Raw genomic sequence first — 113,745 nt, 5'->3', positions numbered from 1 at the left:
GCTCGCCGCGCCGGTCACCAGCGCCACCCGATCGCTCATGTGGGCGAGCGTGCGGCACGGCCATCACCCCGACAAGGAGCGCGTTCCATTCATCGAAATCCGCGGCGGCGATCCGTACCGGCGCGCGCCGTGTACCTCGCCGTTTCCATTCGGTGAAACACCCTGCTTGTCGGAGCCGGTCGGTACGTCCATGCTCACGGCACCCCGCATCCGACACCGTCGGGCGAGTCGTGAGGAGCGATGACCGCGATGTCAGCAGCAGCGACCGGAGCCTCCCTCGGCCGGGTCCCCCGCAGGCTCATCCGGGACGAGTTCGGCGTGATCGCCGTCCTGATCGTCATCGTTGTCGGAGTCGGGCTCTTCCACCCCGACTTCCTGCGCACCGGCAACCTGCTGTCCATCACGCACAACACGGTCTACGCCGGGCTGATGGCGTGCGGCATCGTCTTCCCGCTGGCGATGCGCGAGGTGGACCTGTCCGTCGGCGGCATGTACGCGATGTGCATGGTGCTCGGCGCGGTCCTCATCCGCGACGGGCTGAGCACCTGGCTCGCGCTGCTCGTGATCCTGGCGGTGTCGGCCGCCCTCGGCGCGCTGAACGGCGTGATCACCACCTACATGCGCCTGCCGTCCTTCATCGTGACGCTGGCCACGGCGATGCTCCTCCGCGGCGCCGGCCTCGCGCTCGCGGACGGCAAGCAGATCACCGACCTGCCGCAGAACGACTCCTTCTTCACCTTCCTCGGCGGGAACACGGCCGGGGTCCCCAACGCCGTGTGGATCTCCGTCGTCCTGGTCGCCGCGCTGGCCGTACTGTTCACCCGCACGCGGTTCGGCGCCCGCGTACGGGCCATCGGCTCCAACCCGGAGGCGGCCGAGTTCGGCGGCCTGCCGGTGAACCGCACCCGCATCGCCGCGCTCGGCCTCAGCGGGCTGATGGCCGGCGTCGCGGCGGTGTTCTCCCTGGCCTTCTTCATGGCCGGCGACCCGACGGTCGGCCAGGGGTACGAGCTGACCGCCATCGCGTCGGCGATCATCGGCGGCACACCGCTCGCCGGCGGCCGCGGCTCGGTCGTCGGCGCGGCGGCCGGCTGCCTCATCCTCAGCGTCGTCGCCTCGGCACTGGCCTTCTTCCAGGTACCGATCAACTGGACCACCTTCGCGACCGGCGGCGTCATCCTCATCGCCGTCGGCGCCGACACCCTGTTGCGGCGGATCCAGGGCTCCCGCTCCGCCGACACCTGACCGCCCCCGCCCGTACGCCAGGAGACGAGCCATGAAGCAGCGCACACGCCGGCGGGCCGGACTCGCCGCGATCCTCGTCCTCGTCCTCGGAGCCACCGCCGCCTGCGGCGACAGCGGATCCGGCTCCGGGTCGAAACGGCTGAAGATGGGCATCGCCGTGCCGAACAACAGCCTGAACTTCGCCCGGGAGATGTACCAGGGGGCGACCTCGGCGGCGCAGCACGCGGGCAACGTCGACTTCAAGGTCGTCGGCCCGCCCAACACCGACGGACCGGCCGAGGTCCAGCTCTTCCAGAACCTCGTCGTCACCCACCGCGACGGGGTGATCCTGTTCAACCTCGACCCGCCGATCTTCACCCGGCCCGCGGCGCAGGCCGTCGACCAGGGCGTCCCGGTCGTCGCGCTGGACACCGCGCCGACGAACGGCAGCAAAGTCGGCTTCTTCGTCGGCACCGACAACTACGAGCTCGGCGGGCGGCTCGCCCAGGCGGCGGTCAAGAAGCTCGGCGCCACCGCGAAGGGGACCGTCGTGATCGGGCAGACCGACCCGGGCGTGCCGGTGCTCGACAACCGGGTGAAGGGCATCAAGGACACGTTCGCCAGGCTGGCGCCCGGCATCAGGACGCTCGGCCCGTACCACACCTACAGCGACCCGGCGCAGAACTACAACGCCTGGCTCGCCCAGGTGCACGCGCACCCGGACGCGCTGGCCTTCCTCGGCGTGGGCGACGCGGACAGCTACGACCTCGCCAAGATCAAGCAGCAGGAGAAGGGCAGGTACCTCACCGCCGGCTTCGACGTCGACCCGAAGACGCTGCAGGCGATCAAGGACGGCACGAACTTCGCCGGCGTCGACCCCGAGCACTTCCTCAAGGGCTACCTGTCGAGCGCGATCCTGATCAAGTACGTCCGCGACGGCAGGAAGTTGCCGAACGGCTGGTTCAAGACGCCCGGCATGGTGCTCGACAGCGGCAACATCGACGAGGTCATCGCCCGCGAGAAGTCGCCCCAGGCCGCCTACGCCTGGTACAAGCCGCAGATCGACGAACTCCTGGCGAACATCACCGGCGGCATCCGGCCGCTCTCGGAGGCGCGCTGACATGCTCAAGGCCTCCGGCCTGGTCAAGCACTACGGCGGCGTCGCCGCGCTCGACGCCGCCGGCATCACCGTCGAACGCGGCGAGGTGCACGCTCTGGTCGGCGAGAACGGAGCCGGCAAGTCCACCCTGGTCAAGATCATCTCCGGGGTCGTACGGCCCGACGGCGGCACCGTCGAGCTCGACGACGCCCCCGTCGCCTTCGCCAACACGCGTCAGGCCGCCGAGCAGGGCATCGCGATCGTGTCGCAGGAGCTGATGACCTATCCCGACCTGACCGTCCTGGAGAACCTGTTCCCGCTCGGCGGCCCCGGCCGGTTCGGGCTGGTCAGCACCCGGGCGATGGAGCGCCGCGCCGCGCCCGTGCTGGCCGGGCTCGGCCTGGAAGTCGACCCGCACGCCCGCGTGGCGGCCCTGCCGCTGGCCGACCGGCAGCTCCTGGAGATCTGCCGGGCGCTGCTCCAGGACCCGCGGGTGCTGATCCTGGACGAGCCGACGTCGGCGCTCCCGCGCGCGGCCTCCGACCGGCTCGCGGAGACGACGAAACGGCTGGCCGGGCGCGGCCTGGCCGTGCTCTACATCTCCCACTTCCTCGGCGAGGTCATGCGGATCGCGCAGCGGGTCACCGTGCTGCGCGACGGCCGTACCGTGCTGGCCGGCGAGGAGATCGGGAAGGTGAGCGTCGACTCGCTGGTGACGGCGATGCTGGGCGGCAGCGCACCGCCGGCCGCCGCGCGCCGCGAGCGCGCCCTGCACGGAGCCGCCTCGGTCACCCTGACCGGCGTCAGCGTGCCCGGTCGCCTTCGCGACGTGTCGCTGACCGCCTCCGGAGGCGAGATCGTCGGACTCGCGGGGCTCCAGGGGGCAGGCCACCTCGCCGTGCTCGACGCCGTCTGCGGACGGGCGCGGCAGACCGCCGGGACCGTACGGCTGCCGGGCGGCGTGGTGCCGCGCTCACCGCGCCAGGCCGTCGCCGCCGGCGTCGCGTACGTCTCCGGCGACCGCAAGGGCCGCGGCCTCATGCTGGACCAGCCGCTGTGGGAGAACGCCACCGCCGTACGCCGGCTCGGACTCGGCCGCGACGGCCCGCTGCCCTCGCGCCGTCGCATGGTCGCGCGCGCCGCGGACCTGATCGAGCGGCTGCGGATCCGCGGCGGCCCGCACACCACGGTGGCGCGGCTGTCCGGCGGCAACCAGCAGAAGGTCGTGCTGGCCAAGTGGCTGGACGCCGACCCGGCGGTGTTCGTGCTCGACGACCCGACCCGCGGCGTGGACGTCGGCGCCCGCGCCGAGATGCACGAGATCGTCCGCGGCCTCGCCGGCGAGGGCAAGGTCGTCCTGCTCGCCTCCACCGACCTGACCGAGCTGGTCGACCTCTGCGACCGCGTCCTGGTCTTCCGGCGAGGGCGCGTCACCGAGGAGATCGCCGCCGAACTGACCGAACAGAACCTGAGCCTGGCGATGAACGCGTCACCGGGGGAGGAGCCCGGTACCGCTCAGGAGCCCAGGTAGCGGAGGACGGCGAGCACGCGGCGGCTGTAGCCGCCGTCGCGGGGCAGGTCCAGTTTGTCGAAGATGGCGTTGACGTGCTTCTCCACCGCGCTGAGCGAGACGTGCAGGCGCGTGGCGATCGAGGCGTTCGTGTGGCCCTCGGCCATGTGGGACAGCACGTCGCGTTCGCGGGCGGTGAGGGTCGCCAGCGGATGGGTCGTGCGGGCGAGCAGCTGGCGGACCACCTCCGGGTCGAAGGCCGCGCCGCCCGCGCCCACCCGGTCCAGCGCGTCCAGGAACTCCTCGACGTGGGCGACCCGGTCCTTGAGCAGGTACCCGACCCTCTGGGTGTCGGAGGTCAGCAGCTCGGTGGCGTACCGCTTCTCCACGTACTGCGACAACATCAGCACGCCGACGCCCGGGTGGCGGCGCCGGATCTCCAGCGCCGCGCGCAGGCCCTCGTCGGTGTGGGTGGGCGGCATGCGCACGTCGGCCACCACCACGTCCGGCGGGTCGGCGGCCACCGCGGCGAGCAGTGCCTCCGCGTCGCCGACCCCGGCCACGACCTCGTGGCCCTCCTCGGCGAGCAGCCGCGTCAGCCCCTCGCGCAGCAGTGTGGAGTCTTCGGCCAGGATCAGCCGCACGGCAGCTCCGCCTCGATCACGGTCGGCCCGCCGGCCGGGCTGGACACGGTGAAACGCCCGTCGAGCGCCGCGACGCGCCGGGCGAGCCCGGCCAGCCCGCCGCCTCCCGGGTCGGCGCCGCCCGTACCGTCGTCGGTGATCCGCACGACCACCATCGTGCCGTGTCCGGCGATCGAGACGTCGATGCGGGCCGCCCCCGCGTGCTTGGCGGCGTTGGTGACCGCCTCCCGCACGGTGAAGTAGGCCGCGGTCTCGACCGCGTGGACCGGCCGTTCGGGCAGGTCGTAGTGGATCCGCACCGGTACGGGGCTGCGCTCGGCCACCGTGGCGAGCGCGTCGTGCAGGCCCAGTTCGTCCAGCGCGGCCGGGTAGACGCGCCAGGCGATGTCGCGCAGTTCCTCCAGCGCCCGCCGCGACTCGTCGTGCGCCTGTCCGAGCAGGTCCTGCGACCCGTTGCGCCGCGCCCGGCCGATCAGCATGCCCAGGGCGACGAGGCGCTGCTGGAGGCCGTCGTGCAGGTCGCGCTCGATCCGCCGGCGTTCGGCGTCGACGGCCGCGACGATGCCGGCCCGGCTGGCCGACAGCTCGGCGATCCGGCGCCGCATCAGCTGCCGCTCGTCCGGGCCGAGGAACCGGCGGGCGGCCCCGCGTTCGAGCGCGCCCACCGCCACCAGGCCGGCCAGGTCGAGGAAGAGCAGCACGGCGGCCGCGACGGTGAGGTAGAGCACGATCGGCCAGGTCGGCGCCATGCCGTCGGGCCGCCCACCCGAGATCCACGCGACGAGCACCCCGATCGCGCTCACCGCGCCGTACCCGCCGAGGAAGATCACGACGCCGCCGAGCAGTCCCACCGGGCAGCGGGCCGCGAGGTACGCCACGCCCCGCCGGAGGTCGTACTCGCCGAGGTCGCCGACGCCGAGGAGCGCGGCGAGCCGCCACCGCTCGGCCCGTACGAGGACGCCGAGCGGCGGCGTACGGCCCAGCACGATCACCGGGACCGTCGCGACCAGAGCCACCAGGGCGGTCACGGCGGTCACCGCGCCCAGCGCCGCCCCGAGCACGAGCCGGAGCCCCGGCAGGACGAGACGCGTCACGACCGGGCGTGGGAACGCGTCAGCCGGGTCACCACGAACCAGCCGACGGCCAGCACGGCGACGATCACCACTGCCTTGGACACCAACCCGCCGTACTCCTCCACCAGCCGCCAGTTGTCACCCAGCCAGTATCCGGCCAGCACGAACACGGAGTTCCAGATGAGGCTCCCCAGCGCGGTCAGGGCCGTGAACGTCGCCACCGGCATCCGTTCGATCCCGGCCGGGATCGAGATGAGGCTGCGCAGGACGGGAACCATCCGGGCCAGGAACACCGTACGCGCCCCGTACCGGGCGAACCACGCCTCCGCCCGGTCGATCTCGTGCGCCCGCACCAGCGGGATCCGCTCGGCGATCGCGCGGGTGCGCTCCCGCCCGAGCAGCGCGCCCGCCGCGTACACGACGAGAGAGCCGAGCACCGAGCCCGCCGTGGCCCACACGATCGCCGCGGCCAGGCTCATCCCGCCCTGCCCGGCGGTGAAGCCCGCGAGCGGCAGGATCACCTCGCTCGGTACGAAGGGCAGCACCGTGTCCACCGCGTTCGCCAGACCCGCCCCGGGCGCGCCGAGGGACTCCATGAGATGGGCGGCCCAGCCGGCGATCCCGCCGGCCGGCGCCCCACCATTCGCTTCGATCATGCGGTCAACGCTAGAAATCGGCAGGTCAGCGCACCATGAGGCCGACCGTCGACCTGGGGTGCGGAAAACCGCAGTACGCCCGTGTCCCGCCTTACCGCGAGGGCGGGCGAAGGCCGTCCATGAGGACGGTGATGTAGGCGCCGGTGAGTTGTTCCGTGGGCCGCGAGCGCGCGATCGCGCAGGCGGTCTCGCCGATCAGGGTGGTGGCGACGCCGGGGTCGAGGTCGGTGCGGATCGCGCCATCCCGTCGCGCTCCGGCGAGCATCTCCTCCACGGTGCGGACGAGGTCGCCCGGCCCGTTAGGGCGCCGGCGGGACGGTTTCGCGGAGAACGGCGTGGACGGCTCGGACGGCCGGGGATCTCCAGCGGGACGACGGCGCCGCCAGCCACAGGTGCTGCCGGGCCAGGTCGGTGGGCGGGCGCAGCTCGACGAGCCGGCCGTCGGCGAGTTCGTCGGCGACCGTGACCGTCGGCAGCAGGGTCACCCCGAGGCCGGCCGCGACGCACCGTTTCAGCGTCTCGATGCCACCGAAGCGGGGCGGGGCCTCGGAGGGATCGGTGGCGGCGAGCAGCGCGGCGAGTTCGTCACTGTAGGAACAGCCCTGCTCCAGCAGGAGGACGTCGGCCGCGGACAGCTCCGCCGGCGTGATGGGACGATGCCGGGGAAGGCCGGTGGTGGCCGCCGCGACCAGGGACAGCCGTTGGACTCCCAGATCCACCAGGTCGATGCCGGGCGGGTTCACGGAGGGTTCGAGCACCAGGGCCAGGTCGGCGCGGCGGTCGGCGAGCGCGGTCAGCGCCGTCCGCGTGCCGGCGGGGAACAGCGACAGGCTCACGTCCGGGAACCGCGTCCTCACCTCGGGCAGGAGGGGAGCCAGGCGGTAGGCGCACACGGACTCCGGTGCACAGACCCGTACCGGGCCGGTCGGTTCGGCGGCGGCGGTCGTGAGCTCGGTGAGCATCCGTTCCTCGAGGTCGAGGATCCGCTGGGCGTGCTCGGCCAGCAGCGAACCGGCGCGCGTGGGCGAGACACCGCCCGGGTGCCGGTCGAGCAGCGGCGTTCCCGCCAGCCGCTCCAACGCCTGGACGTGCGTCGTGACGGTGGACTGGACGAATCCGAGCTCCGCCGCGGCGGCGGTGATCCCGCCCGCGCGCAGGACGGTGAGAAAGCTGTTCAGCAGGCGGGTGTCCATCGGCTATCCAAATGCCCTTCATTGGTAACCATCGTTAGACGCGATGCCATCGTACGGAGCAGACTGCCGGGCATGAACAACACGCGAGTTATGCGGTACACCGCCTTCGACGTGGACGGCCAGGGCGGTAACCCGGCCGGCGTCGTCCTCGACTCGCGGGGGATGGACGCCGCGCGGATGCAGGAGATCGCCGCCGAGGTCGGATTCTCCGAGACCGCCTTCCTGCTGGACGACGGGGACGCCGGCGGCCTTCGGATCCGGTACTTCAGCCCCCTGGCCGAGGTGGCCTTCTGCGGGCACGCGACGATCGCCACCGCCGTCGCCCTGGCCGAGCGGGAGGGGACCGGAGATCTCCGGCTCGTCACCTCCGCCGGGGAGGTCGGGGTGGAGACGCGGCCGGTGAACGGCCGGATCCTCGCCACGCTGACGAGCGTCGCCCCGGCCGTCGGTGAGGTCGCCGAGGCCGACCTCACCGACGCGCTGACGGCCCTGCGCTGGAGCGCCGCGGACCTCGATCCCGCGCTGCCGCCGCGCATCGCGAACGCGGGCAACGATCACCTGGTGCTCGCCGCGTCATCCCGGGCGCGGCTGGCCGACCTCGACTACGACCAGGAGTCGCTCGGCGCGCTCATGGCGCGCCGGGGCTGGACGACCGTTCACCTCGTGTGGCGGGAGACCGAGACCGTCTTCCACGCACGCGACCCGTTCCCGCCGGGCGGGGTCGTCGAGGACCCCGCCACCGGCGCCGCCGCCGCGGCCTTCGGCGGCTACCTGCGGGCCCTCGGACTCATCACACCTCCCGCCGAGATCACCATCCACCAGGGACAGGACATGGGCCGGCCCAGCCGCCTGCTCGTCGAGGTGCCGTCCGGGACCACCGGTGGCATCAGGGTGAGCGGCACGGCGGCCCCCATCCCCGGCTGAGCGTCACACGGCTCTGGGCCTGCGGTCCGTGCCGCCGCAGTCGATCTCGCCGGCGATGGCGGCACCGCCGCCGACGGTGGACAGCGCCTCCAGCCGTACGTAGCGGGCGGTCGCGGGGCCGAAGCGGGCCCGTTTCAGCGTGTGGTCCGCGGCCCAGGATCCCCGGGCCACCCGCCTGAAGGCCGTCCCGTCCACGCTGACCGAGACCCGGTAGGCCGTGATGTTCCCCGTGGTGACGAACGCGTCGAAGGAGTAGGCGGTCTCGGTGTCCTGCCGGGGCAGGTAGGTGAGCGTGTCGAGGCCGGAGAAGGTACGGCCCAGGTCGATGGTGATCGCCGCGGGGAGGGCGGCGTCCGACGTCCAGAGCGTCTGGTCCGCCTGGCCGTCCCAGCCGTAGTCGCTGTGCCCGTCCACCGCCTTGGCGGCGTCACCGCTGGTCGCGGTGGCGGAGGCGGCGGTGACCAGGTGGCGTGGCACGTCCGGCTGGGCGGGCAGCGGCGGGCGCGTGCGGTCCGGCCGCCAGCGGCGGCCGACCTCCCGCAGCGTCGTGACGACGCCGTCGTCGAGCAGGCCGTCGGTGTTCGGCGGGCAGTTGAGGATGAGGGTCGCGTACCGGGGTTCGAGCACCTTCAGGTGCCCGTCGACGATCTGCTCCGGCGTGAGCAGGTTCGACGGCGTCGAGGGGTGCCAGAACCAGCCGGACGGGGAGATGGTCTGCCCCTGGGAGGCGGCGTAGGTGTTGCCGGGCGGGCAGAAGACGCCGCCCTTGGGCTCCTCGAAGAAGAGCAGCTCCGAGTGCCACGGCACGGTCAGGCCGCCCAGGTCCAGGACGAGGCAGTCGGGCTGGAGGGCGGCGACGTGCTCGCGGATCTCGGCGAACGGCATCGACTGCTGGCCGAAGGCCCAGTGCCAGGCCCAGCCGTCGAAGATCAGCAACGGGATCGGGCCGTAGCCGGTGAGCAGCTCGGTGAGCTGGTTCTTGACGAACTCGATGTTCGCCCGGGTGATCGGGGGCCGGTCGTCGAACCCCTTCGGGCCGACGCCGTTGGTCCGGTCCCAGATCGAGAAGTACAGGCACGGCGTCACGCCCCGGGACCGGAAGGCGTGCACGTACTCACCGACGATGTCCCGCCGGACCGGGCTGCTCGCGACCGAGTACGTCGTGTACTTCGACGGCCACAGGCAGAAGCCGTCGTGGTGCTTGGCGGTGAGCACCGCGAACCGCATCCCGGCGGCCCGCGCGGCGTCGGCCCACTGGCCGCAGTCCAGCTTCGCCGGGTCGAACGAGCGCGGGTCCTGGTCCGGGTCCACCCACTCGGCGTCGTGGAAGGTCCCCATGTTGAAGTGCAGGAACATGCCGAACCGCCAGTCCACGAAGCGCCGTTGCAGCGCGTAGCGGTTCCCGTGGTGTGCGGCCGCGACGGCCTTCGTCGCGGACAGGGGGAGCGTGGCCGCTCCGGCCGCCGTCGCGGCGGCGGCCAGGAAGGTGCGGCGGCTCGATGCGTGCGATTCCACCGGGCGGATCTCCTTCGGGCGCATGAGAGTCAGCGGTAGGAGGGAGAGGGGACGTCGGACACGGGCACGCCGCCACGCTCGTCGTCCAGGGTGACGAGGCTCACCGGCGCGGTCGTGGCGGCGGTGCGGGCGACGGTCGCGAGGGCGAGAGTGTTGGTGCCGTGCTGTTTCAGCAGGCCGGCGGGCAGGGTGAAGTCGGTCTGCGGGCCGATGTCGCCGCCGTACTGCCCGAGGTTCCAGCCGTTGAGGAAGATCTGCACGCGGTAGCCGGTGCCGACCGGCCCGCCGAACCGCAGCGCGATCGGCAAGTCCTGGCCCTTCGGCAGGTCGAGCCGGAACGTCGTGCGCCGCCAGGTCACGCCGGGCGACACGTGGGCCGGGGCGCCCGCCGTCCAGGACCCGTCGGGGTACCCGGGCAGCGACCAGCCGTTCCGCTCGCCGTACAGGCCGCCGTTGTTCAGCGGACCGCGGGTCCGGTCGGCGAGGTTCTCCCCGCCCTTCGCACCCTGGATCCGCCACGAGATCGGGGCGGTGGACCCCGCGATCGAGACGGCGTACAGGCCGCGCGGCTGCTTGAACCGGTTGTCGTCGGCGATCCAGTCGTCGTTGTGGCCCTGGTTCTCCACCAGGACGGACAGTTCGGCGGGCTGACCGGCCTTGACCAGCCCGGCGGGGACGGTGAGGTCACCGCGCCCGGGGTCGGGGTTGACCGGCGCGTCCGCGTCGGCCTCGACGCCGCCCGCGGCCGAGCCGAGGTACCGGCCGTTCAGCCAGACCAGGTACGACCCGCGCTTGCCGGTGAACGCGTTGAGCGACACCTTCGTCTCCGCGCCGGTGCCGGTGAACCGGCCCCGGTACCAGACGTCGCCGTAGTGGTAGCCGTAGTGGTCGTAGGTGACCTGGTGCCGGGCCGTGGCGCCCGGCGACACGGCGGCGCGTGTCGCCGAGGCGGGCTGGGCCACGACCGCCAGTGCGGCGGCGACGGCCGCGACGAGGGCGAGGAGTCTGGTTCTCACGGCGTGCCTACCTCAGGGAGAAGGTGCTGAGTCGCAGGTCGCCGCGGAACACCAGATAGACGTCGTGGCGGCCCTTCGCGCCGTGGAGCGCGGCGGTCGTGGTCGCGTACCTGTAGACGTCCCCGGTGGCCGCCACCGTGGCGGTGCCCGCGAGCGGACCGGTCGGCGAGTCGAGGTGGACCTCGATGGAACCGCCGCCGGCACTCGCCGTCGATCCGGTGAAGGTCGCCGCGCCGGCGCCGAGCGACACGTCGGCGAACCTCAGCCAGTCGCCGCCGGTCGCGCCGACCGCGTCACCGCGCTCCTTCGTCTCGTCGACGAGCCGGACGCCCTGGTAGTCGTCGAAGTCGACCGCGCGGGTCGGCTTCGCCAGGTCGCGGGCCGGGATGGTCTCGCCGTTCACGCGCAGCGCGGCCCGCTGCCGGATGTCGGCCGACGACGCGCCCACGAGCACGTCGTACGTCGAGGTCTCGACGACGTTCCTGTCCCGCGTGACGTCCCAGTGCGCCAGGTCGGCGGTCTTGAACGTCAGCCGTACCGTCGCGCTCCGGCCCGCGGCCAGGTGCACCCGCTGGAAGGCGCGCAGCTGTCGGACCGGCTCCTTGTCGCGCGAGGTCCGCTGGTGGGTGTAGAGCTGGACCACCTCGTCACCGGCCCGTTTCCCGGTGTTGGTGACCTTGACGGTGGCGGTCACCCGCCCACCGGCCGAGCTCACCCGCAGGTCGCCGTAGCGGAACGACGTGTACGACAGGCCGTGGCCGAACGGGTAGAGCGGCGTGCCCTTGTAGTACTGGTACGTGCGGTCGGACTTGATGATGTCGTAGTCGAGCAGGTCCGGCAGGTCGCCGTCGGAGCGGTACCAGGTCTGGGTGAGCCGCCCCGCCGGGTCGCTGTCGCCGAAGAGGGTGTCGGCGACGGCGTGCCCGGTCTCCGCGCCGGCGTGCGTGGTCCACAGGATCCCCGGGACGTTGGCCTGCTCCCAGTTCAGCGTGGTCGGGTAGCTGTTCTCCACCACGACGACCGTGCGGGGGTTGGCGGCGCGCACCGCCTTGATCAGGTTCTCCTGGCTCTCGGCGAGGGCCATCGTGGTGCGGTCGTGGGCCTCCCGGCCGTTGATGAACGGCATGCTGCCCACCACGACGACCGCGGCGTCCGCGCCCTTGGCCGCCTTGACGGCCTGGTCGGTGCCGCTACGGACGACGTCCCTGCCGAAGTGCGACGCCTCGTCCTTGGTGGCCAGGATGAGCGTGCCGTCGTCCCCGGCCTTGAGGTACTTCTTGTCGCCGTACCAGGACTCGTCCGTCTCGTAGCCGGCGTACCGCAGCAGGTAGCTCCCGTCGTCCTGCTTCTCCAGGGTGAACATCTGCTGGACGTACCAGCCGTTCGGCTGCGCCTGGTCGTTGACGATCGTGTCGCCCCCGTTGTAGCGGCCGGCGTACTTGCCGTTCGCGACGCTGCGCAGGGTCAGCTTCCCCTGGCCCCAGTCGAAGACGTCGAACTGGGTGGTGGTGTCGGGGCTGGTGGCGCTCTCCTTCAGCGCGGCCCCGGACGGGCCGGTCCCGGCGGTGACGTACTTGCCGGTGGCGACGTCCTTGAGCGCGATCCGGTCGGTGCCCTCGCTGTCGGTGACGGTGCCGGCGGAACCGAGCCGCTCCCTGATGCCGTCGAGCGGGGTGACCTCGTACGGCAGTGCGGCGGAGTACCAGTCGGTGTAGAGGGTGTTCTCCAGCGGGCCGACCACCGCGACCTTCGTGCCGGTCCGGGCGCTCAGCGGCAGGGCGTGGCCGGAGTTCTTCAGCAGCACCGTGGCCTGGTCGGCGGTCTGGCGGGCCAGTTTCCGGTGGGCCGGGCTGTCGATCACATCGGGGCCGATCCGGGCGTACGGGCCGCCGTCCGGGTCGAAGTCGCCCAGCCGCACCCGGATGCTCAGGATGTGCCGCACCGCGGTGTCCACGTCGGACTCCTTCAGCAGTCCGGTGGACAGCGCCTCCTTGACGGCCGTGGTCGTCGGGCCCGCGTTGGTGTCGTCCGTGGTGAAGCTGTCCAGGCCCGCCTTGAGCGCCGCGGCGTCACCCTCGGCCAGGGTGGGGTAGTACTTCTCGCTCCCGACGAGGTTGTTCGGGGCCCCGGCGTCGCTGACGTTGAGCAGGTCCCGCCGGGTCCACGTCCGTACGACGTCGTTCAGGTCGGGGTTGACCGTGTTGGGCCGCCCGTTGACCAGGTTGTAGGAGGCCATGACGCCGGTGGCCGCGTCGGCGGAGATCGCGGCGGAGAACGCCTTCCGGTCGTACTCGTTCTCCACCCGCGGCCGCAGGTCCGAGGAGGTGGTGTCCCGGTTCGCCTCGTTGTTGTTGGCCAGGTAGTGCTTGAGCACCGGCGCGGCCCTGAGGTGGTCCGGGTCGGGGCCCTCGATGCCGGAGCCGTACGCCGTGGAGATCGCGCCGGTCAGGTACGGGTCCTCGGAGTACCCCTCCTCGTTCCGGCCCCAGCGGGGGTCGCGGAGCAGGTTGACCACGGGCGCCCACAGTTGCAGGCCCCACACGTCCGGGTTGAGCGTGTTGTATCCGCGGGCCTCGTCGCCGACCGCCGAGCCGACCTGCTTGATCAGTGCCGGGTTCCACGTCGAGGCCAGGCCGACGGCCTGCGGAAAGACCGTGCCCCGCGCGGTGACGACGGCGCCGTTGTTGTGGATGTCGGTGGACCAGGCGACCCCGTGCAGCGCCTCGGTGCCCGTCTTGAACGCCTTGACCCCCAGGCGGGGAATGGCCGGTTCGTACTGGTGGAGCAGCGACACCTTCTCGTCGAGGGTGAGCCGCCCCAGCAGATCGTCGACACGGGTGCTGAGCGACAGCTTGGGATTCTGGAAGGGATACGTGGTCTTGGCGTGAGCCGGACTGCTCACCCCGACGACGGCCAGCAGGGCCGCCGCCAGGGCGCGTCCATAATTGAGGGACACGGTGACGACCTCCTAGTCGAAAGGCTTCGACGACGGCCCCCGAGAGAATGTGGCGATGTGGTCGCGGTACCAGTGCGCGCTGTCCTTCCAGGTGCGCTCCTGGGTGGCGTAGTCGACGTGGACGATGCCGAAGCGCTTGGAGTAGCCGTGGGCCCACTCGAAGTTGTCCAGCAGCGACCAGACGAAGTAGCCGCGCACGTCGGCGCCGGCCTCCATGGCCCGGCCGACCGCCGCGAGGTGGTCCCGCAGGTAGTCGATCCGCCGCTGGTCGTGCACCCGGCCGTCGGCGTCGACGCGGTCGTCGAACGCCGCGACGTTCTCGGTGATCATCACCGGCATCGATGGGTGGTCCCGGTGCAGGCGCAGCAGCAGCTCGGTCAGGCCGGTCGGGTCGATGCTCCAGCCCATCTCCGTGTACGGTCCGGGCTGCCGGACGAACTCCACGTCCTCGCAGCCCACCCACGGCGACGCGGTGCCGTCGCCGTGCCCGTCGGCGGTCGCGCGCGGCGCGCCGCCCTCCCACGGCCGTACGAGCGTCGGCGTGTAGTAGTTCACGCCCAGCACGTCCAGCGGCGCCGCGATCGTCGCCTCGTCACCGTCGCGTACGAAGGACCAGTCGGTGATGTGAGCGGTGTTCTCCAGCAGGTCGGCGGGGTAGGCGCCGTCGAGCATCGGCCCGAGGAAGACTCGGTTGGCCACCGCGTCCACCTTGCGGGCGGCCTCGGCGTCGCCGCGCACGTGGTGCAGGTTCAGGGTGACCGACACCCGGCCCGGCAGCACCCGCGCGGCCAGGCCGTGGGCGAGGTTGAGGTGGTGAGCCGCGGCGAGCGCCGCCGCCGGCTCGGTACGGCCCGGGGCGTGCACGCCCGAGGCGTAGCCGAGGAAGGCCGAGCACCACGGTTCGTTCAGCGTCGTCCAGGTGTGCACCCGGTCGCCGAGCGCGGCCCCGATCCGCTCGGCGTACTCGGCGAACCGGTACGCCGTGTCACGCTCCGGCCAGCCGCCGGCGTCCTCCAGCGACTGCGGCAGGTCCCAGTGGTACAGCGTGGCGACCGGCGCGATGCCGCGCTCCAGCAGCGCGTCGACGAGCCGGGAGTAGAAGTCGATCCCGCGCCGGTCGTGGATCCGCGGCCACGCGACGGAGAACCGGTACGCGCCCAGGCCGAGCGCGCTCATCGTCTCCACGTCCTCGGCCCAGCGGTGGTAGTGGTCGGTGGCCACGTCGCCGGTGTCACCGTCGCGCACCCGGCCCGGCGTACGGCTGTAGGTGTCCCAGATCGAGGGCACCCGGCCGTCCTCGTCGGCGGCCCCCTCGATCTGGTACGCGGCGGTGGCCGCACCCCACACGAAGCTCATCCAGCGACTCCCCTCACAGTGATGGCGTCTCCACGGGCTTCGACCAGCAGGCCCTGATCGTGCTCGGCGGTCGTGCCGCCCTCCACCGAGACCGCGGCGGGCCGGACGCCCGGCAGCAGCAGCCGCCACCGGTCCGCACCCTCGGCGGTGACCCGGACGACGTCGCCGTCGCGGGTGGTCGTGAACGTGGCCGCGGTGTCCCCGCCCGGGCCCGGGATCTCGGTCGTCACCCGCGCGCCGTCGGGCAGCGCGTACGCGTGCAGGGTGACGCCGTCGGCGTGGTCGTAGTCCGGCCGGTCGTCCACCGAGCCGAACGGGATCACCGAGCCCGGCCGGGCCAGCAGCGGCACGGAGGAGAACCCGTGCCGCTCGCGGACCCAGCGCCCGCCCGCGACCGGCTCGCCGGTCAGCACGTGCGTCCAGGTGCCCTCGGGCACGTAGTAGTCGACCTCGCCGTCCGCGGAGAAGACCGGCGCGACGAGCAGGTCGCCGCCGAGCATGTACTGGCGTTCGAGGTGGGTCACGGCCGGGTCCCCGGGGAACTCCAGCACCATCGCCCGCATCATCGGCAGCCCCTGCCCGTACGCCTCGCGGGCGACCCCCTGCAGGTACGGCATGAGCCGCGCCTTCAGCCGGGTGAACGCCCGCAGCACGTCGACCGCCTCCTCGTCGAACAGCCACGGCACCCGGTACGACGAGCTCCCGTGCAGGCGGCTGTGCGAGGACAGCAGGCCGAAGGCGATCCACCGCTTGAACAGCGCCGGGTCCGGCGTCCCCTCGAACCCGCCGATGTCGTGGCTCCAGTAGCCGAAGCCGGACAGGCCCAGCGACAGGCCGCCGCGCAGGTTCTCGGCCATCGCCTCGAAGGTGGACTCGCAGTCGCCGCCCCAGTGCACCGGGAACGCCTGCGAGCCGGCCGTCGCCGAGCGGGCGAACAGCACGGCCTCACCCTCGCCGCGGCGCTTGCGCAGCAGCTCGAACACCGTCTCGTTGTAGAGATAGGTGTAGTAGTTGTGCATCCGCTCCGGATCGGAGCCGTCGTGGTAGACGACGTCGGTCGGGATGCGCTCGCCGAAGTCGCTCTTGAAGCAGTCGACGCCCATGTCGAGCAGCGCCTCCAGCTTCGCGGCGTACCACTCGCGCGCCGCCGGGTCGGTGAAGTCGACCACGGCCAGGCCGGGCTGCCACTTGTCCCACTGCCAGACGTCGCCGTTCGGCCGCTTCAGCAGGAAGCCGCGCGCCTTCCCCTCGGCGAACAGCTTCGAGCGCTGCGCGATGTAGGGGTTGATCCAGACGCAGATCCGCAGCCCCCGCGCCCGTAGGCGCTCCAGCATGCCGCGCGGGTCGGGGAAGGTCCGCGGGTCCCACTCGAAGTCGCACCAGTGGAACTCGCGCATCCAGAACGTGTCGAAGTGGAAGACCGAGAGCGGCAGGTCCCGCTCGGCCATCCCGTCGATGAAGCCCGTCACCGTCTCCTCGTCGTAGGAGGTGGTGAACGACGTGGACAGCCACAGCCCGAACGACCAGTCCGGCAGCCGCGCGGGCCGCCCGGTCAGCGCGGTGTACCGGCGCAGGATGTCCTTGGGCGCGGGGCCGTGGACGATCAGGTAGCGCATCGTCTGGCCCGCGACGCTGAACTGCGTACGTGCGACGTTCTCGGAGGCCACCTCGAAGGACACGTGGCCCGGGTGGTCGACGAAGACGCCGTAGCCGGCGTCGGTGAGGAGGAACGGCACGTTCTTGTACGCCTGCTCGCTGGCCGTGCCGCCGTCGGCGTTCCAGATGTCGACGCTCTGGCCGTTCTTGACGAGAGGGCCGAACCGCTCGCCGAGCCCGTACACGTGGTGGCCGACACCGAGGTCGAGCTGCTCGCGGATGTGGTCCCCGTCCGGCGTCTCCATGAGCGCGGTGCTCTTGGCGCCGTTCCCGGTGAGGACGCGGCCACCGGCGGAGAACTCCACGCGCCACGGCCCGGTGCGGGCGACCCGTACGGACAGCGCGCCGGAGGTGAGCACCGCGGCGTCATCGTCGACCGACACCACCGCCCCGGCGTCCTCCTCGCGCAGTGTGAACCGGGGTCCGCGCGGCTCCTCACCGGCGAAGTGCGTGATCGTCACGGAGATGACGTCCGGCATGGGGGAGGAGTAGGTCAACGTGAGTGCCGGGCCCCTGAGCAGGTCGCCCCGGTGCCGGATCGGCTGCGCCGGCGCGTGCACGGTGAACGAGCCGGGCGCGGTCTCGACGTCGAGGACCCCGTTCGGATAGGAGGCCTGAACGCCGTCGCGCAGCATCCAGTAGCCGTCGGTGAACTTCAACCGGGCCCCTTACTTCGCCGAGCCCACGGTGATGCCGCGGGTGAGAGTGCGCTGGAAGATCAGGAAGAACACGATCGCGGGGAGGATGCCGAGCAGCGCGGAAGCGCTGGTCGTCGTGGCGTCCATCATCTTCTGGCCCTGCAGGACGCCGAGTGCCACCGGCACGGTCTGGTTCTCGTTGGAGATGAGGAAGACCAGGGGGAGGAAGAACTCGTTCCAGGTCCAGATGAAGAAGAAGACGAAGAGCACGCCGAGCGTCGGCCGGCTGATCGGCACGACGACCCGCCACAGGATCCGCAGCCGGCCGGCGCCGTCCATCCGGGCCGCCTCGAGGATCTCGCGCGGGAAAGCCGACAGCACCGAGGACAGCAGGTACGTCCCGAACGCGGTCTGGATCGCGGTGAAGATGATGATCACGCTGAGCCGGGTGTCGTACAGGCCGGCCTTCTTGGAGATGAAGTACAGCGGGTAGACGAGGACCTCCTGCGGCATGGTGTTGGCCAGCAGGAAGATCACCATGATGGAGACCCGCCCCCGCACCCGCCCGATGCCGAGCGCGTAGGCGTTCAGCACCGACAGGATCACCGCGAGCACGGCCACCGAGCCGCTGATCAGCACGCTGTTGGCCAGCTTGTGGCTGAAGTCGACGCGTTCCCAGAAATCCTTCAGGCCCTGGAGGTACAGGCCCTTCGGCAGGCTGAGCGGCCCGTGCGAGGAGTACTCCGCCGGCGACTTGACCGCGTTGAGGGCGATGATGGCGAACGGCAGGAGCATCACCACCGCGAGCACGATGAGCGAGACGAGCACCGCGTACGACCCCGGCGTCCTTCTGCGTACCGTGACGGAGTTCAAGAGCCCTCCTTCGTCGGAGGAGAGACCACGAGCGCTGTGTTGTCGGTTCGCTCGCTCCGCTCGTTCACGCGTTCGCCTCCTCCGCGCGGGCCTGCCGCCGCAGGAACACCACGGTCAGCACGACGGTGATCAGCGTCAGCACGGTCGCGATCGCCGCGCCGTACCCGACCTGCGTCTTCTCGAAGAAGTTCTGCCAGGAGTAGAAGGCGGGCACCCGTGTCGCGTTGCCCGGACCGCCGCCCGTGAGGATGTAGACCTTGTCGAAGCTCTTGATCGCGGCGACCGTGCAGATCAGCAGCACGACGTACAGCTCGGGCCGGATCTGCGGGATCGTGATGTACCAGAACCGCCGCCACCACGACGCCCCGTCGATCTCGGCGGCCTCGTACAGCGAGGGGTCGACGCGCTGGAGGCCGGCCATGAAGACGATCAACGGGAAGCCGATCTGCACCCACACCATGACGCCCATGACGGTGTAGAGCGCGAGCTTCGGGTTCCCGAGCCAGTCCTCGCGGAGCGAGCCGAGACCGATCGCGCGCAGGGTCTCGTTGAGCGCGCCGTCCTCCGGCGCCAGGATCCAGGCCCACACGATGCCGGCGACCGCGAACGGCAGCACCTGCGGCACGTAGATGCAGGCCCGCAGCACCGAGGCCGTCCGCGGGCCGAACCTGCGGCCGATCACGTCGAACAGCGCGGCGGCCAGGACGAGCCCGATCGCGGCCGGGATGATCGCCATGGCGATCACCAGGGCGACGTTGTGCCCGAACGAGGCCCAGAAGTCGCCGTCGGACAGCAGCTTCGTGTAGTTGGCCACACCGGTCCAGCGGGGGCTGCCGATGCCGTCCCACGTGGTCAGGCTGATGCCGATGTTCATCACCAGCGGCACCAGGATGACCGCGACGAACAGCGCTCCGCTGGGGATCAGGTAGACCGCGTAGGTGAGCTCGCGCCGTCGCCGGGGGCCGGGCCTTCGCGTCGCCTCGGCGGGCGGCGCGCTCAGCGTCTGTGTCATCGGTGACTCGGCGGCTCAGTGGCCGACGTTCGACAGGTTCTCGTCGTACGGCTTGGCGAACGAGTCGAGTACCTGGGCGGGCGAGGACGTGCCGTTCATGAGCTTCTGCGTGCCGGCCACGAGCACGTCGTAGTAGCCGGGCGCCGGCCAGTCGGGGTAGAAGCCGAGCCCGTCGTTGTTCACGAGCGTGCGGTAGTTCTCGATCAGCTTCTTGTTCTTCGGGTCCGTGACACCGGCCGGGTCGGCGTCGACCGGGACGCCGCCGTTGTTCGCCAGCAGGTTCTGGATGTCCTTCTTCATCGTGATGGCGATGAAGTCATAGGCCAGCTTCTTGTTGGACGAGCCCTTCGGCACCACCCACAGGTTGCCGCTCGACCCGAGCGTCATCCTGGTGCCGGGCCACAGGAACGTGTCCCAGTCGAAGTTCTTGATCTCCTTCTCGAAGCGGCCGTACCACCAGCTTCCGGAGAAGAACATCGGGTTCTTGCCGGACATGAACGCCGTGCCGGCCGCCTCGGCCTTGGTGCTCACGGTGTTCTTGGCGATGTAGCCCTTCCGCACCCAGTCGGCGAAGGTCGTCGCGGCGTACGTCCACGCCGGGTCGTGGAAGTCGACCTTGCCGGTGTAGCGCTCGAAGCGGTCCACCCACGGGCGGTCGGCCTTGCTCAGGGCGAGCTGGTACAGGTATTGCTGCGCCGGGTACTCCGCGCCGCCGTTGGCCAGGGGAGTGACACCGTTCTTGACGAAGGTGTCCATCGCCGCGGTGAGCTCCTCGAACGTGGTCGGCACCTTCACGTGGTACTTGTCGAAGAGCTTCTTGTTGTAGAAGACCTGCAGGTACTCGGCGTAGTTGGGCACGCCGTACCACTTGTCGCCGCCCATGACGCCCTTCGCGTCGTACTTGGCGGTCTCGGCGACGTTGGGGCTGAGCTGCTTGTCCCAGCCGCGCTTGACGACCTCGGCGGACATGTCGGTCAGCAGGCCCTGCTTGGCGAGCAGGCCGGTGGTCGCGTTGCCCTTGTTGTACTCCAGGATGTCCGGCGCGTCCTTGGAGTTGAGCACCATCGGCGCGGTCTTCTGGATCTGCTCGAAGTCCTTCTCCTCGAACTTGACCTTCACGCCGGGATGGGTCTGCTCGAACTCCTTGATCGCCTGGCTCCACGCCACCCCCATGGCGCTGTCCGGGGCCTCGTAGTGCCAGAGCCGGAGCTCCTTGGCCGAGGAGCTCGATCCGTTGCCGCCGCACGCCGACAGTGCCAGCAGGCCTGCGGCGAGCGCCGCGAGCGTCTTTTCGGTCTTCAACATCGGGGGTTCTCCTCAGGGGAGGGGCGGAGTGCTCGACCGGACGACGAGGCGCGGCGGGAGCAGCGTCGACGCCGGCACCTCCTGCCCGTCGAGCTTGGCCATGAGCAGGGTGACCGCCTGCGCGCCCACCTCGTCGGCGGGAATGGCGATCGAGGTGAGGCCGAGACGCTCGGCGAGGTCGTCGGGCGCGATGGCGATGACGGACAGGTCGTCGGGGATGCGGCGGCCGGCCGCGCGGAACGCCGTCAGCAGCGGTTCCGTGGCCGGCTCGTTGTGGACGACCACCCCGGTCAGGTCCGGGTGGTCGCGGAGGAGCCCGGTCGCCGTCGACCGGGCGTCCTGAGGGTCGCAGGGCCGGACGACCGCGCGGACGCCGCGCTCGGCGGCGGCGCGCTGGAAGCCCGTCTTGGTGCGCTCGGCGAAGCCGGTGCCGCGCTCGTACACGGCGGGCGGCGCGCCGACCAGCGCGATCTCCCGGTGGCCGAGGTCGGCCAGGTGCTCCGCGCACGCCGCGCCGGCCGCCTCGAAGTCCAGGTCGATGCAGGTCAGCCCGGTCGCGTCGGCCGGGAACCCGATGAGCACCGACGGCCGGCCGAGTGAGCGCAGGACCGGCAGCCGTACGTCGTGCAGCTCGACGTCCATCACGATGATCGCGTCGACCAGGGCCGTGCCCGCGACGCGTTCCAGCCCGTCCACGCCCTCGTCCTGGGTCAGCAGCAACACGTCGTGGTCGTGGGTGCGGGCGGTGGTGACGGCGGCGATCGCCATCTGCATCACCACGGGCACGTGGATCCCCGAGCGCAGGGGGACGACCAGGGCGATGACGTTGGAACGGCTGCTCGCCAGGGCGCGCGCCCCGGCGTGCGGGCGGTAACCGAGCGTTCGCACGCTGTCGAGGACCCGGCGGCGCGTCTGCTCGGAGATGGAGCGCTTGCCGCTGAGAACGTACGACACCGTGCTCGGCGAGACACCGGCGTGCCGGGCCACGTCAGAGATCTTCACCATGTCTCGCTCCCGCCGTCGAAGCGCTTCGACTGCCGAATGTTAAAACCGTCACATCCCGGACGCAATAGTCTCGGCCGGATTTGTGGGAGCGTTCCCACCGCAGGTCGGAGGCGTTACCTTGGTGATCTTGAGAAAGACGGCCCGCGTCGGCGGGCCGGCGGGCCCCTGGTTTCCGCCGAGCGACATGCGGTCATGCGGTTTTATTGGGAGGATTGTCGGCTGAGGTGGTGCATGGGGCGTGTGAGGCGATAATCGCCTCCACTTCATGGGGGAGGACACGTGGCCGGCTGGCCGAATATCGAACGGGCCGAGGACCGGTGGCTCGCGGAGTCGCTCGGCTCCGACCGGGCCGCGCCGGCTCGTCTGTACGACCTGTACGCCGCGCGGCTGTTCGACTACTGCCACGTCCTGCTGCGGGACGAGCGGGCCGCCGCGCAGGCCCTGCTCGACGCGCTGCTGATCGTGCGCGAGGGCGGTGGCGACCCGGCGTCGTTCCGCGGCCGGCTCTATGCCGTGACGCGTGAGGTGTGCCTGCGCCGCCGGCCCGAGGCGCCGGCCGAGCGCCGGCGCGCCACCGAGGCGGCGGGCGGCACGACGGACGAGGCGACCCGGCGGCTCGTGCACGCCGCGCTGCTGGTGCTGAGCGGCCGGCAGCGCGAGGTGCTCGACCTGGCCCTGCGGCACGGCCTGCGCGCGGACGACCTGGCCCCCGTCCTGGGCATGTCGCCGGACGACGCCGCGTCGACCGTCGTCCGGGCCCGGCGGGAGCTGGACGACGCGTTCGCCGCGGTCCTCATCGTGACGACCGGCCGCGCCGACTGCCCGAGCGTCTCGGCTCTCGCCGGCCCGGCGGACCGGCCGCTCGACGCGCGCACCTGCGGCATCCTCTCCCGCCACATCGACGGCTGCCCGATCTGCGGCTCGCGCGACGACCTGGCGGTCTCCTCCGCGCGGCTGCTGGACGCCATGCCGGTCGCGGCGGTCCCCGACGACCTGCGTGAGCAGTTCCTCGCCGCCACGGCCGACGACCCCTGGTTCGCGGACGCGCGTTCCCCGCTCACGGCGGCCGCCGAGGCGGCCGCGGCGACGACCGCCATGCCGGCCGCCGGGCGCACCGGGCGCAGGGCCGCGCGCGAGCGGCCGCGGACCGGTTCGCGCCTGTGGCCCGTCGCGGCCGGAGTCGCGTTCGCCACCGCGATGGCGGGCGGCACCTTCTACGCGCTGTCCGGTTCGGGCAGCCAGAACGCCGGCAACGACCAGGCCATGCCGTCGCGCTCCGGCGACCTGCTGTCCGGCGCCCCGTCCCCCTCCGACTCCAGTGTTCCGCTGTCCGGCCGGGGCAGCACCTCACCCAGCCCGACGCCGTCCGACTCCAGCGGCACGCCCACCCCCACGCCGACACCCAAGCACAGCTCGCCGGGGGACACCCCGGACCCGACCTCGTCCTCGCCGCACCCGCCGGCCCAGCCCCCGCCGCCCGCGGCGGGCACCCTGTTGGTCTCCGGATGCTCCATGCGCAGCCACCACAGCTGCACGGTCAGGGTCACCGCGTCGGGCGGCCCGGTGAGCTGGAGCGTCACCGGCACGAGCGGCGGCGTCAGCGCGAGCGGCAGCGGCTACCTGAACGCCGGAGAGTCCGCCGGCGTCACGGCGTACCGCAGCAACGACTGGTGCTGGGGCCACCACAGCGGCTCGGTCTCCTTCTCCAGCGGCGCGAGCGCCTCGGTCGACTGGAGCTGCTGACCGAGTACTAGCCTCGGACGATGGCGATGATCGCAGTCGTGGGCCCGGGAGCCATCGGCACGACCGTGACGGCGGCACTGCATGAGGCCGGCCGTACCCCGATGATCTGTGGCCGCACCGCGCGGGAACACCTCGAGCTGCATTCGGAAGAAGGTCGCGTCGTCGTGCCGGGGCCGGTGCGGACCGACCCGGCACAGGCTGACGGACCGGTCGACCTCGTCCTCCTCGCCGTCAAGTCGACGCAGGTCGAGGCGGCGGCGCCATGGTTGACGGCACTGTGCGGCGCGGACACCGTTGTCTGTGCTCTGCAGAACGGCGTCGAGCAGGAATCGATCGTCGCGTCTCACCTCTCCGGCGCCCGGGTCATCCCCTCGGTCGTGTGGTTCCCCGCCCAGGCGCAGCCCGACGGTTCGGTGTGGTTGCGCGGCGAAGCGCGCCTCACCCTGCCGGACACGCCGGCGTCTCGTGTGGTGGTCGACGCTCTGCGCGGCACTCGGTGCTCGGTCGACCTGGCCACGGACTTCACGTCTGTGGCGTGGCGCAAGCTGCTGCAGAACGCGGTCGCCGGACTGATGGTCCTCACGGGCCGCCGCTCCGGTGTGTTCACCCGGGCCGATATCGCCGAGCTGTCTCTGGCCTACCTTCGGGAGTGCCTGGAGGTCGCCCGGGCCGAGGGCGCGGCACTGGGCGACGAGGTGCCGCAGGAGATCCTGGACGGCCTCCAGGCCTACCCGGCCGATCTGGGCAGCTCCATCCTCGCCGACCGCGAAGCCGGCCGGCCGCTCGAATGGGACACCCGCAACGGTGTCGTGCTGCGCCGCGGACGGGCCCACGGCATCCCGACGCCGATCAGCGATTTGGTGGTCCCACTCCTCGCGGCCGCCAGCGATGGCCCCGGCTGACTCCTGGCGGCACGCGCCGGCTCACTGCCGGTGAGAGTCGCCGGATCCGCGTCTCAGCCTCGCCGCGATGGCGTAGTCGATCCGCACATCGCGGTAGACCACCTTCTCGGCCACCTGGTCCGGGAGGTTCGTACGGACGCTGCCGGACGTCGAGTCGGAGTCGGCGTCCCCGGTGAATTCCACGGAGGTGTCGGGAACCGCGTGGAAGCGGAGCTCATCCGCCCGCACGGTCGCCCTGAACACGATCTCCGCCGACCGCCGCAGGCTCCGCCGGGGGTAGGCGCCGGTCACGGGCGATCCTCCCCTCGGCGCGGGCCACGGGCCGGGGTCCGGGTGCGCTTGGACGCCGCCTGCAGGAGCGCCCGGCCGAGTTCGCGGACCGACTCCTCGGTCTCCCGCAGAGCGCCGTGGAGTGCCGTCGTCTCCGCCCCCTCGTCTGGGCCCACGCGGGGCGCCGGTTCGGTCTCGGCCGGGTGGCCGGCCCTGGGGCGCCGCCGGGCCTCCCGCTCCCGCCGCGGCGTACCGCCCCCCGCGTCGCGCGCCAGGCCCTCGGCCGCCGGAGCGCTCTCGCCCACGGACCGGACGGTCTCGCCGGCGGCTCCGGCCGCGTTCTGGACGGCCCCGCCCGTACCTCGGCCGACCTCGCCGGCGGCTCCGGCCGCGTTCCGGACGGCCCCGCCCGTACCTCGGCCGACCTCGCCGACCGTGCCACCGGCGCCTTCGCCCACGTCCTCCACCGCGCCGCCGACGCCTTTCCCCACGTCTCCCAGCGCGCCGCCGGCGCCCCTGCCCACGTCCTCCACCGTGCCACCGACGCCCTTGCCCACGTCCTCCAGTGCGCCGCCGGCGCCCTTCCCCACGTCCTCCAGTGCGCCGCCGGCGCCTGCGCCCACGTCCTCCACGGCACCGGCCACGCCTGTGCCCAGGTCGCCGACGGCCCGCCCGGCACCGCCGCCGACGTCCCGTACGGCCGACTCCAGGCCACGGCCGATGTTCTGGAGGATCTCGGGATTGCGATCGATCGTGGTGAGGACGCGGTCGACGATGTCGGCCACGTTGTCCAACCGGACCTCGAGGATCGCCTGCGCCTCCACCCCGGTGATCTCCAGGTTGACCTTGCCGAGGGACACGTCCGCGCCGACGTTGAGGCGGAGAAGGTCAAGGACGGCGGCGTCGAGGGACACGTGGGCCTCGAGGTTCTCGACGTCCAGATGGATCTCGTCGACCTTGAGGATCGGGACGTCGAGATAGACGTCCGGTCCCTCGCTCGCTGCCCGCTTCGGCGGCGGCCCGTCGCGGTAGGTCCCCTTCTTCACGCGGCGCTCGCCGGCGAGCTCTCGTCCGAGTTCGGGCTCTCGCCCGCGGTCGGGTTCCCGTCTTTTCGGTGCGCTCTCGACCATGATGGTCCCCCTCGCCCCCGAATACCCCGCTACCCGAGCCTCTGATCGGCGAAACGCTCCCCCCGAAGAGGCCTGGCTCGGCGTCAAGACCCCTCATCAAAGTTTCAGAAAACTTGCGAAAGAAGCCCGGGAGAGTCCGGTGGTCTTACCGCAACGGTCTGCCATCCCGAACCGCCGTTCAGCGGTAGATTCGACGTCGTGAGCACGCGCCTGGCGGACATCGCCGCCCAAGCCGGAGTGAGCGAGGCCACGGTCAGCCGGGTCCTCAACGGCAAGCCGGGAGTCGCGCCCGCGACCCGGCAGGCGGTCGTCGAGGCGCTCGACTCCTTCGGCTACGAGCGCCCGGCCCGCCTGCGGCAGCCGCGCGCCGGCCTGATCGGCCTCATCGTCGCCGACCTGTCCAACCCGATCTTCCCGGCCTTCGCCGAGGTGATCGAGAACACCCTGGCCGTGCACGGCTACACGGCGGTGCTGTGCGCGCTGGCGCCCGGCGGCATCAACGAGGACGACTACACCGACCTGCTGCTGGAGCGCGGGGTCTCGGGCATCATCTTCGTGTCCGGCCTGCACGGCGACTCCCAGGCCGACCACGGCCGCTACAAGCGGCTCACCGACCGGGGCCTGCCGATCGTGCTGATCAACGGCTACACCCCCGAGGTCGACGCGACCTTCGTCTCCAGCGACGAGTCCGGGTCGATGGAGCTCGCCGTCGAGCACCTGGTGCAGCTGGGGCACCGCCGGATCGGCCTCGCGGTCGGGCAGGAGCGGTTCGTGCCGGTGATCCGCAAGACGGAGGGGTACCGCAAGGGGATGGCCGACCGGCTCGGCGTCACCGACGTGGACCGCTGGATCGCCAACACCATCTTCACGATCGAGGGCGGCGAGGCCGCCGCCCGCCAGTTGCTCGACAGCCACTGCACGGCGATCTGCTGCGCCAGCGACATGATGGCGATCGGCGCGATCCGCGCCGTGCGCCAGCAGGGCCTGCGGGTGCCCGAGGACGTCTCCGTCGTCGGCTTCGACGACTCGCCGCTGATGGGCTACATCGACCCGCCGCTGACCACGGTCCGCCAGCCGGTGCGGGAGATGGCGCTCGTGGCCGTCCGCAGCCTCCTCGACGAGATCCAGGGCGTCGGGTCGCCCCACACTGAGCTCGTCTTCCGCCCGGAGCTCGTGGTCCGCCGCTCGACCGGTCCGGTGGCGGCCGACGCGGAGTAGCGCATTTCACAAGTTTTCCGCAAGTATTTCAATCAGGCTTCACCGCTGTTACATTCTGCGCAACCCGAATGATGCTCGGGGGGTGACGCACGCTGTCGTCCTTGCGGAGGAGTTGCGGAATGCGCCGTGAAGGAATGGTCCTGACTCAGCAGTTCGCCGACCCGGCCGGGTCCGCCGATCGCGACGCGCGATGGTGGCGTGATGCGGTCATCTACCAGATCTACCTGCGCAGCTTCGCGGACGGCGACGGGGACGGCGTCGGTGATCTGCTCGGTGCCCGCAGCCGGTTGCGCTACCTGTCCTGGCTCGGCGTGGACGCGCTGTGGCTCACCCCGTTCTATCGGTCGCCGATGGCGGACGGCGGCTACGACGTGGCCGACTACCGCGCGGTCGACCCGGAGTTCGGCACCCTCGGCGACGCCGAGGCCCTGATCCATGAGGCGCACCGGTACGGCCTGAAGGTCATCGTCGACATCGTGCCCAACCACACCTCCGTCGCCCACCCCTGGTTCGAGAAGGCGGTCACCGCCGGACCGGGCTCGCCCGACCGCGACCGGTACATCTTCCGGCCGGGCCGAGGCGACCTCCCGCCCAACGACTGGGAGTCCATCTTCGGCGGTCCCGCCTGGACCCGCCTGCCGGACGGCGAGTGGTACCTCCACCTGTTCGCCCCCGAGCAGCCCGACCTCAACTGGGAGAACCCCGAGGTCCACGCTGAGTTCGAGGACATCATGCGGTTCTGGCTCGACCGGGGCGTGGACGGCTTCCGCGTCGACGTCGCGCACGGCATGGTCAAGGCCGAGGGCCTGCCGGACGCCGGGCACACCGGCCAGATCCAGATGCTCGGCCACGCCGAGCTGCCCTACTTCGACCAGGACGGCGTGCACGAGATCCACCGGTCTTGGCGGCGCCTGCTGGACTCCTACGGAGGCATCGCGGTCGCCGAGGCGTGGGCGCCGAACGCCGAGCGGCTCTCGCACTACGTACGCCCCGACGAGCTGCACCAGGCGTTCAACTTCCACTATCTGCAGGCCGGCTGGTCCGCCGCCGCCCTGCGGCGGGTCATCGACGACTCGCTCGCCGCGACCGGCCTGGTCGGCGCGCCGACGACCTGGGTGCTGTCCAACCACGACGTCCAGCGCCATGTCACGCGGTACGGCGGCGGCGAGCTGGGCCTGCGACGGGCGCGGGCGGCGGCCCTGCTCACGCTCGCGCTGCCCGGCTCCACCTACGTCTACCAGGGTGAGGAGCTCGGCCTGCCCGAGGTCACCGACCTGCCGAAGGAGTACCTCCTCGACCCGCAGTGGGGCAACGGCCTCGGGCGGGAGGGCTGCCGGGTGCCGATTCCGTGGGCCTACGCCGAGCCGCCGTTCGGGTTCGGCCCGCCGACGACGGAGGAGACCTGGCTGCCGGTCCCGCCGGAGTGGCGCGAGCTCACGGTGACGGCCCAGGCCGGCGATCCGCACTCGATGCTGCGGCTGTACCGCGACGCGCTCCGGCTGCGCAGGGAACACCCGGCCCTCGGCGACGGGGGGCTGCGCTGGCTCGACGCGCCGGAGGACGTCCTGCTGTTCGAGCGCGACCCCGGCTTCGTGTGCGCGGTCAACATCGGCGCCGTCCCCGTACGGCTCGATGTCGATGGAACGGTCCTTTTGGCGAGTGGGCAGGTCGGCGACGGTGAGCTGCCCCCCGACACGGCCGTTTGGTGGACCCGCCGGTAACCGTCCGGACCCCGCGGACCGGCCGCCGTTTCTCGGTGGCCGGTCCTTTTCGTTCGGGGTGCAGAACGCGGAGCGGTCGTCACTTCCGAGAGCAGTGCTCTTGACGCGCGATCCTCCGCTCGTGCACACTGCTCTTGAACGAGAGCACCGCTCTCAAAATTGAAGGAGCGAATCATGGCCGCCGAACCCCGGGTCATCAAGGGCAACAACCTCATGGACCGCGTCTCCCGCCGGCTGGTCAGCGGCCTGACCCGCATGGGGATCAGCCTGCTGGGCTCGCGCGTCCTCTACGTCCGCGGGCGCAAGAGCGGCGAGTGGCGCACCACGCCGGTCAACCTCCTCGTCCACGAGGGCGAGCGCTACCTCGTCGCCCCGCGCGGCCACACGCAGTGGGTCCGCAACATGCGCGTGTCGGGCGGCGGCGAGCTCCACCTCGGCCGCCGGGTCGAGGTCTTCACCGCCACGGAGGTGGCCGACGGCGGCAAGCCGGAGATCCTGCGGGCCTACCTGCGGCGCTGGAAGTTCGAGGTGGGCATGTTCTTCGACGGCGTCGGCCCGGACGCCTCCGACGAGAAGCTGCTCGAGATCGCTCCCGGCTACCCCGTCTTCCGCCTGGGCTGAGCGCCTCCATATACCTATCAGTACGCAATGCGTGGTTTTTTAACCACTGTTTAGGACAAGCAAGCATTTGCCAGACGAAGAATAATAAGCTTTGCTTAGTGTGTGGACGAGGATGAGACGCGGTCGATCGCGAGCACGCTGCGCCAGGCGATGGGGCAGCTCGGCCGCCGGCTGCGCGCCGAGCGCGTCAGCTACGGCCTGAGCCGCAGCAGGCTCAGCCTGCTCAACCTGCTGGCGCTGAACGGCCCGATGACCGCCTCCGCGATGGCCGCCGCCGAGCGTCTGCAACCGCAGTCGCTGACGCGGATGCTCTCCCGGCTCGAGGTCGACGGCCTGATCGTCCGGAGCCCGGATGACAAGGACCGCCGCCAGGTGCGGATCGAGATCACCCACAAGGGGGTCGCCGTGCTCGACGAGGACACCGTCAGAAGAGAGGCGTGGCTGACGAAGGCGATGGCCGAGCGGCTCACGCCGACCGAACGCGAGCTGCTCCGGCTGGCCGCGGGCCTGATGGAACGGCTCGCCGATGGCTGAGCGCGGCGGCACGCCGGGCGCACTCGCGGCAGGGGGCAGGGGCGGCTGGATCCGCCGGATGCTGCCGTTCGTGCTCCGGCAGCGCGGAAGCCTGCTCCGTACGTTCGTCGCGGGCCTGATCTGGGCGGGCGTGAGCACTCTGGTCCCGGTGGTCGAGCGCCACGTCGTCGACGACGTGATCCTGGCCTCCCGCGCGCCGCTCACGCCGTGGCTGGTGCTGCTGTTCGCCCTCGGCACCGTCGGCTTCGTGGCCGCGCGCACCCGCCGGTTCCACTCCTCGAAAATCATGCTCGAGGTCTCGTACGGGCTGCGCGGCGCCATCCACCGCGAGCTGCAGCGGCTCGACCTGCAGGCGCACAACGGGATGGCCACCGGCCAGCTCGTCTCCCGCGCCAACTCCGACATCAGCCTCGTGCTCACGGTGCTGCGGGTCCTGCCGACACTGACGAGCAACCTCGTGCTGATGATCGCCTCGCTCGGGGTGATGTTCGCCTTCTCGCCGTTGCTCGCGCTGATCAGCGTGGTCATCCTGCCGATCCTCGTCATCGGCGCCTACCGCATGCGCACGCGGCTCTACCCGGCGACCTGGGACATGCAGCAGCGGACCGGCGACGTCGCGCAGGTCGTCGACCAGGCGGTCACCGGTGTCCGCGTCGTCAAGGGGTTCGGGCAGGAGCGACGGGAGTTCGAGCGCCTCGCCGCCTCGGCCTCGGACCTGTACGGCTCCAGCATGCGGGCCATCCGCCTTCAGGCGCGCTACCAGCCGCTGCTGGAGTCGATCCCGACGTTCGGTCAGGTCGGGGTGCTCGCGCTGGGCGGCTGGCTGGCCCTGCACGACAAGATCACCGTTGGCACGTTTCTGGCGTTCGCCTCGTATTTGGTGCTGCTGATCAACCCCGCGCGGCTGATCGCGCGGATGCTCAGCGCGGCCCCGCAGGCCCGCGCCGGCGCGGAGCGCATCTTCGAACTCCTCGACACGACGCCCGCGGTGATCGACGCGCCCGGAGCGCGTGAACTGCCCCGGCTGCGCGGCGAGATCTCCTTCGAGAACGTGCGGTTCGGCTTCTGGCGGTCCGAGCCGGTCCTGGACGGCTTCGACCTGCGGATCGCCCCCGGCGAGGTCGTCGCGCTGGTCGGCGCGTCCGGGTCGGGCAAGTCCACCGCCGCGCACCTGCTGTCGCGGTTCCACGATCCCCAGGAGGGGGCCGTACGCGTCGACGGCCACGACGTCCGGGAGGTCACGCTCGCCTCGCTGCGCTCGCAGATCGGCATGGTGTTCGAGGAGAGCTTCCTGTTCTCCGAGTCGCTGCGGGACAACATCGCCTACGGGCGGCCCGACGCGACCGACGCGGAGGTCGAGGCGGCGGCGCGCGCCGCCGAGGCGCACGAGTTCATCGCGCGGCTGCCCGAGGGCTACGACACCATCGTCGGCGAGCGCGGCCTGACGCTGTCCGGCGGCCAGCGCCAGCGGGTCGCCCTGGCCCGCGCCCTGCTGTCCGACCCGCGCATCCTCGTGCTCGACGACGCCACCAGCGCGGTCGACGCGAAGGTGGAGGAGAGCATCCACGCGACGCTGCGGCGCGTCATCCACCGGCACACGACCCTGCTCGTCGCGCACCGCCGGTCCACGCTCCGCCTCGCCGACCGGATCGCCGTGCTGGACGGCGGCCGGGTGATCGACGACGGCACGCACGCCGAGCTGATGAGCCGCTGCCCGCTCTACCGGCGCCTGCTGTCGGGCGAGGGCGACGACCTGGAGCCCGCGCCGGGCCCGGCCGCGCGCGCCGAGGCCGGGGACGAGCGCCGGCCGGGCATGGGCGGGGCCTTCGCCCACGACGACATGCTCCGGCGCGTCTCCGCGCTGCCGCCCTCCGACGACGTGCCCAAGGTCGACGTCGCACGCGAGTCGCAACCGGAGCCGCGGTTCACGCTCTGGCGGTTCCTGCGGCCGTACCGCGCCCCGCTCGGGCTGGGCCTGCTGCTCGTGATCCTCGACGCGCTGGCCGGCGTCGCCGGCCCGTACCTGTCCCGCGACGGCATCGACCAGGGCGTCCTCACCGGGTCGCAGCGGGCGCTGTTCCAGGCGGCGGGGATCTTCCTCGGGGTGGCGCTCGTGGACCTGGCGATCTCCCGCGCGGTCACGCTCGTGGCCGGGCGTACGGGGGAGCGGCTCATGTACGCGCTGCGGATCCGGGTCTGGGCCCAGTTGCAGCGGCTGGCCGTCGACTTCTATGACCGCGAGATGGCCGGGCGCATCATGACCCGGATGACCACCGACGTGAGCGCGTTCTCCTCCCTGTTGCAGGACGGCCTGATCAGCGCGGTCGCGTCGCTGTTCACGTTCGTGGGCGTCGCCGTGGCGATGTTCATCATGAGCCCGGTGCTGACGGGCGCCACCGCGCTCGTGCTGATCCCGTTGTTCGTCGCGACCGTGGCGTTCCGCCGGCTGTCGGCCGAGCCGTACCGGGAGGCGCGGGAGCGGATCGCGATCGTCAACGCCAGCCTCCAGGAGAGCATGGCGGGCGTACGGGAGTCGCAGGCGTTCACCCAGGAGAACCGCAGGCAGCGGGAGTTCAAGCGCGTCACCCGCGGGTACACCGACGCCCGCCTCGCCGCGCAGCGCCTCATCTCGCTGTACTTCCCGTTCGTCGACTTCCTGTCCGACGTGGCGGCGGTGGTCGTGCTGGCCCTCGGCTACCACATGGTGCGCGGCCACTCGCTGACGCCCGGCGAACTGATCGCGTTCGTGCTGTACGTCAACCTGTTCTTCTCCCCGATCCAGCAGCTCTCGGAGGTCTTCGACGACTGGCAGCAGGCGCGGGTGTCGATGGCCCGCATCCGGGACCTGATGGCCGAGCCGGTCGCGACGCCGGTCGCCGCCTCGCCCGTCGACCCCGGCCCGCTCCACGGGGAGATCCGGCTGGAGGGCGTGCGGTTCGGCTATCCGGGGGTCGAGGAGGAGGCGCTGCGGGAGGTCGACCTGACGATCGAGCCGGGGGAGACGGTGGCGCTCGTCGGCGCCACCGGCGCGGGCAAGTCGAGCCTGGTCAAGCTGCTGGCACGCTTCTATGACCCGCAGGGCGGCCGGATCGTCATCGACGGCCATGATCTGCGCGACCTCGACCTGGACGCCTACCGGCGCCGGCTCGGGTACGTCCCGCAGGAGACGTTCCTGTTCCGCGGCACCGTCCACGAGAACATCGCGTACGGGCGGCCGGACGCCTCCGCCGACGAGGTCGAGCGGGCGGCCCGCGCCGTCGGCGCGCACGACCTGATCATGCGGCTGCCCGGCGGCTACGACCACGAGATCGCCGAACGCGGCGCCACCCTGTCGGCCGGGCAGCGGCAGCTCATCTGCCTGGCGCGCGCCGAACTGGTCGACCCGGCGATCCTGCTGCTCGACGAGGCCACCGCCAACCTCGACCTGGCCACGGAGGCCCGCGTCACCCGGGCGATGAACAGCGTCGCCGCCGGGCGTACGACCGTGCTGATCGCGCACCGGCTGCAGACGGCCCGGCACGCCGACCGGATCGTCGTGATGGCGCACGGCCGGGTGGTCGAGGACGGCACGCACGACCAGCTGCTGCGCGACCGCGGCCAGTACGCTTCACTGTGGCAGGCGGCCTGACGACCGAGTGACCTGGGGGTAGAGACCGCGCGGATAGGGACTGCGCTACTGCGCGCCCCTATCCGCGCGGTCTCTTATCCTCGGGCCATGAGCCCGGAGCCGGTGGTGGTCGCGTGTTGGTGTTGAGCCTGCTCGGCGCGATCGCCGCAGCCGTGTGCTTCGGGGTCGCGAGCGTGATGCAGGCCGTGGCCGCGCGGACCGCGCCGGTCGGCGCGGGCGTCGATCCCCGGCTGCTGGTCCGCCTCCTCCGGCAGCTTCCGTTCGTGCTCGGCACCGCACTGGACATCCTGGGCTTCTTCGCCGAGCTGGCGGCGTTGCGCTCGCTGCCGCTGTTCGTCGTCCAGGCGGCGGTCGCGGCCAACCTCGCGGTGACCGCGGTGGTCGCGGTCCGCGTGTTGCACGTGCGGCTCAGCGGGCGCGAGTGGGCGGCGGTCGCGGCGGTCTGCGCCGGCCTGGCCATGCTCGGACTCTCCTCGGGCCATGAGAACCCGGCGGCGGTCAGCCTGCGGTTCAAGCTCGTGCTGCTGGGGTGCGTCGCGGTGGTCGGCGTCGGCGGCGCGGTGGCGGGGCGGCTCCGGGGCCGGGCGCGCTCCGCCGCGCTCGGCCTGGCCGCGGGCCTCGGCTTCGGCTTCGTCGCGATCGGCTCGCGCGTGGTCCGCAGCCTGGCGCCGTGGGACCTGATCCGCGATCCGGCCATGTACGTCGTCGCGGCGGGCGGCCTGGTGGCGTTCCTGTTCTTCGCGACGGCGCTGCAACGCGGCTCGGTGACCGTGACGACGGGCACCGTCGTGGTGGCCGAGACGCTGGTGCCCGCCCTCGTCGGCGTGCTCCTGCTGGGCGACCGGACCCGCGACGGGTACGTCGGCCTCGCGGCCGTGGGCTTCGCGCTGGCGGTGGCCGGCGCCCTGACCCTCGCCCGCTTCGGCGAACCGTCCGCGGAGCCGGCCGAAACCCCGCCCACCGGAGAGCCGACGAATCCGGTCAGATGATCACGTGATCACCGGGAAGGCGCCCTCGGAGGAGGCCGGTCGAAACCGCACCCGCCGATCGGCGCGGGCGCCTGCGCTATGCCGGACGGGACGCGTAGACGGCACCGGTGAAGGGCCGGGCGCCTCCGGTGTCGCGTTCGGGCCGGGGTGTCAGGCCCGCCGAGACGGCCCAGGCGTCGACCAGCCCGGCGGGCCAGGGCGCCTGGCCGCCGGTGAGCAGCACGACCGTGCCGCCGGGGCTGATGGCCCGGCCCAGCTCGCGGACCGTGTGCCGGGGGAACGGGAACGTCTGCGGATCGAGCCGGCAGACGAGCACGTGCGCGGCGGAGTCGGCGAACGGCAGGTCGATGCCGATGTCGGCGACGACGGGCGCGACCGCCGAGCGCTGCCCGGCCCGTCGCAGCGCCCGGCGCAGGGCGCGCGCCCCGCGGCGTCCGGGCACGGTCGCCTCGACGGACAGCCCGTCGACGACCAGCCGGGTGGCGAGATCGTGAAGGTGCGCGCCGACCAGACGCACCGGGCCGGTGCCGGTCGCCGCGGCCGTGGCGAGGAGACTGCCGAGAGCGACCTCGTCGAGCCGGTTACGGCCGGCCTCGGCCGCTGCGGGGCTGTTCACCGCGCGTCGGGGGACGAGAGGGCGGTATGGGGGTGGTGGATCACCGGGCCCCTCCTATGTCGCAAGTTTATGTGCAAGGTGCATACGTATCCTAATATGCACTGTTCGGCCAGGCCAGACGAGTCGCGGCCGACTTAGGTCTACTCACAGGATGCATACATGCGGCACGTTGATGTGGCAGTGGCAGGGCTCGGGCTCTCGGGAGCGGCGGTCGCCTGGGCGGCGACGCGGCGCGGGCACACCGTGGCGGCGTTCGAGGCGTACGTCCCGGGGCACCGGCGCGGCAGCTCGCACGGGCACGCGCGGATCTACCGCCGCGCGTACCTCGACCCGTTCTACATCGAGCTCACCGGGCGGGCCGGCCGGCTGTGGGAGCGGCTGGAGACCGAGGCGGGCGAACGGCTGCTCGACCGCGTCGGCGGCGTCGACCACGGGCCGGGCCGGGAGCCGGAGCGCATGGCGGCACTGCTGCGCGAGCACGGGGTCGCGGCCGAGCTGCTCGACCCGGCGGACGCGGCGGCCCGGTGGCCCGGCATCCGGTTCACCGGCCCCGTCGTACGCGACCCGGAGGGCGGGGTCGTCGATCCCGAGGCGGCGATCGCGGCGATGACCCGGCTCGCCGTGGCCGAGGGCGCCGACGCCGCGTACGAGACGCCCGTCCGCGACCTCGAACCGGACGGAGACGGCGTGCGGTTCCGCGCCGGCGGGGACACCTGGCACGCGCGGACCCTCGTCGTGGCGGCGGGCGCCTGGACCGGCCCACTGCTCGACGGGCTCGTCCCGCTGCCGCCGCTGACCGTCACCCAGCAGCAGGTCTTCTTCTTCGAGCCGCGCGAGCCCGGTCCCTGGCCGACGATCGTGCACAGCTCGTCAGGGGAGGGGCTGGACATCTACGCGCTGCCCGAGGGCCCCTGGGTCAAGCTCGGCGAGCACCTGGGCAGCACGGTCACCACCGCCGACGCCCGCGACTTCACGGTGGACCCGGAGGCGCGCGAGCGTGCGCTCGCGTACGTGCGGGAGTGGCTGCCCGGCCTCGACCCGGCGCCGCGCTCGGAGGTGACGTGCCTGTACACCTGGGCGCCGGGGGAGGACTTCGTGCTCGACCGCCACGGCCCGATCGTCGTCTGCTCGCCCTGCTCGGGGCACGGCGCGAAGTTCGCCCCGCTCATCGGCGAGCTCGTCACCGATCTGTTGGAAGGAACGCCGCCGATCGACCGTTTTGCCCTCCGGCCGCCGCAGGCCCAGTAGGTTCTCCCCATGGACAAGGAACGGGTGGCCGCGTGGATCGACGGCTACGAGCGGGCTTGGCGCACCCCGGGCACCGAGTCGCTGGCCGAGCTCTTCACCGCGGACGCCGCCTACCGGCAGGGCCCGTACGACGAACCCCTCGCCGGTCTGCCGGAGATCGTCGACATGTGGGAAGAGGAACGCACCGGCCCCGACGAGGTCTTCGAGATGACCAGCGAGATCGTCGCGGTCGACGGCGACACGGCCGTGGCGCGGGTGGAGGTGACGTACGGCGAGCCGGACCACGAGGAGTTCCGCGACCTGTGGATCCTGCGCTTCGCCGAGGACGGCCGCTGCCGCTCCTTCGAGGAGTGGTGGTCCACGCCCGACTAAGAGCCCGCTCTCAGCCCGCGCGCTCTAAAGAGCCGCGCCTCCGGGAGGGACGACCGGGAGGCCCGACGGGGCGCCCGACTCGATGAGCTTGGTCAGCGCCTCGGTGTCGAGATGGTGTTCGACGAGGTCGCCGAGGGCGTCGAGTTGGGCCTCGCGCAGCGCGGCGAAGTCGGTGTCCGGCGCGGGCGTGAAGTCGCGCCCCGCCGTACGGGCGACGTCGGCGAGGAACGCCCGGCGGAACCCGTTGTTCTCCAGCGCCCCGTGCCAGGTCGTCCCCCACACGGAGCCCTCGCGGCAGCCGTCGAGGAACGCTTCGCCGCCCTCCACGGCGACGATCCCGTGGTGGATCTCGTACGCCTCCACCGGCTCGCCGTACGCCGAGCCGGCCGGGCGGCGCAACGTCTTGTCCGGGGCGAACTCCACGCGCGCCGGCAGCAGGGCGAGCCCCGCGACGGCCCCGGCACAGGACTCGACGTCGTCGAGGATCTCCCGCGCCAGCATCTGGTAGCCGCCGCAGATGCCGAGCACCGGCCGTCCGGCTCGGGCGCGCCGGACGATCTCGGCGGCGAGGCCGCGCTCGTGCAGCCAGCCGAGGTCGGAGACGGTGGCGCGCGAGCCGGGCAGCACGATCAGGTCGGCGTCGGCGAGCTCGCCCGGCGTCGTGGCGTACGAGACGATCACCCCGGGCTCGGCCGCCAGCGCGTCCACGTCGGTGAAGTTGGAGATCCGCGGTAGCCGTACCACCGCGACGCGCAGGGTGCCCTCGCCCGCCCGCGGCGCCGTACGGCGTCCGTCCAGCGCCAGGGAGTCCTCGACGTCGAGGCCGAGACCCTCCAGCCAGGGCAGCACTCCGTAGACGTCCCGGCCGGTCAGCGCGGTGATCTGGGCCAGGCCCGGAGCGAGCAGCTCGGGGGCGCCGCGGAACTTGTTGATGACGAAGCCGGCGACGAGCCGCTGGTCCTCCGGCTCGAGCAGCCCGACCGTCCCGTACAGCGCGGCGAACACCCCGCCGCGGTCGATGTCGCCGACGACGATCACCGGCAGCCCGGCGGCGCGCGCCAGCCCCATGTTGGCCAGGTCGCCGCGCCGCAGGTTGATCTCGGCCGGGCTCCCGGCCCCCTCGCAGATCACCACGTCGTACTCCGCGCGCAGCCGGGCCAGGCTGGCCGTGACCACCTGGCGGAGCCGCGCCCGGTGCTCGCCGTACCCCAGGGCGTCCACCTCGGCGACCGGGCGGCCGAGCACGACGACCTGGCTGCGGCGGTCGGAGCCGGGCTTGAGCAGCACCGGGTTCATGTCGGCGGTCGGCTCGACGCGTGCGGCGGCGGCCTGCATGACCTGCGCCCGCCCGATCTCCGCGCCGTCGGCGGTGACCATCGAGTTGAGCGACATGTTCTGCGCCTTGAACGGTGCGACGCGCACCCCCTGGCGGGCCAGCCAGCGGCACAGTCCGGCCGTCAGCACGCTCTTGCCCGCGTCGGAGGTCGTCCCGGCGACCAGCAGCGCGCCCTTCACCGGCCACGCCCGAACGCGAGACGGGCGCCGGCCGCCAGGCCCGCGGCGGCGAACCCGACCGCACGCGACAGCCGTACGGCACGGCGGATGTCGTCGGGCTCGGGCGGGCGGCCGTCGCCCAGCTCGGGCCGGTGCTCGACGCGGCTGCCGTAGACGTTGACGCCGCCGAGCCGCACGCCGAGCGCGCCGGCGAAGGCCGCCTCGCAGCGACCGGCGTTCGGGCTGGGGTGCGCGGCGCCGTCACGGCGGAGCACGCGGTACGCCTCGCGCGGCGAGCCCCCGGCCAGCGGCGCGCAGACGACCGTGAGCAGCCCGGTGAGCCGCGCCGGGACCCAGTTGGCGACGTCGTCGGCGCGCGCGGCGGCCCAGCCGAAGTTCGCGTAGCGGGGGCTGCGGTGGCCGACCATCGCGTCCAGCGTGTTGACCGCGCGGTAGCCGAGCAGGCCGGGCGTGCCGAGGAGGGCGCCCCAGAACAGCGGTGCGACCGCGGCGTCGGAGGTGTTCTCGGCGACCGACTCGACGGTGGCGCGCGTGATCTCCTTCGCGTCGAGGGCCTCCGGGTCGCGCCCGCACAGGTGCGGCAGCCGGGCGCGTGCGGCCTCGACGTCGCCGGCCTCCAGCGCCGCCCGCATCGCCCGGCCCTCGCACGCCAGGGAGGTGCCGCCGAGGACCGCCCAGGTCGCGGCGGCGACCGGCACCGTACGGCCACGGGCCACCGCTCCGAGCCCGGCCGCGCCGAGGACGCAGACTCCGGCGAACACCGCGCCGCGGACCTTCGAGTCGCCGTACAGGCGGCGTTCGAGCGCCGCCGCCACCCGTCCGAACGCGGCCACCGGATGCCCGCGCCGCGGGTCACCGGTCAGCGCGTCCAGCGTCGCCCCGGCGACCAGACCCCGTGCGATCGTCATGAGACAGACCTTAGAGGGAGCCGTCGCCGATGAGCTCCTGCAGGCGTCCCATCGCGCGGGCACCGGCGATGACGTCCGCGTAGTCGCGGCTGTGCCGGATCAGGCCGTCGCGAATGGTCATGACCATGATGTACCTGCCGGACACCCGCTCGCCCGATTCCCGTAGCCGGCGGTGCAGCGTGTATTCGGCGACGACGACCTCCGGATCGGTGGTCTGGTGGATCGAGATCTGATCGGCGCCCTCGATCCGCCACGTCTTCTCGGCGGACTTGAACCGGGCGCGGAAGACCTCGCGTCCCTGGGACGTCGACGGAACGCCGGGCGGTGCGAACGGAATCTCGATCACCGCGTCTTCCGCGTAGAGATCCGCCAGCTCGTCGTAGGCGCCGCGTGACGAGGCCTCGAGAAAGCGGTGAGTGATGTCCAGCGCGGTGGGCTTCTGGGTGGGCACGACGGTTCTCCTTGTCGCTGCGAACCACTAAGCGGAACGAACGCCCCGCTTTCCCCGCGGACGATACGGAACGCTCGCCCCGGTTGTCAACGCGGCGCGATACGCTGAGCGGATGACGGCCGAGGACGGAGCCACGCGGGCGCAGGGCGGGGGCAGGAGCGGCGTGCCGATGCGCGCGGACGCGCGGCGCAACCGTGAGCGCGTGCTCAGAGCGGCCGAGGACGTCTTCGCCGAGCAGGGGATCGCCGTACCGCTCGATGAGATCGCCCGTCGCGCCGGTGTCGGCGCCGGCACCGTCTACCGGCACTTCCCGACCAAGGAGGCGCTGTTCGAGGCCGTGATCGCCGGCCGGGTCGAAGTCCTGATGGCCGATGCCGACCGGCTGCGCGCCCATGACGATCCAGGTGCGGCGTTCTTCCAGTTCTTCGCGCACAAGGTCAAGCAGGCTTCGCTCAACAAGGCGCTGTCCGACGCGCTGGAGGCGTCACGGGGATTCCGCTACGGCACGCAGGAGACGCACGACTCCTTCTGGCGGCTGGTCGACGAACTGCTGACCGGCGCGCAGCGAGCCGGTGCGGTCCGCCCGGACCTGGACCGCGACGACGTCAGGGCGCTCATCGTCGGCTGCCTCCGGGCCGTCGACCAGGTCACCGACCCCGCGAAGGCCGACCGCCTCATCGAGGTCATGGCCGACGGCATGCGCGCGAAGTAGCCACAGAACCCGTGATTTTGTCACAGTCAAGGCTTTTAGTTAGGAAGTTATCGACTTACCGTCACATCGAATACCCGACCGAAAGGGGTTCGACGTGGCGTGGATCAAGCGAAGCGGCCTGCTGGCCGCGATGAGCGCCGGCGTTGTCATGCTCGGCGCGACGGCCGCGGACGCGGCGACCGGAACGGTCAACACGAGTGGCACGGCTCTTTCCGTCCGTTCCGGCGCGGGCACGAGCTACCCGACCGTCGGCAGCGTGGCGGACGGGAAGTCCGTCACGATCACCTGTCAGACGCGCGGCACGACGATCACCGGCACGTACGGCACCAGCAGCGTCTGGGACAAGATCACGAGTCCGGCGGGCTACGTCACGGACGCCTACGTCTACACCGGTTCCGACGGGACCGTCGCCCCGCCCTGCATCACGACGCTGACCAACGACTACCCCTACAAGTCCGACTCCTCCAGCCAAGCCGACCCCTGGAACTTCTACAAGCGGGAGTGCGTGTCGTTCGCGGCCTGGCGGATCCGCCAGCGGCTCGGCGTCGACTTCACCAACTCCTACCGGGGCGTGCACTGGGGCAACGCGAACAACTGGGACAGCGCCGCGGCCTCCGCCGGGGTCAAGATGGACCACACCGCCAAGGTCGGCGCCATCGCCCAGTGGAACACCGGCAGTTACGGGCACGTCGCCTACGTCGCACGGGTGAACGGCGACGGCACCATCCTGCTGGAGGAGTACAACTACCTGAGCGCGCACAACTACGACACCCGCACGGTCAGCGCGAGCAGCGTGGGCAACTACCTCCATTTCTGACCCGGACCGCCGACCGGGGAGGATCATGGATGCCGGTCGAGGGAAGGATCAGCGTATGGAACTCACGGCGGAGCCCTGTTCGCCGGTGCGGGTCGAGCACGCCGAGGGGCCGTTCTGGCACGGCGACCGGTTCGGCTGGGTGGACATCATGGCCGGGCGGCTGTGGCTGGCCGGCTTCGACGGGACGACCCTGACCGAGCCGCGCTCCCACGACGTGGGGCGGCCACTCGGCGCGGCGGTGCCGGCCGCGATGGGCGGCTGGGTGCTCGCCGCCGGCACGGCGTTCCTCCAGCTCGACGAGGACGGCAGGGTGACGCCGCTCACCGAGGATCTGGCCGACCCGACGCCCGTCCGGATGAACGACGGCAAGTGCGACCCGGCCGGGCGGTTCTGGGCCGGCACGATGGACTACGACGAGGCGAACCCGATCGCCTCGCTGTACGTCTTCGACGGGCGTCCCCGTACGGTGCTGGACGGCGTGACGATCTCCAACGGGCTGGGCTGGAGCCCGGACCACCGCCTCATGTACTACATCGACACCCCGACCGGGCGCGTCGACGTGTTCGACTACGACGAGGACTCCGGCGCGGTCTCCGGACGCCGGCCGCTCGTGGAGGTCGAGGGCGGCCACCCCGACGGCATGACCGTCGACGACGAGGGCTTCCTGTGGGTGGCGCTGTGGGGCGGCGGAGTGGTGCATCGCTACGACCCGTCGGGCCGCCTCGCGGGCGTCGTACGGCTGCCGGTGACGAACGTGTCGAGCTGCTGCTTCGGCGGCGCCGACGGCGCGACGCTGTTCGTGACGACCTCGCGGCAGGGCCTGTCGGCGGAGCGGCGCGAGGCCGAGCCGGACGCGGGCCGGATCTTCCGGGCCACGCCGGGCGTCAGTGGCCCGCCCGCGACCCCCTTCGGCTGACGTTCACCTGTCCGGAACCTGCCGATCGGGGAATTTCCCACCGAGGCGGCGCGGAATGCGTCATGATCTCCGCGTGGACGAATGGTCACTCAACGGATACACCTCCCTTCGCGAGCTGGGACGGGGCGGCTTCGGCCGCGTCGTGCTCGCCCGGCACGACGCCTCGGGTACGCACGTCGCCATCAAGTACCTGCACGTGCCGGATGAGAAGTTCCGCAGTGAGTTCCGCGCCGAGGCGAGGATCCTGCGCGGGCTACAGGACCCGCACGTGGTGCGCCTGTTCGACTACGTCGAGACGCCGCAGGGGGCGGCGATCGTCATGGAGGCGATCGACGGGGTGTCGCTCCGCGCCCTGCTCCACGAGCGGGGCAACCTCGAACCGGAGGCCGCGCTCGCGGTGCTGAAGGGGTCGCTGCTGGGCCTCGACGCCGCGCACCGCGTGGGCGTCGTCCACCGCGACTACAAGCCCGCCAACGTCATGGTCGGCGGCGACGGGCAGAGCAAGCTGATCGACTTCGGCATCGCGCTGCGCTCCGGCGACTCGGGACAGATCGTCGGCACCCCGCCGTACATGGCGCCGGAGCAGTGGACCGGCACGCCGGCCTCGCCCTCCACCGACGTGTACGCCGCGACCTGCGTGTTCTTCGAGTGCGTGACCGGCCGCACCCCGTACCGGGCGGACACCGTGGCCGCGTACCGGGCGCAGCACACGATGAGCCCGATCCCCGCGGACCAGGTGCCGGAGCCGGTACGCGCGCTGGTCGAACGCGGTCTGGCCAAGCATCCGCAGGGCCGTCCGCCCGGTGCGGCGGAGTTCGCCGCCGAGCTGGAGGAGGCGGCCACCGCCGCGTACGGGCCGGAGTGGGAGTCCAACGGCTGGCGGCGTCTGGCCGAGGCGGCGGCCGGCCTGGCCGCGCTGTTCCCGTTCGCCATGCTCGTCGCGAAGGTCGCGCCGGGCGGGGGCGCCCACGCCGGCGCGGTGGCGGGCAAGGCCGGGCACGGCGTGCTGACCAAACTGCTCGGCGGAAACGTCGCGACCAAGGTGGTGGCCGTGGCCACCGGCGCGATCGTCGTGGGCGGTGCCGGTGCCGCCGCGATCGTGCTGACCCACCACAAGCCGAAGAAGGCCGCCGTGGCGCCGCTGCGCGTCGAACTGGCCTCCTACAACCGGTCGGTGACCGGCCTCGACCTGAGCGGCGCCCGCTTGGTCCAGGTGAGCGGCGGGAAGGACGAGGCCCTGCGCCGCCGCGTCAACGACGCCCTGGCCGCCCCGCTCGAATGGGCGGTCGACGAGATGCGGCAGATGACCACCAGGCAGCAGCCGGCCTGTACGAAGCCGACCGTGCTGGGGGCCAAGCCCGAGATCGGGCTGCGCGGCCCGCACCTGGTGACCGTCCGGTACGAGCTGCCGAAGGAGTTCTGCCACCCGCTCGACTTCGAGCTGCCGCACATCACCGTCACCGTCGATCTGCGCACCGGGCAGTCACTGACGGGCGAGCAGGTGTTCGCCCCCGGGACGGTCACCACGAGCGGCATCGCCACGTTGATGCAACGCGTGCAGCCTCACACCACCGACCCCGACCTCGCGCTGGTGTGCACCGGCGGCACGGAGCCCGCCGACTTCCGTCCGGGGCAGCCGTTCAACACGAAACGGCCACAGCCACCGCGCGTCTCGCCGTTCCTCACCCCGAAGGGCCTGGACGTCACGTGGTCGCACGTCGGCAGCGAGTGCCCGTTCTACTCGGTCACCCTGCCGTACTCCGAGGCACGCGACATGCTCGCCCCGAAGATCGTCGCGGAGCTGCCCAAGTAGCGACCACGTCAGGCGCGGTTCGGTTCGAACTCATCCAGCAGGTTCAGCAGCTGGTCCACGCGTTCCACGATGACCGCGCGCAGCCGCTCGGCGAGCCTGTTCCAGTCTTCGTAGGTCGGCGGCCGGCCGGGTGGGAGGGCCGCGAGCGCCACGCGGATCTCTTCCAGGGTGAGCCCGACCCGCTGCGCGGCGCGGATCATCGCGACGCGGCACAGCACGTCGGCGAAGAAGCGGCGCTGGTTGTCACTCGTCCGTTCGCAGGGCAGCAGGCCCTGGTCGGCGTACCAGCGCACCGCCGACCTGGCGATGCCCATGCGCTCGGCGACCTGGCCGACCGTGAGGCCGGAGACGTGCCACTCTGCGGCCCCGCGATCGCGCGGGCTTGCGTTCAAGTTCACTTGACCCCCTAGCGTCTCGGCCATCTCACCACGAGACGTACAGGAGGAACACCATGGCCGAAACGCTGCGGGTCGGCGTCCTCGCCGGCAGCACCCGCCCGGCCCGGCGGGCCCGTGCGGTCGCCGAGTGGATCTGCGCCGGCCCCGAACCCGGCGAGCTCGCCCTCGATCTCACCGTCGTCGACCTGGAAGAGGTCGGCCTGCCGATGCTCGCCGAACCCGAACCGCCCGCGTTCGGCCGGTACGCGCTGGAGCACACGAAGGCCTGGGCGGAGCTGGTCGCCGGCTTCGACGCCTACGTGCTCGTGTCACCGGAGTACAACCACTCCACCACCGCCGTGCTGAAGAACGCGCTGGACCACCTGTACGCCGAGTGGCAGGACAAGGCCGTGGGCTTCGTCGGCTACGGCACCGGCGGCGGGGTCAGGGCGGTCGAACACCTGCGCGGGATCACCGCAGAGCTCGGGATGGCCGGCGTCGGGCCGCAGGTGGCCCTCGACATCTTCGAGGACTTCGACGACCGGGGCCGATGCGAGCCACGGGCACGACAGGCCGAGGCACGCCGCCGGATGCTCACCGGCCTGGCGCGCTGGGGACGGTCGCTGTGGGGACTGCGCCCGCAGGAGACTCTCGACGGCGAACGTCCGCGCCTGCACTCACCCGCGGCGACCGACGAGGCGTCCACCGCGGTGGAGCGGCTCATCGAGACGCTCCAGGGTGGCGGCGACACCACAGACGCCGATGCGTACGACCGCATGTTCGCCGACGACATCCTCTGGGGCAGCCCTTACGGACGCACGCTGGCGGGCTACAAGCAGCTCAACGAGATCCACCACACCCTCATGGCGAAGAGAGTCGCTCCTCCCTCGCGGTTCGAACCGGTCCAAATACTCGCACCGGCTCCGGACGTGGCCATCGCCCACATCCGCAGACGCGCCCTGCAAGACGGCACTGACGGACCCGGCTTCTCCGAGATGGCGATGTATGTCCTGATCAAGCGGAACGGCACATGGTGGCTGGCCGCCGGCCAGAACACCCCGATCGCCGACCCGCCCGCCGCCCCGTGACCGCGGAACTGCTCGGCCGGCTGCGCCGCACGGCCACGCCGTTGTCTCTCGACCCGGCCCGCGAACCTCCGCGCCTGCCCGAAGCGATCTCCGGCGCCGAGGTCGTCGGGCCGGCGGTGGCCAGGCTCCGCCCGCCGGATGTCATCCGGTCCAGGACGCGAGTTGCTCGTGCGACCGCACATTCCACAACATGCCGTGCCCCTCCGCGACGGCCAGCATGCTGCCGTCGTGACTGAGGGCCAGCGTCTTCGGCCTGTCGATGAGCCGAAGCGTCGTTGCCTTGTTGGCGCCGGGAATCTCCCAGATCTCGACGGTGTCGTCGCTGGGGCTCGAGTCATCGCTGGCGCCCGAGTCGAACGAGGCAACGGCGAGGGCCCGGCCATCCGGGCTGAACGCCAGCCCGCTGTCGGGCGCCACCGAAAAGCTGTGCAACTGGATGGTCTTGGTATGAGAGGCGATATCCCACAATTCCAGACCGTTGTCGTGCGCGCCGGGGAACACGATGGTCCTGCCGTCGGGGCTGAACGCCATTCCGTCAGGTTCGGCCCCAGGCCATGAGGTGCGCTGCTTGTTCTCCTTGGCGTTCCAGATGCGGATGCCGTTGTCGCCGTCTTCGCCGTAGTCGTAGCCGCAGGCGACGTCGTACCCGTTCGAACTCAACGCCATGCCGAGACAGGTGGGCGGGATGGTGCTGGAGACGCGCTTTCCCGTGCGGACGGACCAGATGGCGACGTGGCCGGCCGCGCCCACGGCGGTGAGGGTCCGGCCGTCGGAGCTGTATCCCAGCTCGTCGACCACATCATCGAGCCTGGAGAACTCGTGTTTCTTACGAGTGGCGAGGTTCCAGGTGTCGACGGACCCGCTGTCGAGGGCGGCGGCGACGGTCCGGCCGTCCGGGCTGAAGGCCAGCCTTTCGATCTCGCCGTCGATCTTCCAGGAGCGCCGTAGCTTCTGGGTGGCGGTGTCGTACAACCGCAGGACCCCGGAGTCTCCGCCGAACGCCACGACGTCGCCGTCCGGGCTGAACGCCGTCTGGTCGAAACCCTCGGGGTCATCCGGCTGCGCGCCCGGGACGGACGGAGGGGATTCGGATAGCAGGATCGACGGCGTTGCAGAGTGAGCACTCGCGGGCGAGCCGACCGAGGCGGTATGGATTCCGACATACAACACGGTGACGCCCAATATGGCGAGAGTCGTGATGGCCAGGACTCGGACTCGGCCGGCCTTGGTGACCGGCGGCCGTGGGCGGTGAGGTGTGGCGGGTGCGGGAGGGACCCAGCGATCCCGGTCCGGATCCGGGTGGGGGACCCTCCGTACGGGAGAGTCCTCGACCGGGTCGGCCGGGCCGGTGGTCTCCGGCGGCGACGGCGCGGTCGGCTTCTCGGTGACCGCGGGCACGATGGCCGGTCTTTCGGCGGTGGTGGCCTTGGTCGTCGCGCCGCCTGGCTCATCGCGCAGGATCTCGGCGAACTGTTCGGCGACCTGTTCCGCACTCGGGCGTCGTTCCGGATCACGGCGCAGCAGCCCCGTGATCACCGGCGCGAGCGGACCCGCGCGTACCGGCGCCGGCGGGTCCTGGGTGAGCAGGGTCAGCAGGACGGTGGCGTAGTCCGGGCCCTCGTACGGCGGTCTGCCCTCTGTCGCGTTGAAGAGCGTGGCGCCGAGGGCCCACAGGTCGGCGGCGGGACTGGCGGCGGCGTTCTCGGCCTGTTCGGGGGCCATGAACGCCGGGGTGCCGGTGACGTCTCCGGGTTCGTCGGTGCGCTCGCCGACCCGCTGGGCGACGCCGAAGTCGGTGATGACGATCCGCCGGTCGCTGATCAGGATGTTGGCGGGTTTGAGGTCACGGTGGACGACGCCGGCCGCGTGCGCCTCCCGCAGCGCCTCCAGCGCCGCCCTCCCGATCTCGGCGACGCGCCGGTACGGCAGGCGTACCTCTTCTTTGAGGATGTCGGCGAGTGAACGGCCGGGGAGGAGCTCCATGACGATGATCGGGACGCCGTCGTCGTCGATGACGTCGAAAATCGTGATGATCCCGGGATGGCTGAGCCGGGCGGTGGCACGCGCCTCCTGCAGTGCGAGCGTGCTGAGCTCGGCACGTTCGTCATCGTCGAGGCCGGGCGGCAGAGTGACCTCTTTGATGGCGACCTCGCGGTCGAGCATCTCGTCATGACCGCGCCAGACCGTGCCCATGCCGCCCTGCCCGATCACCTCGATCAGGCGGTAGCGCCCGTTGATCAGCTGACGCCCTTCATCCATGACCCCACCCATGATCGGCTTCGACGGGAGAGAGACACCGGGGGTTCCCGGTCACCGCCCTAGCGAGTGCGGCCCAGCGCCGTCTCGATGACCTCCAGGCCGGCGACGGCGTCGTCCAGCGTGACCGGAGGGGGTGCCTCGCCGCGGATCGCGGCGGCGACCGCCGGATAGAAGTCCTGGTAGCGGCCGTGCTCGGTGGGGTGCGGCTGGGTCCGGCCCGGGGTGCCGAGCAGGCCGTACGCCTCCGGCGGTGTCACGCCGAACCCGGGGTCGTCCGGTGTCCGGCCGTCGCGGAGCTGGGCCTCCTGGCCGTCCAGCCCGTACGAGGTGTACGCCGCCTTGTCGCCGAGCACGCGGAAGCGCGGGCCCAGGTCGGCGCAGATGGCGCTCATCCACAGGTGTGACCGGACGCCGTTCGCGTGGGTCAGGGCCACGAACGCGTCGTCGGCGGCCTCCGCGCCCGGGCGGCGGACGTCGATCTCCGCGTGGACCGAAGACGGCGGGCCGAACAGGGTGATCGCCTGGTCGATGAGGTGTGACCCCAGGTCGTACAGGACGCCGCCGGCGGCGGCCGGGTCGGCGGTCTCCTTCCAGCCCGGCTTGATCTGCGGGCGCCAGCGGGTGAACCGCGACTCGAACCGCAGCACCCGGCCCAGCGCGCCCGACGAGCACAGCCGGGCGACCGTGCGGAAGTCGCCGTCCCAGCGCCGGTTGTGGAAGGGGACCACGAGCGGGCCCCCGGCGAGCGACCGCGCCTCGGCCGCGGTCGGGGCGACCGGCTTGTCGACCACGACCGGCAGGCCGGCGTCGAGCGCCGCGCGAGCGAGGGAGACGTGCGAGCGGTTCGGCGTGGTGACCACCACCAGGTCGTATCCGCCCGCCCAGATTGGGTCCGTACGGTCCAGGATCTCCGTGTCCGGGTACCGGCTGCGGACGCTCGCCCGCCGGTCGGGGTCGGCCGTCACGACGGCGGCCAGTTCGAGTTCCGGCGCGGCGGAGATGAGCGGAGCGTGGAAGACGGCACCTCCGGTGCCATAACCGATCAACGCGACCCGAAGGGTGTCCACAGATGGCCTCCTCAGAATCTATTTGATCACGCTCCGGGTCTGTCCCGGCACGGCCGCCCGGCCTAGTGTCGCTGGGGGGCCCACGATGGGGAGGAGCGCGCATGCCCGGACCATCCCCGGATGCGAATCTGGCGGAGGTGCTCAGGCAGTGGACGCACGCGTTCGGCTGGTCTGAACGGGCCGCGTTCCTGTGCGGTGACGACGTCTACACCCACGGCGAGGTGCACCGGGGCGCGGCCCGCGTCGCGTCACTGCTGCGCGCGTACGGTGTCGCGCCGGGCGACCGTGTGGCGATCGCGCTGCCCGGCTCGATGGAGCTCGTCTGGTCCTTCCTCGGCGTCGTACGCATCGGCGCGGTCGCGGTGCTGGCCGATCCGGACGCCTCGGCGCTGCCCCCGGCGGCCTTCGCGGTCTGCATGCCCGGACGCCATCCTCATACGATCACGCCGGTCGAGCTGATCAGCGCGCTGCCCGCCGCGGCCTCCGCCGACCCGCACCCGGTGATCCCCGACGCGCCGGCGTACGGCCAGCACGCCGCGACGTACGCCCACCGCGACCCCGAAGAGTCCTACCTGGCGATGGAGCCGTTCGGGCTGCGCGAGAACGACGTGCTGTTCTCGGTGTCGAAGACCTACGACCCGGTCGGCCTGCGCAACACGATCTTCCTTCCGCTGTTCACCGGCTCGTGCGCGATCCTCGACTCACGGCAGCGCTCGATCCCCCTGGTCGCCGAGGGGGTGCGGCGGCACCGTGCCAGCGTGTTGCTGTCGACGTCGGCGTTCCTGGGCCGCCTCGCGGCGGAGCGGCCGCAGGGCGACTTCGCGCCGCTGCGGCTCGCGGTCTCCCAGGGGACGGCGCCACCACCGAGCCGCGTCGAGCAGTGGCTCGGCTGCCCGGTGGTGACGCCGTAGGGTCAGCTCCCCGACCCCGCGTAGGTGCCGAAGCTCCAGAAGACGCCCTCGGGGTCGCGCACGGTGAAACCGCGCCCGTACGACTCGTCGAGCGGCTCCCGTACGACCGTGGCACCGGCCGCGCACGCCCGCTTGAACAGGCCGTCCACGTCATCGGTCACGACGTAGACCGATCCGGTGCCGGCCGGCAGACCGGCGATGGAGCTGTCCTCGCGGGAGGAGCTGCCGAGCATGACGCCGCCGCCGAGCGGCCAGCGGAGTTCGGCGTGGTCGACGCGGTCGCCGTTCTCATAGACGGCGACGCGTTCGAAGCCGAAGGCGTCGACCAGGAACCGGATGGCGGCGTGGGCGTCGGAGTAGCGGAACGACGGCCAGATCATGGTTTCGCTCATGGCCCTATCGTCCGCCGGGGTCCTCGCCTCCGTCTTGGATGAATGGGAGGTCCTCGCCGGTCAGCCACGCCGAGGGCGGGCAGCCGCAGAGCTCGTTCCACTCGCGCGCCAGGTGCGCCTGGTCATAGAAGCCGCACACGGCCGCGACCTCGGCGAGCGCCGGCCGGTCCGGCCGCGACAGCAGCCGCTTGGACCGCTGGAACCGTACGACGCGTGCCGTCTCCTTCGGCGTCAGGCCGTACTCGGCGGTGAACCGCGCGGCCAGGTGCCGCCGGCTCCAGCCGACCTCGGCGGCGATGTCCGCGACGCGCGCCCGGCCGCCGCTCCGTGTGATCAGCCGCCAGGCGTGGCGCAGCTCGTCCGGAGGCGCGCCCGGCCGGTCGGCGTCGTGGGACAGCACGTCGTCCAGGACGGCGAACCGTGCGGGCCACGACGGCGCCTCGGCCAGGCGTTCGACCAGCGGGCCCGTCCGCGTCCGCAGCAGCCCGTCGAGCGGGACGACCGCCGACGCCAGCTCGCCGGCCGGCATCCCCAGCAGCGCCCTGGCCCCCTGAGGGGTGAGGTCGAGCTGGACGCCGTACTGGTCGCCGTCGTGCTCGATCAGCACCGGGCGCGTGTGCATCCCCCCGGCGAGCGCCGCGAAATCCGCCGCGTCCGAATGACGGCCGGGCTGCGTCGTACGGGTCGGCTTGCCGAGGCTGAGCACCACGGTGACGTACTGCGAGGGCAACCCCCGGTGTGTGCCCGCCGGCAGACCCTCGTAGCGATAGCCGGAGTAGCGGGCGACCAGCGGCGCGACGCGCGCCGGCGGTGTCACGTCGGCACGCTCCGCGGTGAGAGCCGAGCTGCTCATGTCCACCACCGTAACCGCGACGAACGGCACGTAGCGCCCCTGCCGCGGCGAATCTCCCTCTCGTAGACTGGCCGCGCGACGGCGAGGGAGGGAACCCGGTGGGAGTCCGGGACTGTCCCGCAACTGTGATCGGTGAGTGCACCCGCGCGTACGGTAGCCCGGCTTCACGGCGACCTGCTGGAAGGCCGCGGGTGTGCGGTGACCCGAGAGTCAGGAGACTTCCCGCCGTCGGCGATCGGCACCCGAGCCGGGGCGAGGACCCCCGAGGGAAGGACCCACACGTGCGTGTCTTGCTGCTGTCCACCGCCGACACCGAGTTGCTGTCGGCCCGCTCCGCCGGGTACCTCACCGGCAACCCCACCCGGCTCGCCCTCGCCGACCTCGACGCCCTCTGCGCGGACGCCGACGCCGTCGTCGTCCGGCTCCTGGGTGGCCTGAAGACCTGGCGCGAGGGCGTGGAGGACCTGCGGCGGCGCGGCCTGCCGCTGGTCGCGCTGGGCGGCGAGGCCACGCCCGACGCCGAGTTGATGGCGCTGTCCACCGTTCCCGCCGGCGTCGCGGCCGAGGCCCTCGACTACCTGCGTGAGGGCGGCGTCGGCAACCTGCGCGAACTGCGCCGCTTCCTCGCCGGGATGCTGTCGCCGGGCGACGAGGAGCCCTGGGCGCCGCCGCAGCGGATGCCCGAGTACGGCGTGCACGGCGAGCACGAGACGCGGGCGGACCGGCCCACGGTGGGGATCGTCTTCTACCGGGCGCACGAGCTGTCCGGCAACACGGCGTTCGTCGACACGCTCTGCGAGCGGATCGAGGGGGCGGGCGGCAACGCCCTGCCGGTGTTCTGCGGCTCGCTCCGCTCCGCCGACGAGGGCCTGCTCGAGCTGCTCGGCCGTGCCGACGCGATCGTGGTCACCGTGCTCGCGGCCGGGGCCTCCGCCGAAGATGGGTGGGATGCCGGAGCGCTGGCGGGCCTGGACGTCCCGGTCATCCAGGGGATGTGCCTGACGACCTCGCGGGAGGTGTGGGAGGCCTCCGACGCGGCATTGTCGCCGATGGACGCGGCCATGCAGGTGGCCATCCCCGAGTTCGACGGACGGCTGATCTCGGTGCCGTTCTCCTTCAAGGAGGAGGGGCCCGACGGCATCCCGGTGTACGTCGCCGACCCCGAGCGCGCCGGCCGCGTCGCCGGCATCGCCGTGCGCCACGCACGGCTGCGGCACACGCCACCCGCCGAACGGAAACTCGCGATCGTGCTCTCGTCGTACCCGACCAAGCACGCGCGTGTCGGCAACGCGGTCGGCCTGGACACCCCGGTCTCGGCGGTACGCCTGCTGACCGCGCTCAAGGAGGCCGGCTACCAGGTCGGCGACCACCCCGCCGACGGCGACGAGCTGATCCACTCGCTCATCGCGGCGGGCGGCCACGACGTGGAGTGGCTGACCGAGGAACAGCTCCGCGCCGCGTCCGCCCGGGTGCCGCTGGAGGACTACGAACGCTGGTTCGCCTCGCTCCCGGACTCGCTGCGCGAGGCCGTACGGGAGCACTGGGGCGAGCCGCCGGGCGAGCTCTACACCGTGCCGGGAGGTCGGTCGGGGCAGGTTGGTCGGGAAGAAGCAGGTGACGAGATCGTGCTCGCGTCACTGCGGTTCGGGAACGTGCTGCTGATGATCCAGCCGCCGCGCGGCTTCGGGGAGAATCCGGTGGCGATCTATCACGACCCCGACCTGCCGCCGTCGCACCACTACCTGGCCGCCTACCGCTGGCTGGACGCGACCTTCGGCGCCGACGCCGTCGTCCACCTCGGCAAGCACGGCACGCTCGAATGGCTGCCCGGCAAGGGCCTGGGCCTGTCCGCGGAGTGCGCGCCCGACGCCGTACTGGGCGACCTGCCGCTGGTCTACCCGTTCATCGTCAACGACCCGGGCGAGGGGACCCAGGCCAAGCGCCGTGGCCACGCCGTCGTCGTCGACCACATGGTGCCGCCGATGGCCCGCGCGGACACGTACGGCGACCTGGCCAAGCTCGAACAGCTCCTGGACGAGTACGCCACGGTGCAGGCGCTGGACCCGGCCAAGCTGCCCGTCGTGCGCGCGCAGATCTGGACCCTCGTCCAGGCGGCCCAGCTCCACCAGGACCTGCACGTGTCCGACGAGCCGGACGCCGACGCCTTCGACGACTTCGTCCTGCACGTGGACGGGTACCTGTGCGAGGTCAAGGACGTGCAGATCCGCGACGGCCTGCACATCCTGGGCGACGCACCGGACCCGGAGCAGCGGGTCAACCTCGTGCTCGCGGTGCTGCGGGCCGCCCAGGTGTGGACCGGCGGATCCGGCGCGCTGCCGGGACTGCGCGCGGCCGTCGCCGCCCGGTACGGGCTGGAGGAGAAGGCGCTGCTGGCCGAGCCGGGCGCCCCGGCGGACGCGGGCGGCCTCACGGAGATCGCCGACGGCCCGGCCCGTACCGCCTCGGACGTCGTCGACCTGCTCGAGGCGGTCGCGCGGCGGCTCGTGGTCGGCATGGAGACCCTCGGGTGGGACGCGTCCAAGGCGCCGGCGGTCTGCGCCGAGGTGCTCGGGTCGGCGGATCCGGACGTCGTACGGCTGCTGGAGTTCGCGGCGCGCGAGGTCGTCCCGCGGCTGGAGGCCACGTCCGGCGAGATCGACGCCGTCCTGCACGCGCTGGACGGCGGGTACGTCCCGGCCGGACCCTCGGGTTCGCCGACGCGCGGCCTGGTCAACGTGCTGCCGACCGGGCGCAACTTCTACTCCGTCGACCCGAAGGCGATCCCCTCCCGCAACTCCTGGGAGGTCGGCGTCTCCCTGGCCGACTCGCTGATCGCCCGTCACCTCGCCGACACGGGGGAGTACCCGCGCAGCGTCGGCCTGACGGTCTGGGGCACCTCGGCGATGCGCACCCAGGGCGACGACATCGCCGAGGTCCTCGCGCTGATCGGCGTTCGGCCGGTGTGGGACGAGGCCTCCCGGCGGGTCACCGGCGTCGAGGTGGTCCCGCGCGAGGAGCTCGGCCGCCCGCGCATCGACGTGACGCTGCGCATCTCCGGCTTCTTCCGCGACGCGTTCCCGCACGTCATCACCCTCGTCGACGACGCGATCGCGGCCGTGGCCGAGCTGGACGAACCCGACAACCACCTGCGGGCGCACGCGTTGGAGGACGCACGCGAGCACGGCGACTGGCGGCGCGCCACGAGCCGCATCTTCGGCTCCAAACCGGGCGCGTACGGCGCGGGCCTGCTGCCGCTGATCGACGCGCGCAACTGGCGCGACGACGGCGACCTGGCCGAGGTGTACGCCGTGTGGGGCGGCTACGCGTACGGGCGCGGACTCGACGGGCGCGAGGCGCGCGGCGACATGGAGGCGGCGTTCCGGCGCATCACGGTCGCCGCCAAGAACCAGGACACCCGCGAGCACGACATCGTCGACTCCGACGACTACTTCCAGTACCACGGCGGCATGGTGGCCATGGTCCGTACGCTGACGGGCCGCAGCCCGGCCGCGTACGTCGGCGACTCGGCGCTGCCGGAGCAGGTGAAGACCAGGACGCTCGGGGAGGAGACCCACCGGGTGTTCCGTGCCCGGGTGGTCAACCCGCGCTGGATCGCGGCGATGCGCCGGCACGGCTACAAGGGTGCGTTCGAGCTGGCCGCGACGGTGGACTACCTGTTCGGCTACGACGCGACGGCGGGCGTGGTGGACGACTGGATGTACGAGAAGCTGGCCGAGGAGTACGTCTTCGATCCGGAGAACCGGGAGTTCATGGAGCGCTCGAACCCCTGGGCGCTGCGCGGCATCACCGAACGCCTGCTGGAGGCCGCCGACCGCGACCTGTGGGCCGAGCCGGATCCCGAGACCCTCGACCGCCTCCGCGAGACCTACCTGCGCCTCGAAGGCGACCTCGAAGGCGGCGAGTAGCGGGCCCCGCTCGATGGTGATCTTGAAAGGCGAAGGGTAACGGGCGTCGCACGTCACGGTGAAATGTCGTGGCGAAAGGGGCGACCATGGGCCGGTGCGGGTCTAGACTTGCGTCGTTCGTTGTCTTGGACCATTCGCGTTATGAAGGTAGGTCTGGCGCCATGACCGCATCCCAGACTCCCACCCCCGCCGAGGAGTTGCGCGGTGCCGGCCTGCGCGTGACCGCCGCCCGGGTCGCGTTGCTCGAGACCGTCCGGCACGGTGACCACCTCGACGTCGAGGCGATCGCGTCCGGAGTGCGCGATCGCGTGGGCCATGTCTCCCTTCAAGCCGTGTACGAGGCACTCCACGCTCTCACCGCGGCGGGGCTCGTACGCCGCATCGAGCCGGCCGGCAGCCCGGCGCGGTTCGAGGGACGCGTGGGGGACAACCACCACCACGCCGTGTGCCGGTCGTGTGGTGCCGTCGCCGACGTCGACTGCGCGGTCGGCGATGCGCCCTGCCTGACAGCTTCCAACGACCAGGGCTTCACGATCGACGAGGCCGAGGTCATCTATTGGGGCCTGTGCCCCGACTGTTCCACCACAAATCGGAAGGATTCCCGTGGCTGACACTCCTGACGCCGTTGTTGGAGAGACGAACGAGAGCGCGGGCGGGTGCCCGGTCGCGCACGGGCGCGCGCCGCATCCCACCCAGGGCGGCGGCAACCGCGGCTGGTGGCCGGAGCGGCTCAACCTCAAGCTGCTCGTCAAGAACCCGCCCATGGCCAACCCCCTGGGCGAGGACTTCGACTACGCCGAGGCGTTCAACAGCCTTGACCTCGCCGCCGTGAAGCAGGACATCGCCAACGTCCTCACCGACTCGCAGGACTGGTGGCCGGCCGACTTCGGGAACTACGGGCCGCTGATCATCCGCATGGCGTGGCACAGCGCCGGCACCTACCGCGTCAGCGACGGCCGGGGCGGCGCCGGAGCGGGTCAGCAGCGCTTCGCGCCCCTCAACAGCTGGCCGGACAACGCGAGCCTCGACAAGGCCCGCCGCGTGCTGTGGCCGGTCAAGAAGAAGTACGGCCGGAAGATCTCGTGGGCCGACCTGATGATCCTGGCCGGCAACGTCGCCCTGGAGACGATGGGCCTGAAGACCTTCGGCTTCGCCGGCGGACGCGAGGACGCCTGGGAGGCCGACGAGGACGTCTTCTGGGGTCCGGAGACCGGCTGGCTGGACGACGAGCGTTACAGCGGCGACCGCGAGCTGGAAAAGCCCCTGGCCGCGGTGCAGATGGGCCTCATCTACGTCAACCCCGAGGGCCCGAACGGCAACCCGGACCCGCTCGCCGCGGCGCGCGACATCCGCGAGACGTTCGCCCGCATGGCGATGAACGACGAGGAGACCGTCGCCCTGATCGCCGGCGGTCACACGTTCGGCAAGACGCACGGCGCGGCCCCGGCGGACGCCATCGGCCCCGAGCCCGAGGGCGCCCCGCTGGAGGACCAGGGCCTGGGCTGGAAGAACACGCACGGCACCGGCAAGGGCCGCGACTCCCACACCAGCGGTCTCGAGGTCACCTGGACGCCCACCCCGACCAAGTGGGACAACACCTTCTTCGAGCTCCTCTTCGGCTATGAGTGGGAGCTGACCGAGAGCCCGTCCGGGGCGAACCAGTGGCGGCCGAAGGACGGCGCCGGCGCCAACACCGTGCCCGACCCCGAGGACGGCACGCTGAACCGCCAGCCGGGGATGCTGACGACCGACCTCGCGCTGCGCTACGACCCGATCTACGAGCCGATCTCGCGGCGCTTCAAGGACAACCCCGAGGAGTTCGCCGACGCGTTCGCCCGCGCCTGGTTCAAGCTGACCCACCGCGACATGGGCCCGATCCAGCGCTACCTCGGGCCCGAGGTGCCGGCGGAGACGCTGGTCTGGCAGGACCCCGTCCCGGCGGTGGACCACGAGCTCGTCGACGCCGACGACGTCGCCGCGCTCAAGGCCCGGCTCCTCGACTCCGGCCTGTCGATCTCCCAGCTGGTCACCACCGCGTGGGCGTCGGCCGCGTCGTTCCGCGGCACCGACAAGCGCGGCGGCGCCAACGGCGCGCGCATCCGGCTCGAGCCGCAGAAGAGCTGGGAGGTCAACAACCCCAGCGAGCTGGCGACCGTGCTGCGCACCCTGGAGCAGGTCCAGCAGGCGTTCAACGCCGAGCAGACCGGCGGCAAGCGGATCTCCCTGGCCGACCTGATCGTGCTCGGTGGGTGCGCGGCCGTCGAGCGGGCCGCGAAGAACGCCGGTCACGACGTGGTGGTGCCCTTCACCCCGGGACGCACCGACGCGTCGCAGGAGCAGACCGACGTGGAGTCGTTCGAGGTGATGGAGCCGACGCACGACGGGTTCCGCAACTACCTCATGAAGGGGAACCTGCTGCCGGGCGAGTTCCTCCTCATCGACCGGGCGAACCTCCTCACCCTGAGCGCCCCCGAGATGACGGTCCTCGTCGGTGGTCTGCGCGTCCTGGGCGCCAACCACGGGCAGTCGTCCCTGGGCGTCTTCACCGACAACCCCGGGTCGCTGACCAACGACTTCTTCGTGAACCTGCTCGACATGGGCACGGTGTGGAAGCCGACGTCCGAGGAGTCGGAGACCTACGAGGGCCGCGACGCCTCGGGCGAGGTCAAGTGGACCGCCAGCCGCGTCGACCTGGTCTTCGGGGCGAACGCCGAGCTGCGCGCGGTCGCGGAGGTGTACGCGAGCGACGACGCGAAGGAGAAGTTCGTGACGGACTTCGTCGCGGCGTGGGACAAGGTGATGATGCTGGACCGGTACGACCTCGCCTGATCCTCGCGTGATCGATCTCGTCTGACCGACGACGTCCGGGCCGGCCCATCCATGGGCCGGCCCGGACGCTTTTCTGGTGGGCCCGTGGATGGGGCGGCGTGGATGCTGTCAGGCGGCCGGTGCGTTCGGCGCGGGTTCGAGGAGAGCCTGCCGGTGGCCGCGCCGCGCCCGGCGTACGGCGAGTGGCGCGGCCAGGCCGGTCAGGGCGAACAGTGCTCCGACGACGTACCACCCGGGCCGGCCCCAGGCGATGCACAGGGAGATGAGCACGCTAGGCCCGACGGCCTCGGCCAGCCCGGCGCCCAGGCCGAACACGCCCAGGTACTGCCCGGTGGGTGTTGACGACCATCGTTCCCGACACGAGCCAGCGCGGAGCGGTGGTGGCCTCGACCAGCCAGAGCGGGACGGCCACGGTGAGCACCTTGAACTGGACCGCCATGATGCCCTCGAGCGCGGTGAGCAGAAGGTAGGGCCGGTCCCGTAGCGCGATCCAGCGGGGCCCGTGGACGACGGGCCCGGCCGTGACCGGCGGCAGGAAGGCGAGGATCGCCGCGGAGGCCGCGAAGGCGATCGCGTTGCCGACGACCAGCATCTGGTACGCCGTGAGGGTGCCCACCTGAACCGCCCACCCCGCCAGCAGGGCACCGAGCGAGATGCCGACGTTGGTCACCGCGCGGAGATAGGCGCGGAACTCCTGGGGCCGGTCCCCGCCGTAACGCCTGATGAGCGGACTGCGTGCGGCCAGCCCGGCCGCCTTGGCCCCGGTGGCCGCGCCCACCGTGAGGACGAACGGCCAGAAGCCGTCCACCAGCACGAACCCGGGCGTCGCCAGCGTCTGGACGACGAGGGTGGCCGCGTAGACGCCGCGCGCCCCGCGCCGGTCCGCGAGATGGCTGACGGCGATGCCGACGGCCAGCGAGAGAAGCCCGGCGACGATGCCGAGCCCGAGCCCCACCTGGCTCGCCGGCAGGTGCACCGCCTGGGTGAAGAACAGAACCCCGGCGGTCAGGTAGAGGCCACTGCCGACGGTGTAGACGAAGTTCGAGGCCGCGACGACACGCTGTGGTCCGGTGTGCGGTACGAGGTGGGGCATGGCGTGGCTCCCGGCAGGGGGTGAGGGCCGGAGCTCATCTAGTTGCAAGTAGCTTGCAATAGCAAGTGCGATGCGGCTGTGGGCTTACCTGGATGCATTGATCGGTGGAAGACTGGCGCCGGATACATCCGAGGCGGCCGAACCCGGCGCGAGGTTCGACCGGATCGGGGCCGTGGCTGAGCCGATGGAGTCCTCGCGTCGCGCGACCCGGAAGTGATGGAGACCTTCACATGACCCCGAGGCGTTCTGCTGACGGAGTTCGATCCGAGCGGTGACGCTGCGCGCCGACCTGACCGAATTGCTCGCCGATGCCGACGTCGTCGACGTGGACGTCGACAGGGCCATCGAGGACGAGCACGTGCGCTGCTCCGCGTATCTCAGGGTTCTCTCGGTGCTCGCCGCCGCACGGAGCCGTGACCGTGACCGGGAGGTCGTCTCGACGATCCTGCGCGACCCCGAGGGGTCGGTGGCCAAGACGGCGGTTGTCGCACTCGTGGACGGCATCGCGATGAAGACGGATGACCCGGCCGAGTTCCGGCGGTGGGCGGCCGGACTGACGCCGGAGATGGATCGGCTCATGGCGGATGGGCACCGCGGCTTCCTGCACCGTCGAATCCACGACTGGACGGTCTACCTGACCATCCTGGCCGGCCGTACTCCGGCCGCCACCGAGCTGGCCGGGCTCACGGACTGGATGCAGCGCAAGATCGCAACGGAATCGACCTCACCGGCGGTACTCGCCATGCTCACCGAAACGGGCCGCACACGGAAGATACGGAACATCGCCCGAAACCGCGCCGGCAGCCGCGCGGTCGGAAACGAACGCCGACCGGATCGGACGAACTGATGGAGACCTTTACATGACCTCCCCGGTGTGGCGAACCGGTGGCGGGGGGAGCGCGATGGACATTCCACTGACGGAGTTCGATCCGAGCGGTGACGGGCTGGTCCCGCCGACCCCTCCTCCGCTGAGCGAACCACTGCCGGAGCGCGTGGTGATGTGCTTCTTCCCCGAGGTCGTCGAGGGCCTCCCGGAGACGTACGGCGCGCGGCGCATCGGCGCGTACTCCCGCGAACTGGGCGGCCACGCGATCTACCGGATCGTCCACGACGGTGTCCCGGTCGCGGTCTTCCACCCCGGCGTCGGCGCGCCGCTGGCCGTACAGCACTTCGAGAAGGCGATCGCCGCCGGCGGACGGTACTTCGTGGCCTGCGGTGGGGCGGGCGCCGTACGGCCCGGCCTGGCGCTCGGCCACGTCGTCGTGCCGGACGCCGCCGTACGCGACGAGGGCACCTCCTACCACTACGCCGAGCCGTCCCGCCTGGTCCGCGCCGACCCGGCCGCCGTGGAGACCGCCGTGGCCACGCTCGCCGCACACGACGTCCCCCACGTCACGGGAACGACCTGGACGACGGACGCCCCGTTCCGCGAGACCCCGGCCCGCGTACGAGCGCGCCGCGAGGAGGGCTGCGTGACGGTCGAGATGGAGACCGCCGCGTTCCTCGCCGTCGCGACCTTCCGCGGCGTGCGCTTCGTCCAGTACCTCTACGCGGGCGACGACGTGAGCGGCGAGGCCTGGGACCACCGCGCGTGGACGACGGCCGCCGTACGCCCGGAGCTCTTCGCGCTCGCCGCCGAAACGGCCACCCGCCTGTGAACGAGGGAAGCGGCGGGCCGAGCAGTACCCCGGCCGGGGCGGCGGTCGGGAACGCCCCGGCCGCCGCCCGTCTCCAGGCGCTTGTCAGGTCAGCGTGCGGAGAAGGTGATGATCTGAGCGGTGCCCGGCGCCACCGTGACGGTCGACCTGCCATCGGAGACCCGCACCGGGGTGGCCTCCGGCCGGCCGGACGGGACGCCGCGGTCGGAGATCGTACGGCCGCCGAGCCTGATGGCGGAGGCGTCCAGGGAGGCCAGGCCGTCCGAAGCGGAGGTCCGCAGTGTCACCGCCTGGCCGCGGCGGTAGGCGGACGGCAGATTCACCGTCACGTCGTCGTCGCCGGTCGAGGCGGCCGGGTCCTGGATGTTGATCAGGACCATCGTCAGCCCGCCGTTCGGGTTCTCGACCGCGTACGCGCGCAGCTGTGACAGCGCGGTGTCCGGCAGGCCGACGTCGAGGAACCTGCCCTCCGGAACCTGGTGGAACGCCCACAGCCCGTAGTACAGCGGCGTGGCCGACAGCCGGTTCGAGTCCAGCGCGTGCCGGTCCGCGGCGCAGAACGCCCCGTAGTACCGGTAGGAGATCGGGTAGTCCTTCGAGTCGCGCGGTTGGAAGTCGCCGCAGACCGCCGCGGTGTTGGTGTGGAACTGCAGCTGGGAGACGCGGCTCTGGGCGGTCTGCAGGAGGTAGTCCAGCGACCACAGGCTGGTCGCGTAGGCGTCGCTGACCCCGGGCTGGCCGCTGCAGGACGCGCTGTTGGACTCATTGATCACCGCGGGTATCCCGCTGTTCAGGCGGCCGGTGATGTCCATGATGCCGGTCAGCTTGTTCCGGTCGGTGACGTAGGTGCTCGGTGACAGCAACCCCGCGATCGTGGCGTTCGACGAACCGCAGTGGCTCTGCGGGTACAGGTGGTTGGTGAACTCGGCGATCATCTGCCGCGGGTCGCCGCCCGTGTCGGCCTGCACGGCGGACACGAACCCGTCGAGCTGGGTGTTGGTCTTCGCGGTGTTCGCCGACGGCCCGGTGACCTTGATGTTCGCGTGCGGGACCGCCTGCTTGATCGCCGCGTAGTACTTCTTCATCGTCGCGTAGTACTCGGCCGGGGTCAGCGTCGTGACGTTGTCGTACTCGTTGCCGACCTCCACGGCCAGCAGGTCGTCGCCGAGGATCTCGTGCGCCGCCTTCACCTCGGCGACGGCCTGGTCCAGCGTCACCGGCGGGGACGGGTCCTTGGTGGGGTTCTTGATCTTGGAAGGATCGATGATCTTCTTCAGCGGCACGCCGAGGGTGGCCTTCCAGCCGCTGTCGCGCAGCAGGGCCTTCAGCCGGACGAGGTCGGGCCGGTCCACCCGGCCGCCGATCGCCTCCGGAGGCGTGGGGGCGTCACGGTAGTCGCCGAACGCGGGCCAGACCAGATCCATCGAATAGCCGCCCAGCCGCAGCACGCCGTGCCGGCCGAGCGTCTTGAGCCACTGCGACATCCGCGGCTTGGTCAAGAACCCGTGCGCGAGGTCGGCCGACTCGACGGAGAAGCCCAGGTTCTCGCCGGTGACCGCCCCGAGGTCCGGGGCGCCCTTCGGAGTCAGTGTGATCGCGGTGGGGTCGGCCGAAGCGGCCGGCGCCGCCACCGCGCACGCCGTCGCCAGCGCGGTCGCCAGCCCGACCGCCGACAGAGATCGCCGTACGATCCCGCCCGTACCGCGACGACCTACGATTTCTCTCACCATCTGCAGGCTCCCAATGTCCTATCGCCGCCGTCTTGATTCAGGAGGTCAGCCCCGAGAAACCGGTTTCTGGTGGTGCAGTTCAGCACCGTTCGCACCGAACGTCAATAGATGACCGGATCGCGAGGGCGTCCCTCGCCGGTGAGCGCTGGTCCGCGCCGTGCCGTCTGCGGTTACCGTTGGCGTGTGCCCACGAAACGCGATCCGTCCGGTGCCGGCGGGCGCCGGGTGACCATCGCCGACGTCGCCGAGAAGGCCGGCGTCTCGCGTGCCACCGTGTCACGGGTCCTCAACGGCCAGGACACCGTGGATCCGGTCCTGGCCGGACGCGTCCGCCAGGTCAGCCGCCGCCTCGGCTACCACCCGAGCGCCATCGCGCAGGGTCTGGCCCGCGGGGCGAGCCAGACGGTCGGCGTCGTCGTCCCCGACCTCGCCAACCCGTTCTTCCCCGAGGTGGTCAAGGCGCTGACGGTCGCGGCCGGCAACGACGGGTTCAGCGTCGTGGTCGCGGACTCGGACGAGGACCCCGAGGCGGAGCTGCGCCTGATCCAGGACGTCTCCCGCCGGGTGGACGGCCTGGTCCTGTGCTCTCCTCGCGCTCGAATCGCGGACCTGCGCCGCGTCGTCCGCAAGGGGCTGCCGATGGTGTGCACCAACCGGCTGGCCGACCCGCCGCTGACCGCCTCCGTCATGATCGACTCAGGCCGGGGGATGCAGGCGGTCATCGCGCACCTGGGCGAGCTCGGGCACCGCCGGATCGCCTACCTGGCCGGGCCGCCGTCCTCGTCGTCGAACGCCGACCGGCTGCACGCGCTGGAGCGGAGCCTGCCCGACGCGGTGGTGATCCCGACCGGCTCGAAGAGCCAGGAGGGCTACGCCTCGGCCGCCGCGGCGGCCGAGGCCGGTGCCACGGCCATCATCTGCTTCAACGACCTGGTCGCGTTCGGGGCGCTCGCCCGGCTCCGTACGCTCGGCGTCGCGGTTCCGGCGGAGATGTCGGTGGTGGGCTTCGACGACATCCCCGCCGCCGACTTCGTCCATCCGGCGCTGACGACCGTCCGCCTCCCCAAGGCCGAGCTGGGCCGGAGAAGCTGGGAGGTCCTGCGAGACCGGCTCGGCGACCGAGGGACGAGCGCGTCGGTCCGCCTGGAGCCGACCCTCGTCGTACGAGAGTCCACGGGCAAGGCGATCGACACGGCGGAGGACGCCGTCGGGAAGATCGCTTCGGGCGCGACGATCACCGCCGGGGAGCACGCGGGGAGCTGAACCCGGCCGTACGCGTCGCCCGCTCGGTGTGGGCACTCGAATCCCAGGCGGCTATTGACCGCTTCGGTGATCGGTGCTGGACTGCCTCACCAGAAACCGGTTTCTCAGAGCTGACCTCGGGAGGAGTGCCATGACTGTGAGCCCTTGGCGCTGCCTGGCCACACGGATCGCGTTCGGTGCGCCGGTCACCGCCCGCCTCGTCGTCGACGCCGAGAGGGACCGATGAAGGTTCGAACCGCCCGCGTGGCGGCGGCACTGGCCGCCGCCGCGCTCGTCGCCCAGCCCGTCACGAGCGCTGCCGCGGCGTCGTCACCGCCGCAGGCGTCGGTGACCCTCGACCCCGCGCACCAGAACCAGGGCGGCATCCCGCGCCATTTCGTCGGCTTCAGCGTTGAATGGTCGCTGATCGAGCGGTACATGGGGCCGGCCGCCCGACCGGCGTTCGCGAAGCTGCTGGGCAACCTCGGCACGGGCGTGCTGCGCATCGGCGGCTCGTCCCAGGACCTCATGCCGTTCGAACCGGACGCGCCCGACACCAACCAGGTGATCACGCCGACGGATCTGCGCGCCATCCGCTCCACGCTCGACGCGGTGAACGGCCGGAGCCGCACGCCGTCGTGGGGCGTCGTCCTCGGCACGGCGATGGCGCCGCCCAGCGCGTCGCGGCCGTTCGTCGGCCCCGACCACGCCCGCGCGTTCGTCCGGCAGGGCGTCGAACCGGCCTTCGCCGGCGCGGAACGGGACATCGCCGGCATCGAGCTCGGCAACGAGCCGGACCTGTCCTACCACTCCGACGTCGACGCCTACCTGCACGACCTGAGCGAGTACGCCGACCCGGACGTCACGGGTCCCCTCCCGCTGATCGTCCCCAACACCAGCGAGGACATCCTGCCCTGGCAGGACATCGACCAGCGGGCCGTGCCGACGCGCTTCTTCTGGGACTGGCCGCGGATCCTCGACACGGCCGCGCCGCCGATGCGAGCACGGGCGGGAGCGTTCGGCGCGTACGCGAGCGACCACTTCTATCCGCTGGCGCGCACCTGCCCGAACAAGCCGTACCGCTGCCCGAGCATCGGCGCCCTGCTCTCCGACGAGCACCTGGCCAGCCTGGACTACCAGGTCTACACCCACGCGGGCGAGGCGCGCCGCCACGGTCTCGGCTACCGCCTCGAAGAGACGAACACCGCGGCGGGACGCGGCGCGGACGGCGTGAGCAACGTCGCGGCCTCCGCGGCGTACGGGCTCGACCTGATGTTCCACGCCGCCTGCCCGCAGCCCCCGGCCGACCCCGCGGCGAACGCCACGTGCGGTACCGCCGCCGTGGGGGTCAACTTCCACAACGCCGAGGTACGCGCGTTCTTCGCGCCGGAGGAGGGCAACGGCTACTACAACGCGATCGACTACGACGTCACCCCCGCCATGGGCGCGCCGACGGCGGCGCCGCTGTACTACGCCGCCCTGGTGTTCGGCCGGTTCGCGCAGGGCGGCACCGGGCTGCGCCCGGTGCCCGTGACCGCGAACGACCCGGCCGCGGCGCAGGTCAAGGCCTGGCGCGTCGAGGGCGAGTCCGGCGAGAGGCGGCTGTTCCTCATCAACAAGGGCGACCACCCGGTGACGCTCACCGTGTCCGCGCCCGGCTCCACCGCACTGATCGACCGGATGACCCCCTACGATCCGTCCGGCGCCGGCCGGACGCTCGACGCGCCGCAGGTACGGGTCGACGGCCGTCAGGTCGCCGCCGACGGGAGCTGGCCGGGATTCCACCCCACGGCCGAGCGCATCCACGGCCGCAGGATGACCGTGACCGTCGCGGCCGGCGAGGCGTCCGTGATCACCTTGCACGATCACAGCTAGCTGTACTTGGCCGGGAGCGTCAGTGCAGGGCGGCGTCGGCCGACCCAAGGACGAATCCGGTGAACCGGACGGTCAGGCCCTCGCGCTGGGGTGAACAGCAGAACGGCCCGGCCGCCGCCGTCGCGTCCGGGTCGAGCGGCGCGAGCCGTACCATCCGCCAGGGCTCGTCCTCGCAGCGTGCCCGTACCGTGACCGCGTCACCGGCCCGGCTCGCCCGTACGGTGACCCGGCGCCCGGACCACTCGGGTACGGGCGCCACCGACCAGTCCGAGACCCCGCGTGTCACGACGGCCCCGAGCTGCGGCAACCCGTCACTGAGCTCGATCCCGGCCTTGATCCAGTTCTGCGCGTCGACCCGGACCATGAGCCCGGCCTGGTCGTACAGCTCCTCGAACCGCGCCACGAACTCCACCTCGACCGCGGACCCGGGCGGGAAACCGGTGAGCAGAGCGTGCCCGTCGTCCCGTACGAAGCCGTAGCTCGTCGTCCGCCAGAAGTCGCTCTCGCGCCGGGTCGTGACCAGCAGCGCGCCCCCGTCCTCCTCGGCGCGCTGCGGCGGGTTGAGCCACATCGCGTCGGACCACCCGACAGCCTTCCGCCCGTCCATGTTCGCCCTTCCGTGGTTCAGTACCGGACCTCACTCTGCACCAGTGGCGGATACACGGAGGACGGTTCACCGTCGACGGTGGTCCCCGCGAACTGCAGCATCGCCCGCAGCGCGCCGTGCATCGGCGCCGGGTAGTTCAAAGTGGGAGCCGACACCTCGTCGAGCAGGTGGAGGTGTTCGGGGGTGAGGGCGACCTCCAGGCCGGCGAGGTTGTCCTCCAGGTGGTCCACGCGGCGGGCGCCGACGATGGGCACGACCGTGCCTTCACGGGCGCGGAGCCAGGCCAGCGACACCGCCGCCGAGGTATTCCCGAGCTCGTCGGCGACCGCGGCGACGGCGTCGATGACGGTGTACTCGTCCTCACCGGGGCCGCCGACGTAGGCGGTGCGGGCCGAGTCGGTGACCTGGGTGCCGCGCCGGTACTTGCCGGACAGGAAGCCGTTCTTCAGCGGGCTCCAGGCGACCAGCGCCATGCCCTGGTCGCGTGCGAGCGGGGCGAGTTCGCCCTCGACGGTACGGGCCAGCAGCGAGTACTCGACCTGCATCGCGACGAGCGGCGTCCAGCCTCTGAGCAGCGCCGTGGTCTGGGCCTGGGCGGTGACCCAGGCCGGCGTGTTGGAGAAGCCCACGTAGCGGATCTTTCCGGCCCGGACAAGGTCGTCGAGGCAGCGAAGGGTCTCCTCGATCGGAGTGTTCCGGTCCCAATTGTGCAACCAGTACAGGTCGAGGTAGTCGGTCCGCAGCCGGCGCAGGGTCTGGTCGAGCTGGGCGGTGATCGATGAGCGGCCGGCACCGCCGCCGTTGGGGTCGCCGGGGAAGAGGTTGGCGAAGAACTTCGACGCCAGCACGACGTGCTCACGCCGCCCCGGCCGGGCGGCGAAGAAGTCACCCAGGATCTTCTCCGAGTGGCCGTTGGTGTAGAAGTTCGCGGTGTCGATGAAGTTCCCGCCGCGGTCCAGGTAGGTCGCCAGGATCCTCTCGGACTCCTCGACGCTGCATCCGGCGGCTCCGGGATCCTCTCCGAAGGTCATCGCGCCGAGGGCGAACGGGCTGACCCGCAGTCCTGACCGGCCGAGCGTGACGTAGTGATCGAGCGGCATGAGCGTGCTCCTGTGGCGTACGGAATGGTCCCGATCATCGAAACGCGCGCCCGGCGGTCCGCGGTAGGCCGATCCGCGTCGGCTCTTGCCTGATCCTGCCGATCTCGCTTCGATCGGTCTTGCCTCATGGGTTCCTTCGTGGTTCCGTGAGGTGTGCACGCCACCCCCGACGTCCTGGACGAGATCCGCCGTCTCATCGCGACGCACGCTCGGCCGGATCTGCGGACGTCGATCGACGGGTTGCTGCTGTCGAAGGTGGAGGCGGCGCGGCCGGACTATTCACTGACCGAGCCGCTGCTGGTCGTCATGGCCCAGGGCGGCAAGCGTCTCCTGCTCGGCGACCAGGTGTTCGAGTACCGGGCGGGGCAGTTTCTCGTGGTCACCGCCGACCTGCCCGTCACCGGCCACTTCCTCGACACCGGCCCGCACTCCCCGTCGCTGGGCCTGGGGCTGGTCCTGCGGCCCGAAGCCATCGCCCCGCTGCTGCTCGAGACCCCGCCCGGACGGTGGCCCAGGTTCACGACCGGTGCGCCCGCGATCGCGACCGGCGCCGTCCGGCCCGAGCTGCTCGACGCCGTGACACGACTCCTGCGACTGCTCGACCACCCCGCGGACGCATCCGTGCTCGGCCCGCTGATCGAGCGGGAGATCCTCTGGCGGCTGCTCACCGGCCCGCACGGCGGCATGATCCGCCAGATCGGCCTCGCCGACAGCGGTCTGTCCCATGTCAGCCGCGCGATCCGGTGGATACGCGACAACTACGCCGAGCCGATGCGGATCTCCGACCTGGCCCGGCTGGCCGGGATGAGCCCGTCCGCGTTCCACCGGCACTTTCGCGCCGTCACGACCCTGAGCCCCCTGCAGTTCCAGAAACGCATCCGGCTCCAGGAGGCACGGTCCCTGCTGGTCGCCCGCCCCGGTGACGTCGCCGGCGTCGGACATCTCGTCGGCTACGACAGCCCCACGCAGTTCAGCCGCGAGTACCGGCGGCTGTTCGGAGCCCCACCCGGGCAGGACGCCGCGCGCCTGCGCGCCGACCCCGGCGCGCACGACACCCGGCACCTGCCCTGAGGGCACCTGCCCTGACGGCACCTGCCCTGACGGCACCTGTCCTGACGGCACCGGGCCACGCGGAGGAGCCGCCGCCCGTCCACGTCCGGTCTTCTGTGATCCCGGTCGTGTTCTCGGAACGAGTCTGACCGTACGCTCATCCGTCATGGAACCGGATGTTCTGGGCGCGGACTACGAGGCGCTCCGGCTGACCTTCGAGGACGACGCCGAGGGGGAGGTCGTCGCGACGCTGGTCCGGCGCCGTGCGCCCGGGCGTAAGGCCGTGCTGTACGTCCACGGCTTCGTCGACTACTTCTTCCAGGCGCACCTCGCCGACTTCTACGTCGAGCGCGGCTACAGCTTCTACGCGCTGGACCTGCGAAAGTACGGCCGGTCGCTGCTGCCGCACCAGACCCCGTACTTCGCCCGCAGCATGACCGACTACTTCCCCGAACTCGACGAGGCCGTACGTCTCATCCGGGAGGACAACGACGTACTGCTGATCAACGCGCACTCCACCGGCGGGCTCATCACCGCTCTGTGGGCCGATCGCGTCCGCGGCCGGGGACTGGTCGACGGATTGTTCCTCAACAGCCCGTTCCTGGAGCTGAACGTCCCGGCTGCCGTGCGGATGCTCGCCGGGCCGCTCGTGCGCGCGGCGGCCCGGGTGTGGCCCAAGGGTGTGATCCCGCGTGGGCTGTCGGAGTCGTACGTGCGGACCATCCACCGCGACCACGGCGGCGAATGGGACTTCGACCTGGCCTGGAAGCCCGAGAAGGGGGCCGTACGTCTGGGCTGGCTGGCCGCGGTCCTGCGGGCGCACCGGCAGGCGCACGCCGGGCTGGCCGTCGACGTGCCCGTGCTCGTGATGGCCTCCACGCGCAGCGCACGGCGCAAGAAGGACGACATGACCAGCGCGGACGCCGTGCTGAACGCCGATGACATCGCCCGCTGGTCGACACGGCTCGGGCCGCACGTCACCTGTGTGCGGATCGACGGCGGCCTGCACGACCTGTGCCTGTCCGCCGCGCCGGTACGGGAGCGGTTCTTCGCTGAGCTGGACCGCTGGCTGGCGGCCTACCTGGATGTCAGAACTCCTGTTCCCCGCCCTCCTGGCTCACCGTGAAGATGTGCCGGCTCGCGGCGCAGATCGACTCGAGGATGTGCACCGGCGTGTCGTCGGTGGAGTAGGACGCCCGCAGCACCTGGACGGCCCACTCGCCCAGGTCGAGTTGCAGGGCGTCGGCCTCCGGGCGCGTCGCGGGACGGGCCATCAGGGTCTCCTCCGCGTGGCCGAAGCTGTGTCCCAGCTCCTCCAGGCACTCGCGCAGCGAGGGCCGGATGGGGTCCGGCTCGGCCACGGAGGTGCCCGCGAACAGGTCGGCGCGGAAGTAGGAGGTGACCAGGCGCACCGGCACGTCGTCGGCGAGGATCAGCCGCCGACGCGCGATGACCTCGTCGCCCGTCTGCACGCGCAGACACGTCGCGACGTGCTCGCTCGACGGCTCGGCGCCGACGAACAGCATGCGGTGGCCGGGGCGTACGCCCTGCCGCTCGGCGGCGGTGACGAAGGCGGCGCCGTTGCCGAGGGCGCCCGGCGTCGTGGGCAGCGCGCGGTGCACGATGACCTGCGGCCTGGTATCCGGCGGCGGCTGCGGGGCGCGCGACGCCGGGCCCTTGCGCATCTGGGAGATGCGGCCGGGAGAGACGCCGAGGACACTCGCGATCTCTTCGAGCCGATGGCCGCTCTCGCGGGCTTCGGCGATCGCCTGACGGCGCATGCGGGCCGCCTCCTCGACGAGGCTCTGCTGTTCGGTCATGGCGCGGCCGAGCGCGCAGGCACGCTCGATCGGGTCGGAGATCGTGGCGATCTCGTGGAGGGTGTTGAGGTTCACTGCGTCGGCACTCCGGTGTTCGAGACGAACTCGGCCCCCTGTTGCATGGTCACACATTGTGGTCGTATGCTCACAGCATAGTTTCTTTACCCTCCCTAAACCTCGGCTTGAGGGGTGATACCGCCATGCGCGAAACACCGTTCGGTCATCCCGGCGATCGTGATATAGGCGAAACGGGCCTCAGTGGTGAGATCGGTCCCCCCGGTGAGCGGCCCGGCGCCCCGGCCGTAACCCACACGGCGGCGGGCGGTGGTCCGGCGCGAGCCGCCGGGCCGGTGCTCGGCTCGATCACGCTCGCCCGCCGCCCCGAGGAGGTCGCGACGGCCCGCCGGTTCGTCGCCAAGGTCCTCGGCGAGCGGCCCGAGACCGCCACCGCAGTGCTGCTGACCAGCGAGGCGGTCACCAACGCGGTGATCCACGCCACCGGTCCGGCCGTGACCGTCGCGGTCGCCGAGACCGCCGCGGGACTGCGCGTGGAGGTCGGCGACGGCGGGGCCGACACCGTCCCGACGATCCGCGAGCGCGGCGACCTCCGCCCGGACGGCGAGCTCCGCGAGGGCGGCCGCGGCGTGCTACTGATCCGGCGGCTCGCGGCCCGATCCGGCTTCCGCGCCGACGAGAGCGGCCTCACCTACTGGTTCGAGTTATGAGACCGCGGCGGCCGTGAGATCAGTCGATCTTGGACAGGTCGAAGTTGTCGTACAGCACCTGCGTGCCGTTGTCGCTGCCGTTCTCCAGCCGGCTCATCAGGCCGACGCCGCCGCTCGGCAGCGGTGCGTCGCCGTCGGTGGTCTCGGCGGCGAGCTTGCCGTTGACCCACATTCGCAGGTGGACCTTCTTCCCGTCCTGCTCGCACGCCGCCTGGAGGCGGTTCTTCTTGCCCTTCTTGAACCCCGGGGCCTTGTTCTTCTGCACCAGTTCCTTCGACCCGGCCTTCCCGGACTCCTTGCGGATCAGCACGCCCCGCCCGTCGGCCCGTACGAAGAAGTCGTAGGAGGATGAGTCATCGCCGTCGCCGTTGCCGCGGCAGTAGACCCCCATCTGGCCGTACGGCGGGCTCTGCTTGACCGTCGCGTCCGTGCTGACCAGAAGTTTGTCCGGGGCCTTGTCGACCGGAGCCTTCGACCAGCGCTCCGTGTAGGCGCTACCGCCCGCGTCGATGCGGTAACCGCTCTGGAAGTACCCGCTGTCGGAGATCCAGATCGAGCCGGACCAGCCGGAGTCGGTGTTGGAGAAGTCGTCCGAGAAGACCGTGGCGGTGTTGGACGGCGGCCCGCCGTCGTGCGCGTCCAAATACACCCCGCCGCCGAGCAGGATCACCAGCACGACCGCGGCCGCGGCCAGCACGGGCGGCCGTCGCCAGACCGGCCGGCCGCCCGACGCCGGCTGGGACTGGGGCGACCACGCCTGCGTGGGCCCTCCCTGCGGCGGCCACGCCTGCGTGGGGCCGCCGGGTGGCTGCCATGCCTGCGTCGGGCCTCCCTGCGGGGGCACGCCCGGTGGCGCCTGTGGTCCGTCGGGCACTGTGTGGGCCCAGGTGCGGCCGATGGTTTCGGCGGTGGCGGCGGCCTCGGCGTGGGGGCGTCCGGTGAGGACGTCGAGGAGTTCTTGTGCGGTGGGGCGGGCTGCGGGGTCTTTGGACAGGGCGCGGGTGACGAGGTTGCGCAGGCCGTCGTCCAGGCCGTCCAACGAGGGTTCGCCGTGGGTGATCTGGTAGAGGACGGAGGGGACGGTGGGGCCGTCGAAGGGGGCGCGTCCGGTGCCGGCGAAGGCGACGACGCAGGCCCAGGCGAACACATCGGAGGCCGGTGACGCCTTGGCGCCGGAGATGAGTTCGGGTGCCATGTAGGCGGGGGTGCCGATGAACTGGCCGGTGCGTGTGGCGCCGGAGACGGTGTCCAGGGCGCGGGCGATGCCGAAGTCGATGACGCGGGGGCCGACCGAGGACAGTAGGACGTTGGCGGGTTTGAGGTCGCGGTGGACGACTCCGGCGCCGTGGATGGCGGTGAGTGCGGTGGCGACGCCGACGGCGAGGTGTTCGAGGCTGGAGCCGCGCATGGGGCCGCTGGCGGTGACGAACTCCTGAAGGTCGGCGCCGTCGACGAACTCGGTGACGATGAACAGGGTCTCGCCCTCGAGTTGGGCGTCGAGTACCGGGGCGGTGCAAAAGCGTCGGACCTTGCGGGCGGATTCGACCTCTCGCCGGAACCGTTCGCGGAAGGTCTCATCATCGGCCAGTTCGGGACTGATCACCTTGACCGCCGCGCGTTCACCGCCCGCGGACTCGGCGAGGTAGACGATGCCCATCCCGCCACGTCCGAGCCGCCCGACGATCCGGTAGTCCCCAAGCCGCTGCGGATCACTGGGCCGCAAAGGGCTTGTCACGTGGTTTTCGGTCACAGCGGTCCAGATCCTCCCGTGTCAACAGTCGATAAGACTAGTGGGCGGACCGCCTTGGTTCCCCATGATTGCTGGCAAGTGCGAACGAAGGTTGACAATTGGAAACCGCGGCGGCCGTGACGGTCGATGGAGCGACGCCGAGATCAGCCGATCCGGGAGAGGTCGAAGTCGTCGAACAGCACCTGCGTGCCGTCATCGCTGTTGTCCGGCGGAGCGAAGGAACTGGTGCAGAAGAACAAGGCCCCGGGGTTCAAGAAGGGCAACTCCTTGCGGATCAGGGCGCCCCGTCCGTCGGCCCGTACGAAGAAGTCGTAGGAGGACGAGTCATCGCCGTCGCCTTCGCCGCGGCGATACATCCCCATCCGCCCGTACGGCGGGTTCTGAATGATCGTCGCGTCCGTGCTGACCAGAAGTCTGGTCGGCAGTGTGTCGTCGGTCGGTGCGCTTGCCCAGCGCTCGGCGGAGAGGTGGTCCGCGTCGACGCGGTAACCACCCTGGTAGTAGGGCGCGGGTGATGAGGCTGCGCAGGCCGTCGTCGAGGCCGTCGAGGGAGGGTTCGCCGTGGGTGATCTGGTAGAGGACGAGGTGTTCGAGGCTGGAGCCGCGCATGGGGCCGCTGGCGGTGACGAACTCTTGAAGGTCGGCGCCGTCGACGAACTCGGTGACGATGAACAGGGTCTCGCCCTCGAGTTGGGCGTCGAGTAGACGATGCCCATCCCGCCACGTCCGAGCCGCCCGACGATCCGGTAGTCCCCAAGCCGCTGCGGATCACTGGGCCGCAAGGGGCTCATCGTATGGTCTTCGCTCACGGCGGTCGGACCCTCCCCGTGGCCAACGATCGACAAGACTGACGGGCGAACTCCTCAGATGATGGCAATTGCGAATGAACATTGGCAAATGTAAACGGCGGCGGCCCGGTCATGGGCCGCCGCCGCTCGTCACCTCCGTGACAGGTGACCTGGTCGATGGCTATGCGTAGACGGCGTCGTCGGTGATGTCCACGCGCGAACGGTCGGGCAGCAGGGCGGTCGCGATCAGGGTCAGGACGGCCGCCAGCACCATCATCGCCGAGATCGCCCACCAGCCGTAGTCGTGCAGCAGCCAGGTCGCCAGCAGCGGCGCCGGGCCGCCGGCGATCACCGAGGCGAGCTGGTAGCCGATGCCCGCGCCGCCGTACCGCAGGTTGGTCGGGAAGACCTCGGCGATGAGCGAGGCCTGCGGCCCGTACTGCAACGCGTGCGGCACCTCGGACGCCATGACGGTGAGGAAGATGACCACGCCGATCCCCGTATTGATCAGCGCGAAGTACGGAAAGGCGATGATCGCGGTGAGGAGCGCCCCGGCGGCGTAGACCCGTTTGCGGCCGATCGAGTCGCTGAGGTGCCCGGCCAGCGGAATGAGGACCAGCGCCACGATGGCGGCGGCCGCCACCGCGTTCAGCGCGAACGTGTCGGACCGGCCCGCGTGCTTCTCCATGTACGTCAGGGCGAAGGAGGTGAAGATGTAGAACGGCGCCTGCTCCGAGCAGCGCAGCAGCGCGCTCAGCACGATCTCCTTGGGGTGGCGCCGGATGACCTCGGCCACCGGCACCTTGGCGACCTTCCGCTTCTCCACGACCTCGGCGAACAGCGGCGTCTCCATGACGCGGAGCCGCACCCACAGGCCGATCGCGACGAGTACGAGGCTGAACAGGAACGGCAGCCGCCAGCCCCAGTTCTTGAACGCGTCGCCGCTCGCGCTGGCCACCGAGGACATCGCGACCGTGCCGAGGATCAGCCCGATCGGGACGCCCATCTGCGGCCAGCTCGCCATGAGCCCGCGTTTCTTCTTGTCGCCCCACTCCATCGAGAGCAGGACCGAGCCGCTCCACTCGCCGCCGACCGCGACGCCCTGCAGGACGCGCAGCACGACCAGCAGGATCGGCGCGGCCACGCCGATGGAGTGCGTGCCCGGCAGCACGCCGATGAGCGCGCTGGACAGCCCCATGAGGACCAGCGTGACGATCAGCGTCGCCTTGCGGCCGAGGCGGTCGCCCCAGTGCCCGAAGATCGCCGCGCCGACGGGGCGCGCGGCGAACCCGACGGCGTACGTCGCGAACGACGACAGCGTCCCGGCGTAGTCGCTCGACGACGGGAAGAAGACGTCTTTGAAGACGACCGCCGCCGCGGTGTTGTAGAGAAAGAAGTCGTACCACTCGATCGAGGTGCCGACCACGCTCGCGATCGCGGCCATCCGGACCTGCGCCCCGCGTTCGTCGTCGTCGAGGGAGCGTGCTCGCCGTGCCTCGCCCGGCTCCAGGACCATGAATCCTCCTGTCGCCCCCGATGCTCGATGAGAAATCGACAGGACGTTACCCGGGGTTTCGGGCGCCGGAACGCACCTAATGTGACGAAAAGCGCGCCGAATCGTTGGCAATCTCGTGGACAGGGCGAAGCCCGTGACGAGGTCAGATGAGAGCCGCCGCGCCCTCCACCTGGCGGCCGGCCCGTACGAGCAGGCTCAGCAGCGCGGCCGCGAACATGATGCCGACGCTGACGGTGAAGGCCAGATGCATCCCGTCGATGAAGGACAGGTTGCTGGCCCGGACCAGCAGCCGGGTCACCTCCGGCCGGGTGTTCGCGGGCACCGGCGCGACGCCCTGGGAGATCGCCCCCTTCATCAGGTCCACCTGCGCCGGGGTCGGGACCGGCAGCCCGGCGTCCTTCATGTGGCCCGGCAGCACGTTCGCCACCTTGGCGGTCATCACCGCGCCGAGCACGGAGGTGCCGAGCGCGCCGCCGACCTGCATCGCCACCTGCTGGAGACCGCCCGCGACTCCGGCCAGGGCGACCGGAGCGTTGCCGACGATGATGTCGGTGGCGGCCACGAGCACCGGGCTCAGCCCGATGCCGAGCAGTGCGAACCACGGCGTCATGTCCCAGAAGCCCGCCTCGACGCCGATGCGGGTCAGCCCGAGGAAGGCGACGGCGGCGAACACCATCCCGGCGACCAGGGGTAGGCGCGGCCCGACCTTGCTGATCAGCCCGCCGGCCGCGGGCGAGGCCACCATCATCGCGAGCATCATCGGCAGCAGCCGAACGCCGGTCTGCACGGGGGACAGCAGGTGGACGCTCTGCAGGTAGAAGGTCAGGAAGAACATCCCGCCGAACATCCCGAAGGCCATGAGCATCATCAGCACGGCCCCCACCGACAGCGGGACGGACCGGAACAGCCCGAGCGGCAGCAGCGGCTCGCGGGCCATGGACTCGCGCACGACGAAGACGGCGAGCAGCACGACGGCCGCGCCCAGGAACGCCAGCGTCTTCACGTCGGCCCAGCCGTACGACGGCGCCTTGATCACGGCCCACACGAGCGTGAACAGCATGCCGGACAGCAGCAGGATGCCGGGGATGTCGAAGGAGGAGCCCCGGTCGCCGCCGCGGGCGTTCAGCAGGAACAGGGCGCCGACCACCAGGGCGACGACCCCGACCGGGACGTTGATGAAGAACACCGACTCCCAGTTGATGTGCTGGACGAGCAGGCCGCCCGCGATCGGGCCGGCCGCGGTCGAGGCCGCGATGCAGGCGCTCCAGACGCCGATGGCCAGGTTGAGGCGCTCGGCCGGGAACGCGGCGCGCAGGAGCCCGAGCGCGGTCGGCTGGAGCATCGCCCCGAAGACGCCCTGGATGACGCGCAGCGCGATCATCAGTCCGATGTCCCTGGACAGGCCGATGCCCGCCGACGCGAGCGCGAAGCCGACGACGCCGATGAGGAAGACCGGTTTGTGACCCAGCCGGTCACCGAGCTTGCCCGCGGTGATCAGCGAGACCGCGAGTGCGAGCAGGTACCCGTTCGTCACCCACTGCAGATCGGACAGGGACGCGCCGAGGTCGCGGGAGATCGCCGGGTTGGCGATCGCCACCACCGTGGTGTCGAGCGTGACCATGATCACGCCGAGTGCGACGGCGACCAGCGTCAGCCATGGGTTGCCGTGCCCGCGGCGGCCCGTACGGCCGGACGCCGCGGGTGCGGAGTGCTGTGCGACCGGCTGAGACATCCATCCCCCTCGATAGGTACGAGCGCGGCCTCCTCCGAAGTTATGGCAGCTACTGACAAATGACAAACGCACTTGAACAGTCACTTGCTGTCATATGGCAGACTATGAACGAGAACGGGAGGCGAGAGCGCGATGGCAGGCATGACCGACGCCCACGTCGCCGGCCTGCGCGAACGCAAGAAACAGCGCACTCGCTGGGCCCTGGTCGACGCCGCGCTCGACCTGTTCCTGGCCAAGGGCTACGAGGCGACCACGATCGATGAGATCGTCGCCGCGGTCGACGTGTCGCAGCGCACCTTCTTCCGCTACTTCGCCGGCAAGGAGGACATCGCCCTGTCGTTGCTGACCGGCTACGACACCCTGTTCATCGCGGCGCTGGCCGAGCGCCCGCCCGCCGAGCCGCCGGTCCCCGCGCTGCTGGCCTCGCTCGACGTCTCCCTTGAGGCCATCCGGGAGAGCGACGAGGCGGACACGGCGCGGTTCCGCAAGCTCCACCGCCTGATCGACGGCACGCCCGCCGTCGCCGCCGGGCAGCTGAGGAGGTTCGCCGAGACCGAGCAGGCCGCGGCGCGGATCATCGCGCGGCGCGCGGGCACCGACGTCGTGGCCGATCCGCGGCCCCACCTGGTGGTCGCGTCGTTCATGTCGGCCGTCCGGGTGGCCTACGAGACCTGCGTACGGGACGAGATCGTCGAGCCCGCCGACGTCGTGCCCCGGGTGCGCGGGCTCATCGCGCTCGCCGTCGAGACCCTGCCCGGCGCCTGGTCCGCCGCTCCCTGAGGCCTCAGGCGAGGGCGGCCGGGAGGTCGCGGGTGTGCAGCACGGTCAGGTGTGACACCGCGCGGGTCAGCACGACGTACAGCCGCCGCAGCCCCGGCGCGACGCCGCCGTCGCCGGGCGCGACCACCGGCTCGGCGTCGGCGATGTCCGCGGGCTCGACGACGATGACCTGGTCGAACTCCAGGCCCTTCGCCTGCGTCGCGGGCGTGAGGACCAGGCGCGCCCCGGCGAAGCCGTCCGTGAGCGTCACGTGGTCGAGTCCCTCGGCGGTCAGCAGCCGGGCGAGCGCGGGCACCGTCGCGTCGGCCGTGATCAGCCCGACCGAGCCCTCGCCGGCGAGGGCCTGCCGGCAGGCGGCCACGACCGCCGTGTCCGCGTCGCCGCCGCCGACCCGGCGGATCTCCAGCGACCCCGGCGCGGAGCGTACGGAGGTCGGCGGGGCCAGGTCCGGCGCGATCGAGGGCAGCAGGCGGCTCGCGAAGTCGATGATCTGGCGTGGCACCCGGTAGCCGCGGTCCAGGACGGTCCGCTCCGCCTCCGGCTTGCCGAGGTGGCGCAGGAGCGTCGCCCAGTCGCCGACCGCCCACGGCGTGGTGCCCTGGGCGATGTCGCCGAGCACGGTGGCCGAGCCGGTCTCACACCGCCGTCCGACCGCCCGGCACTCCATCGCCGACAGGTCCTGCGCCTCGTCCAGGACGACGTGGCCGAGGCTGGGCGTCCGGTTGATGATGTCGGCCGCCTCGTCCACCAGCACCGCGTCCGCGCGGGACCAGCGTGCCGACTTGGGGCCCCGGGCGGGCCGGTCCCACAGCAGCGCGGCCTGCTCCTCGGCGTCGAGCAGGCCCTCGGCCGCCCCGGCGAGGAAGTCCGCGTCGGACAGCAGCCGCATCACCACGCGTACGGGGTCGAGCGCGGGCCAGGCCTGGTCGACCATCGCCTTCACCGGCCGGGTGCGGCGCACGGCCTCGTGCGTACGGTCGTCGCACGCCTCGCCGGCCGACTCCATGCGGATGAGGATCGCGTGCGCGATGCGGTGGGAGAGCAGGTCGCGGCCCGCGCCGTACCGGACGCCGCGGGCGCGCAGCTCGCCGGCCAGCTCGGCGATCTCGTACGCCGGGACCCGCCAGCGCCGGGTGCCGCGCGGCAGCACGAGCGCCTCGTCCGGTTCGCGCAGGTGGCTCCAGATCGCCCGGTGCAGCACCTCCGCCATCCGCGCGTCGCCCTTGATCCGCGCCGTCACGGGGTCGTCCAGGCGCTTGACCGGGACGGTGTCGAGCAGCCCGTCGAGGGTCTCCTGCTTGACGTTGATCTCGCCGAGCGCGGGAAGCACGCCGCGGATGTAGTCCAGGAACGAGGCGCTCGGCCCGATGACGAGCACGCCGCCGCGGCGCATCCGCTCGCGGTGGGCGTAGAGGAGGTAGGCGACCCGGTGCAGGCCGACCGCGGTCTTGCCGGTGCCCGGGGCGCCCTGCACGCACAGCGTGTGCTCGGCGCCGGCCCGGACGATGTCGTCCTGCTCGGGCTGGATCGTGGCGACGATGTCGCGCATCGGGCCCACGCGAGGGCGTTCGATCTCCTCGATGAGGATGCGCGACTCCGCCTGCGTGGTGAAGTCCTCGTCCTCGAACGCGGTCAGCTCGCCCCCGGAGTAGCCGAACCGCCGCCGCAGGACGAGGCCCATCGGGTCGGCCGTGCTCGCCTTGTAGAACGGCCGGGACATCGGCGCCCGCCAGTCGATGACCAGGGGCTCGCCGCCCTCGTCGTGGACGTGCCGGCGGCCGATGTAGAGGCGCTCGTCCGGATGGTCGAGGCGCCCGAAGAACAACGCGGTCGAAGGGTCGTCGCGCAGCGCCTCCGCGCGCTTGGCCAGCTCGCCCGCCAGGACCTCCGCCGACACCCAGTCGCCGGCGGACGAGGCGTCCAGTGTGAGGACGTTGTCCCGCATCCGCCCCAGCGCCGCCCGCGAACGCCGCAGATAATCGCGCTCGGCGGTTATCTCGGCCTCGATGTCCTCGGCTTCCTGGGCAGGCATGACGGAACCCTTCCGGTCGGTGGGGGAGCGCAAAGTCACCAACGTAGTACGGACGACGCGGCGGCTCACCTCAATTTCCCCGCCGGCCGTGCGCTAAGTTCGAAGCGGATCGAACCACCGCTCTGGGAGGTCACATGCGTGCGATCGTCGTCACCGAGTTCGGCGGATCCGAGGTCCTGCGCGCCGCCGACTACGAGGACCCGCGGCCGGGCCCCGGCGAGGTGGCCGTCGACGTCATGGCGAGCGGCGTCAACTATCGCGACACCTACGAGCGCACCGGCGCCTATTCCCGGAATCTCCCCTACATCCCCGGCCTGGAGGGCGCGGGCCGGGTCAGCGCGGTGGGCGAGGGCGTGACCGGCACCGCCATCGGTGACGTCGTGGTGTCGGCCGAGATCGACGGCTCGTACGCCGAGCGCGCCGTCGTGCGCGCCGACCGCGCCGTGCCGGTCGGCGACGCCGACCCGGAGCAGGCCGCGGCCGTGTTCCTGCAGGGGCTGACCGCCCACTACCTCACCCACTCGACGTACGCCATCAAGCCGGGCGACACCGCCCTGGTGCACGCCGCGGCGGGAGGCGTCGGGCTGCTGCTCACCCAGATGGTCAAGCTGCGGGGCGGCCACGTGATCGGGACGGTCTCCACGGAGGAGAAGGAGAAGCTCGCCCGCGACGCCGGTGCCGACGAGGTGGTGCGCTATGAGAACTTCGCCGAGCGGGTCCGCCACCTGACCGGCGGCGTGCACGTCGTCTACGACGGCGTGGGCAAGACGACCTTCGACGACAGCATGTCGGTGCTGCGGCCCCGGGGCATGCTGGCGCTCTACGGCGCGTCCAGCGGACCGGTGCCGCCGGTGGACCCGCAGCGGCTCAACGCCGCCGGGTCGCTGTTCCTCACCCGGCCCACCCTCGCCCACTACACCGCCACGCGCGAGGAGCTGACCCTGCGTGCCCAGGACCTGTTCGGCTGGATCGCCGCGGGCGACCTGTCGGTGCACGTCGGCGGTCGCTACCCGCTGGAGGACGCCCGCCGGGCGCACGACGACCTGGAGTCGCGCCGCACCACCGGCAAGCTGCTGCTCATCCCGTAGCGCTCAGTCAGCGTCGCGCGTTCGTTGATCGGCAGGCAGGACCCTCCATCGGGTCAGCGTCTCCACCAGCCCGGTGCTGGCCGGGAGGCGGCGTAGCTCGTCGGGGGTGACCCATCGGGCGTCGGACGCGTCGTCGCCGGGCGTGAGCGTGCCGCCCGTGACGACGGCGGCGTAGTCGTGGATGTCGTAGGTCACCCCGGCCGGACCGGCGCGCTCGACCGACCCGACGAGGCGGCCCGGCGCGACGTGCAGGCCGGTCTCCTCGGCCAGCTCCCGCGCCACCGCCTCGGCGTCGGACTCGCCCGCCTCGACCCGTCCGCCCGGCAGCGACCACAGGCCCTCGCCCGGGGGATGCCCCCGGCGGATGAGCAGGAGACGGCCCTCGGCGTCGTGGACGATCGCTCCCACGCAGCGCACGTGCATGCCGACAGCATGCCCGCGTGACCACGGCCGCGGCCAGGCGCCGCGTTACAGTGATCTCCTTAGATAAACCGGTTAAGTCCGGCCGGCCCACCGGGGAGCCCGAATGAAGCGTCCCACGATCGCGGACATCGCCCGGCGCGCCGGCGTCACCAAGAGCACCGTCTCCTTCGCGCTGAACGACCGCCCCGGGGTGTCCGACGCGACACGGGCCCGCATCCTCGCCATCGCCCGCGAGATGGGCTGGCAGCCGAGCCGGACCGCGCGCGCCCTGTCCGGCGGGCGCGCCGGCGTCCTCGGCCTCGTCGTGGACCGGCCGGCCCGCACGCTCGGCGTCGAGCCCTTCTACATGCAGCTCATCTCCGGCATCGAGGCCGAGCTGTCGAGCCGCGACATCGCGCTGCTGCTCCAGGTGACCGACGACGCCCGCGCGCAGGAGGCGACGTACCGGCGCTGGTGGGCCGAGCGCCGCGTCGACGGCGTCTTCGTCGTCGACCTGCGCGTGGACGACGAGCGTACGAAGGTCCTGACCGAGCTCGGCATGCCCGCGGTCGTGGTCGGCGGCCCGCACGGCCTGGGCGGCCTGCCGGGTGTGTGGAACGACGAGGTCGCCCCGGTCCGCTCGGTGATGGAGTACCTGGTCGCGCTCGGGCACCGGCGCATCGCCCGGGTGGCCGGGCTGCCCGGCCTGTGGCACACGGTCATGCGCGACGAGGAGTTCGAGCGGGCCGCCCGCGAACTGGGCGTGACGCCGTCCGGGGGCACCGCCGACTACACCGGCGACGCGGCGGCCCGCGTGACGCGGCGGCTGCTCGCCTCTTCCGCCCCGCCGACGGCGATCGTCTACGACAACGACGTCATGGCCGTGGCCGGGCTGGGCGTCGCGGCCGAGATGAACATCCGCGTGCCCGACCGGCTGTCCATCGTCGCCTGGGACGACTCGGCGCTCTGCCGCCTCGTCCACCCGCCGCTGACCGCCGTCGGCCTCGACATCGCCGCGTACGGTGCGGAGGTGGCGCGGTGCCTGGCCGACCTCGCCGCCGGGCGGCCGGTGACGAGCGCCTGCCACGCGACGGCGGTCCTGTCGCCGCGGGGGAGCACCGGACCGGTCCAACTGACTTGATCGCAACCGGTTCGCCTGTTGACGCTAAACCGGTTTAGTGGTCCGATGCTTGGAACCGGAGCCGGGGGCGTCCTCACACGACTGACAGGTGATGGGAGACACAGGTGAAGGCACGCGGTATCGCGGCACTCGCGGCGAGCGTCACGCTCGCCGCCGGGCTGTCGGCCTGCGGGAGCGGCGGAGGCGACGACTCGTCGCCCAAGACGCTGACCTACTGGGCGAGCAACCAGGGCCGCAGCATCCAGCAGGATCAGCAGGTGCTGGGGCCGGAGTTGAAGAAGTTCGAGACCAAGACCGGCATCAAGGTCAAGCTCGAGGTGATCGGCTGGCCCGACCTGCTCAACCGGATCCTCGCGGCGACCTCCAGCGGCCAGGGACCGGACGTCGTCAACGTCGGCAACACCTGGTCGGCCTCGCTCCAGGCGACCGGCGCGTTCCAGTCCTTCGACGACGCGACCATCGCCAAGGTCGGCGGCAAGGCGAAGTTCATCCCCTCGACGCTGACCTCCGCCGGGGCGCCGGGCAAGCCCCCGGCGTTCGTGCCGCTCTACGGGCTGGCGTACGGGCTGTTCTACAACAAGAAGCTGTTCGCCGACGCGGGCCTGCAGCCGCCGAAGAGCTGGCAGGAGCTGGTCGCCGACGCGAAGAAGCTCACCGATCCCGCCAAGAAGCAGTACGGCGTCGTCATGGAGGGCGCGAGCTACACCGAGGGCGCGCACTTCGCCTTCATGTTCGGCAGGCAGAACGGCGCGAACCTGTTCCAGGGCGGGCAGCCCGGCTTCGACTCCCCGCAGATGGTCGCCGGGGTGAAGCAGTACGTCGACCTGATGTCCACGGAGAAGGTCGTCAACCCGAGCAACGCGGAGTACCTCAACGACGCCGACATGCTCAAGGACTTCGCCAAGGGCAAGGCCGCGATGATGATGATCCAGAGCTACGCGCCCAAGGGCCTCGCGGAGAACGGCATGAAGGCCGGGGAGTTCGGCGTCGTGCCGATCCCGGCGCCCGACCCGCTGCCGGCCGGCGGGCACAAGGTCAGCAGCCACGTCGCCGGCATCAACATCGGCGTGTTCAAGAACACCAAGAACAAGGACGGCGCCCTCAAGCTGATCGACTTCCTGACCAGCCCCGACGAGCAGAAGATCCTCGACACTCAGCTGGGTCCGCTGCCGGTGGTACAGGAGGCGTACAACGACCCGAAGTTCCAGACGCCGCTGATCAAGACGTTCCGGGACATCCTCGCCAACGCCTCGGAGACCCTGCCGATGATCCCGCAGGAGGCCCAGTTCGAGACGCTGGTCGGCAACACCGTCAAACAGCTGATCGCCGACGCCGCCGCGGGCAAGCCGGTCGACGACCAGACCATCCGGAGCCGTCTGGCCGCCGCGAACAAGAAGATGCAGTCCGGCGGATGAGCACCACCGTCACCGCACCCGGGGACGCGCCGACGCGCGCCCCCGGGGCACCCCGGAGGCGGTTCCGCAGGCCCGGCCGTGCCCTCCTGCCCTATCTCCTGGTGCTGCCCGCCCTCATCGCCGAGCTGGCGATCCACGTCATCCCGATGCTCGTCGGCGTGTGGATGAGCCTGCTGCACCTGACCCAGTTCTTCATCCGCAACTGGACCGCGGCGCCGTACGGCGGCCTGGCCAACTACCGCGTCGCGGTGGACACGCACGGTCCGGTCGCCAAGGACCTGCTGCACTCGTTCCTCATCACGGTCGGGGTCACCGCCGTCGTCGTCGCCCTGTCGTGGCTGTTCGGGCTGGCCGCCGCGGTCTTCCTCGAACGGCCGTTCCGCGGGCGCGCGGCGCTGCGCACCCTGTTCCTCGTGCCGTACGCGTTGCCGGTCTTCACCGCGGTGATCACCTGGCGGTTCATGTTGCAGCGCGACAGCGGCATGGTGAACAACGTGCTGTCGGACAAGTTGCACCTCGTCCACGGCCATCCGTTCTGGCTGCTCGGCGGCAACAGCTTCGTCTCGCTCGTCCTCGTGAACGTCTGGCGGCTGTGGCCGTTCGCGTTCCTCACCCTGATGGCCGGACTGCAGAGCATCCCCGGTGACCTGTACGAGGCGGCGGCGATCGACGGCGCGGGCTTCGTGCGCCGGCTGAGGTCGGTGACCCTGCCGCTGCTGCGGCCGGTCAACCGAGTGCTGGTGCTCGTGCTGTTCCTGTGGACGTTCAACGACTTCAACACCGCCTACATCCTGTTCGAACAGCCCCCGGCCGACGCGGACATGATCTCCATCCACATCTACAACGCCTCCTTCCTCACCTGGAACTTCGGCCTGGGCTCGGCGATGTCCGTGCTGCTGCTGGCGTTCCTGCTGATCGTCACGCTCGTGTACCTGGGCGCCGGAAAGTTGAGGAGCCGCCATGCGTGAGTCGTCGGCGGTGCGCTGGACGCGCCGGGTCGTCCTGACCCTCCTCACGATCTTCACCGTCCTGCCGCTGTACGTGATGGTCACCTCGTCGGTCAAGCCGCTGCGGGACGTGCAGGGCGCCTTCCGATGGATCCCGACGCACGTGACCGTCCGGCCGTTCATCGACATGTGGCACACCGTGCCGCTGGGCCGTTACTTCATCAACAGCCTGGTCGTGTCGGGCTGCGCGACGGTCTGCTCGGTCATCATCGCGATCTTCACCGGATACGCGGTCAGCCGATACCGGTTCCCCGGCCGCGGCACGTTCATGACGGCCGTGCTGTCGACGCAGATGTTCCCGGGCATCCTCTTCCTGCTGCCGCTGTTCCTGATCTTCGTCAACATCGACCGGTACACCGGCATCACGCTGTACGGCAGCCGGCTCGGGCTGACCATCACCTACCTCACCTTCGCGCTGCCGTTCTCGATCTGGCTGATCGCCGGCTACTTCGACACGATCCCGCGCGAGCTGGACGAGGCCGCGCGGGTGGACGGCGCCGGGCCGATGCGGACGCTGTTCCGCGTGATCCTGCCGGTGGCCGCCCCGGGCGTCGTCGCGGTCGCCATCTACGCGTTCATGACGGCCTGGGGCGAGGTGCTGTTCGCCTCCGTCCTCACCGACCACTCGACCCGCACCCTCGCGGTGGGCCTGCGCGAGTACTCCAACCAGGGCCAGGTCTACTGGAACGAGGTGATGGCGGCCTCCCTGGTCATCAGCCTGCCGGTGGTGGTCGGCTTCCTCGCCCTCCAGCGCTTCCTCGTCCACGGCCTCACCGCCGGCGCGGTCAAGTCCTGACGGGCCCCTGCAGAAAGGCACCTCTTTGCACCGCAACTTCGCCAAACTGCCCGGCGCCGCGTGGCTCGGCGTCAACTTCTGGTCGCGTACCGGCGGGCCGCTGATGTGGCGCTCCTACGATCCCCGCGTCGTACGGGAGGAGCTGGACGTCCTGCGCGAGCACGGGCTGAACACCACGCGCTCCTTCTTCTACTGGCCCGACTTCATGCCCGAGCCCGACCGGATCGAGGAGACCCTCGCCGGGCACTACGCCGACTTCCTGGAGGCGCACGCCGAACGCGCCATGGCGACCATCCCGACGTTCATCGTCGGCCACATGTCCGGGGAGAACTGGGACCCGGCCTGGCGGGCCGGCCGCGACCTGTACGCGGACGTGTGGATGGTCGACCGGCAGGCGTGGTTCGCCGAGGAGATGGCCCGGCGCTACGGCGGGCACCCGGCGATCGCCGGGTGGCTGATCACCAACGAGATGCCCATCTACGGCGGCAAGGCGCCGACCGAGCAGGTGACGGCGTGGGCCCGGCTGATGGTCCGGGCGGTGCGCGCGGGCGGGGCGACCGAGCCGCTCTCGATCGGCGACGGCGCCTGGGGCGTCGAGGTGACCGGGGAGGACAACGGCTTCTCGGTACGCGAGCTGGCCGACGCCACCGACTTCGTCGGCCCGCACGTGTACCGCATGGAGGACGACCTGGTCCGCCAGCACTACGGCGCCGCGTTCATCTGCGAGCTGGCCGGGACGTACGGCCGGCCGGTCGTACTGGAGGAGTTCGGCTGCTCCTCCGACTTCGTCTCCGACGACAACGCCGCGCACTACTACCGGCAGGTGCTCTACAACAGCCTGCTCGGCGGCGCGACCGGCTGGCTCGGCTGGAACAACACCGACTTCGACCTGGTGGACCAGCCGCCGTACAGCCACCATCCGTTCGAGCTGCACTTCGGGCTGACGCGGGCCGACGGCACGCCGAAGCCGGCGCTGGAGGAGATGCGCCGGTTCGGCGCGACGCTCGCCCGGGTCGACCTGGCGGCCTGCGAGCGCGCCGCGACCGACACCGCGCTCGTCGTGCCCGCGGTGCTGGACGCCGGTTTCCCCTTCACCCAGGCCGCCGACCGTACCGACGTGTTCGGCGCGCTGCGGCAGGCGTACGTGACCGCGCGGGCCGCCGACCTGCCGGCGGGCCTCACCCGCGAGAGCGACGGCATCGCGCCGGACGCGCGGCTGTACCTGGTGCCCTCGGCCAAGCAGCTCACCGGGCCGGGCTGGCACCGGCTGGAGGAGCTCGCCGAAGGCGGGGCCGTCGTGTACGTCTCCTACTGCGCGGGCTCGCACGGCTGGCAGCGCGGCCCGTGGTACTCCCACATGAACGCGATGTTCGGGGTCGAGCACCGGCTCCGGTACGGCCTGGCCGACCCGATCGAGGACGACGTCGTCGAGCTGACCTGCACGGCCGCCCTCGGCCCGCTCGCCGAGGGCACGACGCTGGCGTTCCGCGCCGCCGGCACCGAGCACAGCCGCTCGTACCTGCCGGTCCGGCCCACCACGGCGGAGGTCGTCGCGGTGGACGGCCACGGGCGGCCGGCCGTGCTGCGCCGCCGGCACGGCGACGGCTGGCTGGTGCTGTGCACGTACCCGCTGGAGCACATGGCGGCGGTCACCCCGCGGGTGAACCCCGAGCCCACCTACCGCCTCTACGACGCGCTCGCCACGCTCGCCGGGGTGCGCCGCCCGGTCACCGTCGCCGACCCGCGCGTGTCGGCGGACGTGCTGGTCCGCGCCGACGGCACTCGGTTCGCCGTGCTGGTCAGCCAGGCCGGCGAGGAGCTGAAGGCCGTCGCCGAGGTCGCCGCCGCCTCCGCGGGGGCCGAACCCGCGCGTGAGGAGGTGGCGCTGGAGCCGTATGGTGTGCACGTGCTGGAGCTTCGACCTTGACCGACGTGCGTGAGACGGCGTCCGCGACCCCTGCGACCTCCGCGACCGCCGCAGAGACCAATGATCCGGCCGCGAGCGTGCTCGCCATCGACATCGGCGGCACCAAGCTCGCCGCCGCGCTCGTCCGCCCCGACGGGCGCCTCGGCCCCCTCGCCACCCGCCCGACGCCCAAGGGCGACGCCGAGGAGGTGTTCGCCGCCCTGGCGGCCGTCGCCACCGAGGCGGTCGGCGGCGAGGAGGTGTCCGGCGCGGGCATCGGTTCGGCCGGCCCGCTCGACGCCATCGCCGGCACGGTCAGCCCGGTGAACATCCCGGGCTGGCGCGGCTTCCCGGTACGGGACCGGCTCGCCGCCCTGCTGGACGGCCGGCCGGTCGCCCTGGTGAACGACGCCGTGGCGGGCGCGATGGGGGAGTACCACCACGGCGCGGGCCGCGGCGTCCGCGCCATGCTCGGCATGGTGGTCTCGACCGGCGTCGGCGGCGGTCTCATCCTCGACGGCCGCGTGTACGCCGGGGCCACCGGCAACGCCGGGCACATCGGGCACACGGTCGTCGACCTCGGCGGTGACCCGTGCCCGTGCGGCGCCCGCGGCTGCGTCGAGACGATCACCTCCGGGCCGGCGATGGTCCGCTGGGCGCTCGCCAACGGCTGGTCCGGCGCGGACACCACCGGCGTGGCGCTCGCCGCCTCCGCCCGCGACGGCGACGGCGTGGCCCTGGCGGCGTTCGACCGCTCGGCGCGTGCGCTGGCCGCCGGCATCTCCTCCGCCGCCGCGCTGTGCGACCTCGACCGTGTGGTGATCGGCGGCGGCGTCGCACGAGCCTGGGACCTGCTCGAACCCCCGCTGAGGGCCGCCATGGCCGACTACGCCGGACTCGCCTTCGTACGCCGCGTGGAGATCGTCCGCTCCGCGCTCGACGGGCAGGCCGGGCTACTCGGCGTCGCCGCCCTCGTCCACCCCGAAACGGCCTGACGTGACTCCTCCGCTTCCTGAAGGGAGCGGCTTCTCGCTAAGCCGCTTTCGCAGCGTCGCGAAGGGCAAGCCCTGCCCTGAGGATGTTGATCGCCGCGTTCTCGTCGGCGTGTGCGGTGTGACCGCACGCCGTGCAGGCGAATGCTGCTTGGGTGCGGCGGTTCTCCGGTGCGCAGTGCCCGCATCGCGAGCACGTGCGGGAGGTGTTGCGGGGCTCGACTGCGATCAGCTCACGACCGGCGCTTTCAGCCTTGTCCGCGAGGACCGACAGGAACACCCCCCAACCCGCGTCCAGGATCGAACGGTTCAGCCCGGACTTGGCGGCTACGTTGCGGCCCGGACGCTCGCTGGTGCCCGAGGCGGAGCGGGTCATGTTCGCCACCCGTAGGTCCTCATGAGCGATCAAGTCGTAGTCGCGTACCAGCGCCAGCGCGGCCTTGTGCGCGCTGTCCAGGCGCTGTCTGCCCACCTTGGCGTGCAGGGCCGCGACCCTCGCGACGGCTTTGCGGCGCCGCTTGGACCCGCGCTTCTTACGGGCGAGGCCGCGCTGAGCCGCGGCCAGGCGCTCGGCGGAGGTGGCGAGGTGCCGCGGGCTGGCCAGGTGCTCGCCGTCGCTGGTCGTGACCAGCGAGGCCACGCCCATGTCCAGGCCGACCACCGCGCCCGTCGCCGGCAGCCGATCGGCGGGCACGTCCTCACAGGCCAAGATCAGATACCAGCGGATTCCCTCGCGTTTCACGCTGATCGTCTTCACCCGGCCCCGCACCGGACGGTGCTGATGAACCCGCACATGGCCGACGCCTTGGAGACGCACGAATGTCGCGGTCGGGTGCTCGGGCTGGGAATCCCAGCGACAGCCGTCGCCGTCCTTCGGCCAGGTGACGGTGCCGAACCGGCCACCGCCCTTGAAACGCGGGAACCCCGGCCTACGCCCGGCCTTCAAACGGGCGAAGAAGGCCGCGAACGCCTTGTCCAAACGACGCAACGTGGCCTGCTGAGAAGAGAACGACCACCGGCCCTGCCCATCCGGGTCATCGGCGCGAATGTCTTTCAACTCACCCGACTGGTCGCCGTACCGGACGGTCACACCCGCTTTGCGGTAGGCGGTGCGCCGGTGCTCCAACGCTGCGTTGTACAGCACCCGATGATCTTCCAGGCACGCGGCGAGCGCGACCTGTTGACGGGATGTCGGTCGCATCAGGAACCGGAAGGACCTACGCACCGCCACCACCACTGGCAGGCCGCTCATACCGCGTCTCGACATGGCGCCGTACCGTCGCCGTCTGCGCCCACACCGCCCCGACCGCGGCCACGAAGTAGTACCGCGGCCACAGTGTCGGCAAGCAAGAGCGCAGATGGCGAACTCGGACCGCGAGTGACAGGAGGTGAAGCACCACGTGGTGATCGAGGCCATACGCCGCACCGGGTGAGGTATGCACCTGACGAGACACGCCATCATTGATAGCAGCGTCGCTAATCCGACGCGCGATAAACGGAGACCCCCTGATGCGCCAACATGACGGGTCGATGCACGCTCAAGCCCCGACGGTCCTACCGTCCCTGACCTCCCCACCGCCCAAAGGTGACGGTTGTCTCGGGAGGCCCTGATGGAACTTCTCGACAACCCGATCCAGGAGTACGCCTGGGGGTCGCACGAGGTGCTCGCCGAGTTCCTCGGCCGTCCCGCCCCCACCGAGGCGCCGCAGGCGGAGCTGTGGATCGGCGCGCATCCGGCCGCGCCGTCGCGGCTGCGGTCGGGCCGTCCGCTGGGCGACGTCATCGCGGCCGACCCCGGCGCGGCGCTCGGCGACGCGTCCGTGTCGGCGTTCGGGCCCCGGCTGCCGTTCCTGCTGAAGGTGCTCGCCGTGGCCGAGCCGCTGTCCCTGCAGGTCCACCCCGACCGGGAGCAGGCCGAGCGGGGCTTCGCCGCCGAGACCGCCCCGGAGGGCGACCCGTCCCGCAACTACAAGGACTCCTGGCCCAAGCCGGAGATCCTGTGCGCGCTGACCGACTTCCGCGCGCTGTGCGGCCTGCGCGACCCACGCGAGAGCGCCGCGCTGCTGGCCCCGATCGCCGCGCTGCGGCCCGTCGTGGACCTGCTCACCGCCGGTGACCTGCGGGGCGCGGTCGAGACGCTGCTGACCTGGCCGTCGCCGAAGGACGTGGTGGCCGAGGCCGCCGCGGTCGCGCCCGAGCCGTACGCCTCGCTCGCCGCGCGTCACCCCGGCGACATGGGCGTGCTCGTCGCCATGCTGATGAGCGAGGTACGGCTCCGGCCGGGCCAGGCGCTGTACGTCCCGCCGCGCCGCCCGCACGCCTACCTCAGCGGCACCGGGGTGGAGCTGATGGCCGGCTCGGACAACGTCCTGCGCGCCGGGCTCACGCCCAAGCGCGTCGACGTGCCCGAGCTGCTGTCCGTCGCCTCGTTCGAGCCGGGCCCGCCGGACGTGATCGAGCCCGAGCACCGCGACGGCGAGGACGTCTACGTCACCCCCGCACCGGAGTTCCGGCTCTCGCGTCTCGACGCGGCCCGGCGGCCCGTGCTGCCGGCCGCCGGCCCGCAGCTGCTGCTGTGCGCCGAGGGCGGCGTACGGCTCCGCCGCGACGGGCAGGAGCTGGAACTGCGGCGCGGCGACGCCGTGTTCGCCGGGCACCGCGGCGGCCCGGTCGAGGTGACCGGGTCCGGCACGGTGTTCCGCGCGAGCCTGCCTAGGCTGTGAGGCGTTCGGCGAGCCAGGCGAGGGCGAGCGGGTAGCGGTACTCGATGGCGCCGTGCCCGGCGTCGAACAGCTCGAAGTGGACGTCGTCGTCGGCGACGCCGGCGGCCTCGACCGCGCGCCGGAACGCGACCGCGCCGAAGTCGAGGTGGTACTCATCGCGGGTGCCGGCGTCGATCCAGATGCCGCGCAGCGACCGCAGCGCCTCGGCGTGCTCGGGGCGCGCGGCCATCAGCACGGGGTCCCAGGCCAGCCAGCGCTCCCAGACCTCGGGGATCACGTTGCCGGTGTCGTCGAAGGGCAGCCGTACGGTGCCGTCCTCGTCGGCGGAGTAGGCCGCGGAGTAGCCGTACTGCTCGATCAGGGAGAGGTCGGTGTCCTTGGTGCCCGCGATCCGGCCGCGGAAGTCGGTCAGGAAGGCCTCCACCGACCCGTCGTAGGAGTCGCGCAGCTGCCGCGCCGCCTTGGGGAAGTGCGGCCGGTAGCAGACGTCGAAGAGCGCGTCGCCCGCGTGGGTGGCCAGCGCGCCGAACACGTCCGGCCGCAGCATCGGTGCGATCATCGCGCCGTAGCCGCCGCTGGACTTCCCGCTGATCGCGCGGTGGTCGCGGCTCGCCAGCGTGCGGTAGCGGGCGTCGACGTAGGGCACGACCTCGTCGCACAGGTAGGAGTGGTAGCGCCCGGTGCCGGGCGAGTCGAGGAACTGGCTGCCGCCGACCGAGGTCCAGGCGTCGACGTAGACGACGATGACCGGCGGGGCCTCTCTCCGGGCGAACACCTGGTCGGCGAGCTCGGGAAAGGTCGGCCGCCACGGCGCGCGGTTGTGCCACATGGGCAGCTGGCCGGTGTAGCCCTGGATCACGTAGACGGACGGGTAACGCCGCTCCGGCTCTTCGTCGTACCCCGGCGGGACGTACACCTCCAGCGGGCGCTCGTGCGGGTCGCCGAGAGGGTTGCCGCGCAGCAGGTCACTGCTGAGGATGTGCTCGTCGATGCGTCCGGCGAGTTCGGCCGACCAGGGCAGCATTCGTGCTCCTTCGCTCGGTTACGCGTCCGACCGTATCCCGCGCCCGAGCCTGTTCTCCCCACCGGCCGACCGACCTCCCGAGGACGGCCGCGGGGGACCGACCCCCGCGGCCGTTCGGAGCAGTTACGTCAGTGCTCGCTCACGATTTCGAGGACGCTCACTTCGACGCAGTCCGCCCCCTGCGAGCTGCGGCTGCTCGTACGCCAGCCGGTGTCCGCGAGATCGGGGTCGCAACCCATCCCCCACCTCTCCTTTCATGGTGAACCGATCATCCCCGTGGGTACGGGGACGTTTTCTTGAACTCATCGGCGATCGCGGCGATGAAGTCGGTCGACTCGTCCGGCGGCAGCGCGGCGGCTCGTAGATGGTCGAACCAGGTGGTGTGGCGGCGGACGTCTCTGTCCTTCTCCAGGAAAATGTTCCCCGCGGGGGAATCGACGTACACGACGTCCAGATCCGTCGGGTCGGGGAAGCCGATGATGGTGAAAGCGCCGCCGAGCCCGGGATGGGCGCCGCGGGCGAACGGCAGCACTTGGATCGTGACACTGGGGAGTTCGTCCGCCTCGAGCAACCGCGCGAGCTGGGCGCGCATGACCGTGACGCCGCCGATGGGCCGGCGCAGCACCGCCTCGTCGAGCACGGCCCACAGCTCCAGGGTGCCGGCGTCGGCGAGCATGGCCTGGCGCCGCTGGCGCAGGGAGATCATCCGGTCGATGTTGGCGGGGCTCTCGGTGGGCCGCCCGACCTTGATCAGCGCGCGGGCGTACTCCTCGGTCTGCAGGAGCCCGGGAACGAGGTGGGTCTGGAAGGTGCGGAGCGAGGCCGCCGAGGCCTCCAGCCCGACGTAGGTGTCCAGCCCCGCGGACAGCACCGATTCGTACTCGGTCCACCAGCCCCGCTGCTGGGCGTCCTTGGCCAGGGTGAGCAGCTGCTCGCGCTGGGCCTCGTCGCCGACCTTGTACAGGTCGAGCATGTCGCGCACGTCCCTGATCCGGGCGACGGACTTGCCGGTCTCGATGCGGCTGACCCGCGACATCGAGCATTCGAGGTGCTTGGCGACATCTTCGATCATGAGGCCCGAGGCCTCACGCAACCTGCGGAGTTCCATGCCCAGTCGGCGACGGCGGACGGTGGGGCTTTGCACGTCGGACATCGAGCACCTCCAGAGCGACCGTCCGGGACGGGGAGTTGAACGAGGGGTGGTGGACGGAAAGAGGAGCCGCTGCGGGCGGTGGCGGCGGACGACGGATCATCGGTCCGGGGCCGTTGACCGCTGAGGAAGCGTAGGCCGGATCGAAGGGAGATGGACGGAGTTTTTGCCCGACACTACCGCTATGCCTCATTTAAGCGGATTGTCGTGAAAATAAGCGTTACGCACCGTTGTCGTACGAGTACCTCTTGCCACGACATCGCACTTTACCTGTTCAATGCTATGTCGCTCATCCTTTTGTCGGGTAGCGGAGCTCCGAAACGGTGATCTGACGGTGCGGGACGCCGGATCCGCACGGCGCGTCGCGGTCGGATCACCGATCGGCGCCGGTCACCCTCTTCCCAAAACACCGATGCGAACGTATGTTCGATGACGCCTGTCTTCCCCCGGGCACTTCGGCGGCGTTCGACCGGGAAGGCGGCGACGAGACGTGTGGACGGTGTCCGGATGAGCCGGGCGTACGGCGACCCGGTCGAGGTCTGGCGGGCCGACGGCCGGCCGTCACGGTTCGTCTGGCACGGGCGTCTCTACACCGTGCTGCGCGTCCTGGACCACTGGGTGACCAGCCGCGACTGGTGGCGCGACCGGAACCCGGACGCCGAGGAGCCGGCCGCCCGGGAGTTCTGGCAGGTGGAGGCCACCCCGGACCACGAGATCGGCGTGTACGAGCTCCGCTACGACGAGGCGAGCGACACCTGGATGCTCTCCCGCGCCTGGGACTGAACCCGCCGGCGTCTCGTAGTGTTCACGCGTGATCAATGCGCGGGTGGTCCTGCGGCCCGTCACGCAGGCGGACCTCGAGCTCTTCGAGGCCGAGTTCTCAGGTCCCGAGGGGACCGGCGTCCATCAGTGGTTCGGGTACCGCAGCCCCGTCGACCTGCGGCGCCGCTTCGCCGAGACGGGCCTGCTCACGCCGGACGGCGGCACTCTCACGGTCTGTGAAGAGGGCGGCGACGTCGCGGGCCGGGTCGAGTGGTTCAAGAGTTCGTGGGGGCGTCCGGAGACGTCGTGGTGCTGGACCGTCGCGATCGGGCTGCGGCCGAGCCGTCAGGGCCGGGGGATCGGCACGGAGGCGCAACGGCTCCTGGTGGCCTACCTGTTCGACCACACGCGTGCCCAGCGGATCCAGGCCTTCACCGACAGCGGCAACCTCGCCGAGCAGCGGGCCCTGGAGAAGGCGGGCTTCGAACGCGAGGGCGTCCTCCGCCAGGCCCAGTGGCGCGCCGGACACTGGCACGACCAGATCCTCTACTCGACGCTACGTCCCACAACGGTGGGTGACGAAGGTCGGGGTGCTGACAAGCCGGGAGAACGGCCCGCTCGTTCTGGATAGGGCGCCGGCGCTTACGCGGGTACCATGGCGCGGATCGCCTTGAGGGTCGGTTCGTCCTTCACGCCGGCGATCAGCAGGGTGGTCACGGGGGAGTCCAGCCACAGCTCCAGCCGTTCGCGGATGCGGCCCAGGGGGCCGAGCAGGGAGATGGCGTCGGCCAGGGCGTCCGGGACGGCCTTGACCGCCTCGTCCCGGCGGCCCGCGAGGAACAGGTCCTGCACCCGCGCGGCCTCCTCGGCGTACCCCAGCCGGCCGATCAGGTCCAGGTGGAAGTTGCGGTCGCGGGCGCCCATGCCGCCGATGTAGAACGCCAGCGGGATCTTGGCCACCTCCAGCGCGGCCGTCAGGTCGTCGGTGACGATCGTGGTGACGGTCGCGGCGATCTCGAAGCCGTCCGGGCGGTCGCGCAGTGACGCGCCGAAGACCGGTTCGATGCGCTCCGGGTCGACGAACAGCGGCAGCCAGCCCTGGGCGATCTCGGTCGATAGCGCGACGTTCTTCGGGCCCTCCGCGCCGAGGTAGACCGGGATGTCCGGGCGGACCGGGTGCGCGATCGACTTCAGCGGTTTGCCCAGGCCCGTCACCCCGTCGCCCACCCCGTACGACCGCAGCGGCAGCGGGTAGTGCGGGCCGGGACTGGTCACCGGGTCGGCGCGTCGCCACACGTCGCGCAGGATCTGGACGTACTCGCGGGTGCGAGCGAGCGGACGGGCGAACGGCACGCCGTACCAGCCCTCCACCACCTGCGGCCCGGACGCGCCGAGCCCGAGCGTGAGCCGTCCGCCGGACAGCGCGTCGAGGGTCAGCGCGTGCATGGCGGTGGCGGCCGGGGTGCGTGCCGACATCTGCGTCACCGCCGTGCCCAGGCCGATCCGCGAGGTGCGCGCGCCGTACCAGGTCAGCGTGGTGAAGGCGTCCGATCCGTACGCCTCCGCGGTGAAGACCTGGTCATAGCCCAGGCGCTCGGCGGCGAGCACGGTTTCGGTGTCGTCCACGGGGTCCCGCTGCCAGTAGCCGAGGTTGATGCCGAGCCTCATGCGCACCTCCGGAAGAAGTAGAACGTGTTCCATTCAAACAGGAACAGACCGGCACACACCTGTCGAGGACGGATCGGCTGTGTGCGATGCTGTGCGTCGGCGGTACGCGGAGGAACCCGGTGAGACTCCGGGGCTGTCGCGCAACTGTGACCGGGGAGTTCGCCCTCACCGACGGCCACGGCGTAAGCCGGAAGGCCGAGGGCGGGTGACGATCCGGGAGCCAGGAGACTCCGGCCGCCACCTGCAGGCCACCTACGGGCGCGCAACCCGAGGAAGGACGAACACCGGGTGAACACCTACCCGTTCTCCGCCGTGGCGGGGCTCGAGGACCTCAAGCTCGCCCTGCTGATCAACGCGGTGTCGCCGTCGGTCGGCGGCGTCCTCGTACGCGGCGAGAAGGGCACCGCGAAGTCGACCATCGTCCGTGCGCTCGCCGGGCTGCTGCCGGCCATCTCCGCCGTGGCGGGCTGCCGGTTCTCCTGCGACCCGGACGCGCCCGACCCCGAGTGCCCCGACGGCCCGCACGACGACGCGGAACGGCAGGAGCGCCCCGCCCGGCTCGTCGAGCTCCCGGTCGGCGCGTCGGAGGACCGCCTCGTCGGCTCGCTGGACATCGAGCGGGCGCTCACCGAGGGGGTGCGCGCCTACCAGCCCGGCCTGCTCGCCGCCGCGCACCGGGGCGTGCTCTACGTCGACGAGGTGAACCTCCTCCACGACCACCTGGTGGACCTGCTGCTGGACGCCGCGGCGATGGGGCAGTCCTACGTCGAGCGCGAGGGCGTCTCGGTGCGGCACGCCTCCCGGTTCCTGCTCGTCGGCACCATGAACCCCGAGGAGGGCGAGCTGCGCCCGCAGCTGCTCGACCGGTTCGGGCTGACCGCCGAGGTCGCCGCCACGCGTGACCCCGACGAGCGCGCCGAGGTCGTACGCCGGCGCCTCGCCTACGAGGCCGACCCGGCCGGGTTCACGGCCGACTGGGCGCGCGCCGACGCCGAGCTGGCCTGGCACATCCGGGCCGCCCGCGACCGTCTCCCCGAGGTCGTGCTGTCCGACGGCGCGCTGCGGCAGATCACCGCGGTCTGCGCGGAGTTCGAGGTCGACGGGCTCCGGGCCGACCTGGTGATGGCCCGCGCCGCGATCGCGCTGGCCGCCTGGCACGACCGCGGCGCCGTCACGCCCGCCGACGTACGCCTCGCCGCGCGCCTCGCGCTGCCGCACCGGCGGCGCCGTGACCCCTTCGACGCGCCCGGCCTGGACGAGGACCGGCTCGACGACGTGCTGGACCGCACCGGCGACTACGACACCGAGGAGGACCCACGGCCCGGCTCCAGCCGGCCGAAGCCTCCCTCGCCGCCGGTCCCCGAGCCTCGGCCGCCGGCCGAGGAGGACGGCTCGGAGATCACCACCGAGGACCCCGAGCCCGAGCCCGAACCCGACCCGGACACCGATCCCGACGGCCCGGGTTCCGGCACGCCCCTGCCCGACGCGGTGGACCTGCCGGCCGAGGGGGCCCTGGTCGACATCGGCCAGGCGCTGTCGGGCAACGCGGCGTCCGGCGCCGACCGGCTGAAGACCTCCCCGGCCGACGCCGCCTACCGGCCGCGGCTGTTCGTCGTGCCGGGCATCGGCGAGGGCGCGCCCGGCCGCCGCTCCCGCTCGCGCACCCCGTACGGCCGTACGACCGGCGCCCGGCCGGGCTTTCGCACCGTGCACCTCGCCGGCACCCTCTTCGCCGCCGCGCCCCATCAGCGGTCGCGCGGACGCAGCGGACCGGGCCTGGTGATTCGCGCCGACGACATCCGCGAACCGGTCCGCGAGGGCCGTGAGGGCAACCTCGTGCTGTTCGTCGTCGACGCCAGCGGCTCGATGGCGGCCCGGCGGCGCATGCGCGCGGTCAAGGGCGCCGTGCTCAGCCTGCTCCTCGATGCCTACCAGCGGCGCGACAAGGTCGGCCTGGTCACCTTCCGGGGTCGCGACGCCGAGACGGCGCTGCCGCCGACCTCCTCGGTCGAGGCCGGCGCGCGCCGCTTGGAGGACCTGCCGACGGGAGGCCGTACGCCGCTCGCCGCCGGGCTGCTGCGGGCCGCCGGCGTGCTGCGCGCCGAGCACCTGCGCGACCCGGCACGGCGCCCGCTCGTCGTCATCGTCACCGACGGCCGCGCGACGCACGGCTCGGTCGACGACGCGCTGCGCGCCGCCGCCCTGCTGCGGGATGCCGCCTCGGTGGTGGTCGACTGCGAGAGCGGCCCGGTGCGCCTCGGCCTCGCGGCCCGCCTCGCCGAACGCCTCGGCGCCGAACTCGTCCGCCTGGAGGACCTGCCCGCCGACGGCCTGGCCGGCGTCGTACGCGATCGGAGGGTCGCCTGATGCCACAAGGCAAGCCGGAGAGCGTGCCGGACGACGGGCTGACCACGCGGCAGCGGCGCAACCGCCCGCTCGTGATCGTCCATACCGGCCAGGGCAAGGGCAAGTCGACCGCCGCCTTCGGGCTGGCGCTGCGCGGCTGGAACCAGGGCTGGCCGATCGGGGTGTTCCAGTTCGTCAAGTCCGCCAAGTGGCGCATCGGCGAGGAGCGCGCGCTGCGCGTGCTCGGCGCGTCCGGCGAGGGCGGGACGGTCGCCTGGCACAAGATGGGCGAGGGCTGGTCGTGGATCCAGCGGCCCGGCACGGAGGACGACCACGCCGCGGACGCCCGCGAGGGCTGGGAGCAGATCAAGCGCGACCTCGCCGCCGAGACCTACAAGCTCTACGTCCTGGACGAGTTCACCTACCCGATGAAGTGGGGCTGGGTGGACGTGGACGACGTGGTCGCCACGCTGGCGGCGCGCCCCGGCCACCAGCACGTCATCGTCACCGGCCGCGACGCCGACCCCCGGCTCCTGGAGATCGCCGACCTGGTCACCGAGATGGGCAAGGTCAAGCACCCCATGGACGCCGGGCAGAAGGGCCAGAAGGGCATCGAGTGGTGATCCCGCGGCTCGTGGTCGCCGCCCCCACGTCCGGGAGCGGCAAGACGACCGTCGCCACCGGGCTGATCGCCGCGCTGGCCGCGCAGGGCCTCGACGTCTCGCCGCACAAGGTGGGGCCGGACTACATCGATCCGGGGTACCACGCGCTCGCCGCCGGGCGGCCGGGCCGCAACCTCGACCCGTGGCTGACCGCCGAGGACCTCGTCGAGCCGCTGTTCCTGCACGGCGCGCGCGACGCGGACATCGCCGTCGTCGAGGGCGTGATGGGCCTGTACGACGGCGCGGCAGGTGCGGGGGAGTTCGCCTCGACCGCCCACGTCGCCAAGCTGCTCGGCGCCCCGGTGGTGCTGGTCGTGGACGCCGCCTCCGCCGGCCGGTCGGTCGCGGCCCTCGTGCACGGCTTCGTGACCTACGACCCCGGCGTGCGGATCGGCGGCGTGATCCTCAACCGGGTCGGCTCGGACCGGCACGAGGAGATCTGCCGCGCGGCGGTGGAGGAGACCGGCCTGCCCGTCCTGGGCGTGCTGCGCCGCCGCGACGACGCGGCCACGCCGTCACGTCATCTCGGCCTGATCCCGGCCGCCGAACGCCGTCCCGAGGCCCTCGCCACCGTCGAGCGCCTGGGTGCGCTCGTCGCCGAGGGCTGCGACCTGCGCGCCCTGGTCGCGCTCGCGAACACCGCCGGGCCGTCGGCCGCCGAGCCCTGGAACCCGGCCGTCGCCGCGCCGGCCGGGCGGGCGCGGATCGCGGTCGCGGGTGGCCCGGCGTTCACGTTCGGCTACGCCGAGAACGAGGAGCTGCTCGCCGCCGCGGGCGCCGAGGTCGTGCGGTTCGACCCCCTGCGCGACACCGCCCTGCCGCCGGAGACCGGCGGAGTGGTGATCGGCGGCGGATTTCCCGAGACGTACGCCGCGGAGCTGTCGGCCAACGAGCCGTTGCGCCGCGCGGTCGCGGCGTTCCGCGGCCCGATCTACGCCGAGTGCGCCGGCCTGCTGTACCTCGCCCGCCGGCTCGACGACCTGCCGATGTGCGGTGTGCTCGACGCGGAGGCGCGGATGACCGGGCGGCTCACGCTCGGCTACCGGGAGGCGGTCGCGGTGCGCGACTCGCCGGTGGCGCGGGCCGGTGAGCGGGTGCGCGGGCACGAGTTCCACCGCACCGTCTGCTCGCGGGGACCGGACACATCGCCCGCCTGGCAGTGGTCCGCCGAGGGGCCGGATGGCTTCACCTCGGCAAATTGCCTTGCCTCATACCTTCATCTCCACTGGGCTGGGATGCCACAGATGGCAATGCGTTTTGTGGGGGCCGCCGCATGACTTTCGACGAGGGTGTTCTGCTGGAGACCGAACGACTGCTGCTGCGGCCGTTCGAAGAAGACGACGCGAAGGACGTCCTCGCCGCCAGCGAGGACGCGGAGATCCGGCGCTGGATGCCATGGGCGGCGACGCAGACGATGCAGACCGCCGTCGACTGGTGCACGACGCACGCCCACACCGACCCGGCGCGGGCGATGAACTTCGCCATCGTCGCCGACGAGCGGTTCGCCGGCTCGATCGGCCTCGGCCGTACCGACTGGGCCGACGGCCGCGCCGAGGTCGGCTACTGGATGGCGCCCTGGGCGCGCCGCAGGGGGTACGCGGTCGAGGCGACGTGCGGCGTGGCCGCGTACGCCTTCGAGAAGGGCATGCACCGCATGGAGCTGCTCGCCGCGGTCGGCAACGTCGCCTCCCAGGGCGTCGCGGAGAAGGCCGGCTTCACCCGCGAGGCCGTCCTGCGCGAGGCGATGCTCATCGGATCCGGGCAGCGCTCCGACGCCGTGCTGTTCAGCCTGCTCGCGAGCGATATCTCATGACCGAGCGAAGCGAGGGAATCAAGGACGCGCCCCTGTGGTCACGCTCCCCGACGAAGGAGGGCTCATGACGTCTTTCGGACCTGTCAGGTTGCGTACCGAGCGCCTGGTCCTCCGGCCGCCCGAGGAAAACGACGCGCCCGACTGCTTCGCCGCCGTCGACCAGGTCGTGCGGCGGTGGATGCCGTGGGCGCAGGGGTACACGCTCGAGAGCGCGCGCCAGTGGTGCACCAAGGACGCGTTCCTCGACCCGCAGCGGCAGACCTCCTTCGCGATCGTGCCGGACCGCACCGGCCGGTTCGGCGGCGTGATCGGGATCAGCCGCGCCGACTGGGACACGGGCGTGGCCGAGACCGGCTACTGGATCGGGCCCGCCGACCGGCGGCACGGCTACGTCACCGAGGCGGTGCGCGAGGTGGCCCGCTACGCCTTCGACCTCGGCCTGCACCGGCTGGAGCTGCTCGCCGCCACCGGCAACCTCGCGTCGCAGCGCGTCGCCGAGCGGGCCGGCTTCACCCGGGAGGGCGTGCTCCGAAAGGCGCGTCCCACACCGGCCGGGCGGGCCGACATGGTGCTGTTCAGCCTGCTGAAGGGGGAGCTTTGACGACCGCCTTCGCGCCCGTGACGCTCCGCGCCGGCCGCCTCACCCTGCGGCCGATCGACGCGGGAGACGTCGACGCCTACCTGACCGCCGTGGACGACGAAGTCCGCCGCTGGATGCCCTGGTCGGAGGACTTCACCAGAGAGAAGGCCGTGCGCTGGTGCACCGAGGAGGCCTCCGGCGACCTGTCGCGGGCGCTCAACCTCGCGATCGTCCCGCCGGAGACCGGCCGGCTGGAGGGCGCGGTCGGCATCGGGCGCGCCGACTGGGACACGGGTGCGGCCGAGACCGGCTACTGGCTGGGCCCGGCCGCGCGCGGGCGGGGTCACGCCACCGAGGCCGTGCGCGCGGTGGCACGTCACGCCTTCGGGCTGGGGCTGACACGCATCGAGCTGCTCGCCGCGGTCGGCAACGTCGCGTCGCAGCGCGTCGCCGAGCGGGCCGGCTTCACGCGGGAGGGCGTGCTCCCCGAGGCCCGCCCCCTGCCCGGCGGAAAGATGGCCGACATGGTGCGGTTCCGGCTGCTGAAGGGGGAGCTGTGAGGCTCGTCGGCGTCGGGGTCGGGCCCGGCGACCCCGAGCTCGTCACGGTCCGCGGCGTGCGCGTGCTGCGCGAGGCGGACCTCGTACTCGTCCCGGTGATGGCGCCCGACGAGCAGGGCCGCGCCGAGGCCGTCGTCCGGGCACACGCCGACAAGGCCGAACGCGTCGTCTTCGCGCTGAACGACCGGGGCGGGGTGACCGAGCGCCGCGCGAACGCCTGGGACGCCGCCGCGCGCCGCGTCGTCGAGGCCTTCGAGCAGGGCGCCCGTACGGTCGCGTTCGCCACCATCGGCGACCCGAACGTCTACTCCACCTTCACCTACCTCGCCCAGTCCGTACGCGAGCGCGCGCCGGGCGTCGAGGTGGAGACCGTGCCGGGCATCACGGCGATGCAGGACCTCGCCGCGCGGTCGGGCACGGTCCTCGCCGAGGGTACCGAGTCGCTCACCCTCGTGCCGCTCACCGGCGGCGCCGGAGCGCTGCGGACGGCGCTGGCGACCGGCGACACGGTCGTGGCGTACAAGTTCGGCCGGGTCGCGGACGAGGTGCTGGCCGCGGTCGCCGACGCCGGACGGCTCGGCGGCGCGGTGTACGGCGCGCGGCTCGGCCTGCCCGACGAGGACGTCCGCCCGGCGCGCGAGCTCACCGGCCCGGTGCCGTACCTGTCCACCCTGATCGTGCCCGGACGCCGTACGTCCCTGGGCGGGAAACTGAAGGCGGGAGAGTCATGACCAGTGGCCGGGTGGTGTTCGTCGGGGCCGGGCCGGGCGCCGCGGACCTGCTGACCTTCCGCGCCGCACGCGCGATCGCCGAGGCCGACGTGGTGATCTGGGCGGCGAGCCTGGTCCACGAGGACGTCCTGACGCACGCACGCGCGGACGCCGAGATCGTCGACTCGGCGGCCCTGCCGATGGAGGGCGTGCTGCCCTACTACGAGCGCGCCGCCGCCGAGGGTCTCACCGTCGCGCGGATCCACTCCGGCGACCCGGCGCTGTGGGGCGCGCTGCAGGAACAGCTCGACCGCTGCGCGGACCTCGGCCTGGCCACCGAGATCGTCCCCGGCGTGTCCAGCTTCTCCGCGGTGGCCGCGGCGGTCGGCCGCGAGCTGACCATTCCCGAGGTGGCCCAGTCGGTCGTGCTGACCCGTCTCGGCGGCGGCAAGACGCCGATGCCGCCGGGCGAGGAGGTGCGGGAGTTCGCCCGGCACGGCACGACGATGGCGCTGTTCCTGTCGGCGGCCCGGTCACGGCAGCTCCAGGAGGAGCTGCTGGAGGGCGGCTACCCGCCGGACACCCCGTGCGTGGTCGCCTACCAGTGCACCTGGCCCGACGAGCTGATCGTGCGCTGCCGCCTGGACGAGCTCGCCGAGACCACGCGCGCGCACCGGCTGTGGAAGCACACGCTCGTGCTCGTCGGCCCGGCGCTGGAGGCGGGCGGAACCCGCTCGCACCTGTACCACCCGGGCCACTTCCACGGCCACCGGCGCGCCGACCCCGCGGCGCGAAAGGTGCTCCGGGGCGGGGCCGGCGGGTGAGGCTCGCCGCCGATTCGCGCCCGATCCGCGCCGCCCGGGCCGGGGCAGTGGTGATCAAGGACGCGGACCACGATCCTGACGTGACGCACGACGATCGAACAGGCGGTGGGGGAGTCTGTGGACCTGAAGACAAGAGGAGTACGCATCGTCATCTCGGTGCCCGACGGCGGGACGGCGGCCGGTGTGGCGCGCGGCACGGCGAACGGACGGCTCGCCGTCCTCGGCGGGATATCGAGCCTCGGCACGGCCGGGGTCGTGCGACCGTTCTCGACGGCGTCCTGGCGGGCGGGCGTCGAGCGGGCGGTCGCGGTGATGGCCGCGCGCGAGGAGCGCACGCTCGTCCTGTGCGCCGGGAGCGGCACCGAGAAGGGCGCGCGGCGGCTGCTGCCGCAGCTGCCCGAGGTGTGCTTCGTGGAGGCCGGTGACTTCACCGGCGCGGCGCTGCGCGGGGCCGTGGAGCACGGCGTCACCCAGGTGGTCTTCGTCGGGACGGCCGGCAGGCTGGCCAGGCTCGCCTCCGGCGTGCTGACGACGCACTACACGCGCTCGAAGGCGGACACCGACCTGCTCGCCGAGATCACGCGGACGATGGGCGGCCCGGACGAGCTGGCCGCGCGGGTCGCGGAGGCCGGCGCGGTGCCGCACGCGTACGAGCTGTGGGAGGGCGCGGGACTGCTGGGCCGGGCCGGGCGCGAGCTGTGCCGCCGGGTCGCCGAGGTGGTGGAGCGCCTCACCACGGAGGCCGGTCGCACGATCGCCGCCCAGGTCGTCCTCGTCGACCCCACCGGCCAGCGCATGATCGCGATGTACGGACGGCTCAGCAGATGATCACGGTCGTGGGTTGCGACGGGTCCCCGCTGCCGCGCCGGGCGATGGACCGTCTCTCCGCCGCCTCGGTGGTGGTCGGGGGACGGCGGCACCTGGAGGCGGTACGCCCGCCGGCGCACGTCCGCCAGGTGGTCATGGGCGACGTCGCCGCGGCCCTCGACCATGTCGGTGCGGCCGACGACGCCGTCGTGCTGGCCAGCGGCGACCCCGGGTTCTTCGGCATCGTACGGGCCCTGCGCGAGCGCGGCCACACGCCGGAGGTGCTGCCCGCGGTGTCCTCGGTGGCCGGCGCGTTCGCGCGGGTCGGCCTGCCGTGGGACGACGCGGTGGTGGTGAGCGCGCACGGCCGCGACCCGCGCACGGCGGTGAACGCGTGCCGGGCCATGCCCAAGACGGCCGTGTTCACCGCGCCCGGGTACGGCCCGGCGGAGCTGGGCGCCGCGCTCGCCGGCTGGGACGTCACGCTGTACGTCGCCGAGCGGCTGGGCTCCGGCGACGAGCGGGTCACCCGGTGCGCGCCGGCCGAGGCGGCGGCGCGCACGTGGGCCGAGCCGAACGTCGTGCTCGCCGTGCGGGAGCCGGCGCCCGAGCCGGCCGCGCGGACGCACAACCAGCCCGCCGCGCCGCCGCGTACGTGGGCCGGCGACGGCTACCGGCACCGCGCCGGGATGATCACCAAGTGGGAGGTGCGCGCGGTCGCCGTGGCCCGGCTCCGCCCGACCCTCGGCATGCTCGTCTGGGACGTCGGTGCCGGCAGCGGCTCGGTCGGCATCGAGTGCGCCGCACACCACGCCGCCGTCATCGCCGTCGAACGCGACCCGTCCGCCTGCGAGCTGATCCAGGAGAACGCCGGTGCGGGTGTGCGGCTCGTACGGGGCAGCGCGCCGGAGGCCTTCGACGGGCTGCCCGACCCGGACGCGGCCTTCGTCGGCGGCGGGGGGCTGGACGCGCTCGGCGGCGTGCTGGCCCGCCGCCCGGAGACGGTCGTCGCCACGTACGCCGCGGTCGACCGCGCCGCGGGGGCCCGCCGCGCGTTCACCGACGCCGGATACACCGTCGAGGGCGTGCAGCTCGCCGCCTCGCGCTTCGCCGACCTCCCGGGCGGCTCGTTCCGCCTCGACGCGCAGAACCCGGTGTTCCTGCTGGCGGGGAGGCTCTCGTGATCGGAGTGGTCGCCGCCACCGCGGGCGGGCGTACGGCCGCGGCGGCGCTTCAGGCGGCCTGGCCGGATGAGGTGCGGCTCCTGACCGATCAGAAGGCCGCCGACGCCCTGCGCGAGGCGTGGCGCACCTGCGACGCCGTGGTGAGCTTCCTCGCCGTCGGCGCGACAGTGCGCGTACTGGCACCGCTGCTCGGCCACAAGACGACCGACCCGGCCGTCGTCTGCGTGGACGAGTCGATGGCGTTCGCGGTCGCCGTGCTCGGCGGCCACCACGGCGCGAACCTCCTCGCCCACCGGCTGACCGGCGTGCTCGGCTGCACGCCGGTGGTGACCACCGCGAGCGAGGCGAGCAACGTGACACCGCTCGACTCCTACGGCGCCGACCTGGGCTTCACCGTGCACAACCACGAGCTGCTCGCGCACGTCGGAGCCGCCGTGCTGTCGGGAGAGCCGGTGCGCCTGGAGGGCGCCGAGGGCTGGCCGCTGCCGCCCCTTCCGCCGAACGTCTCGCCCGAGGCGCCGCCCGGCGGCCACCGGATCCTGGTCAGCGACCAGGCCGCGTACGACTGCATGTGCCACGCGGGCTGGTTCGACGGCGCCCTCGTCTACCGCCCGAAGTCCCTCGTCGTGGGCGTCGGCTCGGCGCGCGGGGTGCCGGCGGCCGAGGTGTCCGCGCTCGTGGACTCGGTCCTGGCCGAGGGCGAGCTGGCGCCCGAGTCCGTGCGCCACCTGGCGACCGCCGACCTGAAGGCCGACGAGGAGGGCATCCTCCAGGTGGCGCGCGAACGCGGCTGGGAGGTCGTCACCCACCCGGCCGGCGCGCTGGCCTCCGTGGCGGTGCCGAACCCCTCCGACGTCGTACGCGCCGAGGTCGGCACGCCCAGCGTCGCCGAGGCCGCCGCGCTGCTCACCGCCGGACCGGGCGCGCGGCTCGTCGTGGAGAAGCACAAGTCGGCGCACGCCACCGCGGCCGTCGCCCGGCTGAGGCCGCGCGGACGCCTCTCGATCGTCGGACTCGGCCCCGGCGCCCGTGACCTGCTCACCCCCCGGGCGGTCGCCGTGCTCCAGCGCGCCTCCGTCGTCGTCGGCCTGGACCAGTACGTCGAGCAGGTGCGCGACCTGCTCCGCCCCGGCACGCGGGTGCTCGCCTCGGGCCTCGGCCAGGAGGAGGAGCGGGCCCGTACCGCCGTCTCGGAGGCGACGGAGGGCCGGGCGGTGGCGCTCATCGGCTCGGGTGACGCGGGGATCTACGCGATGGCCAGCCCGGCCCTGGAGTTCGCCGGGGACGACATCGACGTCGAGGGCGTGCCGGGCGTCACCGCCGCCGTGGCCGCCGCGAACCTCCTCGGCGCGCCGCTCGGCCACGACCACGCGTACATCTCCCTGTCGGACCTGCACACGCCCTGGGAGGTCATCGAGCGCCGCGTCACGGCCGCCGCGGAGGGCGACTTCACGGTGTGCTTCTACAACCCGCGCAGCCGGGCCCGCGACTGGCAGCTGCCCAAGGCGCTGAGCCTCCTCGCCGCCCACCGCCCGCCCTCGACGCCGGTCGGGTACGTGCGCAACGCCGGCCGCCCCGACGAGTCGGTCACGCTGACCACCCTGGCGGAGGTCGACCCCGCCCGGGTCGACATGTTCACGGTCGTGGTCGTCGGCTCCAGCCGCAGCCGCACGGTGGCCGGGCGTTTCGTCACCCCCCGGGGGTACCGATGGGCCTGACCGTACGGACCACCTCGCGCTGCGGCGCGTGCCTGCCGACCCGCCCCGAACGCGCCATTCGGCCCCACGCGGGCGCCGACCGCGCGGGTCCCCGCCACGTCCTCTCCCGCCGCACCGGCTGCGGTGACCGCGTCGAGGTCCGCCCCGTGGACGCCATCGAGGAGCCTTGACGTCCTCCTCCGCCTGAAGGCGGGGATTCCAACCGATCCCCCTACGCAGAAGAGAGAAAAGGTTGAGGTTCGCGGTTCACTGCCCCGCCCAACGGCTGGAGGGCTCCCCGCTCGGGAGGTCGGCCGGGGTCGGTTGGTCGGGGCAGGAACGTCACGGCACGTCCTGCCGCGATGTTCTTGGCCGCGTTCACGTCCGCGTTATCGGTGTGCCCGCAGGCGCGACAGCGAAAAACCGCTTGGCTCTCACGGTTGCCCGCTGCGCAATGCCCACAGGCATGACAGGTCTGGGATGTGTACGCGGGATCGATCTTCTCCACCCGGCCCGGTGCCTTCTGCTCCAGGCGGGTCGCCAGTTGGCCCCATCCGGCTGCGTGGATGGCCCGGTTGAGCCCGGCTTTGGCCCGCACGTTCTTCCCCGGCGCGGCGGGGGTGCCGCGCGCGGAACGGACCATAATTTTTATCTTCAGGTCTTCGACACGGATGAGGTCGAAGCGGCGGGCCAGATCGGTGGAGGTCCGCTCGACCCAGTCCTTGCGCCGGTCAGCTTCACGCGCCTTCAACCGGCCGATGGCGGTCTTGATGCGCCTGCGCCGGTTCGACCCCCGCTTCGCCCGCGCCAGCCGGCGCTGCAACCGCAACAAGCGCCTGGCCTCGGTATCGCGCAGGCCAGGCGCCGACAACAGCTCACCGGTGGACAGCGCGGCCGAGACGGCCATGCCACGGTCGACACCGACGATCTCACCCGTATCGGGGCCGTCGATCAGTGGGGAGAACATAGCGAAGCAGACGTGCCAGCGCCCCGCCCGATCCCGCTTTACCCGAAACGACTTGGCCTGGTCGGCAACATCGCGCGACCAGCGGAATCGCACCCAGCCCACCTTCGGGACCCTCACCTGACCCACCTTGCGGGACAGGCGACGCAGGTCCCACTGGTTGCCACGTTGCCCGACGATCCGGAAACCTTCGTGCACGCCCGCATTACGCCAGGTGGGCCGTCGATGCGTCCCAGCAAAGAAGTTCGCCATGGCTTGGGCGAAGTCACGCAACGCCTGCTGCTGCACCGTCTGGGAACCCGCCGCCAGCCAGGCGAACTCTTTCCTCGCTTCGGTCAACTGGCGGGACTGCGCCACATAGCCCGGCGCGCTCGCCCTGCCCGGCCGCCAATGCTGACGCTGCTCCACCGCGAGGTTCCACACAAACCGGGCATGCGCACAGTGCTCCAGCAACAGTTTCTCTTGGGCGGGCGAGGGCTCAAGCCGGAACCGCATGCCCGCACGCTAACCACCACCACCGACATTCTGAGGAGGGAACGGCGTTGCCTCCCCGGCCTGAAGCCCGGAGTCTCCACGCCGCGTAACCGATGAGAACCATCCACCCCATCGAGGCGCGGTCCCTGGAGATCCTGCGCTCACGCGTCGATCTCGCCGCACTGCCGCCCCTCACCCGGGCCGTCACCGAACGCGTCATCCACGCCAGCGCCGACCTGGAGTACGCCACCGACCTGGTCACCGACGAGGACCGCCTCCGGCAGGGGCTGCGGGCGCTGCGCGACGGCGCGCCGATCGTCACCGACGTCGCGATGGTCGCCGCCGGGATCACCGCCCGGCCGGTGATCTGCTCGATCGGCGACGTGGAGGAGAGGCCCGAGGGCCTGACCCGCTCGGCGGCCGGAATCCGGCTGTCCTACGCCAAGGCGGGACCGGGCGCGGTCTGGGTCGTCGGCAACGCGCCGACCGCGCTGGAGGAGATCATCGCCCACGGCGTCGCGCCGGCGCTCGTGATCGGCCTGCCGGTCGGGTTCGTCGGCGCGGCCGAGTCGAAGGCCGCGCTGCGCGCCAGCGGCCTGCCCGCCGTCAGCAACGTCTCGGAGAAGGGCGGGTCGGCCGTTGCCGCCGCCGCGCTCAACGCCCTGCTGTACTTCGAGGAGGGCGCGTGACCGAGCGGAGCGAGGGAACCAAGGGGCGCGCCACGGTGGTCACCCTCCCCGACGAAGGAGGGCTCATGAGTCCGCTGCTGGTGGTCGGCCACGGGACGCGCGACGACGCGGGAGTGGCCGAGTTCCACCGGTTCGTCGAGCGCCTGCGCGGGCGGCTGCCCGTGGACGTCGCCGGCGGGTTCATCGAGCTCTCGCCGCCGCCGCTGACCGACGCGGTCGCCTCGCTGTACGCCGCCGGGCACCGGCACGTCGCGGCGGTCCCCCTCGTCCTCGTGGCGGCCGGGCACGCCAAGGGCGACATGCCCGCCGCGCTGGCCCGCGAACGCGCCCGCCACCCTGGCCTGACGTACGCCTACGGCCGTCCGCTGGGCCCGCATCCGACGCTGCTGCGGCTGCTGGAGGAGCGCCTGGACGCCGTGCTGGACCGGGCCGAGCGCGCGGACACCGCGGTGCTGCTCGTCGGGCGGGGCTCCACCGACCCGGACGCCAACGCGGAGGTGTACAAGGCGGCCCGGCTGCTGTGGGAGGGACGCGGCCTGTCCATGGTGGAGACCGCGTTCGTCTCCCTGGCGCGCCCGGGAGTGCCGGAGGGCCTCGAACGCTGCCGGCGGCTCGGCGCCCGCCGCGTGGTCGTCCTGCCGTACTTCCTGTTCCCCGGCGTGCTGCCGGACCGCGTGGCGGCGGAGGCGCGGGCGTTCACGGGCGCCGAGGTGCGCTGCGCGGAGGTGATCGGCGACTGCGAGGGGCTGGCCGACCTCGTGGCCGGACGCTACGAGGAGGCGCTGCGCGGCGACATCCGCATGAACTGCGACACGTGCGTGTACCGGGCGGCGATGCCGGGTTTCGAGCACCGCGTCGGCGCGCCCCAGCGGCCGCACCACCACCCCGACGATCCCACCCACGTCCATGCCCACTGACCGGCGTCCGGCGCGGAGCGCGGCGGAGTGCCGGACGCCGGTCAGTCCGGCTTTGGGTCCTCCTCCGGAAGCCACTACCGATGTTGACCTGCGGCATCACGGCGACGCCGAGGTCGGCCCCGGGCTGGTCGACCTCGCCGTGAACGTGCGGCAGGGCACGCCGCCGGAGTGGCTCGCCGCCCTGCTGCGCGACAGCGTCGCCGGCCTCGCCGCGTACCCCGATCCGGGCCGCGCCCGGCGGGCGGTCGCGCGCCGCCACGGGCGGGACGAGGACGAGGTCCTGCTCACCGCCGGCGCCGCCGAGGCGTTCGTGCTGCTCGCCCGCGTGCTGCGGCCCCGTCACGCCGTGGTCGTGCACCCGCAGTTCACCGAGCCGGAGAGCGCCCTGCGCGCCGCCGGCCACGACGTCGCACGCGTCATCCTCACCGGCGGCTTCCGGCTCGGCCCGGTCCCCGCCGGCGCCGACCTCGTGATGATCGGCAACCCCACGAACCCCACGTCGGTCCTGCACCCGGCGCGAGAGATCGCCGCCCTCGCCGCGCCCGGGCGGACCCTCGTCGTCGACGAGGCGTTCATGGACTGCGTCCCCGGCGAGACCGAGAGCCTCGCCGGCCGCCGCCTTCCCGGCCTGGTCGTCGTGCGCAGCCTGACCAAGACCTGGGGCCTGGCCGGGCTCCGCGCCGGGTACGTGCTCGCCGAGCCCGGACTCATCGCGCGCCTGGCCACGGCGCAGCCGCTCTGGTCGGTGTCCACACCCGCGCTGGTGGCCGCCGAGGCCTGCGTCAGCCCGCGCGCGGTGGCCGAGGCCGACGCGTGGGCCCGCGACCTCACGCTGGACCGCGAACGGTTCGCCCGGGCCCTGACCGGCCTCGGTCTGCACGTCGTCCCCGGGGCACGCGCGTCCTTCCTGTGCGTACGGGTGCCCGGTGGCGCGGGCGTACGCGCGGCGCTGCGCGAGCGCGGGTACGCCGTGCGGCGCGGCGACACGTTCCCCGGCCTGGGCCCCGACTGGCTCCGCGTCGCCGTGCGCGACGAGGCGACGGTCACGGCCTTCATCGCCGAACTGACCGAAATCCTTCACTGACCGTCAGGGAGACTCATGGACCTCATCGCCGAGACGATCGCCGCGATCCGTCCGCTGGACGAGGCGGCCATGAACGCCGCACGGGCGCACCAGGATCGGCTGACCAAGCCGCGCGGCGCGCTCGGTGTGCTGGAGGAGCTGTCGGTGCGCCTCGCCGGCCTCGCCGGCGCCTGCCCGCCGCCCATGCCCGAGCCCGCCGCCGTCGCGATCTTCGCCGCCGACCACGGCGTCCACGCCCAGGGCGTCACCCCCTGGCCGCAGGAGGTCACCGGCCAGATGGTGGCCAACTTCCTCGCCGGCGGCGCGGTGGTCAACGCCTTCGCCCGCCAGACCGGCGCCGACGTACGAGTGATCGACATCGGCGTCCGGACCGACCTGCCCGCCGCGGACGGACTGATCGTCCGCAAGGCCGCCCACGGCACCGCGGACCTGACCCGCGAGCCCGCCATGACGCCCGGCCAGGTGCGCGCGGCGGTCGAGACCGGCATCGAGGTCGCCCGCGACCTGGTCGCCGCCGGCCACCGCTGTCTGGTGACCGGCGACATGGGCATCGCCAACACGACCGCCTCCGCGGCCCTCATCGCCGCGTTCACCGGCCGTGCGCCCGAGGAGGTCACCGGCTACGGCACGGGCGTCGACGAGGCCACCCACACCCGCAAGGTCCAGGTCGTGCGCTCCGCGCTGGAGCGCGCCGGCCTCGCCGGGCGGACCGGCGGGGGCGTGGGAAGCGGCTCGGGTGAGCGGAGTGGCGGGAGCGTGGGGAGCGGCTCGGGCGAACCGGTCGGCCCGCTCACCGTCCTCGCGGAGGTGGGCGGCCTGGAGCACGCGGGGATCGCGGGCTTCGTCCTCGGCGCCGCCGCCGCGCGGGTCCCGGTCGTGCTCGACGGCGTGATCGCCGGCGCCGCCGCGCTGGCCGCCGCCGCGCTCGCCCCGGACGTACGGGGCGCCTGTGTCGCGGGCCACCGGTCGGCCGAGCCGGGTCACGCCGCCGCGCTCTCGCACCTGGAGCTGCGCCCTCTCGTCGATCTCGAGCTCCGGCTCGGCGAGGGCACCGGGGCCCTGCTCGCGCTCCCGCTGGTCCAGAGCGCGGTACGCGTGCTGCACGAGGTCGCGACCTTCGACTCCGCCGGTGTGGCGGACAAGGCGTGACCAGGGACGAGTACCTTGGTGGCTGAACATGGTGACGAAGAACCCGTGAAGGCCGGTGCCCGTGGCCGTGCCTGACCCGAGCCCGACCCAGGAGACCCGAGAGTTGCCCCCCTACCTGCTCGGCCTGCGCCTCGACGGACGCCGTGTCGTGGTCGTCGGCGGTGGACGCGTCGCCCAGCGGCGCGTGCCCGCCCTGCTGGCCGCCGGCGCCGAGGTGCTTCTCGTCTCGCCGGAGGTCACCCCGGCCCTCGAGGACCTCATCGCGCGTGAGGAGCTGATCTGGGAGCGCCGGCCGTACCGTACGGGCGACTGCGACGGCGCGTGGCTCGTCCAGGCGTGCACCGACGACGGCAAGGTCAACGCCGCGGTCGCCGCGGAGGCCGAAGGCCGGCGGATCTGGTGCGTGCGGGCCGACGACGCGCAGGCGTCCGCCGCCTGGACCCCGGCGAGCGGCCGGGTCGGCGAGACCTCGGTCGCGGTGCTGGCCGGCGGAGACCCCAGGCGCGCCGCCGGCGTGCGCGACGCGGTCCTCGACGGCCTGCGCGACGGCGGCATCACCGCCCGGCACTCGCGCCGCAAGCCGGTCGGCGTCGCCCTCGTGGGCGGCGGGCCGGGCGACCCGGGCCTCATCACGGTGCGCGGCCGCCGGCTGCTCGCCCAGGCCGACGTGGTGGTCACCGACCGGCTCGCGCCGCGCGAGCTTCTCGACGAGCTGCCCGGCGACGTCGAGATCGTCGACGCGGCCAAGATCCCGTACGGCCGGTCGGTCACCCAGGAGCACATCAACGCCGCGCTGGTCGAGCACGCGCGCGCCGGCCGGTTCGTCGTGCGCCTCAAGGGCGGCGACCCCTTCGTCTTCGGGCGGGGCGCCGAAGAGGTGCTCCACTGCGTGCGCGAGGGCATTCCGGTCACCGTGGTGCCCGGCGTCACGAGCGCGATCGCCGTGCCCTCCGCGGTCGGCGTCCCGGTCACCCACCGGGGCGTCGCGCAGGAGTTCCACGTCGTATCCGCGCACGTCGCGCCGGGGGACCCCGCCTCGACGGTCGACTGGGAGGCGCTCGGGCGCTCCCACGGCACCCTCATCCTCCTCATGGCCGTCGAACGGATGCGTGTGATCGCGGACACTCTCATGCGCTATGGTCGATCGCCGGACACACCTGTCGCGGTGATCCAGAACGGTACGCTGCAGAGCCAGCGGACGCTCATGGCGAGCCTCGCGACTGTTGCGGACCAGATGACGGCCAGCGGAGTACGGCCACCGGCGATCATCGTCGCCGGAGAGGTCGTCCAGGTGGCTCAAGAGATCGAATTGCTGCGAGCGGATATGGGGCGGCTCCGTGACACCCCCGGCTGATCAGGGCACCGCCAAGCACAGGGCGGCGTCCCTCCCACTCGACGAGGTCCTGGCCGAGCTGCGGGACCAGATCGCCTCCGTCCGGTTCGTCCTTGACGCGCCGGGCACCGAAGAGGCGACGACCACTCAGCAGGACCTGCTGAACCAGCTCGACGACTACGTGCTGCCCAGAGTGCGGCGCACCGACTCCCCGCTGCTCGTGGTGCTGAGCGGCTCCACCGGCGCCGGCAAGTCCACGCTGGTCAACACGCTCGTCGGCGCCCGGGTGAGCGCCACGGGCGTGCTGCGGCCGACCACGAGCAGCCCGATCCTGGTCTGCCACCCCGACGACGCCGACTGGTGGCTGGACGAACGCTACGTCCTGCCGGGGTTCGGCCGGGTGCTCGGCCCGGCGCCCGACGCCGTCGTCGGCGACCAGCTCGTGATCATGAAGAGCGAGGTGCTGCCGCGCGGGCTCGCGCTCCTCGACAGCCCCGACGTCGACTCGGTGTTCGAGGACCACCACGAGTTCGCCGCCCAGTTCCTGGCCGCCGCCGACATCTGGATGTGCGTGACGACCGCCGCGCGGTACGCCGACGCGCAGGTCTGGCGGTTGCTGCACCGGGCGCGCGACCACGGCGCCACCCTCGGCATCGTCCTGTCGCGGGTGCCCGAGGAGGGCGGCGAGGAGGTCGTGGCCCACTTCGCCGAGATGCTCAAGGACAACGGCCTCGAACAGGCGGCCCAGTTCACCATCCCGGAGACCAAGGTCTCCGGTGGCATGCTGCCCAAAGAGATGTCCGACGAGGTGCACGAGTGGCTGACCGGAATCACTGAAGACGAAGATGGCCGCGCCGAGGTGATCAGGTCTACGCTTGGTAGCGTGCTGGACACCTTCC

The 113,745-nt window shown here is 72.1% G+C and carries 103 protein-coding genes and 2 riboswitches (2 of these 105 running past the window's edge); of the genes, 59 read left to right on the top strand and 44 right to left on the bottom strand.

From position 1 onward, the window contains the following. On the bottom strand, nt 1–39 hold the start of the coding sequence (locus ABEA10_RS35910) for an SDR family NAD(P)-dependent oxidoreductase (protein ID WP_345471665.1). Its footprint begins 693 nt before the window's first position; the window shows 39 of its 732 coding nt (coding positions 1–39); it begins with the start codon at nt 37–39; the stop codon falls past the left edge of the window. A 210-nt stretch (nt 40–249) separates the two neighbouring features. Between ABEA10_RS35910 and ABEA10_RS35905 the strand changes: the two genes are divergently transcribed. Genes ABEA10_RS35905 through ABEA10_RS35895 form a run of 3 tightly spaced genes read left to right on the top strand, consistent with a single transcriptional unit; the run spans nt 250 to nt 3,854 of the window. Next, entirely contained in the window at nt 250–1,245 is a 996-nt protein-coding gene (locus tag ABEA10_RS35905) for an ABC transporter permease (protein ID WP_345471663.1), read from the top strand. Between the two features lie 31 nt (nt 1,246–1,276). Further along, nucleotides 1,277–2,344 carry a sugar ABC transporter substrate-binding protein gene (locus ABEA10_RS35900; RefSeq protein ID WP_345471661.1) on the top strand — a complete coding sequence of 356 codons (1,068 nt, stop codon included), beginning with the start codon at nt 1,277–1,279 and terminating at the stop codon, nt 2,342–2,344. A 1-nt stretch (nt 2,345) separates the two neighbouring features. After that, nucleotides 2,346–3,854, top strand: coding sequence for a sugar ABC transporter ATP-binding protein (locus ABEA10_RS35895; protein WP_345471659.1), 1,509 nt, complete (start codon nt 2,346–2,348; stop codon nt 3,852–3,854). Here the strand turns inward: ABEA10_RS35895 and ABEA10_RS35890 are convergent. The 5 genes from ABEA10_RS35890 to ABEA10_RS35870 all read right to left on the bottom strand — a co-directional run bounded on the left by ABEA10_RS35890 (nt 3,839) and on the right by ABEA10_RS35870 (nt 7,399). Further along, nucleotides 3,839–4,477, bottom strand: coding sequence for a response regulator transcription factor (locus ABEA10_RS35890; RefSeq protein WP_345471657.1), 639 nt, complete (start codon nt 4,475–4,477; stop codon nt 3,839–3,841). The genes ABEA10_RS35895 and ABEA10_RS35890 overlap by 16 nt on opposite strands. Continuing rightward, the gene (locus ABEA10_RS35885) at nt 4,468–5,571 is read right to left on the bottom strand and encodes a sensor histidine kinase (RefSeq protein WP_345471656.1); all 1,104 of its coding nucleotides are present in this window, start codon (nt 5,569–5,571) and stop codon (nt 4,468–4,470) included. Before ABEA10_RS35885 ends, ABEA10_RS35890 begins: the two co-directional genes overlap by 10 nt. Beyond that, nucleotides 5,568–6,206: a DedA family protein gene (locus tag ABEA10_RS35880; RefSeq protein WP_345471655.1), complete on the bottom strand. Its 639-nt coding sequence runs from the start codon at nt 6,204–6,206 to the stop codon at nt 5,568–5,570. The genes ABEA10_RS35885 and ABEA10_RS35880 overlap by 4 nt, the downstream gene beginning before the upstream one ends. Nucleotides 6,207–6,297: 91 nt before the next feature. Further along, on the bottom strand, nt 6,298–6,480 hold the full coding sequence (locus ABEA10_RS35875) for an SbtR family transcriptional regulator (protein ID WP_345471654.1): 183 nt from the start codon (nt 6,478–6,480) through the stop codon (nt 6,298–6,300). A 25-nt stretch (nt 6,481–6,505) separates the two neighbouring features. Next, nucleotides 6,506–7,399 (bottom strand): LysR family transcriptional regulator, encoded by an 894-nt coding sequence (locus ABEA10_RS35870; RefSeq protein ID WP_345471652.1) that lies wholly within the window; start codon nt 7,397–7,399, stop codon nt 6,506–6,508. Nucleotides 7,400–7,471: 72 nt separating this feature from the next. On the opposite strand from ABEA10_RS35870, the gene ABEA10_RS35865 reads away from it, so the two are divergent. Further along, nucleotides 7,472–8,323: a PhzF family phenazine biosynthesis protein gene (locus ABEA10_RS35865; RefSeq protein ID WP_345471650.1), complete on the top strand. Its 852-nt coding sequence runs from the start codon at nt 7,472–7,474 to the stop codon at nt 8,321–8,323. 3 nt (nt 8,324–8,326) lie between these two features. Here ABEA10_RS35865 and ABEA10_RS35860 read toward each other — a convergent pair whose 3' ends face one another. The 9 genes from ABEA10_RS35860 to ABEA10_RS35820 all read right to left on the bottom strand — a co-directional run bounded on the left by ABEA10_RS35860 (nt 8,327) and on the right by ABEA10_RS35820 (nt 21,655). Further along, a complete protein-coding gene (locus ABEA10_RS35860; RefSeq protein WP_345471648.1) occupies nt 8,327–9,838 on the bottom strand; it encodes an alpha-L-fucosidase in 1,512 nt (503 codons plus the stop codon). A 29-nt stretch (nt 9,839–9,867) separates the two neighbouring features. Further along, nucleotides 9,868–10,854 carry a beta galactosidase jelly roll domain-containing protein gene (locus ABEA10_RS35855; RefSeq protein WP_345471646.1) on the bottom strand — a complete coding sequence of 329 codons (987 nt, stop codon included), beginning with the start codon at nt 10,852–10,854 and terminating at the stop codon, nt 9,868–9,870. Between the two features lie 7 nt (nt 10,855–10,861). Further along, the gene (locus ABEA10_RS35850; protein ID WP_345471644.1) at nt 10,862–13,810 is read right to left on the bottom strand and encodes a glycoside hydrolase family 3 protein; all 2,949 of its coding nucleotides are present in this window, start codon (nt 13,808–13,810) and stop codon (nt 10,862–10,864) included. A gap of 12 nt (nt 13,811–13,822) precedes the next feature. Next, on the bottom strand, nt 13,823–15,166 hold the full coding sequence (locus ABEA10_RS35845) for a GH1 family beta-glucosidase (protein WP_345471642.1): 1,344 nt from the start codon (nt 15,164–15,166) through the stop codon (nt 13,823–13,825). After that, nucleotides 15,163–17,481: an alpha-xylosidase gene (yicI, locus tag ABEA10_RS35840; protein ID WP_345471640.1), complete on the bottom strand. Its 2,319-nt coding sequence runs from the start codon at nt 17,479–17,481 to the stop codon at nt 15,163–15,165. The genes ABEA10_RS35845 and yicI overlap by 4 nt, the downstream gene beginning before the upstream one ends. A 9-nt stretch (nt 17,482–17,490) precedes the next feature. Further along, nucleotides 17,491–18,333, bottom strand: a complete 843-nt coding sequence (locus tag ABEA10_RS35835) for a carbohydrate ABC transporter permease (protein ID WP_345471638.1) — start codon at nt 18,331–18,333, stop codon at nt 17,491–17,493. A 64-nt stretch (nt 18,334–18,397) separates the two neighbouring features. Beyond that, a complete protein-coding gene (locus ABEA10_RS35830) occupies nt 18,398–19,345 on the bottom strand; it encodes a carbohydrate ABC transporter permease (RefSeq protein ID WP_345471636.1) in 948 nt (315 codons plus the stop codon). Between the two features lie 15 nt (nt 19,346–19,360). Further along, nucleotides 19,361–20,650 carry an ABC transporter substrate-binding protein gene (locus tag ABEA10_RS35825; RefSeq protein WP_345471634.1) on the bottom strand — a complete coding sequence of 430 codons (1,290 nt, stop codon included), beginning with the start codon at nt 20,648–20,650 and terminating at the stop codon, nt 19,361–19,363. Nucleotides 20,651–20,662: 12 nt separating this feature from the next. After that, nucleotides 20,663–21,655 carry a LacI family DNA-binding transcriptional regulator gene (locus ABEA10_RS35820; protein ID WP_425551007.1) on the bottom strand — a complete coding sequence of 331 codons (993 nt, stop codon included), beginning with the start codon at nt 21,653–21,655 and terminating at the stop codon, nt 20,663–20,665. A 279-nt stretch (nt 21,656–21,934) separates the two neighbouring features. Between ABEA10_RS35820 and ABEA10_RS35815 the strand changes: the two genes are divergently transcribed. Together ABEA10_RS35815 and ABEA10_RS35810 are read left to right on the top strand one after the other, a co-directional pair. After that, nucleotides 21,935–23,398, top strand: a complete 1,464-nt coding sequence (locus ABEA10_RS35815; RefSeq protein ID WP_345471632.1) for an RNA polymerase sigma factor — start codon at nt 21,935–21,937, stop codon at nt 23,396–23,398. 20 nt (nt 23,399–23,418) lie between these two features. Further along, on the top strand, nt 23,419–24,300 hold the full coding sequence (locus ABEA10_RS35810) for an oxidoreductase (RefSeq protein WP_345471630.1): 882 nt from the start codon (nt 23,419–23,421) through the stop codon (nt 24,298–24,300). A gap of 21 nt (nt 24,301–24,321) precedes the next feature. Here the strand turns inward: ABEA10_RS35810 and ABEA10_RS35805 are convergent, their stop codons facing one another. Both ABEA10_RS35805 and ABEA10_RS35800 read right to left on the bottom strand, forming a co-directional pair. Next, complete coding sequence (locus ABEA10_RS35805) at nt 24,322–24,591, bottom strand: hypothetical protein (RefSeq protein WP_345471628.1); 270 nt, start codon at nt 24,589–24,591, stop codon at nt 24,322–24,324. Beyond that, the gene (locus tag ABEA10_RS35800) at nt 24,588–25,700 is read right to left on the bottom strand and encodes a TrbL/VirB6 family protein (RefSeq protein ID WP_345471626.1); all 1,113 of its coding nucleotides are present in this window, start codon (nt 25,698–25,700) and stop codon (nt 24,588–24,590) included. Before ABEA10_RS35800 ends, ABEA10_RS35805 begins: the two co-directional genes overlap by 4 nt. Nucleotides 25,701–25,898: 198 nt before the next feature. Here ABEA10_RS35800 and ABEA10_RS35795 point away from each other — a divergent pair, with 198 nt between their 5' ends. From ABEA10_RS35795 to ABEA10_RS35770, 6 genes are all read left to right on the top strand, one after another. Further along, nucleotides 25,899–26,918, top strand: coding sequence for a LacI family DNA-binding transcriptional regulator (locus ABEA10_RS35795; RefSeq protein ID WP_345471624.1), 1,020 nt, complete (start codon nt 25,899–25,901; stop codon nt 26,916–26,918). A 134-nt stretch (nt 26,919–27,052) separates the two neighbouring features. Beyond that, nucleotides 27,053–28,639, top strand: a complete 1,587-nt coding sequence (locus ABEA10_RS35790) for a glycoside hydrolase family 13 protein (RefSeq protein WP_345471792.1) — start codon at nt 27,053–27,055, stop codon at nt 28,637–28,639. A 174-nt stretch (nt 28,640–28,813) separates the two neighbouring features. Beyond that, complete coding sequence (locus tag ABEA10_RS35785) at nt 28,814–29,260, top strand: nitroreductase family deazaflavin-dependent oxidoreductase (RefSeq protein WP_345471622.1); 447 nt, start codon at nt 28,814–28,816, stop codon at nt 29,258–29,260. Nucleotides 29,261–29,362: 102 nt separating this feature from the next. Continuing rightward, nucleotides 29,363–29,794 carry a MarR family winged helix-turn-helix transcriptional regulator gene (locus ABEA10_RS35780; RefSeq protein WP_345471620.1) on the top strand — a complete coding sequence of 144 codons (432 nt, stop codon included), beginning with the start codon at nt 29,363–29,365 and terminating at the stop codon, nt 29,792–29,794. Next, complete coding sequence (locus ABEA10_RS35775; RefSeq protein ID WP_345471618.1) at nt 29,787–33,422, top strand: ABC transporter ATP-binding protein; 3,636 nt, start codon at nt 29,787–29,789, stop codon at nt 33,420–33,422. The genes ABEA10_RS35780 and ABEA10_RS35775 overlap by 8 nt, the downstream gene beginning before the upstream one ends. Before the next feature lie 113 nt (nt 33,423–33,535). Beyond that, nucleotides 33,536–34,411, top strand: coding sequence for a hypothetical protein (locus ABEA10_RS35770; protein ID WP_345471616.1), 876 nt, complete (start codon nt 33,536–33,538; stop codon nt 34,409–34,411). Nucleotides 34,412–34,487: 76 nt separating this feature from the next. On the opposite strand, the gene ABEA10_RS35765 is transcribed toward ABEA10_RS35770, so the two are convergent. Further along, nucleotides 34,488–35,027, bottom strand: a complete 540-nt coding sequence (locus ABEA10_RS35765; protein ID WP_345471614.1) for a hypothetical protein — start codon at nt 35,025–35,027, stop codon at nt 34,488–34,490. 159 nt (nt 35,028–35,186) lie between these two features. Between ABEA10_RS35765 and ABEA10_RS35760 the strand changes: the two genes are divergently transcribed. Next, nucleotides 35,187–36,275 (top strand): FAD-dependent oxidoreductase, encoded by a 1,089-nt coding sequence (locus ABEA10_RS35760; RefSeq protein WP_345471612.1) that lies wholly within the window; start codon nt 35,187–35,189, stop codon nt 36,273–36,275. Nucleotides 36,276–36,284: 9 nt separating this feature from the next. Beyond that, nucleotides 36,285–36,647, top strand: coding sequence for a YybH family protein (locus ABEA10_RS35755; RefSeq protein ID WP_345471610.1), 363 nt, complete (start codon nt 36,285–36,287; stop codon nt 36,645–36,647). Nucleotides 36,648–36,671: 24 nt separating this feature from the next. Here the strand turns inward: ABEA10_RS35755 and ABEA10_RS35750 are convergent, their stop codons facing one another. From ABEA10_RS35750 to ABEA10_RS35740, 3 genes are read right to left on the bottom strand one after another with little or no spacing between them, the layout of a single operon-like run. After that, entirely contained in the window at nt 36,672–38,162 is a 1,491-nt protein-coding gene (locus ABEA10_RS35750) for a cobyric acid synthase (RefSeq protein WP_345471608.1), read from the bottom strand. Continuing rightward, nucleotides 38,159–39,070, bottom strand: coding sequence for a cobalamin biosynthesis protein (locus ABEA10_RS35745; protein WP_345471606.1), 912 nt, complete (start codon nt 39,068–39,070; stop codon nt 38,159–38,161). The genes ABEA10_RS35750 and ABEA10_RS35745 overlap by 4 nt, the downstream gene beginning before the upstream one ends. Nucleotides 39,071–39,080: 10 nt before the next feature. Then, nucleotides 39,081–39,521 (bottom strand): nuclear transport factor 2 family protein, encoded by a 441-nt coding sequence (locus ABEA10_RS35740; protein ID WP_345471604.1) that lies wholly within the window; start codon nt 39,519–39,521, stop codon nt 39,081–39,083. Between the two features lie 112 nt (nt 39,522–39,633). Here ABEA10_RS35740 and ABEA10_RS35735 point away from each other — a divergent pair, with 112 nt between their 5' ends. The 4 genes from ABEA10_RS35735 (at nt 39,634) to ABEA10_RS35720 (ending at nt 43,779) form a co-directional block, all read left to right on the top strand. Further along, complete coding sequence (locus ABEA10_RS35735) at nt 39,634–40,233, top strand: TetR/AcrR family transcriptional regulator (RefSeq protein ID WP_345471602.1); 600 nt, start codon at nt 39,634–39,636, stop codon at nt 40,231–40,233. A gap of 94 nt (nt 40,234–40,327) precedes the next feature. Continuing rightward, nucleotides 40,328–41,050 carry a CHAP domain-containing protein gene (locus ABEA10_RS35730; RefSeq protein WP_345471600.1) on the top strand — a complete coding sequence of 241 codons (723 nt, stop codon included), beginning with the start codon at nt 40,328–40,330 and terminating at the stop codon, nt 41,048–41,050. A 55-nt stretch (nt 41,051–41,105) separates the two neighbouring features. Next, nucleotides 41,106–41,966 carry an SMP-30/gluconolactonase/LRE family protein gene (locus ABEA10_RS35725; protein WP_345471599.1) on the top strand — a complete coding sequence of 287 codons (861 nt, stop codon included), beginning with the start codon at nt 41,106–41,108 and terminating at the stop codon, nt 41,964–41,966. Between the two features lie 73 nt (nt 41,967–42,039). Then, nucleotides 42,040–43,779, top strand: coding sequence for a serine/threonine-protein kinase (locus ABEA10_RS35720; RefSeq protein WP_345471597.1), 1,740 nt, complete (start codon nt 42,040–42,042; stop codon nt 43,777–43,779). A gap of 8 nt (nt 43,780–43,787) precedes the next feature. On the opposite strand, the gene ABEA10_RS35715 is transcribed toward ABEA10_RS35720, so the two are convergent. Further along, nucleotides 43,788–44,177 carry a MerR family transcriptional regulator gene (locus ABEA10_RS35715; RefSeq protein WP_345471595.1) on the bottom strand — a complete coding sequence of 130 codons (390 nt, stop codon included), beginning with the start codon at nt 44,175–44,177 and terminating at the stop codon, nt 43,788–43,790. 53 nt (nt 44,178–44,230) lie between these two features. On the opposite strand from ABEA10_RS35715, the gene ABEA10_RS35710 reads away from it, so the two are divergent. Next, on the top strand, nt 44,231–45,244 hold the full coding sequence (locus tag ABEA10_RS35710; RefSeq protein ID WP_345471593.1) for an SgcJ/EcaC family oxidoreductase: 1,014 nt from the start codon (nt 44,231–44,233) through the stop codon (nt 45,242–45,244). A gap of 141 nt (nt 45,245–45,385) precedes the next feature. Here ABEA10_RS35710 and ABEA10_RS35705 read toward each other — a convergent pair whose 3' ends face one another. Together ABEA10_RS35705 and ABEA10_RS35700 are read right to left on the bottom strand one after the other, a co-directional pair. After that, complete coding sequence (locus ABEA10_RS35705; protein ID WP_345471591.1) at nt 45,386–47,503, bottom strand: WD40 repeat domain-containing serine/threonine protein kinase; 2,118 nt, start codon at nt 47,501–47,503, stop codon at nt 45,386–45,388. Between the two features lie 59 nt (nt 47,504–47,562). Continuing rightward, on the bottom strand, nt 47,563–48,570 hold the full coding sequence (locus tag ABEA10_RS35700) for a Gfo/Idh/MocA family oxidoreductase (RefSeq protein ID WP_345471589.1): 1,008 nt from the start codon (nt 48,568–48,570) through the stop codon (nt 47,563–47,565). Nucleotides 48,571–48,671: 101 nt separating this feature from the next. On the opposite strand from ABEA10_RS35700, the gene ABEA10_RS35695 reads away from it, so the two are divergent. Next, nucleotides 48,672–49,481, top strand: a complete 810-nt coding sequence (locus ABEA10_RS35695) for an AMP-binding protein (protein ID WP_345471587.1) — start codon at nt 48,672–48,674, stop codon at nt 49,479–49,481. Nucleotides 49,482–49,483: 2 nt separating this feature from the next. On the opposite strand, the gene ABEA10_RS35690 is transcribed toward ABEA10_RS35695, so the two are convergent. Next, nucleotides 49,484–49,873: a VOC family protein gene (locus ABEA10_RS35690; protein ID WP_345471585.1), complete on the bottom strand. Its 390-nt coding sequence runs from the start codon at nt 49,871–49,873 to the stop codon at nt 49,484–49,486. Between the two features lie 4 nt (nt 49,874–49,877). Next, complete coding sequence (locus ABEA10_RS35685; protein WP_345471583.1) at nt 49,878–50,726, bottom strand: helix-turn-helix domain-containing protein; 849 nt, start codon at nt 50,724–50,726, stop codon at nt 49,878–49,880. Between the two features lie 88 nt (nt 50,727–50,814). Beyond that, nucleotides 50,815–50,947, top strand: a riboswitch (cobalamin riboswitch). A gap of 60 nt (nt 50,948–51,007) precedes the next feature. Between ABEA10_RS35685 and cobN the strand changes: the two genes are divergently transcribed. The 3 genes from cobN (at nt 51,008) to katG (ending at nt 57,481) form a co-directional block, all read left to right on the top strand. Continuing rightward, complete coding sequence (cobN, locus tag ABEA10_RS35680; protein ID WP_345471581.1) at nt 51,008–54,652, top strand: cobaltochelatase subunit CobN; 3,645 nt, start codon at nt 51,008–51,010, stop codon at nt 54,650–54,652. Between the two features lie 161 nt (nt 54,653–54,813). After that, nucleotides 54,814–55,263, top strand: a complete 450-nt coding sequence (locus ABEA10_RS35675; RefSeq protein ID WP_329255365.1) for a Fur family transcriptional regulator — start codon at nt 54,814–54,816, stop codon at nt 55,261–55,263. Continuing rightward, the gene (gene katG, locus ABEA10_RS35670; protein WP_345471579.1) at nt 55,256–57,481 is read left to right on the top strand and encodes a catalase/peroxidase HPI; all 2,226 of its coding nucleotides are present in this window, start codon (nt 55,256–55,258) and stop codon (nt 57,479–57,481) included. Before ABEA10_RS35675 ends, katG begins: the two co-directional genes overlap by 8 nt. A gap of 108 nt (nt 57,482–57,589) precedes the next feature. Here the strand turns inward: katG and ABEA10_RS35665 are convergent, their stop codons facing one another. Both ABEA10_RS35665 and ABEA10_RS35660 read right to left on the bottom strand, forming a co-directional pair. Beyond that, nucleotides 57,590–57,796, bottom strand: coding sequence for a hypothetical protein (locus ABEA10_RS35665; protein WP_345471577.1), 207 nt, complete (start codon nt 57,794–57,796; stop codon nt 57,590–57,592). Further along, nucleotides 57,753–58,574 (bottom strand): MFS transporter, encoded by an 822-nt coding sequence (locus tag ABEA10_RS35660; protein ID WP_345471575.1) that lies wholly within the window; start codon nt 58,572–58,574, stop codon nt 57,753–57,755. Before ABEA10_RS35660 ends, ABEA10_RS35665 begins: the two co-directional genes overlap by 44 nt. A gap of 271 nt (nt 58,575–58,845) precedes the next feature. On the opposite strand from ABEA10_RS35660, the gene ABEA10_RS35655 reads away from it, so the two are divergent. Then, on the top strand, nt 58,846–59,421 hold the full coding sequence (locus ABEA10_RS35655) for a hypothetical protein (RefSeq protein ID WP_345471573.1): 576 nt from the start codon (nt 58,846–58,848) through the stop codon (nt 59,419–59,421). Between the two features lie 55 nt (nt 59,422–59,476). Beyond that, nucleotides 59,477–60,232 carry a nucleoside phosphorylase gene (locus tag ABEA10_RS35650; RefSeq protein ID WP_345471571.1) on the top strand — a complete coding sequence of 252 codons (756 nt, stop codon included), beginning with the start codon at nt 59,477–59,479 and terminating at the stop codon, nt 60,230–60,232. An 89-nt stretch (nt 60,233–60,321) separates the two neighbouring features. Here the strand turns inward: ABEA10_RS35650 and ABEA10_RS35645 are convergent, their stop codons facing one another. Beyond that, the gene (locus ABEA10_RS35645) at nt 60,322–61,959 is read right to left on the bottom strand and encodes a glycosyl hydrolase family 79 C-terminal domain-containing protein (RefSeq protein WP_345471569.1); all 1,638 of its coding nucleotides are present in this window, start codon (nt 61,957–61,959) and stop codon (nt 60,322–60,324) included. 186 nt (nt 61,960–62,145) lie between these two features. Between ABEA10_RS35645 and ABEA10_RS35640 the strand changes: the two genes are divergently transcribed. Both ABEA10_RS35640 and ABEA10_RS35635 read left to right on the top strand, forming a co-directional pair. Then, the gene (locus ABEA10_RS35640; RefSeq protein WP_345471567.1) at nt 62,146–63,225 is read left to right on the top strand and encodes a LacI family DNA-binding transcriptional regulator; all 1,080 of its coding nucleotides are present in this window, start codon (nt 62,146–62,148) and stop codon (nt 63,223–63,225) included. 222 nt (nt 63,226–63,447) lie between these two features. Further along, nucleotides 63,448–65,079, top strand: a complete 1,632-nt coding sequence (locus tag ABEA10_RS35635; protein ID WP_345471565.1) for a hypothetical protein — start codon at nt 63,448–63,450, stop codon at nt 65,077–65,079. A gap of 19 nt (nt 65,080–65,098) precedes the next feature. On the opposite strand, the gene ABEA10_RS35630 is transcribed toward ABEA10_RS35635, so the two are convergent. Both ABEA10_RS35630 and ABEA10_RS35625 read right to left on the bottom strand, forming a co-directional pair. Next, complete coding sequence (locus ABEA10_RS35630) at nt 65,099–65,686, bottom strand: DUF1349 domain-containing protein (protein ID WP_345471563.1); 588 nt, start codon at nt 65,684–65,686, stop codon at nt 65,099–65,101. A 17-nt stretch (nt 65,687–65,703) separates the two neighbouring features. Next, nucleotides 65,704–66,786: an aldo/keto reductase gene (locus tag ABEA10_RS35625; protein WP_345471561.1), complete on the bottom strand. Its 1,083-nt coding sequence runs from the start codon at nt 66,784–66,786 to the stop codon at nt 65,704–65,706. A gap of 153 nt (nt 66,787–66,939) precedes the next feature. Here ABEA10_RS35625 and ABEA10_RS35620 point away from each other — a divergent pair, with 153 nt between their 5' ends. Beyond that, nucleotides 66,940–67,857 carry an AraC family transcriptional regulator gene (locus ABEA10_RS35620; RefSeq protein WP_345471559.1) on the top strand — a complete coding sequence of 306 codons (918 nt, stop codon included), beginning with the start codon at nt 66,940–66,942 and terminating at the stop codon, nt 67,855–67,857. Nucleotides 67,858–68,002: 145 nt separating this feature from the next. After that, nucleotides 68,003–68,962: an alpha/beta hydrolase gene (locus ABEA10_RS35615; protein ID WP_345471557.1), complete on the top strand. Its 960-nt coding sequence runs from the start codon at nt 68,003–68,005 to the stop codon at nt 68,960–68,962. Here ABEA10_RS35615 and ABEA10_RS35610 read toward each other — a convergent pair. Then, on the bottom strand, nt 68,925–69,731 hold the full coding sequence (locus ABEA10_RS35610) for a GntR family transcriptional regulator (protein WP_329255396.1): 807 nt from the start codon (nt 69,729–69,731) through the stop codon (nt 68,925–68,927). The genes ABEA10_RS35615 and ABEA10_RS35610 overlap by 38 nt on opposite strands. Nucleotides 69,732–70,006: 275 nt before the next feature. Here ABEA10_RS35610 and ABEA10_RS35605 point away from each other — a divergent pair, with 275 nt between their 5' ends. Then, the gene (locus ABEA10_RS35605; RefSeq protein ID WP_345471556.1) at nt 70,007–70,381 is read left to right on the top strand and encodes an ATP-binding protein; all 375 of its coding nucleotides are present in this window, start codon (nt 70,007–70,009) and stop codon (nt 70,379–70,381) included. 19 nt (nt 70,382–70,400) lie between these two features. Here ABEA10_RS35605 and ABEA10_RS35600 read toward each other — a convergent pair whose 3' ends face one another. Together ABEA10_RS35600 and ABEA10_RS35595 are read right to left on the bottom strand one after the other, a co-directional pair. Further along, nucleotides 70,401–72,116: a serine/threonine protein kinase gene (locus ABEA10_RS35600; RefSeq protein ID WP_345471554.1), complete on the bottom strand. Its 1,716-nt coding sequence runs from the start codon at nt 72,114–72,116 to the stop codon at nt 70,401–70,403. 158 nt (nt 72,117–72,274) lie between these two features. Continuing rightward, nucleotides 72,275–72,493 carry a hypothetical protein gene (locus ABEA10_RS35595; RefSeq protein WP_345471552.1) on the bottom strand — a complete coding sequence of 73 codons (219 nt, stop codon included), beginning with the start codon at nt 72,491–72,493 and terminating at the stop codon, nt 72,275–72,277. 199 nt (nt 72,494–72,692) lie between these two features. Between ABEA10_RS35595 and ABEA10_RS35590 the strand changes: the two genes are divergently transcribed. Then, entirely contained in the window at nt 72,693–72,836 is a 144-nt protein-coding gene (locus ABEA10_RS35590) for a hypothetical protein (protein ID WP_345471550.1), read from the top strand. Nucleotides 72,837–73,100: 264 nt separating this feature from the next. Here the strand turns inward: ABEA10_RS35590 and ABEA10_RS35585 are convergent, their stop codons facing one another. Together ABEA10_RS35585 and ABEA10_RS35580 are read right to left on the bottom strand one after the other, a co-directional pair. Continuing rightward, nucleotides 73,101–74,435: an MFS transporter gene (locus ABEA10_RS35585; RefSeq protein ID WP_345471548.1), complete on the bottom strand. Its 1,335-nt coding sequence runs from the start codon at nt 74,433–74,435 to the stop codon at nt 73,101–73,103. 142 nt (nt 74,436–74,577) lie between these two features. Beyond that, nucleotides 74,578–76,167 (bottom strand): MFS transporter, encoded by a 1,590-nt coding sequence (locus ABEA10_RS35580; protein ID WP_345471546.1) that lies wholly within the window; start codon nt 76,165–76,167, stop codon nt 74,578–74,580. Nucleotides 76,168–76,299: 132 nt separating this feature from the next. Between ABEA10_RS35580 and ABEA10_RS35575 the strand changes: the two genes are divergently transcribed. Next, on the top strand, nt 76,300–76,947 hold the full coding sequence (locus ABEA10_RS35575) for a TetR/AcrR family transcriptional regulator (protein WP_345471544.1): 648 nt from the start codon (nt 76,300–76,302) through the stop codon (nt 76,945–76,947). A 4-nt stretch (nt 76,948–76,951) separates the two neighbouring features. Here the strand turns inward: ABEA10_RS35575 and ABEA10_RS35570 are convergent, their stop codons facing one another. Beyond that, nucleotides 76,952–78,979 carry a HelD family protein gene (locus ABEA10_RS35570; protein ID WP_345471542.1) on the bottom strand — a complete coding sequence of 676 codons (2,028 nt, stop codon included), beginning with the start codon at nt 78,977–78,979 and terminating at the stop codon, nt 76,952–76,954. A gap of 134 nt (nt 78,980–79,113) precedes the next feature. Between ABEA10_RS35570 and ABEA10_RS35565 the strand changes: the two genes are divergently transcribed. Further along, complete coding sequence (locus tag ABEA10_RS35565) at nt 79,114–80,067, top strand: quinone oxidoreductase family protein (RefSeq protein ID WP_345471540.1); 954 nt, start codon at nt 79,114–79,116, stop codon at nt 80,065–80,067. 3 nt (nt 80,068–80,070) lie between these two features. On the opposite strand, the gene ABEA10_RS35560 is transcribed toward ABEA10_RS35565, so the two are convergent. Continuing rightward, on the bottom strand, nt 80,071–80,490 hold the full coding sequence (locus tag ABEA10_RS35560) for an NUDIX hydrolase (RefSeq protein WP_345471538.1): 420 nt from the start codon (nt 80,488–80,490) through the stop codon (nt 80,071–80,073). Between the two features lie 103 nt (nt 80,491–80,593). On the opposite strand from ABEA10_RS35560, the gene ABEA10_RS35555 reads away from it, so the two are divergent. The 6 genes from ABEA10_RS35555 to ABEA10_RS35530 all read left to right on the top strand — a co-directional run bounded on the left by ABEA10_RS35555 (nt 80,594) and on the right by ABEA10_RS35530 (nt 87,729). Then, nucleotides 80,594–81,610 carry a LacI family DNA-binding transcriptional regulator gene (locus ABEA10_RS35555; protein ID WP_345471536.1) on the top strand — a complete coding sequence of 339 codons (1,017 nt, stop codon included), beginning with the start codon at nt 80,594–80,596 and terminating at the stop codon, nt 81,608–81,610. A gap of 104 nt (nt 81,611–81,714) precedes the next feature. Further along, a complete protein-coding gene (locus ABEA10_RS35550; protein ID WP_329255428.1) occupies nt 81,715–83,025 on the top strand; it encodes an ABC transporter substrate-binding protein in 1,311 nt (436 codons plus the stop codon). Further along, complete coding sequence (locus ABEA10_RS35545; RefSeq protein ID WP_345471534.1) at nt 83,022–83,993, top strand: carbohydrate ABC transporter permease; 972 nt, start codon at nt 83,022–83,024, stop codon at nt 83,991–83,993. Before ABEA10_RS35550 ends, ABEA10_RS35545 begins: the two co-directional genes overlap by 4 nt. Next, the gene (locus tag ABEA10_RS35540; protein WP_345471532.1) at nt 83,986–84,828 is read left to right on the top strand and encodes a carbohydrate ABC transporter permease; all 843 of its coding nucleotides are present in this window, start codon (nt 83,986–83,988) and stop codon (nt 84,826–84,828) included. Before ABEA10_RS35545 ends, ABEA10_RS35540 begins: the two co-directional genes overlap by 8 nt. 25 nt (nt 84,829–84,853) lie before the next feature. Then, nucleotides 84,854–86,755: a cellulase family glycosylhydrolase gene (locus tag ABEA10_RS35535; protein WP_345471530.1), complete on the top strand. Its 1,902-nt coding sequence runs from the start codon at nt 84,854–84,856 to the stop codon at nt 86,753–86,755. Nucleotides 86,756–86,760: 5 nt separating this feature from the next. Beyond that, complete coding sequence (locus ABEA10_RS35530) at nt 86,761–87,729, top strand: ROK family protein (RefSeq protein ID WP_345471790.1); 969 nt, start codon at nt 86,761–86,763, stop codon at nt 87,727–87,729. Between the two features lie 37 nt (nt 87,730–87,766). On the opposite strand, the gene ABEA10_RS35525 is transcribed toward ABEA10_RS35530, so the two are convergent. Next, nucleotides 87,767–88,978 (bottom strand): RNA-guided endonuclease InsQ/TnpB family protein, encoded by a 1,212-nt coding sequence (locus tag ABEA10_RS35525; RefSeq protein WP_345471528.1) that lies wholly within the window; start codon nt 88,976–88,978, stop codon nt 87,767–87,769. Between the two features lie 358 nt (nt 88,979–89,336). Here ABEA10_RS35525 and manA point away from each other — a divergent pair, with 358 nt between their 5' ends. Continuing rightward, the gene (manA, locus tag ABEA10_RS35520) at nt 89,337–90,449 is read left to right on the top strand and encodes a mannose-6-phosphate isomerase, class I (protein WP_345471526.1); all 1,113 of its coding nucleotides are present in this window, start codon (nt 89,337–89,339) and stop codon (nt 90,447–90,449) included. Here the strand turns inward: manA and ABEA10_RS35515 are convergent. The 3 genes from ABEA10_RS35515 to ABEA10_RS35505 form a co-directional block, all read right to left on the bottom strand. Further along, nucleotides 90,439–91,473, bottom strand: a complete 1,035-nt coding sequence (locus tag ABEA10_RS35515) for an alpha/beta hydrolase (protein ID WP_345471524.1) — start codon at nt 91,471–91,473, stop codon at nt 90,439–90,441. The two genes, manA and ABEA10_RS35515, sit on opposite strands and share 11 nt — an antisense overlap. A 128-nt stretch (nt 91,474–91,601) precedes the next feature. Beyond that, on the bottom strand, nt 91,602–91,712 hold the full coding sequence (locus ABEA10_RS35510; protein WP_345471522.1) for a DUF397 domain-containing protein: 111 nt from the start codon (nt 91,710–91,712) through the stop codon (nt 91,602–91,604). A gap of 29 nt (nt 91,713–91,741) precedes the next feature. Beyond that, nucleotides 91,742–92,626: a helix-turn-helix domain-containing protein gene (locus ABEA10_RS35505; RefSeq protein WP_345471520.1), complete on the bottom strand. Its 885-nt coding sequence runs from the start codon at nt 92,624–92,626 to the stop codon at nt 91,742–91,744. A 504-nt stretch (nt 92,627–93,130) separates the two neighbouring features. On the opposite strand from ABEA10_RS35505, the gene ABEA10_RS35500 reads away from it, so the two are divergent. Next, nucleotides 93,131–93,406 carry a DUF6504 family protein gene (locus tag ABEA10_RS35500; protein WP_329255444.1) on the top strand — a complete coding sequence of 92 codons (276 nt, stop codon included), beginning with the start codon at nt 93,131–93,133 and terminating at the stop codon, nt 93,404–93,406. Between the two features lie 28 nt (nt 93,407–93,434). Continuing rightward, a complete protein-coding gene (locus tag ABEA10_RS35495) occupies nt 93,435–94,016 on the top strand; it encodes a GNAT family N-acetyltransferase (protein ID WP_345471516.1) in 582 nt (193 codons plus the stop codon). An 11-nt stretch (nt 94,017–94,027) separates the two neighbouring features. Here ABEA10_RS35495 and ABEA10_RS35490 read toward each other — a convergent pair whose 3' ends face one another. Next, the gene (locus tag ABEA10_RS35490) at nt 94,028–95,053 is read right to left on the bottom strand and encodes an LLM class F420-dependent oxidoreductase (RefSeq protein WP_345471514.1); all 1,026 of its coding nucleotides are present in this window, start codon (nt 95,051–95,053) and stop codon (nt 94,028–94,030) included. A 109-nt stretch (nt 95,054–95,162) separates the two neighbouring features. Then, a riboswitch (cobalamin riboswitch) is annotated at nt 95,163–95,284 on the top strand. A gap of 57 nt (nt 95,285–95,341) precedes the next feature. Between ABEA10_RS35490 and ABEA10_RS35485 the strand changes: the two genes are divergently transcribed. The 11 genes from ABEA10_RS35485 (at nt 95,342) to cobJ (ending at nt 106,257) form a co-directional block, all read left to right on the top strand. Further along, nucleotides 95,342–97,420 carry a magnesium chelatase subunit D family protein gene (locus ABEA10_RS35485; RefSeq protein WP_345471511.1) on the top strand — a complete coding sequence of 693 codons (2,079 nt, stop codon included), beginning with the start codon at nt 95,342–95,344 and terminating at the stop codon, nt 97,418–97,420. After that, nucleotides 97,420–98,022, top strand: coding sequence for a cob(I)yrinic acid a,c-diamide adenosyltransferase (gene cobO, locus ABEA10_RS35480; protein WP_345471509.1), 603 nt, complete (start codon nt 97,420–97,422; stop codon nt 98,020–98,022). Before ABEA10_RS35485 ends, cobO begins: the two co-directional genes overlap by 1 nt. Then, nucleotides 98,019–99,338 (top strand): cobyrinic acid a,c-diamide synthase CobB, encoded by a 1,320-nt coding sequence (locus tag ABEA10_RS35475; protein ID WP_345471788.1) that lies wholly within the window; start codon nt 98,019–98,021, stop codon nt 99,336–99,338. The genes cobO and ABEA10_RS35475 overlap by 4 nt, the downstream gene beginning before the upstream one ends. Beyond that, on the top strand, nt 99,335–99,874 hold the full coding sequence (locus ABEA10_RS35470) for a GNAT family N-acetyltransferase (RefSeq protein WP_345471507.1): 540 nt from the start codon (nt 99,335–99,337) through the stop codon (nt 99,872–99,874). Before ABEA10_RS35475 ends, ABEA10_RS35470 begins: the two co-directional genes overlap by 4 nt. 64 nt (nt 99,875–99,938) lie before the next feature. Beyond that, nucleotides 99,939–100,475 (top strand): GNAT family N-acetyltransferase, encoded by a 537-nt coding sequence (locus ABEA10_RS35465; RefSeq protein WP_345471505.1) that lies wholly within the window; start codon nt 99,939–99,941, stop codon nt 100,473–100,475. Then, nucleotides 100,472–101,014, top strand: a complete 543-nt coding sequence (locus ABEA10_RS35460) for a GNAT family N-acetyltransferase (protein WP_345471503.1) — start codon at nt 100,472–100,474, stop codon at nt 101,012–101,014. Before ABEA10_RS35465 ends, ABEA10_RS35460 begins: the two co-directional genes overlap by 4 nt. Then, entirely contained in the window at nt 101,011–101,745 is a 735-nt protein-coding gene (gene cobI, locus ABEA10_RS35455; protein ID WP_345471501.1) for a precorrin-2 C(20)-methyltransferase, read from the top strand. Before ABEA10_RS35460 ends, cobI begins: the two co-directional genes overlap by 4 nt. Then, on the top strand, nt 101,742–102,548 hold the full coding sequence (gene cobM / locus ABEA10_RS35450) for a precorrin-4 C(11)-methyltransferase (RefSeq protein ID WP_345471499.1): 807 nt from the start codon (nt 101,742–101,744) through the stop codon (nt 102,546–102,548). The genes cobI and cobM overlap by 4 nt, the downstream gene beginning before the upstream one ends. Before the next feature lie 117 nt (nt 102,549–102,665). Next, nucleotides 102,666–103,376, top strand: coding sequence for a cobalt-precorrin-5B (C(1))-methyltransferase (locus ABEA10_RS35445; protein ID WP_345471497.1), 711 nt, complete (start codon nt 102,666–102,668; stop codon nt 103,374–103,376). Continuing rightward, nucleotides 103,373–104,539, top strand: coding sequence for a precorrin-6y C5,15-methyltransferase (decarboxylating) subunit CbiE (gene cbiE / locus ABEA10_RS35440; protein WP_345471495.1), 1,167 nt, complete (start codon nt 103,373–103,375; stop codon nt 104,537–104,539). The genes ABEA10_RS35445 and cbiE overlap by 4 nt, the downstream gene beginning before the upstream one ends. Continuing rightward, a complete protein-coding gene (gene cobJ, locus ABEA10_RS35435; protein WP_345471493.1) occupies nt 104,536–106,257 on the top strand; it encodes a precorrin-3B C(17)-methyltransferase in 1,722 nt (573 codons plus the stop codon). The genes cbiE and cobJ overlap by 4 nt, the downstream gene beginning before the upstream one ends. A gap of 211 nt (nt 106,258–106,468) precedes the next feature. Here the strand turns inward: cobJ and ABEA10_RS35430 are convergent, their stop codons facing one another. Continuing rightward, on the bottom strand, nt 106,469–107,695 hold the full coding sequence (locus ABEA10_RS35430; protein ID WP_345471491.1) for an RNA-guided endonuclease InsQ/TnpB family protein: 1,227 nt from the start codon (nt 107,693–107,695) through the stop codon (nt 106,469–106,471). A 92-nt stretch (nt 107,696–107,787) separates the two neighbouring features. Here ABEA10_RS35430 and ABEA10_RS35425 point away from each other — a divergent pair, with 92 nt between their 5' ends. From ABEA10_RS35425 to ABEA10_RS35400, 6 genes are all read left to right on the top strand, one after another. Further along, complete coding sequence (locus tag ABEA10_RS35425; RefSeq protein WP_345471489.1) at nt 107,788–108,363, top strand: precorrin-8X methylmutase; 576 nt, start codon at nt 107,788–107,790, stop codon at nt 108,361–108,363. Further along, nucleotides 108,360–109,280 (top strand): sirohydrochlorin chelatase, encoded by a 921-nt coding sequence (locus ABEA10_RS35420; RefSeq protein ID WP_345471487.1) that lies wholly within the window; start codon nt 108,360–108,362, stop codon nt 109,278–109,280. The genes ABEA10_RS35425 and ABEA10_RS35420 overlap by 4 nt, the downstream gene beginning before the upstream one ends. 52 nt (nt 109,281–109,332) lie before the next feature. Beyond that, on the top strand, nt 109,333–110,364 hold the full coding sequence (gene cobC / locus ABEA10_RS35415; protein WP_345471485.1) for an Rv2231c family histidinol phosphate aminotransferase CobC: 1,032 nt from the start codon (nt 109,333–109,335) through the stop codon (nt 110,362–110,364). 15 nt (nt 110,365–110,379) lie between these two features. Next, complete coding sequence (locus tag ABEA10_RS35410; RefSeq protein WP_345471483.1) at nt 110,380–111,513, top strand: nicotinate-nucleotide--dimethylbenzimidazole phosphoribosyltransferase; 1,134 nt, start codon at nt 110,380–110,382, stop codon at nt 111,511–111,513. Between the two features lie 103 nt (nt 111,514–111,616). Next, a complete protein-coding gene (gene cobA, locus ABEA10_RS35405; protein ID WP_329262284.1) occupies nt 111,617–112,867 on the top strand; it encodes a uroporphyrinogen-III C-methyltransferase in 1,251 nt (416 codons plus the stop codon). Beyond that, nucleotides 112,851–113,745: the 5' portion of a GTPase family protein gene (locus ABEA10_RS35400; protein ID WP_345471481.1), read on the top strand. It continues 830 nt past the right edge of the window; the window shows 895 of its 1,725 coding nt (coding positions 1–895); it begins with the start codon at nt 112,851–112,853; its stop codon lies off the right edge, out of view. Before cobA ends, ABEA10_RS35400 begins: the two co-directional genes overlap by 17 nt.

It is taken from the genome of Actinoallomurus oryzae (assembly GCF_039541955.1).
Classification (GTDB): domain Bacteria; phylum Actinomycetota; class Actinomycetes; order Streptosporangiales; family Streptosporangiaceae; genus Actinoallomurus; species Actinoallomurus oryzae.
Note: the sequence above shows the minus strand (reverse complement) of the source record. Positions and strands in the feature narration are given on the sequence as shown.

What these genes read in the sequence shown, in the direction of transcription:
- ABEA10_RS35905 (WP_345471663.1), top strand. Translation starts at nt 250, where the DNA reads ATGTCAGCAGCAGCGACCGGAGCCTCCCTCGGCCGGGTCCCCCGCAGG.
- ABEA10_RS35900 (WP_345471661.1), top strand. Translation starts at nt 1,277, where the DNA reads ATGAAGCAGCGCACACGCCGGCGGGCCGGACTCGCCGCGATCCTCGTC.
- ABEA10_RS35895 (WP_345471659.1), top strand. Translation starts at nt 2,346, where the DNA reads ATGCTCAAGGCCTCCGGCCTGGTCAAGCACTACGGCGGCGTCGCCGCG.
- ABEA10_RS35880 (WP_345471655.1), bottom strand. Translation starts at nt 6,206, where the DNA reads ATGATCGAAGCGAATGGTGGGGCGCCGGCCGGCGGGATCGCCGGCTGG.
- ABEA10_RS35870 (WP_345471652.1), bottom strand. Translation starts at nt 7,399, where the DNA reads ATGGACACCCGCCTGCTGAACAGCTTTCTCACCGTCCTGCGCGCGGGC.
- ABEA10_RS35865 (WP_345471650.1), top strand. Translation starts at nt 7,472, where the DNA reads ATGAACAACACGCGAGTTATGCGGTACACCGCCTTCGACGTGGACGGC.
- ABEA10_RS35845 (WP_345471642.1), bottom strand. Translation starts at nt 15,166, where the DNA reads ATGAGCTTCGTGTGGGGTGCGGCCACCGCCGCGTACCAGATCGAGGGG.
- ABEA10_RS35830 (WP_345471636.1), bottom strand. Translation starts at nt 19,345, where the DNA reads ATGACACAGACGCTGAGCGCGCCGCCCGCCGAGGCGACGCGAAGGCCC.
- ABEA10_RS35825 (WP_345471634.1), bottom strand. Translation starts at nt 20,650, where the DNA reads ATGTTGAAGACCGAAAAGACGCTCGCGGCGCTCGCCGCAGGCCTGCTG.
- ABEA10_RS35820 (WP_425551007.1), bottom strand. Translation starts at nt 21,655, where the DNA reads ATGGTGAAGATCTCTGACGTGGCCCGGCACGCCGGTGTCTCGCCGAGC.
- ABEA10_RS35810 (WP_345471630.1), top strand. Translation starts at nt 23,419, where the DNA reads ATGGCGATGATCGCAGTCGTGGGCCCGGGAGCCATCGGCACGACCGTG.
- ABEA10_RS35800 (WP_345471626.1), bottom strand. Translation starts at nt 25,700, where the DNA reads ATGGTCGAGAGCGCACCGAAAAGACGGGAACCCGACCGCGGGCGAGAG.
- ABEA10_RS35790 (WP_345471792.1), top strand. Translation starts at nt 27,053, where the DNA reads ATGGTCCTGACTCAGCAGTTCGCCGACCCGGCCGGGTCCGCCGATCGC.
- ABEA10_RS35785 (WP_345471622.1), top strand. Translation starts at nt 28,814, where the DNA reads ATGGCCGCCGAACCCCGGGTCATCAAGGGCAACAACCTCATGGACCGC.
- ABEA10_RS35775 (WP_345471618.1), top strand. Translation starts at nt 29,787, where the DNA reads ATGGCTGAGCGCGGCGGCACGCCGGGCGCACTCGCGGCAGGGGGCAGG.
- ABEA10_RS35760 (WP_345471612.1), top strand. Translation starts at nt 35,187, where the DNA reads ATGCGGCACGTTGATGTGGCAGTGGCAGGGCTCGGGCTCTCGGGAGCG.
- ABEA10_RS35755 (WP_345471610.1), top strand. Translation starts at nt 36,285, where the DNA reads ATGGACAAGGAACGGGTGGCCGCGTGGATCGACGGCTACGAGCGGGCT.
- ABEA10_RS35745 (WP_345471606.1), bottom strand. Translation starts at nt 39,070, where the DNA reads ATGACGATCGCACGGGGTCTGGTCGCCGGGGCGACGCTGGACGCGCTG.
- ABEA10_RS35735 (WP_345471602.1), top strand. Translation starts at nt 39,634, where the DNA reads ATGACGGCCGAGGACGGAGCCACGCGGGCGCAGGGCGGGGGCAGGAGC.
- ABEA10_RS35725 (WP_345471599.1), top strand. Translation starts at nt 41,106, where the DNA reads ATGGAACTCACGGCGGAGCCCTGTTCGCCGGTGCGGGTCGAGCACGCC.
- ABEA10_RS35710 (WP_345471593.1), top strand. Translation starts at nt 44,231, where the DNA reads ATGGCCGAAACGCTGCGGGTCGGCGTCCTCGCCGGCAGCACCCGCCCG.
- ABEA10_RS35705 (WP_345471591.1), bottom strand. Translation starts at nt 47,503, where the DNA reads ATGGATGAAGGGCGTCAGCTGATCAACGGGCGCTACCGCCTGATCGAG.
- ABEA10_RS35695 (WP_345471587.1), top strand. Translation starts at nt 48,672, where the DNA reads ATGCCCGGACCATCCCCGGATGCGAATCTGGCGGAGGTGCTCAGGCAG.
- ABEA10_RS35690 (WP_345471585.1), bottom strand. Translation starts at nt 49,873, where the DNA reads ATGAGCGAAACCATGATCTGGCCGTCGTTCCGCTACTCCGACGCCCAC.
- ABEA10_RS35685 (WP_345471583.1), bottom strand. Translation starts at nt 50,726, where the DNA reads ATGAGCAGCTCGGCTCTCACCGCGGAGCGTGCCGACGTGACACCGCCG.
- ABEA10_RS35675 (WP_329255365.1), top strand. Translation starts at nt 54,814, where the DNA reads ATGACCGCATCCCAGACTCCCACCCCCGCCGAGGAGTTGCGCGGTGCC.
- ABEA10_RS35660 (WP_345471575.1), bottom strand. Translation starts at nt 58,574, where the DNA reads ATGCCCCACCTCGTACCGCACACCGGACCACAGCGTGTCGTCGCGGCC.
- ABEA10_RS35650 (WP_345471571.1), top strand. Translation starts at nt 59,477, where the DNA reads ATGGACATTCCACTGACGGAGTTCGATCCGAGCGGTGACGGGCTGGTC.
- ABEA10_RS35635 (WP_345471565.1), top strand. Translation starts at nt 63,448, where the DNA reads ATGAAGGTTCGAACCGCCCGCGTGGCGGCGGCACTGGCCGCCGCCGCG.
- ABEA10_RS35630 (WP_345471563.1), bottom strand. Translation starts at nt 65,686, where the DNA reads ATGGACGGGCGGAAGGCTGTCGGGTGGTCCGACGCGATGTGGCTCAAC.
- ABEA10_RS35625 (WP_345471561.1), bottom strand. Translation starts at nt 66,786, where the DNA reads ATGCCGCTCGATCACTACGTCACGCTCGGCCGGTCAGGACTGCGGGTC.
- ABEA10_RS35615 (WP_345471557.1), top strand. Translation starts at nt 68,003, where the DNA reads ATGGAACCGGATGTTCTGGGCGCGGACTACGAGGCGCTCCGGCTGACC.
- ABEA10_RS35595 (WP_345471552.1), bottom strand. Translation starts at nt 72,493, where the DNA reads ATGGGGATGTATCGCCGCGGCGAAGGCGACGGCGATGACTCGTCCTCC.
- ABEA10_RS35585 (WP_345471548.1), bottom strand. Translation starts at nt 74,435, where the DNA reads ATGGTCCTGGAGCCGGGCGAGGCACGGCGAGCACGCTCCCTCGACGAC.
- ABEA10_RS35580 (WP_345471546.1), bottom strand. Translation starts at nt 76,167, where the DNA reads ATGTCTCAGCCGGTCGCACAGCACTCCGCACCCGCGGCGTCCGGCCGT.
- ABEA10_RS35575 (WP_345471544.1), top strand. Translation starts at nt 76,300, where the DNA reads ATGGCAGGCATGACCGACGCCCACGTCGCCGGCCTGCGCGAACGCAAG.
- ABEA10_RS35570 (WP_345471542.1), bottom strand. Translation starts at nt 78,979, where the DNA reads ATGCCTGCCCAGGAAGCCGAGGACATCGAGGCCGAGATAACCGCCGAG.
- ABEA10_RS35565 (WP_345471540.1), top strand. Translation starts at nt 79,114, where the DNA reads ATGCGTGCGATCGTCGTCACCGAGTTCGGCGGATCCGAGGTCCTGCGC.
- ABEA10_RS35560 (WP_345471538.1), bottom strand. Translation starts at nt 80,490, where the DNA reads ATGCACGTGCGCTGCGTGGGAGCGATCGTCCACGACGCCGAGGGCCGT.
- ABEA10_RS35555 (WP_345471536.1), top strand. Translation starts at nt 80,594, where the DNA reads ATGAAGCGTCCCACGATCGCGGACATCGCCCGGCGCGCCGGCGTCACC.
- ABEA10_RS35545 (WP_345471534.1), top strand. Translation starts at nt 83,022, where the DNA reads ATGAGCACCACCGTCACCGCACCCGGGGACGCGCCGACGCGCGCCCCC.
- ABEA10_RS35540 (WP_345471532.1), top strand. Translation starts at nt 83,986, where the DNA reads ATGCGTGAGTCGTCGGCGGTGCGCTGGACGCGCCGGGTCGTCCTGACC.
- ABEA10_RS35525 (WP_345471528.1), bottom strand. Translation starts at nt 88,978, where the DNA reads ATGAGCGGCCTGCCAGTGGTGGTGGCGGTGCGTAGGTCCTTCCGGTTC.
- manA (WP_345471526.1), top strand. Translation starts at nt 89,337, where the DNA reads ATGGAACTTCTCGACAACCCGATCCAGGAGTACGCCTGGGGGTCGCAC.
- ABEA10_RS35515 (WP_345471524.1), bottom strand. Translation starts at nt 91,473, where the DNA reads ATGCTGCCCTGGTCGGCCGAACTCGCCGGACGCATCGACGAGCACATC.
- ABEA10_RS35510 (WP_345471522.1), bottom strand. Translation starts at nt 91,712, where the DNA reads ATGGGTTGCGACCCCGATCTCGCGGACACCGGCTGGCGTACGAGCAGC.
- ABEA10_RS35505 (WP_345471520.1), bottom strand. Translation starts at nt 92,626, where the DNA reads ATGTCCGACGTGCAAAGCCCCACCGTCCGCCGTCGCCGACTGGGCATG.
- ABEA10_RS35500 (WP_329255444.1), top strand. Translation starts at nt 93,131, where the DNA reads ATGAGCCGGGCGTACGGCGACCCGGTCGAGGTCTGGCGGGCCGACGGC.
- ABEA10_RS35490 (WP_345471514.1), bottom strand. Translation starts at nt 95,053, where the DNA reads ATGAGGCTCGGCATCAACCTCGGCTACTGGCAGCGGGACCCCGTGGAC.
- cobO (WP_345471509.1), top strand. Translation starts at nt 97,420, where the DNA reads ATGCCACAAGGCAAGCCGGAGAGCGTGCCGGACGACGGGCTGACCACG.
- ABEA10_RS35470 (WP_345471507.1), top strand. Translation starts at nt 99,335, where the DNA reads ATGACTTTCGACGAGGGTGTTCTGCTGGAGACCGAACGACTGCTGCTG.
- ABEA10_RS35465 (WP_345471505.1), top strand. Translation starts at nt 99,939, where the DNA reads ATGACGTCTTTCGGACCTGTCAGGTTGCGTACCGAGCGCCTGGTCCTC.
- cobM (WP_345471499.1), top strand. Translation starts at nt 101,742, where the DNA reads ATGACCAGTGGCCGGGTGGTGTTCGTCGGGGCCGGGCCGGGCGCCGCG.
- cbiE (WP_345471495.1), top strand. Translation starts at nt 103,373, where the DNA reads ATGATCACGGTCGTGGGTTGCGACGGGTCCCCGCTGCCGCGCCGGGCG.
- ABEA10_RS35430 (WP_345471491.1), bottom strand. Translation starts at nt 107,695, where the DNA reads ATGCGGTTCCGGCTTGAGCCCTCGCCCGCCCAAGAGAAACTGTTGCTG.
- ABEA10_RS35425 (WP_345471489.1), top strand. Translation starts at nt 107,788, where the DNA reads ATGAGAACCATCCACCCCATCGAGGCGCGGTCCCTGGAGATCCTGCGC.
- ABEA10_RS35410 (WP_345471483.1), top strand. Translation starts at nt 110,380, where the DNA reads ATGGACCTCATCGCCGAGACGATCGCCGCGATCCGTCCGCTGGACGAG.